Origin of the sequence: Methylocystis sp. ATCC 49242, assembly GCF_000188155.2 — a bacterium.
Taxonomy (GTDB): domain Bacteria; phylum Pseudomonadota; class Alphaproteobacteria; order Rhizobiales; family Beijerinckiaceae; genus Methylocystis.
Map to the genome: position 1 here is coordinate 3,218,338 of NZ_KE124774.1, position 83,518 is coordinate 3,301,855.

Below are 83,518 nucleotides of genomic sequence, written 5' to 3' on the forward strand. Positions count from 1 at the left end.
AAGCGCCACATCGGCAACGTGCGCAAGTTCGGCGTGCCGGTGCTCGTCACGGTCAACAAGTTCTCGTCCGACACGCCGGCCGAGATGGCGGCGCTCGACAGGCTCTGCAAGAACGAGGCGGTCGAGTGCGTCGTGGCGGACAATTGGGGCTCCGGCGGCGCGGGCGCGGCGGATCTCGCGACGGCGGTCGTCAAGACGATCGAGACGCAGCCGTCGAACTTCAAGCCGCTTTATCCCGACGAGACGCCGCTCGCCGAAAAGGTGCGCACCATCGCCAAGGAGCTCTACGGCGCCGCCGACATCTCCTACGACGCGAGCATCAAGGCGCGATTTGCGGAGTTGGAGAAAGAAGGCTTCGGCAATTTCCCCGTCTGCATCGCCAAGACGCAATACAGCTTCTCGACCGACGCCAATGCAAAGGGAGCGCCCTCCGGATTCACCATCCCGATCCGCGAGCTGCGTCTTTCGGCCGGCGCCGAGTTCATCGTCGTGGTCTGCGGCGACATCATGACCATGCCCGGCCTGCCGAAGGTCCCGGCCGCCAACAATATCGCGGTGGACGCGAACGGCCGTATCGCCGGCCTGTTCTAGTCGCCCGCGCGATAGCCAAGAAATCCGCGGCGCCGCTCGTCGGCGCCGCTGGTCGATCATCCTGGAAATCAATCTGCTCGAAAGGAGCCAGCTAATGTTGAATTCCCGCGTCCCCGGTAAGAATTTCCTTTTCGTGCCGGGCCCGACCAACCTTCCCGACCGCGTCGTGCGCGCCATGGCCGTCGCCTCGGAAGACCATCGCTCGCCGACCTTCCCCGATCTGGTGAAGCCGCTTTTCCCCGGCCTGAAGAAGGTGTTCGGCACGGAGAAGGGCCACGCCTTCATTTTCCCGGCTTCCGGCACCGGCGGCTGGGAAGCGGCGATCACCAACACCCTGTCGCCCGGCGACAAGGTTCTCGCCCAGCGCTTTGGCCAGTTCTCCCATCTTTGGATCGACCTGTGCCGCCGTCAGGGCCTCGAGGTCATCGTGCAGGAGCGTCCGTGGGGCACCGGCAATGATCCGGAGCTGATCGAGGAGACGTTGAAGGCCGACAAGAACCACGAGATCAAGGCCGTTCTCGCCACGCACAATGAGACCGCCACGGGCGTGACCTCGGACATTGGCGCCGTCCGCAAGGCGATCGACGCGGCCAAGCATCCGGCGATGCTCTTCGTCGACGGCGTGTCGTCTGTCGCTTCGCTCGAGTTCAAGATGGACGAATGGGGCGTGGACGTCATTGTCTCCGGCTCACAGAAGGGCTTCATGCTGCCGGCCGGCCTGCTGCTGATGGCGGCGAGCCCGAAGGCGATCGAGAAAGGCAAGACCAACAAGGGTCGCCGCGCCTATTTCGAGTTCCAGGACATGATCGCCCAGAACGCGAACGGCTATTTCCCCTATACGCCGTCCGTTCCGCTGCTCTACGGACTCAAGGAAGCGCTCTCGATCCTGTTCGAAGAAGGCCTCGACCAGGTCTACAAGCGCCACCATCATCTCGCCGAAGGCTGCCGCGCGGCGGTTGCGGCCTGGGGCCTGAAGACCTGCGCCAAGGAGCCGAAGTGGAATTCGGACACGGTGACGGCCATCGTCGTGCCGGAAGGCTTCGACGCCGCCAAGGTCATCGAGACCGCCTACAAGCGCTATAACCTCGCGCTGGGCGCCGGCCTGTCGGAAGTCGCCGGCAAGGTGTTCCGCATCGGCCATCTCGGCGACCTCAACGAGCTGATGCTGCTCGGCGCCATCGCGGGCGCGGAAATGGCGATGCTCGACAACGGCATCAAGATCCAGCCCGGCTCCGGCGTCGCGGCCGCTCAGGCCGTCTTCCGCGCCAATCCGCTGCTGAAGATGTAATCTGAAAATCGCCCTCTCCCTGCCCGCGCAGGGGGAGGGCCTCCGCGTCGCCGCGGAAAAAAGCGCTGAAAAAAGCAAAAGAACCGGGGGAAGTTCATGTCGCACAAAATCGTTTTTCTCGATCGCGAAACGCTCGACGCCAATGTGCGCAAGCCGAATTTCCCGCATGAATATACGGAATATGCGCAGACCAGCCCCGACCAGATCGTCGAGCGCGCGAAGGACTGCGACATCATCATCACCAACAAGGTTCCGCTGCGCGAGGCGACCCTGAAGCAGCTTCCGAAGCTGAAGCTGATCGCGGTTGCCGCCACCGGCACGGACGTGATCGACAAGGCCTATACGACGGCCAATGGAATCACGGTCTCGAACATCCGCAACTACGCCTTCAACACGCTGCCCGAGCATGTCTTCGCGCTGCTCTTCGCGCTGCGCCGCAATCTCGTGAACTATTACAATTCGGTGCGCCAGGGCCGCTGGGGATACGCCAACCAGTTCTGCTATTTCGACTATCCGATCTATGACATCGCCGGCTCGACGCTGGGCATCATCGGCTATGGCGCGCTCGGCAAGGAAGTCCAGAGGCGCGCCGAGGCGCTCGGCATGAAGGTGCTCGTCAACGACGTCATGGACATTCCCGGCAAGGTCGACGTCGCAACGATCCTGCGCGAGGCCGATGTCGTCACGCTGAACATTCCGCTGACCCCGCAGACGAAGAACATGATCGGCGCGAAGGAGCTCGCGTCGATGAAGAAGTCCGCCTGCATCATCAACACCGCGCGCGGCGGCATCATCGACGAGGAGGCGCTCGCCGACGCGCTGCGCAAGGGCGTGATCGCCGGCGCGGGCCTCGACGTTCTCACTGTCGAGCCGCCGAAGAACGGCAACATCCTGCTCGATCCGACGATCCCGAATCTGATCATCACCCCGCATGTCGCCTGGGCCTCGAAGGAGGCGATGCAGGTGCTTTCGGACCAGCTGATCGACAATATCGACGCCTTCGTCGCCGGCAGCCCGCGCAACGTCGTCACGGCGTAAGGCGCGACGCCGACAAGAAACGAAGCGGCGACGGTTTTGAGCGCCGCTTCTGGGAATTCGATTGGCCCGCTGTGGCGGCAATGACGCTTCCGGCCCCGCCCGCGGCCACAAATAGAACGAGACGCAAATGACCAAGAAACTTCTCTTCCTCTTCGACACCGATCCCGTTCCCAGCGTCTTCGACACAGTTGTGGGATATGACGGCGGCGCCGATCGCATCATCGGCTATGGCGGCGTGAACCCGGAGAACGTCGGCGCGCTCGTCGACGGCTGCATCTACACGCGCGGCCCGAAGGAGAAGCAATATACGGCGATCTTCGTCGGCGGCGGCTCCATGACCGCCGGCGAGGCGGTGTTCAAGGCGGTGAAGAAGCGCTTCTTCTCCAACTTCCGCGTCTCCGCCATGCTGGATTCGAACGGCTCCAACACGACGGCCGCGGCCGGCGTCGCGCTGCTCGCCAAGGCGAAGCCGCTCGCCGGCAAAAAGGCCGTGGTGCTCGCCGGCACCGGCCCCGTCGGCATGCGCGCCGCCGCGATGCTGAACATCGAGGGCGCGGAAGTCGCCATCACCTCGCGACAGCAGTCGCGCGCGGACGCCGCCGCCAAGGCCATTCAAGAGCGCTTCGGCTTCCTGCCGGCGGCGATCGAGGCCGTGGACAACGCCGCGCGCGCGCAGGCCGTGAAGGGCTCGCAGATCGTCTTCGCGGCCGGCGCCATCGGCGTGCCGCTGCTCGACGAAAAGGACTGGCAGAACGATCCGACGATCGAACTCATCGCCGACTGCAACGCACAACCGCCGCTCGGCATTGGCGGCGTCGAGGCGATCGACAAGGCCAAGGAGCGCCATGGCAAGATCGTCATCGGCGCGCTGGGCCTCGGCGGCCTCAAGCTGAAGCTGCATCGCGAATGCGTCGGAAAGCTCTTCGAGAGCGCCGACCAGGTGTTCGACTGCGAGAACATTTACGCCCAGGCGAAAGAACTGGCCTGATTTCGAGGATTGACATGAGCGCTAAGAACGAAACGATCGGCAAATTCCTCGACGAACTCGCCAGCGACGCGCCGACCCCGGGCGGCGGCGGCGCGGCGGCGCTCTCCGGCGCCATGGGCGCGGCGCTCGTGTCGATGGTCTGCAATCTCACGATCGGCAAGAAGAACTACGAGGCCGTCTCCGAGGATCTCAAGAAGACGCTCGCGAAGGCCGAAGAGCTGCGCGCCGAGCTGACCAGGGGGATCGACGAGGACGTGGTCGCCTTCAACACGCTGATGGGCGCCTATGGCCTGCCCCGCGCGACCGACGAGGAAAAGGCGAAGCGTTCGGAAGCGATCCAGTCCGCGCTGAAGGCCGCGACGCTCGCGCCGCTGCACACCTGCAAGATCTGCTACGACGTCATCGCTCTCTCGAAGGAAGCGGCCGACAAGGGCAATCTCAACGTCATCAGCGACGCCGGCGTCGCCGTGCTGGCGGCCAATGCGGGCCTGCGTTCCTGCGCGCTCAACGTCTTCATCAACGCCAAGTCGATCAAGGACCGCGACTTCGCCGAGAAGCAGCTCGCCGAGGTCAATGCGCTGCTCGCCAAGGCGGCGACGGAGACCGAAGCGGTCTACCAGACGGTGAAAGACAAGATCGGCGGCTGATTTCAGCCGCGCGACAAAAGCATTGCGAGGGGAGGACCGAGATGGACGTCCACGAGTATCAAGCCAAGGAAATTCTGGCGAGCCATGGCGTGGCGATCCCGCCGGGCACCGTGGCGTTCAGCCCGGACCAGGCGGTCTACGCCGCCACCGAACTCGGCGGCTCGCATTGGGTCGTGAAGGCGCAGATCCACGCCGGCGCGCGCGGCAAGGCGGGCGGCGTGAAGCTCTGCCGTACCTACCATGAAGTGCAGCAGGCGGCCCGCGATCTCCTCGGCAAGCGGCTCGTCACGTCGCAGACGGGCCCCGAGGGCAAGCCGGTCCAGCGCGTCTATGTCGAGGTCGCCGATCCCTTCGAGCGCGAGATCTATCTCGGTTACGTTCTGGACCGCAAACTGGAGCGCGTGCGCGTCATCGCCTCCAAGCACGGCGGCATGGACATCGAGGAGATCGCCCGCACCGCGCCGGACGAGCTGCTTCAGGTGATCGTCGAGCCGGCGGTCGGCCTCCAGCAGTTTCAGGCGCGCGAACTCGCCTTCCAGCTCGGCCTCAATCTCAAGCAGGTGTCGCGCGCGGTCCAGACGATCATGGGCGCCTATCGCGCCTTCCGCGACAATGACGCGACCATGCTCGAGATCAACCCGCTCGTCATCACCAAGGACGACAAGGTTCTCGCGCTCGACGCGAAGATGTCCTTCGACGACAATGCGCTGTTCCGTCGCCGCAACATCGTCGACATGAACGATCCCTCGCAGAGCGACCCGCGCGAGGCGCAGGCGGCCGAGCACAGCCTCAATTACATTGGCCTGGACGGCGAGATCGGCTGCATCGTCAATGGCGCGGGCCTCGCCATGGCGACCATGGACATGATCAAGCACGCCGGCGGCAATCCGGCGAACTTCCTCGACGTCGGCGGCGGCGCCTCGCCCGAGCGCGTCGCGACCGCCTTCCGCCTCGTTTTGTCCGACCGCCGCGTGAAGGTGGTGCTGGTCAACATCTTCGCCGGCATCAACCGCTGCGACTGGGTGGCGCAGGGCGTCGTCGACGCGGTGCGCGCCGAGAAGCTCGAGGGAGTCCCGCTCGTCGTGCGTCTCGCCGGCACCAATGTCGAAGCCGGCAAGAAGATCATTTCCGAGAGCGGCATTCCGATCATCCAGGCCGATACGCTCGCCGACGCCGCCCAGAAGGCCGTCGCCGCCTATCTGAGCACGAAATAATCGCCGGGGAACGACATCATGAGCATTCTCATCGACGAAAAAACGCCCATCCTCATCCAGGGCATCACCGGCGACAAGGGCAGCTTCCACGCCAAAGAGATGATCGAATACGGCAGCAATGTCGTGGCCGGCGTCACTCCTGGCAAGGGCGGCAAGACCCATCACGGCGTTCCGGTCTTCAACACGGTGAAGGAAGCGGTGAAGGCGACCGGCGCGCAGGCGTCGATCACCTTCGTCGCCCCGGCTTTCTGCGCGGACGCGATCATGGAGGCGGCCGACGCGGGCATCCGCCTCATCTGCTCCATAACCGACGGCATTCCGGCGCAGGACATGATGAAGGTGAAGCGCTATTTCCTGCGCTTCCCCAAGGACCGCCGTCCGATGATGGTCGGCCCCAACTGCGCCGGCATCATCTCGCCGGGCAAGGCGATGCTCGGCATCATGCCCGGCCACATCTACGCGAAGGGCTCGGTGGGCCTCATCTCGCGCTCCGGCACGCTCGGCTATGAGGCGGCGTCGCAGCTCAAGGAATTGGGCCTCGGCATCTCGACCTCGGTCGGCATCGGCGGCGATCCGATCAACGGCTCCTCCTTCCTCGACCACCTCGTCCTCTTCGACAAGGACCCGGAGACCGAGGCCGTGCTGCTCATCGGCGAGATCGGCGGCCCGCAGGAGGCTGAGGCCTCCGCCTGGATCAAGGAGAATTTCTCCAAGCCCGTGATCGGCTTCGTCGCCGGCCTCACGGCGCCGAAGGGTCGCCGCATGGGCCACGCCGGCGCGATCATTTCCGCGACGGGCGACAGCGCGGCGGAGAAGACCGAGATCATGAAGTCCTACGGTCTGACCGTTGCGCCGAATCCGGCCGAGTTCGGCACGACCGTCGCCAAGGTTCTCAAGCGCGCCTGACGCGCCGGCTTCGCGCCAACGACTGACGGATATAGGCGGCGTAGCCGCCGCCGTCCCGAGGTTCGCCAGACCCGTCTTTCCCGCACGCGGGCGAGACGGGGGCGAACCGAACCGCCGCATCGACGATGGCGTCGCACGCGCAGGGAGTTCCCATGACCGCCGAGACACAGAAGATCAGCAGCGCCGCCCCGACAGCTCTGCCGTCCGCTTTCGCGACGCGTTCGGTCACGGAGGCGTCGGCCTTCCTGCGCGATCAGTTGCTGGCCGTCATCCACCGTCACATGCCGGAGATCGAGGCCGTCGTGCGCGACTCGAAAGCCGGGGCCGGCCTTGCGCCGAAGCAGATGGCGCGCGCGCTTCAGGCGCAAGGCATCATCTTCCAGCTCGTCTCCATCGCCGAACAGGCCTACGCCATGCGCCGGCGCCGGCGCATCGAGCGCGAAAAGGGCCACGACAAGCTGCTCGGCACCTTCGACTATGTGCTTTCCAGCGCCGCGGCCGCCGGCGTGACGCCGGAAGAGCTTCACGCGCAGCTGCAGACGCTGCGCATTCGCCCTGTCATCACCGCCCACCCGACCGAAGCCAAGCGCGTCTCGATCCTCGAAAAATACCGCCGCATCTATCTGCTGCTGCGCGAACTCGAATCCACGCGCTGGACCGACCGCGAGCGCGAGGCGCTGGTGAAGTCGATCTACGATCAGGTCGAACTGCTGTGGCTCACGGGCGAGCTGCATCTGGAAAAGCCGACGGTCGAACATGAAGTCGCCTGGGGCCAGCACTTCTTCCAGGAGAGCATTTTCGACCTCGCGCCCGAGCTTCTCTCCTCCTTCGAGCGGGCGCTGAAGCGCCATTACCCCAACGAAACATTCGAGGTCACGCCCTTCTTCCAGTTCGGCTCCTGGATCGGCGGCGATCGCGACGGCAATCCTTTCGTCACCAATGAGGTGACGCGCCGCACGATGCGCGACAACGCCACGGCGAGCCTGAACTACTATCGCAGCCGCGTCGTCGATCTCATTCGCGCGCTCTCGATCAGCGAGCGCGCCACGACGATTCCCGACGCTTTCCGCACGGAGCTCGCCCGCCGCCTCGAGCAGCTTCCCGACGGCGCGGCGATCGCCGCGCGCAATCACAACGAGCCCTATCGCCAATACGTCACCACCGTCCTGCGCAAGATCGATCAAACGCTCCTCGCCACGAAGGACGAGCCGACGGCCGGGCCGCGTTATGGCAGCGCCGACGAATTGATCGGCGATCTCCTGCTGCTCGAAGCCGCGCTGAAGGAGATCAAGAGCGACGCGCTGGCGAATGATCTCGTCCGGCCGTTCCGCCGCGCGGTGGAGATCTTCCGCTTCAGCACGGTGCGTCTCGACATCCGCCAGAATACGACCCGCACCACCCAGGCGCTGCACGAAATCTGGCGCGTGAAAACCGGAGGCGAGACGCCGCCTGAAAGGCAGTCGCCCGAGTGGCGGGAATGGCTGCTCGCCGAACTCTCGGCGCCGCGCGGCGCGCCCATTCCGCGCGACAGCCTTTCGCCCGAGACGCGCGACGTGATCGAGATGTTCGAAGTTGTCGCCGACCTGCGCGCGCGGCTCGACCGTGAGGCCTTCGGCAGCTTCATTCTGTCGATGACGTCGTCGGCGTCGGATGTGCTGGGCGTCTACCTGCTCGCGAAAGAGGCGGGTCTCTTCGCCGACAAGGCCGGCGTCGACCATGTGACCCTGCCGATCGTGCCGCTCTTCGAGACCATCACCGATCTGCAGGCGGCGCCCGCGATCATGCGCGACCTGCTGCAGATTCCGGTCGTGCGCCGCAGCACGCAATCGCAGGGCGATCTTCAGGAAGTGATGATCGGCTACTCCGACAGCAACAAGGACGGCGGCTTCCTCTCGTCGAACTGGGAGCTGTTCAAGGCGCAGGCGCGCCTCACCGAGGTCGGGCGCGAGATGGACATCGCGATCGCCTTCTTCCATGGTCGCGGCGGCTCGGTTTCACGCGGCGGCGCGCCGACGGGGCACGCCATCGCCGCGCAACCCGCGGGCTCCATCCGCGGCCGCTTCCGCGTAACGGAGCAGGGCGAGGTCGTCTCCTTCAAATACGCCAACCGCGGAACGGCGGCCTATCAGATGGAGCTGCTCGCCTCGTCGGTCTTCGCCCATGCGCTGAAGTCGGAACGTGAGGAAGCGCTGGCGCCGCACGCCGAATTCGACGCGGCGCTCGACGAAATTTCGGCCGCGTCCTTCGCGTCCTACGCGAAATTCGTCGGCGACCCGGACCTTGTCGTCTATTTTCAGGCGGCGAGCCCGCTCGAGGAAATTTCGCTGCTCAACATCGGCTCGCGCCCGGCGCGCCGCTTCGGCGCAAAGAGCCTCGCCGATCTGCGCGCGATCCCGTGGGTCTTCGCATGGGCGCAGAACCGCCATTCGATCACCGGCTGGTATGGCGTCGGCTCGGGCCTGAAAGCCTTTCTCGACGCGCGCGGCGACCGCGGGCTCGAACTTCTGCGCCGCATGTTCGAACATTCACGCCTCTTCCGCCTCATTCTCGACGAGGTGGAGAAGACTCTCGCGCTCGTCGACATCTCCATCGCCCGGCAATACGCCAGCCTCGTCGAGGACGAAGCCGTGCGAGAAAAGGTCTTCAAAGCGATCGAGGACGAATATGCGCTGACGCGCGACATCGTGCTGCGCGTCACCGGCAGCGCCGAATTGTGCGACCGCTTCAAGGAATATCAGGCGCGTCTGTCGCATCGTCTGCAGACCATCAATGAAGTGAACCGCGAGCAGGTGGAATTGCTGCGCCGGTTCCGATCCGCGCAGGACGAAGCAGCGAAAGAGGAAGTGAAAGTGCCTCTGCTGATTTCGATCAGTTGCATCGCCGCTGGCCTCGGGGCCACCGGCTAATAACTCCAACAGAAGGGGAATTGATATGAGCTTCACTTTGATCGAGCAGGCCACGCCGCGCCTGCACCGCTCCGAACTCGCCGTGCCGGGCTCGGCGCCGGGCATGTTCGAGAAGGCCGCGCAGTCGAAGGCCGACCAGATCTTCCTCGACCTCGAGGACGCGGTTGCGCCCGACGACAAGGAGCAGGCGCGCAAGAACATCATCCAGGGCCTCAACGACATCGATTGGGGCAAGAAGGTGATGACGCTGCGCATCAACGGCCTCGACACGCAGTACTGCTACCGCGACGTCGTCGACGTGCTCGAGAACTGTCCGCGTCTCGACGTGGTGCTGATTCCCAAGGTCGGCGTGCCGGCCGACGTCTACGCGATCGACATGATGATCACGCAGATCGAGCAGTACAAGAAGCGCACCAAGCGCATCGGCATCGAAATCCTGATCGAGACCGCCCTCGGCATGGCGAACGTCGAAGCCATCGCCCAGTCGTCGAAGCGCCTCGAGGCGATGTCCTTCGGCGTCGCCGACTACGCCGCGTCGACCCGCGCCCGCACCACCGTCATCGGCGGCGTGAACCCGGATTACGGCGTGTTGTCCGACAAGGACAAGGACGGCGCCCGCGAGTATTTCTGGATGGACCAGTGGCACGCGGCGCAGACGCGCATGATGGTCGCCTGCCGCGCCTACGGCCTGCGTCCGATCGACGGCCCGTTCGGCGACTTCAACGATCCGGAAGGCTACATCGCCGCCGCCAAGCGCGCCGCCGTGCTCGGCTATGAAGGCAAGTGGGCGATTCATCCGTCGCAGATCGAGCTGGCCAACCAGGTGTTCACGCCCTCCGAGGCGGAAGTCACCAAGGCCCGTCGCATTCTCGACGCGATGGCGCAGGCCGCGAAGGAAGGCAAGGGCGCTGTGTCGCTCGACGGCCGTCTCATCGACATCGCTTCGATCCGCATGGCCGAAGCGCTGATCGAAAAGGCCAACGCGATGGCCGAGGCGTAAAAAACGCCTCCGCGCCTCTTCCGACCTTCCTCGCAGAAGGGGAAAATGGCCGGGGCGCCGCGCCAGCGTTTCCGCTAACGCTGATCGCCGATACTCCCTCTCCCGCGACGCGGGGGAGGTTTTTTGGGGCGGCATGCCGCAAATCCCGAAAGTTTCTCTCGGAAAGAACCAATGTCTGACGATCCCCGCCAGCTACTCCGCGCCATGTTCGACGCCGCCGTCGGCGCCGCGCATCCTTCCGTCTGCCTGCCGCAGCATCTCGAGAAGATCACGCCGCCCAAGGGCCGCACGATCGTCATCGGCGCCGGCAAGGCGGCCGCTTCCATGGCGGCGGCGGTCGAAAAGCACTGGAAGGGCGGGCCCCTCGAAGGCCTCGTCGTCACGCGCTACGAGCATGGCGCGGAAACGAAGCAGATCGAGGTGATCGAGGCCTCGCACCCGGTCCCCGACGCCGCCGGCCGCGAGGCCGCGAAGCGCATCCTGCAGAAGGTTCAGGGCCTCACCGAGGACGATCTCGTGCTGGCGTTGATCTCCGGCGGCGGCTCGGCGCTGATGGCGCTTCCGGCCGAGGGCGTGACGCTCGAAGAAAAGCAGGCGGTCAACAAGGCGCTGCTGAAGAGCGGCGCCAATATTTCCGAGATGAATTGCGTCCGCAAGCATCTCTCGGCCATCAAGGGCGGCAAGCTCGCCGCTGCGGCCGCGCCCGCGCGCGTCGTCGCGCTGATGATTTCCGACGTGCCGAACGACGATCTTTCCGTCATCGCTTCCGGCCCAACCGTTCCCGATCCGACGACGCGCGAGGATGCGCTCGCGGTCATCAGGAAATATGGCATCAACGCGCCGGAAGCTGTGCTGACGCACCTCTCCAGCCCTGATTGCGAGACCCCCAAGCCGGGCGACGCCATCTTCAACCGCGTCGAGAACATTCTCATCGCGACGCCGCAGGGCTCGCTCGACGCCGCCGCCGCCGTCGCGCGCGATGCGGGCTTCACGCCCTGCATCCTCGGCGACCTCGAAGGCGAATCGCGCGACGTGGCGCTGGTCCATGCCGGAATCGCCCGACAGATCGCGCTTCACGGCCAGCCATTCGAGCCGCCCGTCGCCATCATCTCCGGCGGCGAGACGACGGTCACCGTACGCGGCAATGGCAAGGGCGGGCGCGACGCGGAGTTCCTGCTCGGGCTCACGCTGGCGCTGGAGGGTTTCGGCGACATTTCGGCCATCGCCTGCGACACGGACGGCATCGACGGCGTCGAGACCAACGCCGGCGCCATCATGACCCCCGACAGTTTCGCGCGCGCGCAAGCGAAGGGCGTCGACCTCAAGGCGCTTTTTGCCAATAACGACGCCTTCACGGCCTTCGAGGCGCTCGGCGATCTGGTGGTGACGGGCCCGACGCGCACCAACGTCAACGATTTCCGCGCGATCCTCGTGCCGCGCCGCGCGAAGGCCGACGAGCCGCGCCCCACGGCCTCAGTCGAGAAGAGCGACGGCATCGGCGGGCAGGTCCTGCGCTGGCTCGGGCTCGGGAAATGACGATCTCCACCCTCCCCCTCTTTGGGAGGGTGGGCCGCGCGTAACGTCTACGTATTGCTGCAGCGCCGCGAGGTTCTTGGAGCGGCGCTCGCGGCTTGCTAGATTGACCGGGACATGCGCCAGGCTCTCGCGCCCGGCGCCGCTATTTACGGCCCCGCCGAGAAAATCCTGGAAGACAGATGAACAAGCCCGTCACCCCCGACACTTTCGACGCGCGCGGCGCCGCCGCCATGTTCGAGCGCTACCGGCGTGCGGATTCGCCGCGTCCGGCGATCTGGAACGACACGCTCGATCTCATTCTCGCGCATCGCTCGCACCGCAATTATCTCGATCAGCCCCTGCCGCCCGGCGCGCTGGAGACCATCGTCGCCGCCGCGCAATCGGCTTCCACCTCCTCCAATCTTCAGGTCTGGAGCGTCGTCGCGGTCGAGGACGAGGACCGCAAGATTCGTCTCGCTGACCTCGCCGGCGGGCAGAAGCACATTCGTGACTGCAAGCTTTTCCTGATCTGGCTGTGCGACCTCGCGCGCCTCGAAAATCTCGGGCGCGAGAAGGGCCGCGACGCCGCCGCGCTTCCCTATCTCGAAATCTTCATGACCGGCGTCGTCGACGCCGCGCTCGCCGCGCAGAACGCCGTCGTCGCGCTGGAGGCGCTGGGGCTCGGCTGCTGCTACATCGGCGCCATGCGCAACAAGCCCGAGGAAGTGGCGAAGGAACTGAACCTCCCGCCCAATGTCTTCGCGGTTTTCGGCATGACCGTCGGCGTCCCGGACCCCGCGGCCAACGCCGGCGTCAAGCCGCGCCTCGGTCAGGCGGCGGTGCTGCATCGTGAACAGTATCAGTGGGGCGACGCGCAGCGCGAGGCGATCGAGACGCTCGACGCGAAGTTCAAGGATTTCCAGAAGGAGCAGGGCCTCCCCGAACAGGGCTGGATCCGTCAGGTGCTTTCGCGCGTGCGCGGAACCGACGCCATGAGCGGCCGTGACCGGCTGCGCGCGGCGCTGAACGCGCTCGGCTTCGAATTGCGCTAGTGACGGACGTCCTCGCCCGCTCGGCTCGACAAACGGCGCAGGAGATCGACGGAGAGCGGGTGGTCGCAAAAGTCGCGCGACGGCTCATCCCGATCCTCGTCACCGCATTTTTCGTCGCCTATCTCGACCGGGTGAATGTCGGCTTCGCCGCCCTCACCATGAACAAGGATCTCGGTTTCACGCCGGAATTCTTCGGCTGGGCGGCGGGCTCCTTCTTCATCGGCTATTGCTTGCTGGAGGCGCCGAGCAATTACATCCTGCACCGCGTCGGCGCGCGCGTCTGGATGGCGCGCATCATGGTGAGCTGGGGGCTGGTTTCCGCGCTCACCGCCTTCGTGTGGGATGGAACCAGTTTCGTCGTGCTGCGCGTGATGCTGGGCGTAGCGGAGGCGGGCTTTTCGCCGGGCGTCATCCTCTATCTCACCTACTGGATACCGGCGGCGCAGCGCGCGCGCATCATCGGCGCCTTTTTGCTGGCCCTTCCGCTGTCGAGCGTCGTGGGCGCTCCTCTCTCGGGACTTATCCTCTCCGGGCTGGACGGCGTCTTCGGCGTCGCCGGCTGGCGATGGCTTTTCTTCATCGAAGCGGCGCCGGCGATGCTTTTGGGCGTCGCGTGCTATTTCTATTTGCCCGACCGCCCCTCCGACGCCTCATGGCTCACGCCGCAGGAGCGCGACTGGCTGCTGGCGGAGCTCGCGCGCGAGGGCGGACCCGTGGACGAAAGCCCATGGCGCGCTCTGCGCGATCCGCGCGTGCTGACGCTCGGCGTCGCCTATTTCGGCATTATCGTCGCGCTCTACGGGCTCGGTTTCTGGCTGCCGCAGATCATCAAGGCTTTCGGCGTCGATGTCGTCGCCGCGGGTTTCCTTACGGCCGTTCCCTTTGTTTTCGGCGCGCTCGCCATGGTTCTGTGGAGCCGCAGCTCCGACCGCAAGAACGAGCGCGTCGCGCATACCGTGCTGGCGTCGCTCGTCGCGAGCCTCGGCCTGGCGGCTTCGGCCTATGCGCCGACGCCGCTCTTTTCGATGATTGCGCTCTCCGTCGCTGCCGTCGGCACGCTCGCCAGCATGCCGACATTCTGGAGCTTCGTGACGCTCGCCCTTCCGGGCGCGGGCGCCGTCGTCGGCGTCGCGGTCATCAATTCGATCGGCAATGTTTCGGGCTTCGCCGCCCCTTACCTCGTCGGCCTCATCAAGGGCGCGACCGGCGAGTTCGACTATGCGCTGCTCGCGCTCGCGGCGGGGCCGCTCATGGCGGGGCCGCTCGTTTTGCTCATCGCCCGCGCTACCCTTCTACCTCCTCGCGCTTGATCTCCAGCTCCAGCCATTCTTCCTCGGCGGCTGAAAGCTCGGCTTCCACCGCCGCAAAAGCCTCGCTCGCCTTTGCGAATTTCGCGGGGTCTTTCGCATAGAGCTCCGCGTCGTCCAGCAGCGCCTGTAGTTTTGCGCGTTTCATGCGCAATTCCTCGATCTTCGCCGGCAGCGTCGTGAGCGCGTGCTGCTCCTTGAAGGAAAGTTTCGCTTTGGCCGCGGATTTCTCGCGCGGCGGCGCTTTCTCCTTCGGCGCCTCTCGCGCGGGCGTGGCGCTGGCGCGCGCGTCGACCCCCTTGCCGCGCTGGGCGACCATGTCGCTATAGCCGCCGGCGTATTCGACCCAGCGGCCCTCGCCCTCGCTCATGAGAACGCTTGTCGCGATGCGGTCGAGGAAGTCGCGGTCGTGCGAGACGACGATCAGCGTGCCGGGATAGTCGGCGAGCATTTCCTCGAGCAGATCGAGCGTTTCGAGATCGAGGTCGTTCGTCGGCTCGTCGAGCACAAGGAGATTCGACGGCTTCGCCAGCGCGCGCGCCAGCATCAGCCGCCCGCGCTCGCCGCCCGAGAGTTTGCCGATGGGGGTGCGCGCCTGTTCGGGCTTGAACAGAAAGTCCTTCATGTAGCCGACGACATGGCGACGTTCGCCATTGATCTCGACGGTGTCTGACCCGCCGCCCGTCAGGGCGTCGGAGAGGGTCGTCTCGGGATTGAGGCTCGCGCGGCTCTGGTCCAGCGTCGCCATTTCGAGATTGGCGCCGAGCCTGAGCTTGCCGCTGTCGGGGGCCAGCGCGCCGGTGAGAAGGCTGACCAGCGTTGTCTTGCCCGCGCCATTCGCCCCGACGACGCCGAGACGGTCGCCACGCAACACACGGGTCGTGAAATTATCGACGATGACCCGCTCGCCATAGGACTTGCGCAGCTTGATCGCCTCGATAACGAGCTTGCCGGAGAGCTGCGCCTCGCTCGCCTCCAGCTTCACGTCGCCCGTCGGCATCACGCGCTGGCGCCGTTCGGCGCGCATCGTGTGAAGGCCCGCGAGGCGCTTCATATTGCGCTTGCGCCGACCGGAGACGCCATGGCGCAGCCAGTGTTCTTCCGCGACGATCTTGCGATCGATCTTGTGCTGCTGCTTCTCCTCCTCTTCCAGCTCGCGGTCGCGCCATGCCTCGAATTCGCCGAAGCCGCGCGAGAGGTGCTTTGCGCGGCCGCGGTCGATCCAGACGGTCTCGCGGGTGAGATCCTGCAGGAAGCGGCGGTCGTGGCTGATGAGCACCATCGCCGAGCGCAGGGACGCGAGCTTCTCTTCGAGCCAGAGGATCGTGGGCAGGTCGAGATGGTTCGTCGGCTCGTCGAGCAGCAGAATGTCTGGCTCGGGCGCCAGCACGCGGGCGAGGGCGGCGCGGCGGGCCTCGCCGCCGGAAAGTCTCGACGGATCTTCCTCGCCCGTCAGCCCCAGTTCGAGCAGCAGGGTTCTGGCGACATGGGGATCGTCGAGCGGTCCGAGCCCCGCCTCGGCGTAAGCGGCCGTCGTGGCGAAGCCCGAGAAATCCGGCTCCTGCGGCAGATAGCGCAGACTCGCGCCGGGTTGCAGGAAGCGCGTTCCGGCGTCGGCCTCGATCTCTCCGGCCGCGATTTTCAGGAGCGTCGACTTTCCGGAGCCGTTGCGCCCCACGAGGCAGACGCGCGCGCCGGGCGCGACGGAAAGGTCCGCGCCTTCGAGCAGCGGCTTGCCGCCGAGGGTGAGCATTACGCCTTGCAGCGCGAGTAGGGGCGGGGGAGCCATGGAAGCTTAGCGAACCTCTGTGTGATGTGAGATAAGCTTTTCCACGCCGCTGGCCGATTTGTCACCCCTTGCGCCGGCGATTGTTTTTGCGGAGCCGTTCAGTGTCCGTCACACCCGAGCAGATCCACGCCGGACAGGCCATTTACACGCCGCGAATGTTGCAATTCTACGATCTGCGCGTGCTCGTCCTGTCCAACCGCTGGATATGGAAATGCCCGACGGAGCGTCTTCTCGCGCATTACGACCGGCATGTGAGCGGCAATCATCTCGATGTCGGCGTCGGCTCCGGCTATTTTCTCGACCGCTGCCGCTTTCCGACGCCCGCGCCGCGCGTCGCGCTGATGGATCTGAACCCCAATTCGCTCGAATTCGCCTCGCGCCGCATCGCGCGTTACCGGCCGGAAGTCCTGGTGCGCAATGTTCTGGAGGAGATCGCGTATGACGGCGCGAAATTCGATTCGGCCGGCGTGAACTACCTGCTGCATTGCCTGCCCGGCGACATGGCGACCAAGGCGCGGGCGTTCGATTTCCTGAAGCCGCTGATGAATCCCGGCGCCGTCATTTTCGGATCGCAGTTGTTGCACGAAGGGGTCGAGCGCAGCTTGGCGGCGAGGGCGCTGATGGCCCATTACAACAGGGCGGGCGTTTTCTCGAACACGCAGGACGATCCCGGAACGCTGAAGCGCGAACTCGAAAAGCGCTTCAGCGATGTTTCTATCGAGATCGTCGGCTGCGCCGTGCTGTTTTCCGGGCGGCTGTGATCTAGCCCCCCAGGCCCAGCGCCTTCCGCACCCGCGCCGAATAGCCGTAGAGGTCCGGCCGCTGCACGAGCCGTCCGCCCTCATCCACGTAAGCGGTGAAATACTGGATGTGGACAGGCAGGGGCTTCGAGAGGTTGATGTAGCGTTCGCTGGGGCCGATGAGCTTCTTCACGCGCGCCTCGGACCAGCCGCTCCCCGGCCCGAGCACCGCTCCCGCCAGCGCGAAGGGATCGTCGACGCGCATGCAGCCATGGCTGAAGGCCCGATGCGAGGCGGCGAAGAGCCCGCGCGACGGCGTGTCGTGCATATAGACGGCGAAATCATTGGGGAAGACGAATTTGATCCGGCCGAGCGCGTTCTTCTCGCCGGGCGGCTGGCGCACGACCATCTGCCCGTTGCGATAGGACACCTGATAGCCCGCGCCGACGCCGCCATGCCATTCCTTCTGGATGATGGACTGCGGCACATACCAGGAGGGGTTGACGATGATCTCCACCATTTCGTCGGAGAAGATCGGCGTCGGCGTCTGCTCCTTGCCCACGATGACGCGCGTGCGATGGGTGACCATCCCGCCGCGCACCACGGCGAGCTCGAAGTCCGGAATGTTCACCTCGATGCGCTCGTCGCCGAGGTCGCGCGGCAGCCAGCGCCAGCGCTCCATATTGGCGACGATTTCCGCCTCCAGCGCCGATGTCGAGCCGCCCCCCGCACTCGCGGCGCGGCGTTTCCGGGACTTCAGCGGCGGCGGATCGGCGTCGGTCTGCAGCCCTTCTTCGGCGGAGGCGACCCGCTCCGCGCCCGCCAACCCCGCCGCGCGCTGCGAATGCAGTTCGGCGAGCTTCTCGCGCAGTTGCTGATAGCCATAGTGCGGCGGGTTGAACGCCTGCAATGTTTCACTGGCGCGATAGCCGGCGGCGGCCACCTCTGCCACGGCCTGAGCCGGGTCCGGCAGAGTGGTCTTGGCGCCGATGAGACGCGAGAGGCGCCCGGGCTGGATGCGCCCGCCGCGCGCCTGCAGGGCGTAAGCGGCTACGGCCTCGGACAGCGCAAGCTCATCCGCGACGTCGGGAGCGGATTTCTCCGCCGAAGGCAGCTTGTAGGCGCGAAGATCGAGCCCGTCGTCGCGGGCGTCCTTCAGCCGCGACAGCGCGGAGGCGGCGCCTTCGCGCCAGCCGTTGGCGTCGATCCAGAAGGGCGCGAAGCCCCGCGCCGCATAGCCGGCCGCGATGGCCGCGCGCGTGCGGCGGCGCTCGGAGTCGCGGGCGACTTCCGGCGCGCGGGTCCAGTCGTCGAGCGCAAGCGCCACCGCGCGATGCTCGTCGTCGAGAAGCTGCCAGGCGAGGTCGAGGCCATCCGGCTCCGGACTCACGATTTGCACTCGGGCGTCGAGCACGGCGACGATCGGCGGCGCCGCCGGCGCGGCGAGGATCGGGTCGAGAGGTTCGGCGGTGGGCGCCTTGTCGAGGCCGGTTAGCGCAATCGCCGCCGGCGGCGCGAACAAGTCGGCCCGGCGAGGCGGATTTTGCTGCGCCGAGGCCGACGCCGCCGCGACAACGGCCGCAATCGCCGCCGCCGAAGCGCAGATATGCCGTGAAAACCAAGCGCAAGCCCGCATGGCCGCCCTCGCGTGAAACCGTCTCTCGGCGCGATTTCCGAATGCCGGATGAAACAGGAGATAGGCGCATCGCAGACGCAAGCAATCCGCCCCGGTTACACAAACTGTAACGCGACCCGTCTCCCATGTGAATCGGCCCGGGACGCAGTATCGGCCGGTCATGGTTGAAATTCGGTGACTGTGGCCCGCGCGCCACATGGCGAATGGCAGGAGTGTGGCGAAGGCCGGCGGCTGACGTTATGATGCCCGGACCCAGCAGAGACTGGCCCCGATGAAGCCCTATATCGTCATCGTCCACAAGGACGAGAACAGCGCCTATGGCATGACTTTCCCGGACGCGACGGGTTGCTTCTCGGCGGCCGATGAAATCGATGACCTGTTCGCAATGGCGGGCGAGGCGCTGGAGCTTTGGGCCGAGGGGACGCTGATCCTTATAGTCTAAGCAATTGAAAAAACTCTGGAGTGACTGGACAAGTTTGTCGTCGCAACGTTCTTCAACTCGGCGACGAGCGAGGAAAGGCAGCGCCTCACGTAAGGGCGCCGGTATGTGCTTTTTTAATTCCGAGCGAATCGAGTAGCTTCCCCTCATGGAACCTTTCAAGCTTTTTTGGGATCACTTAAAAGGTGAATGGGCTGTCATCAAAACGGCTCCGCTCACCTTCTTTGCCGCCGTTTCCGTTGGCGTTTGGGGTGGTTACCAGTTTTCCAGCATGCGATATGAAGGGTCAGTTCAAAATCTTGATACCGCCATTAAAGCCAAAGATGCGACAATAGCTGAAATGCGTTTGCAAGCGGAGAGTACAGGCCGTGAGAGCAAGTATGTGAAAACTGCAAATGATGCAGATGCTATTTATCAATTCAATCGGAAAGTGGGGCTTGGTAACGGAGTAGATATCCAATTATCCCTTGGAAAGGTTATATTCGGAACCATTATTGCATCCGCTGAATTTAATAGCGGAGCTGAGTTTGAATTCAGAGATCTAATGCTTAAAATTACAAAGATTGATATTTCAGGGCAAGAAAGATCTTTTGGAGTTTTACAAAAACAAACATTCGCGCATGTTACTGCGGCTATCGTCGGACGTAGGTGATGCTCCTCTGGGACGTGTGGAGACTAATGAGCAGGCGGGAGGAGGGACCTCACCCCGCCTGCACGAAACTCTCCAGCACCATTTTCCTTCCGGCCTTGTCGAAATCGACGGTGAGCTTGTTTCCGTCCACCGCCGCCACCGTTCCGGGGCCGAATTTCAGATGCAGCACGCGCGCGCCGGCGGTGTAGCGCCCGGCGGTCGACGCGCGCGAAATCACTTCTCCATCGATGGTCAGCGGCTGTTTCGCGCGGGAGGGCCGCGTCTCCCGCGCGGGTTCGCTCCGGGCGGATGTCGCGCCCGCCTTTGCGCGCTTCCAGCCGGGCGTCGAATAATCCGAGCCATAGACGTCGAGATTGGCGAAGCGCGATACGCCATAGGAGCCATATTGCGAGCCGCCCGGCGCCTCGACCACCTCGACGTGATCCGAGGGAAGGTTGTCCACGAAGCGCGACGGCACGGTCGGCTGCCACAGGCCGCGAATGCGGCGGTTGCTCGCGAAGAAAATTTTCGCGCGACGCTTGGCGCGCGTGATGCCGACATAGGCGAGTCGGCGCTCTTCCTCGAGCCCGGCGCGGCCCTGTTCGTCGAGCGAGCGCTGATGCGGAAAGAGCCCTTCCTCCCAGCCGGGGAGATAAACGGTCTCGAACTCAAGCCCCTTCGCGGCGTGGAGCGTCATGATCGATACGCGCTCCTGCTCCTTCGCTTCGTCGGCCTCCATCACGAGAGAGACATGTTCGAGGAAGGCGGCGAGGTCGGGGAACTCCTCCATCGCGCGCACCAGCTCTTTCAGGTTTTCGAGACGGCCGGCGGCCTCGGGCGTCTTGTCCTGCCTCCACATTTCCGTGTAGCCGGATTCGTCGAGCACCATTTCGGCGAGTTCGTGTTGCGGCTTCACGTCGATGAGTTCGCGCCAGCGGTCGAAGTCGCAGATCAGCGCGCGCAGCGCGCCGCGCGGCTTCGGCTTCAGCTCCTCGGTTTCGACGAGGACGCGCGCCGCCTGCATCAGCGGGATGCGTTCGCGCCGCCCATATTCATGCAGCATCTGAACCGTCGCGTCGCCGAGGCCGCGCTTGGGCGTATTGACGATGCGCTCGAAGGCGAGATCGTCGGAAGGCTGCGCGACGCAGCGCAGATAGGCGAGCGCGTCCCTGATCTCCATGCGCTCGTAGAAGCGCGGGCCGCCGATGATGCGATAGGGCAGGCCGATCTCAACGAAGCGCTCCTCGAATTCGCGCATCTGGAAGGACGCGCGCACGAGGATGGCGATTTCTTCGAGCGAATGGCTTTTTCGGTGGAGCTGCTCGATGTCTTCACCGATGACGCGCGCTTCCTCCTGACTGTCCCAGACGCCGGTGAGCGTCACCTTGTCGCCGGCGGCGCCGTCGGTGAAGAGCGTCTTGCCGAGACGGTCCTCGTTATGCGCGATGAGATGCGAGGCGGCGGCTAGGATGTGGCCGGTCGAGCGGTAATTGCGTTCGAGCCGGATGATCCTCGCGCCGGGAAAATCCTGTTCGAAGCGCAGGATGTTTTCGACTTCCGCGCCGCGCCAGCCATAAACGCTCTGGTCGTCGTCGCCCACGCAACACACGTTGCGCCGCCCCTGCGAAATCAGCCGCAGCCACAGATATTGTGCGACATTCGTGTCCTGATATTCGTCGACGAGGATATATTTGAAGCGCTTTTGATATTCCGCGAGAACGTCCGGATTTTCGCGAAAGAGCCGCAGTGACTCGAGCAGCAGATCGCCGAAGTCGACGGCGTTGAGTATCTTGAGCCGCTCCTGATAGAGCGCGTAAAGCGCGGCGCCCTTGCCGTTCGCAAAACTCTCGGCGTCGCCCGCGGGAACCTGCGCGGGCGTCAGGCCGCGGTTCTTCCAGCCGTCGATGCGCATGGCGAGGGCGCGGGCGGGCCAGCGCTTGTCGTCGATGTTCTCGGCCTGCAGAACCTGTTTGAGCAGACGTATCTGGTCGTCGGTGTCGAGAATGGTGAAATTGGGCTTCAGGCCCACGAGCTCCGCGTGGCGGCGCATGATTTTGGCGCTGATGGCGTGGAAGGTGCCGAGCCATTGCATGGCCTGCGCGCCTTCGCCGACCAGCGCCTCGACGCGCTCGCGCATTTCGCGCGCCGCCTTGTTGGTGAAGGTGACGGCGAGGATTTCATAGGCGCGCGCCTTGCCGAGCTGCAGGATATGGGCGATGCGCGTCGTGAGCGCGCGCGTCTTGCCCGTGCCGGCGCCCGCGAGCACCAGAACCGGCCCGTCGAGCGTCTCGACCGCGGCGCGCTGCTCGGGGTTCAGCCCCTCGAGATAGCGCGGCCCGTGCGCCAGAGCGGCGGCGCGGGCGGCGAGCCCGCCGGGCTCGGGCGCGTAATCGTCGAAATCGGTCAACAGGCTGCTCCTCGTGATTCATCGCAGCATACAGAAGAACGGAAGGGGAATCACTGTCCCGGGAGGCGGCGCTGATCTTCGTCGCCGCGCCCTATCGCCCGCTCCAGCACGAACACCCTGAGCGCCGAGGACAGATTGGCCTCTCCGCGCCCCGCGTCCACCTGCGCCACGAGCGCCGCGAGCGAGAGCCCGTCCCTCGCCGCGATGTCCTTCAGCGCGCGCCAGAAGGCGTCCTCCAGCGAGACGCTCGTGCTGTGGCCTGCGATGACGACGGAGCGTTTTATCACGCGCATGGACGGCGCGGGCGCGTCCTTCACGCCTGGTCGTCCGGCGTCTCGCGCCTGTGCGCCTCCAGCCGCGCGGCTTCGAGGTCTTTTTGCGCCGCGGTCAGCTCACGCTCTGTCTTCGTTCGGCCGAAGGCGATGCGATTTTCCTGGGCCTTGTCCTCGCGAAACCGTCGGTCGCGGTCCTTGCGCGCGCGGCGCAGATTGACGATTTCGCCCATCAGGCCCGACCCGTCAGGTCTTCTTGCGGAAGGCGTCGATCGAGATGACCTTGGCGTCGCTCTCGCCCGCCTCTTCGGCTTCCGCCGGCGCCTCTTCCTTCTTCGTCTTTTCAGGCTGCGCCTTTGCAGCAGCCGGTTTGGCGGCCGCGGGCGCCGCCGACGCCGGATGATGCGCGGTCACGAGGCTGGGGCGCATGGGCGCAGCCTCTTCCTCTTCCTCTTCTTCTTCCTCATCTTCCTCCGGTTCTGCGCCCTCGAAGCGCAGGCCGAATTCGACAGAAGGATCGAAGAAGCCCGTCACGGCGGCGAAGGGGATGTAAAGATGCTCGGGGATGGAGCGGAAGGACAGGGTGACGCCGAAACCCTCGTCGTCGACCTCGAGATTGGAATACTGGTGCTGCAGGATGATCGTCAGCTCATGCGGCCATTGCTCGGCGAGACGGCGCGAAATCCTGACGTCCGGCGCATCGGTGCGGAAGCTGATCGTAAAGTGATGGTCGCCCGGCAGATAACCGCTTTTCGCAACGTCGGAAAGGACCTTGCGCATGACGCCGCGCATGGCGTCCTGAACGACGAGGTCGTAGCGAATGAGATCCTGGGCCATTGCGTCGCGCCAAACTGCCGTTGTTCCAGCATGACATGTCCGGCGAACCGGCTCCCCGTGGGGGATCACGCCATTAGCCGCGCTTTGCCAAAACGACGGCGCCCGCGCGAGAAATAGAGTGGAGGCTTCTGTTGCCAGGCGCCTCCGGGCCCCGCCTAGAAGTGCAAACCCCTAGGGCTTTGATCCCAGTTTGGGCGCTGCATTACGCAGCGACGGCCACCGGAGCATAGTTGTCGTTGGCAACTATAAGGTTTGACCCGATAACGGCGGTATCATGCCGAGCGAAAAATCACCCTTTACGCCCTCGTCAATCCTGTTTCGCCCCCGCCGGAGCCCGCCCTTCGGACGGGCTCGGGTGGAGGCGCCGGGTACCGCCCCCGGGTCCGATTGGTTTATTGCGGTGTTCGTTTATCGCCATAGCCGGCCCGAGAGCCGGCAACGCGAATATAGGCGGTCGCGTGGTTTTGGAAAAGGGGCGCGCGACCGCGAACTTGGTTTTGCGCCGATAAAGAAAACGCCGCCGGAGCAGCGGGCGTTTCCCGGGCTCCCTCGCAAAGCGGTCAGCTTATCCTTGACCGCGCCGAGAGGTCCGTTGAGAGAGTTTTTGTCGCCGCGGTCGCCGCCGACGGGCGCGCATATCGTCCGTTCGGTCGCGAATCACGCCTCGCCGACGCGCTTCACCGCGCCGAAGCCTTTCGCTTCGAGCGCAAGATGCAGCCTGTTCTGCAGCCCGGCGTCGTCGCCCTTCACGATGAGATCGGCGTTGTCGGCGATGGCGTCGCAAAGCGCCTCGACCCATGGCTCCTCGCTCCGGCCGAAGTCGTTCAGCACATAGGAATGCACCAGCGATTTGTCGCCCGGATGGCCGATGCCCATCCGCACGCGCTTGTAATCGTTGCCGACATGGGCGGTGATCGAGCGCAGCCCGTTATGGCCGGCGACGCCGCCGCCGGTCTTTACGCGGCATTTGGCGGGGGCGAGATCGAGCTCGTCATGGAAGACGACGATTTCGCCCACGCCGATCTTGTGAAAACGCGCGGCTTCGCCCACCGAGCGGCCGCTTTCGTTCATGTAGGTTTGCGGTTCGAGCAGCATCACGCGCTCGCCCGCGATCGTTCCCTCGCGGGAAAGGCCCTGGAAGCGGGCGCGGGCGGCCGGAAAGCCATGTCGGCGGGCGATGGCTTCAATGGCCATGAAGCCGATGTTGTGGCGGTTTCTGGCGTAGGCGCGGCCGGGATTGCCGAGCCCGACGAAGAGCAGCATGGAAGGCCCCGAAAGAAAATGGCCGGGAAGGTCCCGGCCATTAACACAGGAAGCGGCGTCGCGCTTACTTCTTTCCGCCCTTGGCCGGAGCGGCCGCAGCCGCCGCGGCGGCGGGCTCCTCGACGCCGCCGGCCGGCGGGGCGAGGCTCGCCACGGTGAAGTTCTTGTCCGGATTGGTGGGCTTGCAGCCCTCCGGCAGCGGAATCGCCGAAATATGCAGCGAATCGTTGAAGTCCATGCCGGCGAGGTCGGCGGTGATCGCCTCCGGAATGTTGTCGGCCGGCACCCACATCTCCACCGTGTGGTAGACGATGTTGAGCGAACCGCCGCGCTTGATGCCGGGCGCGGCGTCCTGATTGATGAAATGCACCGGCACATTCACCTTGAGGCGCGAACCGGGCTTCAGGCGCAGGAAGTCGACGTGCAGCGGGAAGTCCTTGACGACGTCGAGCTGATAGTCGCGCGGAATAGCGCGCTCCTTCTTGCCGTCGATGTCGAGTTCGAAGATCGTCGTGAGGAAGTGACCCGCGAAGATCAGCTGGGTCGTGACCTTCTTGTCGAGCGAAATCGGCAGGGGCGCTTCGCCGCCGCCATAGAGTACTGCTGGAATACGGCCCTCACGGCGAACGCTGCGGGCGGCCCCCTTGCCGGTCCCGCTGCGCACCGTGGCCGCGAGCGTCTTCATCTCGGCCATGTCGGTGTCCTTTGCAAAAAGAAAAAGCGCGCCCATCGCCTCCAGGGGTGTCGGAAACACGGCGCGCAGCCGCAGCTTATAGGGGAGGGCGGCGGGCGAGGCAAGGCGGGCCGCATTTCACAGCCAGCGCGCATGTCATTATAATATCAACGCCCGCCAAGGTTGCGTATAAGCCCTTAAAGAACAAGCCATGGGCCGCGTCGCCGGCGAATCAGCCGCCGCGCGCATGTTGCGCAAAATTCGTCACAGGAGAGTGAGCCGTATGACGCCGCCAGCCAATATTTCGCGCCGAAGGGTCGTCATTACCGGCATGGGGGCCGTTTCGGCCGCCGGCGTCGGCGCGCAGGCGCTGTGGGCGGCGGCGCGCGACGGCGTCTCCTGCATCAGGCCGCTCAAGCTCGCGCGCCCCTATCCGGGCCGCATCAAGATAGCGGCGCAGGTGCCGGATTTCGATCCGGCGGCCCATATCGAGCCGGAGATTCTCCCCTATTGCGATCCGTTCACCCAGTTCTCCATCGTCGCCGCCGACGAGGCGCTGGCGCAGGCGGGCTTTGCGCGCAAGGAGGTCGGGGGGCCGCGCACGGCGGTCGTCATCGGCACCGGCATCGGCGGCGCCAAGACGATCGACGACACATCCTATGTCGAATACGCCGAAGGGGGCCGTCCCGACACGCTCGCCGTGCCGCGCCTCATCCCCAGCGCCGCGCCCACGACGCTCGGAATGCGTTACGGCGCCAAGGGGCCGACATTCGCGCTGGCGTCGGCCTGCTCCTCCGCCACGCAGGCGATCGGCGAGGCCTTCGAGATGCTGCGCGCCGGCCGCGCCGACCGCGCCATCGCCGGCGGATCGGAAGCCTGCGTCACCAACGGCTCGATCCGCGCCTGGGAGGCGCTGCGCGTGCTGACGCCCGACCTCTGCCGGCCCTTCTCCACGAAGCGCAACGGCATGACGCTCGGCGAGGGGGCCGCGGTGTTCATCCTCGAAACGCTGGAGTCGGCGGTCTCGCGCGGCGCGACGCCGCTTTGCGAACTCGCCGGCTACGGCACGACGAGCGACGCCTTCGATCCGCTGCGCGCGGACGTCGAGGGTCCGGCGCGGTGCATGCGACTGGCGCTCGAGAGCGCCGGGCTGGAGCCCGGGGACGTCGATTATCTCAACGCCCACGGGACGGCGACCTACGCCAACGACATCACCGAATCCGAGGCGATGCGCGCGGTCTTCGGCGACCGTCCGCCGCCCGTGTCCTCGACCAAACCCATCCACGGCCATGCGCTCGGAGCGAGCGGCGGGCTGGAGCTCTCGGTCGTCATCAACGCGCTGCGCGAGCAGATCGCCCCGCCGACGATCAATTTCATCGAGCCCGACCCGAAATGCCAGGTGGACGCCATCCCCAACCAGGCGCGCAAGATGCCGATCCGCGTCGCGCTGTCGAACTCCTTCGCCTTCGGCGGCATCAACGCAACGCTGGTGGTGAAGGCGCTCTGATCGGGCCTGCTTGCCACTCCCTCCCCAAAGGCCTAGGAAAACCCGCGATTTCCCGCAGGATCGACGACACGATGACGGAAGAGGGCAAGGAAACCGCCCCCGCCGCCCCAAAAGGGGCCGAATCGGGCGTGAAGTCTGGCGGCCATGCCGCAGGCAAAAAGAACGCCGCAGCGCTCTCGGCTGCTCTGCGCGCCAATCTGGCCAGGCGCAAGGCGCGCGACAGGGCGTTGAAGGCCGCAGGCGAAAAAAGCGACAGCGAGGGGTGATGGACAAGATCAAAATCGTCGGCGGCTCGACGCTCAACGGCGTCATCCCGATCTCCGGCGCCAAGAACGCCGCCCTGCCGCTGATGATCGCGTCGCTGCTCACGAAAGAGACGCTGACGCTGGAAAACATGCCCCTGCTCGCCGACGTGACGCAGCTGGAGCGCATTCTCGGCAATCACGGCGTCGACTTCACCATTTCCGGCAAGCGCGCGGGCGATACGGAGAACTCCGGCCGCACGGTGCATTTCACCGCGCGCGAGATCGTCGACACGACGGCGCCCTATGAGCTGGTGTCGCGCATGCGCGCGAGTTTCTGGGTCTTCGCGCCGCTCCTCGCTCGCATGGGCGAATGCCGCGTGTCGCTGCCCGGCGGCTGCGCCATCGGCACGCGGCCCGTCGACCTGCTGATCATGGCGCTCGAGAAGCTCGGCGCGCATATCGAGATCGAGAACGGCTATGTCGTCGCCACCGCGAAGGACGGCCTCGTCGGCGCCGAGATCGAATTCCCGAAAGTGACCGTCGGCGGCACCCATACGGCGCTGATGGGCGCCTCGCTCGCGCGCGGAACCACCGTGCTGCGCAACGCCGCCCGGGAGCCGGAGATCGTCGATCTCGCCGATTGCCTCGTGAAGATGGGCGCGCGCATTTCCGGCGCGGGCAGTTCGACGATCGAGATCGAGGGCGTGAGTTCGCTCCATGGCGCGCGTCACGCCGTTCTGCCGGACCGGATCGAGGCCGGCACCTACGCCATGGCGGTCGCGATGACCGGCGGCGACGTGCTGCTCGCCGGCGCGCGCGCGGATTTGCTGCAGGCGGCGCTCGACGCGCTCGTCGAAGCGGGCGCGAAGGTGAGCGAAACCAACGAGGGCCTGCGCGTGTCGCGCAATGGCTCGGGAATCATGCCGGTCAACGTCGAGACCGCGCCTTTCCCCGCCTTCCCGACCGACCTTCAGGCGCAGTTCATGGCGCTGATGACGCGCGCGCAAGGCGTGTCCCGCATCACCGAGACGATCTTCGAGAACCGCTTCATGCATGTGCAGGAGCTGGCGCGCCTCGGCGCGCATATCCGGCTCGAGGGCGATACGGCGATCGTGACCGGCGCCGATCATCTCGACGGCGCGCCGGTGATGGCGACGGACCTTCGCGCCTCGGTGTCGCTCGTCATCGCGGCGCTCGCCGCGCGCGGCGAGACGACGATCAACCGCGTCTATCATCTCGACCGCGGCTTCGAGCGGCTGGAGAAGAAGCTGTCCGGCTGCGGCGCGCAGATCGAGCGCATCAGCGGGCACGGGTAAGGCGTCTGAAAATCGGGCGGCCGTCGAGCCGCCTCCACCCTTGTTAAACATGCTCCATGGCGGCCTCGTCCTTCGAGACGCGAGCTTCGCTCGCTCCTCAGGATGAGGCCTAATCGTTGGCGCATAAAAAGAAGCCCCTCATGCTGAGGAGCCTGCGCAGCAGGCGTCTCGAAGCACGAGGGGCGTCAGCCCCTTTCACCCCCGCGCCGCGAGAGGCACGACATTGTGCAGCTGTCCGTCCGCCGCATCGAAGAAGCGGCGCAGATTGCGGGCGGCCTGGCGGATGCGCTGCTCGTTCTCGACGAGCGCGAGGCGAACAAAGCCTTCGCCATGTTCGCCGAAGCCCTCGCCCGGCGCCACGGCGACGTCGGCCTTCTCGATGAGAAGCTTCGAGAATTCGAGCGTGGACATGTTGCGGAAACGCTCGGGCGCGGGCGCCCAGGCGAACATGGAGGCGCGTGGCGCAGGGATCGGCCAGCCGGCCTGCGCGAAACTCTCCACCATCACGTCCCGGCGCTTCTTGTAGATCGCGCGCATCTCCTTCACGCAATCGTCCGGCCCGTTGAGCGCGGTCGCGGCGGCGACCTGAATGGGCGTGAAGGCGCCATAGTCCAGATAGCTCTTCACGCGCGCGAGCGCCGCGCAGAGGCGCTCATTGCCAACCGCGAAGCCCATGCGCCAGCCCGCCATGGAGAAGGTCTTGGACATGGAGGTGAACTCCACCGTCACATCCATCGCGCCCGGCACCTGCAGGACCGAGGGCGGCGGGTTGTCGTCGAAGAAGACTTCGGCATAGGCGAGGTCGGAAAGGATGAAGATGTCGTGCTTCTTCGCGAAGGCGACGAGGTCCTTGTAGAAATCGAGCGAGCCTACTTCCGCCGTCGGATTGGACGGATAGCAGACGATGACCGCGATGGGTTTTGGAATCGAATGGATCATCGCCCGCTCGAGCGCGGAAAAATATTCCGGCGTCGGCGCGGAGGGGACGGAGCGGATGACGCCGCCCGCCATCAGGAAGCCGAAGGCGTGGATCGGGTATGACGGGTTCGGCACCAGCACTACGTCGCCCGGCGCCGTGATCGCCTGCGCCATATTGGCGAAGCCCTCCTTGGACCCGAGCGTCGCGACGATCTGCGTCTCGGGGTCGAGCTTCACGCCGAAGCGGCGCGCATAATAATTCGCCTGCGCGCGCCGCAGGCCGGCGATGCCCTTGCTGGCCGAATAGCGGTCGGTGCGCGGCTTGCCGGCGGTCTCGACGAGCTTGTCGACGACATGTTTGGGCGCGGGCAGGTCCGGATTTCCCATGCCGAGGTCGATGATGTCGGCGCCGCCCGCACGGGCGCGCGCCTTCAGGCGGTTCACCTGTTCGAAGACATAAGGGGGCAGGCGCTTGATGCGATAGAAATCCGACATTCTGTCTTTGTTCCGGGAATGGCCGCGCGAAGCGGGGAGTCTAGCCGATTTTGGCGGGGCGGGGGAGGGGTCGGCGCGACAAGGGGGGTGATTTCAAATCCCGGCTCTTGGCAGGGTCCTGGCACGAACGGGTCCTCGAACGCTCGCGTCCCCGGCCGCCGCGCCCCCGCTTGACGCATATTCGAGTCGGATTCATAGGCTTGGGTCGCGAAGGCGCGAGGTCCCGCGATGGCGTCCAAACGCGACGCGCCGTCGGCCGGGTGTTCGGGGCTACTGGCGGTTTGAAATTGGGTCATGCACGGAGTGCAGCCAGGGGCGTTTGGCTAATTTCGAATTAACGCCCACAGCGACGATCTTCTGATTCGTAATGCGTCTCTCATCCGGAGACTTCGAATGAAAAAGCTCTCGAGAAACGAACTTCTTGAAGCTGCGCGGAAATTACGCGCCGCCGCAGAGGGAAAATTTGTCCTGCCAGAAACCTGCGGCTTCGGAAACAATGCCTGCGCTGAAGCGAAGCACGACTATTTTTTCCCGGTCGCCGACCGATATGTTCGTTTCATGCTCGAAGTCGAGCCAGACCCGGTATCTGCTTGCCCTGCCGCTCTCAGAAGGCTTCCACTCAAATTCAAAGGCGAGGTGGTTACGTTAAACACGAGCGCCTCCTCCCGGTTATTGGACGCTTCGGAGCTGAATATTCTGATATTGGCTTTCTTGCTCGGCGTAAATTTGCCGATGCAATTGAGCGACGCCTCCAAAGGCAAGGGCAAGAAGCTTCTGATCGGCATGGCGCCCACGCTCACCCTCGATTGCGGCGTAGTGTCGACTGATTCTTGCGATCCGGGGGGGAAGGGCGAGCATCATCAAATCGTGACCCGACTTTATGAGTTGTCGAAAGAATTCTTTGATAGCGAGGCCGAGGGGCTCGAGTTTTGGGCGTTCCGTGTCGTGAAGTCTTTGGGAAACAGGCCGGGCATCGCAGTTGAAGGCGTTGCAAGCGACAGTGTCGAACGGGGCGGCCCGGCAGCGTCTGAAGAATCGGAGTCGCGGCTGCCTGCCATGACCGCATCCCGCCATTTGAGATTTGCGGAGATCGACGGTCAAAAATTTCAGCGGACAGGGGCGCTGATAGAAGTTCCGTGCATCGACGGGGAAAAAATGTCGACAGCGGTCACGCGTCGCATTCCCGAGCGGAAATCGATGAACGCTTTTGCCGTGGCGGCGGCTGTTCTTGCTGAGATTGCGCTCATCGCCGCGCAAACATTCAACAGGCCGTTTTCGGGATCTTCGCCGCAGATGGCGTCAGTCGAGCAACTTTCTCCAGCGCTTACTGCTTCATCAGCAACGAATAAAGCTTCAGGAAACGGGAAAGCTTCGAACGTCGGCCAGCAAATTGGAGCGGATGAAATGGCCGCGTCCAATGTTTCCGCGAAGTCCGTTGCCGCGGATGGGGATGGCGCCGGTAATTCGTCGGCGCGCACAGGCGACGTCACTGAACATGCAAACAAGGATGGCGCGGACGCGAAATTTTCAGCCAATAACCTTGCTTCACCGAGCTCGTCCGCTGGAGCCGCATCCGGCGAACCGCGAGGAGGCGATGAAAATCCGGGCGCTGGACCATCGGAAAAAGGAAAAAGGCCTCTGGCTCATTCCGCTCGCCCCAAATCCGTCGCGGTCTCCAAAAGAAAGCGACAGAATGATTCGCTCAGCGTCATCGGCCGCACCGTCGACGGCTTTGCAAAACAATTTACGAAAGACCTGCGGCGCCTTCCCGGGCAAATATCCTCCATCTTCAATCATTGATTGAGCCCGCGAGAAACGCGCCGAAAATTTGTTGATGCGACCCGCCGGGCGCGTTGGCGTATATACGGCAACTGGCAAACCGGCCCGTCACGGCCCGCCGTTCACAGCCGGTCTACCTCCCCCGCGCATCCCACATCGGCCGGTCGGGCGCGCGAAGATCCAGCTCCCACGTGAAGCGGCTGAGCAGATTATAGCCCAGAATGAACGGCGTCTCCTTTCCCAGCGCCGCGCGCAGGGGGCCGAAGTCATAGGCGAGCGCATGGACGTCGCGCGCCACGCGCCCGTCGCCGAGATCGATCTCCCTGATCCGGTAGATTTTCGACGCAAATTTTTTCCCGCCCGCTTCGCTCGCCTTGCCCGCCGCCTTCTCCAGCGTGAACAGTTTTTTGTGCTTCCGGACAAAGGACTGATCGACGGCGCAAATCTCCGCGCCCGTGTCGAAGAGGCCCACGCTCGTGACATTGCGGACGCGAAGCTCGACGCCGACGAGGCGCCGGTCGGGGCCGAGCATGCGGAAGGGCCGCGCATGGCCGGTCGAAAGCGGCGCGCCGAAAAACACCATTTCGCGATGGTCGAAATCGAGCGTGAAGCGGGCGTTCTTGAAGAAATCCAGCCCCAGGAGATCGCCACCGTCGCTCGTCGGGCAGCGCGTGACCTCATATTTCGCGCGCGCGATGTCGTTGCCCTGCACAGCCTTCAGCGCGACATTCCTCGCCTCGACGTCGTCGCAACGGATCGTGAGCCCGGAGGCCCCCGTCGATTCGCTTGCGCCCATGGCCGGCAGGTCCTTGTTCCATGGCGCGAGCGCAATGCGGGTCGTGGAGGCGCCGGTGTCGAGGCGCATCGTCCCCATGACCTTGTCGAAGCGCATGGGCAGATAGACGCGCCCGCCGCCGTAATCGCCTTGCGTCAGCGTCATCGAAACGACGGAGCGGCTCGTCTGAGCGCCGGCGCCGTGAGCGCCGACCGTCAGGACGAAAAGGAGGAGGGCCCGAAAAAATCTCATGCGCCATAACGCCCCCGAACGCTTGCTCAAATCAAGAGTCTTTCAGGGGCCGGAAGGCGCGTCAGTTCGGAATCTTGACCCGCGCCGCCTTGCGTTTGTTGTCTGCGATGGCCCGGTCGAGCTGGGCGCCTGACGCCTCCATTTCAGCGGCGGTTTTCTTGCGGCTCTGCGCTGGCGCGGGCGTCAGCGGGGCGTAGTCGAGCTCACCGGGCCGCGACTGGCGCACGAAATCGGCGGACGGCGGCGGCGGCGCGCGCAGGCCGGTGGCGTCGAAGATGCGTCCGATCATCGAGCCGCCGGTCGCGGGCGCCTCCTGCGCGGCGGCGGGGCCGGCGAGCAGGAGGGACAGAAGGAGAAGAGCATGACGGCGAAGGATCATGTCGCGCATCAGGACATGGAATTGGGGCGCCAGTGGGCCGCCGCTCACGCCCATCCGGCGACCTCCCGTTTCGCCAGCGTCTCGAGGAGCCGCATCCCCTCCTCGCTGTCGTTGAGACAGGGCAGGCGCGCGAATTTCTCGCCGCCCTTTTCGAGGAAGAGATCGCGGATCTCGACGCCGAGCTCCTCGATCGTCTCGAGACAATCCGCCGAGAATCCGGGGGCCACGATGGCGAGGCGCCGGACGCCCTGCTGCGCCAGCTCGCTCACCACGTCGCTCGTATAGGGCTGGATCCATTTCGCCGGCCCGAAGCGCGACTGGAAGGAGAGGCGCAGCCTGTCGGCCGGCATGTCCAGCGCCTCGCGCAAAAGCCCGAAGGTCGCCTCGCAATGGGCGCGATAGGGGTCGCCGCGATCCACCTGCGCCTGCGGCAGGCCATGGAAGGAGGCGAGCACCACCTCGGGCTCGAAGTCGAGCGCGGCGAGTTCGCGCCGCACATTCGCCGCCAGCGCCTCGATATAGGCGGGATCGTCGTAATAGGGCGCGCCCACGCGCAGCGCCGGCTGCTTGCGCATTCTGCGCAGCGCCGCGAAGGCGTCGTCGGCGACCGAGGCGCTGGTGGAGGCGGCGTATTGCGGATAAAGCGGCAGCAGCGCGATGCGCTCGCATCCCTGCGCCATGAGCTCGTCGATCTTCGAGACTATCGACGGCGAGCCGTAACGCAGCGCGTAATCGACGATGACGGGCGCCTTTTCACCGAGCGCGCCGGCTCGCTCCCGCAGCTTTTCCGCCTGCAGGCGCGTGAATGTCTTCAGCGGGCCTTCGCCGTGTTCGTGGTTCCAGATCGAGGCGTAGGCGTGCGCCGATTTCCTCGGCCGCGTGTTGAGAATGATCCCGTGCAGCACCGGCAGCCACAGGATGCGCGGCAGGTCGACGACGCGCGGATCGGAGAGGAATTGCGCGAGGTAGCGGCGCACGGACGGAACATCCGGGTCGTCCGGCGTGCCGAGATTGACGATGAGCAGACCGACCGGCGATGCGGCGGCGGAAGTGGCTGGGGTCATATTTCGCCTGTTTTGCGAGAAGCTTCGCTCCGCCCCGGGGGCGAGAGCTTTGCGCCGACATATAATGCCTCCGCGCCGCGAAAAACACCGGCGAAGCGTCGCTCCCGCGCCCGGGTCACGCGCCCTGGCGGATCAGCCTTTCGAAGGCTTGGCGCTCCTCGTCCGCCATGTGGAAGGCGTGCTCCGGCGCCGGAAAGGCGCCGGCCCGCACGTCTTTCGCATAAAGACCCACGGCCTCGCGCAGCGCCGCGCCGACGGCTCCGTAGCGGCGATTGTGCTTGAAGTCCCGCGCCGTGATCCCGGCGAGGTCGTTGACGACGAGCACCTGCCCGTCCGTCTCCGGCCCGGCGCCGATGCCGATGGTCGCGGCTTTCACCGCGCGGGTGATGCGCCCCGCGAGCTCCTGCGGCACCAGCTCCAGCACGAGAAATTTCTGCCCCGCGGCGTCGAGCGCGAGCGCGTCGGCGTAGAGCTTGCGGGCGGCCTCGGCCGTGCGGCCCTGCCGGCGCTTGACTTCCTGATGCTGCGATTCGAGCCCCAGATGGCAGCAGACGTCGAAGCCCGTGGCCGTGAGCGCGGCGACGACGTCCGCCTGCGCGCCCTCGAATTTCACGCAGTCGGCGCCGGCGTCGCGCAGGACGCGGGAACTCGCGAGAGCCTGTTCGGGGGTGTCGTAGGTCGCGTAGGGCAGATCGCCGATGATATACATGTCCGGCGCGCCGCGCCTGACGGCCGCGATGTGATGCGCCATGTCGGCGAGCGTCACCTCGCGCTCGTGGGAATAGCCGAGGATGTTCACCCCCACGCTGTCGCCGACGAGGATGATGTCGACGCCGGCCTCCGCCTCGATCCGCGCGGTCGGCGCGTCATAGGCGGTGACGACGACGATCTTCTCGCCTCGGCGCTTCATCTGTGCAAAACGATCGGCTACTGGCACGGGGCGGCTCCGGCGGCGCGCTCGAAAATCAGCGCGCGGAGGCGTCCCGGCAGGCGTTCGGCTGGCCCGGGACGCGAATATCCTGAATGCCGCCGCATTTGTCGCAGGCGGAGAGCGCCGCCGAGAGGCCGACGAGCGTCAGAGCGAGTGCCAATCTGCGTTTCATGCCGCTTCCTCTCGGGCGATTTGCGCGGCGAACATATCCGCGCGCGCCGCCGCCGACAAGGATGGCGGACCCGCGCCCTTGCATCCTGCCAAAACCCGCGTATAACCCCGCCATCGCGACGTTCCCGGCCGGGGGCTGAACGGAAGCGCCGGCTTGCCGGCGTGGGTTTCCCTTCTTCCCGTGTCTCCGCCTTCGAACTTTCCTTCTCGAGCCTTTCCCCGGGGAAACTTCCCCAGAAACGCTCGAAGGGCTTGGCGCCGGAGCGGCTCGCGGCAACGGAAAGGCGAAAAATCATGCCTCTTTACGAGCATGTCTATCTCGCCCGTCAGGACATTTCTCCCCAGCAGGTGGAGGCTCTGACCGGGCAGTTCAAAAACATCATCACGTCGCTCGGCGGCACGGTCGGCAAGACCGAATATTGGGGCGTGAAGTCGCTCGCCTATCGGATCAAGAAGAACCGCAAGGCGCATTTCACGCTGCTCAACATCGACGCCCCGCCGGCGGCCATCGCCGAGATGGAGCGCCAGCAGAGCATCAACGAAGACGTCCTGCGCGTCCTGACGCTGCGCGTCGAGGAGCTTGAGGAAGGTCCGTCGGCGCAGCTGCGCAAGCGTGACGACGACGACCGCGGCGAGCGTCGCGGCCCGCGCGGCGACCGTCCGGAGCGTCGCCCGCGTCGTGAGGAAGGCAGAGCCGAAGGAGAGGCAGAATGAGCACCGCGCCCCGTCGTCCCTTCTTCCGCCGCCGCAAGTCCTGCCCCTTCTCCGGCGCCAACGCGCCGAAGATCGACTACAAGGACACGCGCCTGCTGTCGCGCTACATCTCCGAGCGCGGCAAGATCGTGCCCTCGCGCATCACGGCCGTCTCGGCCAAGAAGCAGCGCGAGCTGGCGCAGGCCATCAAGCGCGCCCGATTTCTGGGGCTGCTGCCTTATGTGATCCGGTAAGAGATCCTTTGTTCGCGACTTGAGAACCGCGCACCGAAAGGGGCGCGGTTTTTTTTATATGTAATGCCCGAATTTCGATTTTGGGGCTTCTTGTAAGCCATTCTCGGAACCAACAAGCTCTGTGCCGCTAATCTCGAAGTCCGCAATGCGCCAAAAGCGGACATTGAGAGACCGCTTTGCTTCACCAAATCCAACATATAGTTTGCCAAGGGCTGGGTTACGCGAGCGCAGCCTGGACGCTACGAAAAAGGCAGCAGACATAGCATAAACCGAGGGACGAAATGGCCACGCATAAAGGGGAGTGCTTCTGCGGCGCCGTGCAAATTGAAGTCAGCGGCGATCCTGAGACGTGTGGATACTGCCATTGCGGCTCGTGCCGATCGTGGTCGGCGGCGCCTATCAACGCCTTCACCTTGTGGAAACCTGATTCTGTTTCCGTGACGTCAGGGGCGGAATTTGTCGCCACATTCGAGAAAACGCCAAGCAGCCAGCGCAAATACTGCGTCAAATGTGGCGGTCATTTGATGACGGCTCACCCGTCGCTCGGCCTGATCGACGTTTACGCCGCGACCATCCCGACGGTTCAATTCAAGCCACAGGTGCATGTCAATTATTCGGAGACCGTGCTGCCGCTGCGCGATGGCTTGCCAAAGTTCCACGACTACCCGACCGATTTCGGCGGCTCAGGCAAAATGATTGAGGAATGACGGGCGACGCTTTTGCCATACAACCGTCAAATGAGCGACGGCTCAGAACCTATAGCTTCTGAGCTTCGAACATAATCGCTTGTATGGGCAAGGTAGAGCCGACGGCGCGCGTGAGCGCCGCCCCATATGCGCGAGCGATCTCGTCGAGATCGCCGCCTCGCTCTGTGACCTCGTTCAATACGGGGCTCCCAAAGACAATGCCGCGCGCGAACGCGAGCGCGTCGAATCGACGCGCATAGCGGAGCACGGAGATGCGGACATCGTCAAAACCAGCGTCAACGAGGCTTTCCTTGATCGGACCGGTCGCCGCGCAGGACGCTGGTTGCCTTATCCATTGCGGCGGCTCCTTCGGAAAGAAAGCTTGCAGGACGGCCAGAGCCTCGCTGACATAGGGATTGTTTTTTTCAGAGTCCCAGACTGAGAAGGTATAGCGTCCGCCGTTCCGCAACACCCGGTAGGCCTCACGGATGGCTCTCGGCTTATCGGGAAAGAACATATACCCAAACATGCAGACAATGGCGTCAAAGCTCCCGTCTCCCTGGGGAAGAGCGCAGGCGTCCACAATCTTGAACGACACGCGTTCGTCGTCCGGCGCTTTCGATCGGGCGACATTGAGCATGTCTTCGCTAATGTCGGTGGCCGTTAGTCTCGCAGCGCTCGCAAGCCGATCTAGCAAGGCCCGAGTTGCGACCCCAGAACCTGCCGCGATTTCAAGGACGTCCCTCGGATTAGCCGTCGCGACCCGCTGCGCCGCTTCTTCCGCGTAAGGAAGAAAAAGAACGGCGCCGAGCCCGCGATCGTAATTGATCGGGATGTCGCCGACATAACTTTTCGCGCTCATCCCGCGCTTCTTTCCTTACGCCTGCCTCACCGCCTGTATCGTTGAAAATTCGCGTTAGATCATCGATATTTTGAAAAAAAAGATAAGGAACACCACCATCGCCACAGCAGCCAGTCGGAGAAGATTCACCGAGTCCATAGGAGCATTCCTTTTGTTGACGAAGTTGATTTGCGCCGCTGTGACGCACCGACCGTAAAAGAGAATCTTCGTCAAAGTTTCGATCGCCCTGCCGCGAGCAAATTGGGTGGAGGGCCCATCGGCTCAAAGTTTTTCAAGAGCGGCACGTCGTCCTTCGCGACCCAGCGCAACTCCATGTCATAGCTGCCTTGCGGGCCCCAGCCGCCAGTGAACATCTTGCCGTCGGGCGTGAAGGTCCAGCACATCTCCTCGCCGCTGGTGTTGATTCCATCGCCGAGATTCAGTGGCTCCTGCCATTCACCCTCGGCGTTCTGATAGGAAATCCACTCGTCATGGCCGCCGCGTGTTCCCATGTCGGCCCGCGTGCTGGTGACGATGAGCGCCTTCCCGTCCTTCGAGAGTCCGGTCCAGTGCATGTGGTCGCGGTAGGGCGAGTTGATGCGCGTTCCGAGGCTCTCAGGCTTTTGCCAGACACCGTTCTTCTTCTCGACTTTCCAGATATCGCTGTCTTGCGTGACGCCTGGCTGCTGATAATTGAAGTAGATCAGGCTGTCCGACGCAATGATCGGGCAGTGTTCTTCGCCCGTCTCGGTATTGATGTGCGGCAGTTCGGGAACGTCGTTCCAGTTGCGCGCCGCCTGCCAGACGCCGTTGACCTTCTCCACGACCCAGAGGTCGCCTGTCGCGAGGTTTCCTGCCTTGTAGCGCGTGAAATAGATCACATTGCCGTCGTCTGAGAGCGCCGGCTCAAGCTCCCAGTCGGCCGTATTGATGTTCGGCCCGACATGCGGGTCGATGCTGGGACCAAGCTGGACAGGCTCCTGCCAGACCCCGTCGACATTGCGGGCCATCCAGACGTCGAAATCATAACGTGTGCCGGACTTCACGCTGCCGGGTCGAGTGGAGGTGAACAGCGCAGTCTTCCCATCGGCGCTATAGGTGATCTCCATATTCGTGCCGGGCGAGGAAAGCCCACCGCCCATCATCTTGGTCAAAGGGGCTGCGCCGCCCTCCGACCTGTTGGGCGCGGACCCTCCGCCCATCGCGTTAGCCGGGACATTCATGAGCCCAAGAGCGAAAAGCGTCCCGCCCAGATGTTTCCAGGAGCGGTGAAGTTTCATGCAGCTACCTGCCATTCGCTTGATTGCTGAGGTAACGCTTCTCCAACTTATCAGCGTCCCTCGCAAGCGACTTTGTCACGTTGACGAAACAGTATTCTCGCCATGTCGGTCTGGGGACGGCCAGCTGTGGCGCTTACGGTGAGGTGACAGCTCATGGTCGAAATCAGGAAGGAGGCGATCGCGCTTGGTGGCGAGGATGCATGCCTCTCGGGGCGCCGTCATCTTGCGGCCGACGGGGCCTCCCGTCACGACATCGTCAGTGCGCGAAGCAGGACCATTGCGCCAAGAACAAGCAACGCGAAGCTTTAACGAACAGAATGACTTTTACGGGTCAAAAGCGGTCATCCAGCGACTATCTCGACCACAACATGAAACTATGCGAAGCCGGATCGACGCGCGCGTCTCACCCCGCCCGCACCTGCGGGGCCGTCGCCTCATGCACGCCGTCGAGCGGCGTCGTCGGCGTCGTGGGCTCGGTCATGAATTGCGCCGCCGCCAGCGTCGCGAAGCGCCCGCCCTTTTCGACGAGCGTCTCGAAGGAGCCGCTCTCGACGATCTCGCCCTGATCGAAGACGAGGATCACGTCCGCATTGCGCACCGTCGCGAGACGATGGGCGATGACGAAGGTCGTGCGTCCCTTGGTCGCCGCCTCCAGCGCCTTCTGGATCAGCCGCTCGGTCGTGGCGTCGAGCGCCGAGGTCGCCTCGTCGAAGACCATGATCGGCGGGTCCTTCAGCAGCGCGCGGGCGATGGAGAGGCGCTGGCGCTCGCCGCCCGAGAGCGATCGGCCGCGCTCGCCCACGCGCGTCTCGCGTCCGTCGCTCTGGCGCGAGACGAATTCCGTCGCCTGCGCCAGTTGCAGCGCGCGGGCGACTTCCTCATCCGTCGCGTCCGGATTGCCGATGCGCAGGTTTTCCTCGATCGTGCGGGCGAAGAGCATGGGCTCCTGAAACACCACGCCGATGTTGCGCCGAAGCGAGACGAGCGTGAAGTCGCGGATGTCGACGCCGTCGATCTTCACCGCGCCCTCGTCGGGATCGAAGACGCGGTGAAGCAGGCCGAGCGTCGTCGATTTGCCGGAGCCCGTGGAGCCGACGAGCGCGATGGTCTGGCCGGGCTTGGCCGAGAAGCTCACATTGCGCACCGCCTGCCGGCGCCCGTCATAGGAGAAGGCGACGTTCTCGAAGGAGACGGCGCCCTTGAGCCTGCCGGCGTCCCGCGCGCCGGGCCGATCGGCGACGGCGGGCTTGGTGTCGAGCACGTCGAAGAAGTCCTTGATCTTCGCCGACTGCTGGAACAGCACATTGACGAAGCCCACGACCTGCTCGAGACGGCCGATGAGCATGGTCGCGAAATTCATGAAGGTGACGATCTCGCCGATCGTGGCGAGGCCGTGCAGGTGCAGATAGGTTCCGAGCAGGAAGATCGCGAGAATGGTCAGCGTCGCCGAGGCGCGGCTCGCGACCACGACCAGCGCCCACCACGACAACACGGGAATCTGCGCCGCGAGCACGTCGTCGATGATGCGGTTGAGCGCCTGCGACTCGCTTTCGATCCGCGTGAAGCTCTGCACGACCGGAATATTGCCGAGCGTGTCGGAGGCGTGTTCGGCCAGCGAGGAGTTGTAGCGCTCGACCAGCCCCTGCAGATGCTCGGTGCGCCTGAGCACGAAGCTCGTCGCGAAATAGAAGACGGCGACGAGAACCATCAGCAGCGCGCCGAGGCGCCAGTTCACCAGCAGCGTCGCCGGCAAAAGGATGAAAAGCGCGACGAAGGAGGCGCAGTTCTCGCGGAAGAAGGACAGCCAGAGGCCGAACATTGCGGCGCCGCCGTCGAGCATCGTCTTCAGCAGCCGGCCCGAATGCACATTGGTGTGGAAGGTCAGCGGCAGATTCAGCACATGGTCGAAATAATCCGACATCACCGCGAGCCGGCGCCGATGCGCGAGCCGGTCGGCGTTGAGGCCGACGAGGATCGCGCCGCCGATGGAGAAGATGCCGAAAGCGGCCCAGGCGGCGACGAGCGGCAGAAGGTCGCCCCAGGTCAGCGTCTCGCCCGGCGCCTGCGCGCGGGTCATGCGGTCGATGATGCGGCCGAAGAGCAGCGGCTCGGCGAATTGCGCGACGGCGAGCGCCAGATTGGCGACCACGAGGATCATCACAAGCCGCGCCTGCGGCCGCAACAGGCCGAGGACGCGGGCGTAGATGGAAAGAACCGACATCGAAAAGCCCGCAATATGCCCCGTCAGGCGCTCTACAGGGGCGAACGCCCCCGCGCAAGGCCCGGACGCCGCTTGCGGGCCATCGGCGACGACAGCCCCGCGCAGGCTTGACCGGATACCGTCGCCCCGCGCGGGAAGCGTCGAGAGGCCGCTAGAATGGTGGGATCCCCGGTGACGTATGGCAGGTCATTTCTGGAGCGGATGCGCAGCCTGTTCGCGGCTCCGGCCGACCCGCACGCCGCCGAGCGATTGCAGGAGGAGCAACTCGCGGCAGTGTGGCGAAACACCCCCGGAATGATGGCGGCGAATCTCTGCAACGCGCTGGTGCTGCTCGCCGCGCTCTGGGACACGCCGATGGCGGGCGCGGCGACGCTCTGGGCGAGCGCGCTGATCGCCGTCGTCGGCTACATTTACCTGCGCGCGCGGCGGCGCGCCCGCAAGCGTCTGACGACCTCGAGGCTGTCCCGCGTCTCGCGGCGCGCCGTCTTCAACGCGCTCCTTCTGGGCGCGCTCTGGGCGGCTGTCCCCGCTCTGTTTTTCATCGACGCGGACAGCGGCGGCCGGCTCATGGTCGTCTCGCTCACCGCCGGGATGCTTTTCGGCGGCGCCTTCGCCCTTGCGACCGCTCCGCTCGCGGCGCTGGCCTTCATAAGCCCGATCGTGATTGCTTCCGAGGCGACGTTTCTGCGCGGCGGCGATCCCGACCACATGCGCATCGCCATCGTGCTGGCGATCTACGTGGCCGTCCTGCTGCGCACGGTCTTCGTCGACGCGGAAAACCTAAGGAAGCGCGTGCTGACGCATATGGACGCCGAGCAGCAGGCCAGGACGGACGCTCTGACCGGCCTTCCGAACCGCCTGGGCTTCACCGACGCCATCGAACGCGAATTCGCGCGCATGTCGCGCACCGGGGCGGGATTCCTGCTGCTTTGCGTCGACCTCGACAATTTCAAGACGATCAACGACCGGCTCGGCCATCCGGCGGGCGACGAGCTGCTGGTCGCGGCGGCGGAGCGCATGCGCGCCTGCCTGCGGGGCTATGACGTCGTCGCGCGTCTCGGCGGCGACGAATTCGCCATAATCGCAAATGGCGTCGACGGTCGGGAAAACGCCGTCGCCCTGGCGGAGCGGATAATTCTCTGTTTCGACGAGTCATTCCTCATCGAGGGCCGTGAGATCTACGGGGCGGCGAGCGTCGGCGGCGCGCTTGCGCCGATCAACGGCGCCGATCAGCGCGAACTGGTCAAAAGCGCCGACATCGCGCTCTATCAGGCGAAGCAGCGCGGCGGCTGCTGGCGGCTGTTCGAATCGAACCACGACATGGAATCGCGCGAATCCCGCGCGCTGGAGCTCGATCTGCGGCGCACAATCAGCCTGCGGCAGCTTGCGCTGGTCTTTCAGCCGATCATCAATGTCGCGACAGGCAGGATCGTCGGATGCGAGGCCTTGCTGCGCTGGAACCACCCGACGCGGGGACAGGTCGCGCCGTCCCTGTTCATTCCGCTCGCGGAAAAGACCGGGTTCATCGACGAGATCGGGCTATGGGTCATAGAGGAAGCCTGCGCCGCGGCGGCGCATTTCCCGCCCGATTTTCGCGTGGCGATCAATATTTCCCCTTTGCAGCTGCGCCGGCAGGAGTTTCCCGATTGCGTGTTCGAGGCTCTGACGCGCACGCAGGCGGAGCCGAGCAGAATCGAGATTGAAATCACGGAGACGGCGCTACTCGCCGATGACGAGGTTTCGGACGCCGCGATCAGGAAATTGTCGGGCGCCGGGCTGAGCATCTCGCTCGACGATTTCGGGGCCGGCTATTCGTCGCTCAACTATCTGCGCAAACTGCCGCTGCACAGGGTCAAGATCGACCGCAGCTTCGTGGGCGACGTGCTCACGAAAAAGGATTGCGCGGCCATCGTCACGGGCGTGACGCGCATGGCCGCGGACCTCGACATGAGGATCGTCGCCGAAGGCGTCGAAACGCTCGCGCAATTGCAATGGCTGCGAAATGTGGGCTGCAGCGAGGCGCAGGGCTATCTCATCAGCCGGCCGCTGCCGCGCCAGGAGTTTCTCGCCTTTCTCGCCGCCTGGCGGCCCGACCGGCTGGAGCCGGCGTCCGCCGCGGGCGGAATGCTGCCCTGATCTATTCTTCCTCGCCGAAGCGGTTGGCGACGAGCGCCTCCAGCGCGTCGAGCGCTTCCTTCGCCTGCGGGCCGGCGGCGGTCACGGTGATCGTCGAGCCCTTGCCGGCGCCAAGCGTCAGAATGCCCATGATCGAGCTGCCGCCGACCGTCTCGCCTTCCTTGGAGACGGTGATCTCCGCGTCGAATTTTTCGCAACACTGCACGAATTTGGCCGTTGCGCGGGCGTGCAGGCCCTTCTTGTTGATGATCGGAAGATCGCGAGACAGGGCGCTTTGCGCAGCCGGCTCCTGCGTGTCGGGCATGAGATCCGTCATTTCGAATTGAGAACCTTGCTGGCGATATAAACATATTTGCGGCCGGCGTCCTGCGCCGCCAGAACGGCCTGCTCCAGCGGAGCCGTGTCGCGCACCGAGGCGAGCTTGATGAGCATCGGCAGGTTCACCCCGGCGAGCACTTCCACCTTGCCGCCGTTCATGACCGAGATCGCGAGATTCGACGGGGTCCCGCCGAACATGTCGGTCAGCAGCACCACGCCGTCGCCGCTGTCGGATTCGCGAATGGCCTCGATGATGTCGCGCCGGCGGCGCTCCATGTCGTCCTCGGGGCCGATGGAGATCGCGACGAGCTGCTCCTGGGGGCCCACGACATGTTCGAGCGCGGCGCGAAACTCCGTGGCGAGGTGGCCATGGGTCACCAGGACCATTCCGATCATTCGACCCTACCACTCATGAAGACGTCTCGAGCTGCGCAGATGCCTTGGTGACGGATGATATCTTATGCCCGCGGCGGCGGTTCGTCGCCCGCGGCAGCATATACAAGCAAAACCGTCGCGCCACTTCTCATTTCGCCAGGCGCCGGACAGGGGCGACATTTTGTGCAACGCGGCGAAATTCGCAAGTAAAAAGAACATTGGCGTATTATTTTATCGTAACTGATTGAATAAAATTGAAAATCTGTGCGACTGCGGCGTCGCCGCCGCCCGCGAGGCGCCGTCGCGGCAGGGTAAGGCCGAGCAGTTTCGCGCATTTCTCGTCCTCCTCCGGATAGCGTTCCGGCGGCCTTTCGGCCTCGCAGAGGTCAACGACCGCATGAATGACGCAAGCGGGCTCATGCGGGATCTCGAGCAGCCCTTCGCCGCGCGCCTCGATCAATCCGCGAATTGCGGGATGCGGCCGGGCGATCAATCGTCCCCCCAGCGCCTCGATTGCAACGCGGTCGTCGCCGACGAGACGGGCGAAATCGCCGCGCGCCTGCGCCTGCGCGATCAGCGCGAGGGTGAGCGCGCTTTTCCCCGCGCCGGAGGGGCCGCGCGCCAACAGTCCGCGCTCTCCGATGACAAGGGCGTTGGCGTGGATGTGGACGCTCGCCGGCGCGCCGCTCATCGCGCCGCCGGCAGCCAGACTACGAATCGCGCGCCGAGCACGACGTCGTTGGGTTCCGGCTCGTCCGTGCCCTGCGGATGCCGGCGCGTGCGGTTGAGCGCGCGGATGCGCCCGCCATGCGCCTCGATGATCTGGCGCGAGATGGAGAGGCCGAGGCCGGAGTTCTGCCCGAAGCCCGCCTCCGGGCGGTCGGTGTAGAAACGCTCGAAGACGCGCTCGAAAGCGCCTTCGGGAATCCCCGGCCCGTCGTCGTCGACGATGATCTCATAGCCCTCGAGCTGGACGCCGCCGGGGCCCTTGGCGCGTTCCGGCCACAGCAGCACGCGCACGCTGCCGCCGGGCGTGGAGAAGGAGCGGGCGTTGTCGATGAGATTGTTGAAGACCTGGCCGAGCCGCGAATCATGGCCGAGCACGCGCCATCGCCTGCGCGGGGGTTCCGCCGGCGAGGGACGCATCGTCAATTCGATTTTCACCCCGTCGCCGCGATCGACGGCGCGGGCGACGTCGACGACGGTGAGCAGAGCGGCGGAGAGATCGACGTGATCCATGTCGGCGCGGGCGAGCTCGGCGTCGAGACGCGAGGCGTCGGAAATATCGCTGATCAGGCGGTCGAGCCGGCCGACGTCGTGCTTGATGATGGCGAGCAGGCGGTCGCGCGCGGAGTCGGTCTTCGCAATAGGCAATGTCTCGACCGCGCTGCGCAGCGACGTCAGCGGATTCTTGAGCTCATGGGCGACGTCGGCGGCGAAGTGCTCGATCGCCTCGATGCGGTTGTAAAGCGCGGTCGTCATGTCGCGCAACGCGCCGGAGAGATGGCCGATTTCGTCCTGACGGTCGGAGAAATCGGGAATTTCCTGACGCGACTTGGCGCCGCGGCGCACGCGCTCGGCCGCCTCGGCGAGGCGGCGCATCGGCTCGGTGATGGTGTTGGTGAAGAAGAGCGACAGCAGCAGCATCACGCCGGCGGAAACGAGAAAGATGCGGATGATGCCCCAGCGCTCGGTGGCGATGATCGCGTCGATGTCGCCGCCCATCGTCGAGAGCAGCAGCGCGCCGCGCACGGAGCGGAAGCGCTGCACGGGCACGGCCACGGAGATGATGGTCTCGCCCTTTTCATTCGCGCGAACCACCGAATGGGCGTGGCCCTCGAGCGCGCTGCCGACTTCGGGATAGGTCTTGCCGTTGCCCATGCCGATGTCTTCGTAGAGCGGCAGTTCCGGACGGCGAACGAGCCGGCGCAGGAAATCGAGCGAGCGCTGAAGGAAGGACGAGGCGTCGAGCGTCGTCGGCTGTCCGCCCGACGGCGGCAGCTCGAAGCGTAGGATGTTCGAGCGACCCGTGACGGAGCGCGAATCGAGCAGCAGGTAGCCGTCGCGGTCATAAATGCGCGCGCGCAGCCGCGTCGGCGAGACGAGACGGCGCAGCAGAGGGCCGACGCGCTCGGGATTGAGCGAAAATTCGAGCGACGGCTGGCCCTCGCTCGCGCTGGCGCTTTCGCCCGGCGCGAGCTTCAGGAGCTTCTCGGGGTCGATGGTGATGGCGTCGGTGTCGACCGTCGCGGACGCGGCGATGGCGGCCGCGATGATCTCGCCCTGCGTCTGCAGGCTCTGCACGCGGGCGTCGATCAGGCCCTCGCGGAACTGGTTGAGATAGAGAAACCCGCCCAGCAGCGCGACGAGCCCGCCGAGATTGAGCACGACGATGCGCCGCGTGAGCGAGGAGGACAGGTGCGATTGAACGAGGCGCGACAGGCGCTTCAGCCGCAGGGAGAGCGCGCGCCCCGTCCGCGCCGGACGCGGTTGGGCGACGCGTTCGCTTTGGGCGGGACCGCTTTCTCGCGCCCGAGCCTCGTCCGGGCGTTTCTCCACGTCGGCGAGGTCGCCGCTGCCGTCGGATGCGCTCATAGCTCGCGTTACCCCTCGCGGGGACGATGGTGACATGGGCCGGCGCTACATTTCCTTGAAGCGGTATCCGACGCCGTAAAGCGTTTCAATCATCTCGAAATCGGGATCGACAACCTTGAACTTCTTGCGCAGCCGCTTGATGTGGCTGTCGATGGTGCGGTCGTCGACATAGACCTGATCGTCATAGGCCGCGTCCATCAGGGCGTTGCGGCTCTTCACCACGCCCGGCCGCTGCGCCAGCGACTGCAGGATCAGGAATTCCGTGACGGTCAGCACGACGGGATCGCCGCGCCAGGTGCAGGTGTGGCGCTCGGGGTCCATCACCAGCAGCCCGCGCTCCAGCACCTTCGCTTCGGTCTCTTTCTGCGCGGCGGCTTCCTTGGGATTGGCGCGGCGCAGGATCGCCTTCACGCGCTCGACGAGGAGCCGCTGCGAGAAGGGCTTATGGATGAAATCGTCCGCGCCCATCTTGAGCCCGAACAATTCGTCGATCTCCTCGTCCTTGGAGGTGAGGAAAATCACCGGAATGTCGGATTTCTGGCGCAGGCGGCGCAGGAGCTCCATTCCGTCCATGCGCGGCATCTTGATGTCGAAGATCGCGAGGTCGGGCGGATTGGCGCGCAGGCCGTCCAGCGCCTGGGCGCCGTCGGTGTAGGTTTGAACGCGATACCCCTCTCCCTCGAGCGCGATGGACACTGAGGTCAGGATGTTGCGATCGTCGTCGACGAGAGCGATGGTCGGCATGATCACCCTTTGTTGTTGGCGGCGACAGGCTGCGTCATGTAGCGCGTCGGGGCGCTTTCCAGCGCCGGCTGAAACACCCGGTCCTACGCCAGGGGCGGCGCTACGCCGGTCGAGTCTCTCGCCCGGCGACCCGCGGGCGGCTCTCGGCGTCGACAAAGTCCGGGCCTATCGCGGCCGAAATGTGGCAGACGATTGAAACTGCAACCGTCGGCGACGCACAAAGGAAGTTGCGGCGGCTGCGCCGACTTCCTGTTTTACTTATATACTCTTTTATCTCATAACGCACCCTGCTCACGTTCTGGCAAGAAAAAACAGGCGAAATCATGACGATAGGCAATCGGGGCGCAGGCCTCGCGCCGATCCCGAGGGATCCCCGGCAGGATCCCGACTTCGATCCGGCCGCCGAATCCCGGCGTCTGTTGCGCGCCATCCGCGTCGCCACGCTCGCGACGCTGACGGACGCCGGCGCGCCTTTCGCGACGCTCACGACCATCGCGACCGACTACGACGGAGCGCCGATTCTGCTGCTCTCGAAGCTTGCGCGTCACACGGGCTATCTCGAACGCGACGGGCGCTGTTCGCTGCTGCTGGCGCAGGGTGGTCGCGGCGATCCGATGGCCCATCCGCGCCTTACGCTCAACGCGACCGCCGCGCCCACGAAGGACCCGCTCGTCCGCGGCCGGTTCCTGCGCCGGAATCCGAAGGCCAGCCTCTACGCCGACTTCGCGGATTTCGGTTTCTGGCGGGCCGAGATCGACGCCGTTCACCTCAACGGCGGATTCGCCCGCGCAGCAAGTTTCGGCCCCGAGCATATTCTTTCCGACGTCAGCGGCGCGCAGGCGCTGATCGACGGGGAGGCGCGACTTGTCGATGAGATGAACGCGGACCAGGCCGGCACGCTGGCGTTGTGCGCGGAGAAGCTCGACCGGGCGAACCCCGGAAACTGGCGCGCCAGCGGAATCGACCCCGACGGCCTTGATCTCGTCAGCGGCGATGAAACGGCGCGGCTGACGTTTCCGCGGGCGGTTTCCACGCCGCAGGAGGCGCGCGAGGCCCTGTCGGAGCTCGCCCGCCTCGCCGAGGAAGCCTAGGCGGTCGCGAGGAAGGTCGCGATCTCGTCTTTCAGCGACAGGCGCTTCTTCTTGAGATCCTCGATCGTGGCGTCGTCGGCCGGCTCTACATTGGTCTCCATGCGATGAATGGAGCGGTTGAGCGTATGATATTCCTCGGCGATGCGGGCGAAATGCGCATTGCTGGTCTTCAGCGTATGGATCGCCTGGGCCTTCTCCGGAAATTCTTCATGCAGCTCATGCGCGACGTGGCTCATTTAGTTGTCTCCAGAACCTTCTTCATGTTGTGGCTTGTTTGCGACGGCGGCCGGAGGTCGTCGTCAGCTGCGCTATTCTAGCCTTGTCCGTCGCGGGAGAGAAAGGCCGCGAACGTCTTTGTCGTGCGGCCTTCCGTCGCGCGTTCTCCCGACGATGGAACAATTGGAAAGAAATTGTTTCGTGACGATCGAATCTCCGCTTGACGTCGCGGCGCCTCGCGATTAGGTTCCGCCCACTTTCGACAGGCCGTAAGTTCACGCCGTCGGCGAGCGCCTCGTTCGCGACCTTTCGAACTTAAACGCTGTCGCCTTGCCTGTGACCGCCAAGTTACGCCGGCTGAAAAACCGGTTTGGTAATCATCCCGTCGCCTAGCGGCGTCGGACAGGAAGGCACGATCCCGGTTCGCCGGGGTCCTCTGCGTCAGGAGCGCCTTGGCTTCGCGGCCATCGGCGCTTCGCTCGTTTGCGCCTCCACACGGACGCGCAGCCGGGTCATCCACGAAATCCGCCATTCGCTCGAAGCGAAGGACACTTGTTAATGCCGACGATCAGCCAGTTGATCCGCAAGCCGCGGCACCCGAAGACCTACCGCGAGAAGGCCCGCCATCTCGGCGCGTGCCCTCAGAAGCGCGGCGTGTGCACGCGCGTCTATACGACGACCCCGAAGAAGCCAAACTCCGCGCTTCGTAAGGTCGCTAAGGTGCGTCTGACGAACGGCTTCGAGGTCATCGGCTACATCCCCGGCGAGGGCCATAACCTTCAGGAGCACTCCGTGGTCATGATCCGCGGCGGCCGCGTGAAGGATCTTCCGGGCGTTCGCTATCACATTCTGCGCGGCGTGCTCGACACGCAGGGCGTCAAGGACCGCAAGCAACGCCGTTCGAAATACGGCGCGAAGCGTCCGAAGTAAGGAGACCTTCCGATGTCGAGACGTCACCGGGCGGAAAAGCGCGAAGTCATCGAGGACGCCAAGTATGGCGACATCGTTCTCGCGAAATTCATGAACTCGATCATGTACGACGGCAAGAAGTCGACCGCCGAACAGATCGTCTATGGCGCGCTGGACCAGGTCGAGGCGAAGGCCAAGAGCGACCCGCTCGCGGTCTTCAGGCAGGCGCTCGACAATGTCGCGCCGGCGATCGAGGTTCGTTCCCGTCGCGTCGGCGGCGCCACCTATCAGGTGCCGGTCGAAGTGCGCAACGAACGCCGTCAGGCCCTGGCGATCCGCTGGATCATCACGGCCGCGCGGGCCCGCAACGACAAGACCATGGTCGACCGTCTGTCGGCCGAGCTGCTCGACGCGTCGAACAACCGCGGCGCCGCCGTGAAGAAGCGCGAAGACACCCATCGCATGGCGGAAGCCAACCGCGCCTTCTCCCACTATCGCTGGTAAGGCGTCGCAGAAGATCTCATCGAGGACAGTGTAATGGCCCGCTCGCATCCGATCGAGGACTACCGCAACTTCGGCATCATGGCGCATATCGACGCCGGAAAGACGACGACGACGGAGCGCATCCTCTATTACTCCGGCAAGAGCCATAAAATCGGCGAGGTGCACGAAGGCGCCGCGACGATGGACTGGATGGAGCAGGAGCAGGAGCGCGGCATCACGATCACTTCCGCCGCGACGACGACCTTCTGGAACGGCAAGCGTCTGAACATCATCGACACGCCCGGCCACGTCGACTTCACCATTGAAGTCGAGCGCTCGCTGCGCGTCCTCGACGGCGCGGTTTGCGTTCTCGACGGCAACCAGGGCGTCGAGCCGCAGACGGAAACCGTCTGGCGCCAGGCCGACAAATACAAGGTTCCGCGCATCGTCTTCGTCAACAAGATGGACAAGATCGGCGCCGACTTCTTCCGCTGCGTGTCCGACATCAGCACGCGCGTCGGCGGCCGCCCGGTCTGCGTCCAGTTGCCGATCGGCGCCGAGAGCAATTTCAAGGGCGTCATCGACCTCATCCGCATGAAGGCGGTCGTCTGGGAAGACGAAGGCCTCGGCGCGAAATATCACGACGAAGAGATTCCGGCCGACCTTCTGGACAAGGCCAAGGAATATCGCACGGCGCTCATCGAGGCCGCCGTCGAGCTCGACGACGACGCCATGGCCGCCTATCTCGACGGCGCGGAGCCGGACGAAGCGACGTTGAAGTCCCTCATCCGCAAGGCTGTGCGCGGCATCGTGTTCCATCCGGTCTTCTGCGGCTCGGCCTTCAAGAACAAGGGCGTCCAGCCGCTGCTCGACGCGGTCGTCGACTTCCTGCCGTCGCCGATCGATCGCGAGGCGATCAAAGGCGTCGACATGGACTCGGGCGAGGAGATGGTTCGCAACCCCTCCGACGCCGAGCCCTTCTCCATGCTCGCCTTCAAGATCATGGACGACCCCTTCGTCGGCACCATTACCTTTGCGCGCGTCTATTCGGGCAAGATCGAGTCGGGCACGACCGTTCTCAACTCCACGAAGGACAAGAAAGAGCGCATTGGCCGCATGCTGCTGATGCACGCCAATAATCGCGAGGACATCAAGGAAGCCTATGCGGGCGACATCGTCGCGCTCGCCGGGCTCAAGGAGACCCGCACCGGCGACACGCTCTGCGACATGCAGAAGCCGGTCATCCTGGAGCGCATGGAGTTCCCGGAGCCGGTCATCGAGATCGCCATCGAGCCGAAGTCGAAGGCCGATCAGGAGAAGCTCGGCATCGCGCTGCAGAAACTCGCCGCCGAGGATCCGTCCTTCCGCGTCTCGACCGATCAGGAAAGCGGCCAGACTATCCTCAAGGGCATGGGCGAACTGCATCTCGACATCAAGGTCGACATTCTCAAGCGCACCTACAAGGTCGACGCGAACATCGGCGCCCCGCAGGTCGCCTATCGCGAGCGCCTCAGCAAGCGCGCCGAGATCGACTACACGCACAAGAAGCAGACCGGCGGCACGGGCCAGTTCGCCCGCGTCAAGATCGTCTTCGAGCCGAACGAGGCGGGCGCCGGCAATCAGTTCGAGAGCCAGATCGTCGGCGGCGCGGTGCCGAAGGAATATATCCCCGGCGTGCAGAAGGGCATCGACTCCGTGATGACCTCGGGCATTCTCGCGGGCTTCCCGGTCGTCGACATGAAGGCGACGCTGATCGATGGCGCCTTCCACGACGTCGACTCGTCGGTGCTGGCCTTCGAAATCGCCTCTCGCGCCGCGACCCGCGAGGCGCTGCAGAAGGGCGGCTCCGTGCTGCTCGAGCCGATCATGAAGGTCGAAGTGGTGACGCCGGAGGAATACACCGGCACGGTCATCGGCGATCTCAATTCGCGTCGTGGCCAGATCCAGGGTCAGGACATGCGCGCGAACGCCGTGGTGATCAACGCCATGGTGCCGCTCGCCAACATGTTCGGCTACGTCAACAATCTGCGCTCCGGCACGCAGGGACGCGCCAGCTACACGATGCTTTTCGATCACTACGAACAGGTGCCCGAGGCGGAGTCGAAGAAGGTTCAGGCCAAATACGCCTGATCTCGCGAACGCTACGGGTAAACGGAACTCTCTAAAGGAGCACGGCAATGGCCAAGGAAAAATTCTCGCGCACGAAGCCGCACTGCAACATCGGGACGATTGGACACGTCGACCATGGCAAGACGTCGTTGACGGCGGCGATCACGAAGGTTCTTGCGGAGACGGGCGGCGCGACGTTTACGGCCTACGACCAGATCGACAAGGCTCCGGAAGAGAAGGCTCGCGGCATCACGATTTCGACGGCGCATGTCGAATATGAGACGCAGAACCGCCATTACGCGCACGTCGACTGCCCCGGACACGCCGACTATGTGAAGAACATGATCACCGGCGCGGCGCAGATGGACGGCGCGATCCTCGTGGTTTCGGCGGCCGACGGCCCGATGCCGCAGACGCGCGAGCACATCCTTCTGGCCCGCCAGGTCGGCGTTCCGGCGCTTGTGGTGTTCCTGAACAAGGTCGACATGGTCGACGATCCGGAGCTGCTCGAGCTCGTCGAGCTCGAGGTCCGCGAGCTTCTGTCGAAGTATGACTTCCCCGGCGACGACATTCCGATCGTGAAGGGCTCGGCGCTTTGCGCTCTGGAGTCGAAGAACCCGGAGATCGGCCACGACGCGATCCTGAAGCTGATGCAGGAAGTCGATCGCTACATTCCGCAGCCGGAGCGTCCGAAGGATCAGCCGTTCCTGATGCCGGTCGAGGACGTGTTCTCGATATCGGGCCGCGGCACGGTTGTGACGGGCCGCATCGAGCGCGGCGTGATCAAGGTCGGCGAGGAAGTGGAGATCGTCGGCATCCGTCCGACGGTGAAGTCGACGGTCACGGGCGTGGAGATGTTCCGCAAGCTGCTCGATCAGGGCGAGGCTGGCGACAACGTGGGCTGCCTGCTGCGCGGCACGAAGCGCGAGGACGTTGAGCGCGGCCAGGTGCTGTGCAAGCCGGGCTCGGTCAAGCCGCATACGAAATTCAAGGCCGAGGCCTACATCCTTACGAAGGAAGAGGGCGGCCGTCATACGCCGTTCTTCACGAACTATCGTCCGCAGTTCTACTTCCGCACGACGGACGTGACGGGCATCGTGACGCTTCCCGAGGGCGTCGAGATGGTCATGCCGGGCGATAATGTGACGATGGAAGTCGCGCTGATCGTTCCGATCGCGATGGAAGAGAAGCTGCGCTTCGCCATCCGCGAAGGCGGCCGCACCGTCGGCGCCGGCGTCGTGGCCAGCATCATCGAGTAACAAGGCGAATTGGACCGCGGGTCGTTACGGCTCGCTCTTGTGAACGAGGCCGCGCGCGCAAAGGCGCGCGGCGCATGAAAGCGGGCGTGAGTCGCTCGCGGTCCCAAAGGACGGAACAATGAACGGTCAAAACATCCGGATTCGCCTGAAGGCGTTCGATCACCGGATTCTCGACACGTCGACGAAGGAAATCGTCTCGACGGCCAAGCGCACCGGCGCCCAGGTCCGCGGTCCGATTCCGCTGCCGACCAAGATCGAGAAGTTCACGGTGAACCGTTCGCCCCATATCGACAAGAAATCGCGCGAGCAGTTCGAGATCAGGACGCACAAGCGTGTGCTCGACATCGTCGACCCAACGCCTCAGACGGTGGACGCGCTGATGAAGCTCGATCTCGCCGCGGGCGTCGACGTCGAGATCAAGCTCTAAGGATAGATTGGGCGGCGTCACGAGACTGCCGCCTCGCGAAGGAAATTGAACATGCGGTCGGGCGTCATCGCGCAAAAGGTCGGAATGACCCGCGTCTTCACAGAGGCGGGCGAGCATGTGCCGGTCACGGTCCTGAAGCTGGACGGCTGCCAAGTCGTCGCGCAGCGGACCAAGGAGAAGAACGGCTACACCGCCGTTCAGCTCGGCATCGGCCGCGCCAAGGTGAAGAATGTGTCCAAGGCCGAGCGCACGCGCTTCGCCGCGGCGAAAGTCGAGCCGAAGATGAAGCTCGCCGAGTTCCGTGTGAACGAGGAAGAGCTGCTGCCGGTCGGCGCTGAGATCACCGCTGATCACTTCGTCGTCGGCCAGTTCGTCGACGTGACGGGCACCACGACCGGCAAGGGCTTCGCCGGCCCGATGAAGCGTTGGGGCTTCGGCGGTCTGCGCGCCTCGCACGGCGTCTCGATCTCGCATCGTTCGCATGGTTCGACCGGCGGCCGTCAGGATCCCGGCAAGACCTTCAAGAACAAGAAAATGGCCGGCCACATGGGCGTCGAGCGCGTGACCACGCAGAATCTGCGCGTCGTGCAGACCGACGTCGAACGCGGTCTGGTGCTGGTTGAAGGCGCCGTTCCGGGCACCGCCGGCGGATGGATTTTCGTGCGCGACGCCGTGAAGCGCGCGCTGCCGAAGGACGCGCCGCAGCCGGGCAAGTTCCGCGTCAGTGGACAGGCCGAGGCCGCCCTTGCGCAAGAAGAAAAGAAGGAGGACTGAGCCGTGAAGATCGACGTCACGTCGTTCGACGGCCAGGCGGCCGGTTCGATCGAACTTTCCGATGACGTGTTCGGCCTCGAGCCGCGCACCGATCTCATCTTCCGGATGATCCGCTGGCAGCTCGCCAAGCGGCGCGCCGGCACCCACGCGGTCAAGAACCGCGCGGACATCGCCCGCACCGGCAAGAAGATGTACAAGCAGAAGGGCACGGGCGGCGCCCGTCACGGCTCCGGCCGCGCACCGCAGTTCCGCGGCGGCGGACGCGCCTTCGGCCCGCAGGTCCGCAGCCATGAGCACGACCTGCCGAAGAAGGTGCGGCAGCTCGCGCTGAAGCACGCTCTGTCGGCGAAGGCGAAGGACGGCGGCATCATCGTCTGGGAGAAGGCGGAACTCGCCGAGCCGAAGACGAAGATTCTCGCCGGCGGCTTCGCCAAGTCGGGCCTCAACAACGCGATCATCATCGTCGGCGGCGCGCCGCAGGCGAATTTCGCGCTCGCCGCCCGCAACATCCCGCAGATCGACGTGCTGCCGGTCGAGGGCGTCAATGTTTACGACATCATCCGTCGCGAGAAGCTGGTCCTGACCCGCGCCGCGGTGGACGCGCTGGAGGCGCGCCTGAAATGAGCAAGGACGTGCGCCATTACGACGTGATCGTCGCCCCGGTCATCACCGAGAAGGCGACGCTCGCCTCGGAGAACAACAAGGTGGTCTTCAAGGTTGCGAAGACCGCGACCAAGCCGCAGATCAAGGCGGCCGTCGAGGGCCTCTTCGACGTGAAGGTCGAGTCCGTCAACACGCTTGTCCGCAAGGGCAAGGTGAAGGCGTTCCGCGGTGTCCGCGGCCAGCAGAGCGACGTCAAGAAGGCCGTCGTGACGCTGGCCGAGGGTCACAAGATCGACGTGACGACCGGACTGTAAGAGAAGGCGTGAGGACAGAAAAATGGCGCTGAAGACATTCAAGCCGGTCACGCCGAGCCTTCGCCAGCTCGTCATCGTGGACCGAAGCGACCTCTACAAGGGCAAGCCGGTCAAGACGCTGACCGAGGGCAAGACCTCGAAGGGCGGCCGCAACAATATGGGCCGCGTCACGGTCCGTTTCCGCGGCGGCGGCCATAAGCAGGCCTATCGCCTCGTCGACTTCAAGCGTCGCAAGCTCGATGTCGCCGGCAAGGTGGAGCGGATCGAATATGATCCGAACCGCACGGCTTTCATCGCGCTGATCCGTTATGCGGACGACACGCTCGCGTATATCCTCGCGCCGCAGCGTCTTGCGGTGGGCGACGAGGTGGTCGCCGGTCAGCAGGTCGACGTGAAACCCGGCAACGCCATGCCGATCGCCAATATTCCGGTCGGAACGATCGTGCACAATGTCGAGATGAAGATCGGCAAGGGCGGCGCGATCGCCCGCTCCGCCGGAACCTATGCGCAGATCGTCGGCCGCGACCAGGGTTACGTGATCATCCGTCTGAACTCCGGCGAGCAGCGCCTGGTCCACGGCCAGTGCTTCGCGACGATCGGAGCGGTGTCGAACCCGGACCACATGAACACCTCGATCGGCAAGGCCGGTCGTTCGCGCTGGCTCGGCCGTCGCCCGCACAACCGCGGCGTCACGATGAACCCGATCGACCACCCGCATGGCGGCGGCGAAGGCCGCACCTCGGGCGGCCGTCATCCGGTCACGCCCTGGGGCAAGCCGACCAAGGGCAAGAAGACCCGCAGCAACAAGTCCACCGATCGTTTCATTGTGTCCTCGCGGCACAATCGCAAGAAGAAGGGCTAATCCATGGCTCGCTCGATTTGGAAAGGCCCGTTCGTCGACGGCTATCTGCTGAAGAAGGCGGAAACCTCGCGCGCCTCCGGCCGTTCCGAGGTCATCAAGATCTGGAGCCGCCGCTCCACCATTCTGCCGCAGTTCGTCGGGTTGACCTTCGGCGTGCATAACGGGCAAAAGCACATTCCGGTCAACGTCAGTGAAGACATGATCGGGCACAAGTTCGGCGAATTCGCTCCGACGCGCACCTTCCACGGTCATGCGGCGGACAAGAAGGCCAAGAGGGGCTAAGCGCAATGTCGAAGGAAGCCAATCCGCCCCGGCTTGCGGACAATGAGGCGAAGGCCGTCGCGCGGATGATTCGCGTGTCGCCGCAGAAGCTCAATCTTCTCGCCCAGCTCATCCGCGGCAAGAAAGTCGACCGCGCGCTCGCCGATCTGGAGTTCTCCAGAAAGCGGATCGCGTATGAGGTGAAGAAGACGCTGGAAAGCGCCATCGCCAACGCCGAGAACAACCATGGCCTCGACGTCGACGATCTGGTCGTCGCCCAGGCCTATGTCGGCAAGGCGCTTGTCATGAAGCGCTTCCACGCCCGCGCTCGCGGCCGCGCCAGCCGGGTCGAGAAACCCTTCTCGAACCTCACGATCATCGTGCGCGAAGTCGAAGCGCAAGCGAACGCCTAAAGGATAAAAACCATGGGTCAGAAGGTTAATCCGATCGGGCTGCGACTGGGCGTCAACCGCACGTGGGATTCGCGCTGGTTCGCCAGCAAGGGCGAATATGCGAAGCTCCTTCACGAGGACATGGCGATCCGTGAAGCGGTCATGAAGCTCCTGAAGCAGGCCGCCGTCTCGAAGATCATCATCGAGCGTCCGCACAAGAAGTGCCGCGTCACCATCCACTCGGCCCGTCCGGGCGTTGTGATCGGCAAGAAGGGCGCGGACATCGACAAGATCCGCAAGCTCGTCGGCAAGCTCACGGGCAGCGAAGTGGTCATCAACATCGTCGAGGTGCGCAAGCCCGAGACGGAGGCGGCTCTCGTCGCCGATTCGATCGCCCAGCAGCTCGAGCGCCGCGTGGCGTTCCGCCGCGCCATGAAGCGCGCCGTTCAGTCGGCGATCCGCCTCGGCGCGCAGGGAATCCGCATCAATTGCTCGGGCCGTCTCGGCGGCGCGGAAATCGCGCGTCTCGAGTGGTATCGCGAGGGCCGCGTGCCGCTGCATACGCTGCGCGCCGACGTCGATTACGGCACGGCGACCGCGCACACCGCCTATGGCGCCTGCGGCATCAAGGTCTGGATCTTCAAGGGCGAAATCCTCGAACATGATCCGATGGCCCAGGACAAGCGCGCGGCCGAGCAGGCTGCGGGCGGCGACCATGGCGAGCGTGAACGCGAGCGCGGCGGCGAGCGCCGTCGCCGCGAGCCCCGCGAACCGCGCGACGCTGCGTAAGGCGCGCCAACAGCTTAAGGTTTGAAGAGCACCCATCATGCTGTCACCCAAACGCACCAAGTTCCGCAAGGCCTTCAAGGGCCGCATCCACGGCGCCGCCAAGGGCGGCTTCTCGCTGAACTTCGGTCAGTTCGGCCTGAAGGCGCTGGAGCCCGAGCGCATCACCGCGCGCCAGATCGAGGCGGCCCGTCGCGCCATGACGCGCCACATGAAGCGCGCCGGCCGCGTGTGGATCCGCATCTTCCCGGACGTGCCGGTTTCCAAGAAGCCGACTGAAGTCCGCATGGGTAAGGGCAAGGGCGCTCCTGAATTGTGGGCGGTGCGCGTTGCGCCCGGCCGCATCATGTTCGAGGTCGACGGCGTCCCGGCGCCGCTGGCGCGCGAGGCTCTGACGCTCGCCGCGGCGAAGCTGCCGATCAAGACCCGCTTCATCGAACGCATCGCCGAGTAAGGGAGGACGACATGAAATCCAAGCAGCGCCTCTCCGACATCAAGGCGATGACCGAGGACCAGCTCAACGAGGAAGTGCTGAAGCTCAAGAAGGAGCAGTTCAACATGCGCTTCCAGAAGGCGACGGGTCAACTCGAGAACACATCCCGCGTGCGCGTCGTTCGTCGCGACATCGCCCGCGCCAAAACCATCGCCGCGCTGAAGCGCACGGAAAAGTAAGGTCAAAGCGCCATGCCGAAGCGAATTCTCCAGGGCGTCGTCGTCAGCGACAAGCAGAACAAGACCGTGGTGGTGAAGGTCGAGCGCCGTTTCACCCACCCGCTGTTCCAGAAGACGGTGCGCCGCACGAAAAACTATCATGCGCATGACGAGAACGGCGTGTTCAAGGTCGGCGACTCGGTGACCATCGAAGAGACGGCGCCGATCTCGAAACTGAAGCGCTGGCGGGTCGTCGAGGACGCTCCGAAGGCCTGAACGGCCGGAGCCCTCGCGCAGTCGGAATTGACATTTTTCCGGACGAAGTCGGCAGTTGCCGAAACCAGACCGGAGTGAAAGGCGGGTAAGCCATGATTCAGATGCAGACAAATCTCGACGTCGCCGACAATTCCGGCGCCCGCCGTGTGATGTGCATCAAGGTGCTGGGCGGCTCGAAGCGCAAATACGCTGGCGTCGGCGACATCATCGTCGTGTCGATCAAGGAAGCGATTCCGCGCGGCCGCGTGAAGAAGGGCGACGTGCTCAAGGCCGTCGTCGTTCGCACCTCGAAGGACATCAAGCGTTCGGACGGATCGGTGATCCGCTTCGACTCCAACGCCGCGGTGCTGATCAACAATCAGCAGGAGCCGATCGGCACCCGTATCTTCGGACCGGTGCCGCGCGAACTGCGCGCCAAGAACCACATGAAGATCATCTCGCTCGCGCCGGAGGTGCTGTAATGGCCGCCAAGATCAAGAAGGGCGACAAGGTCGTCGTTCTCGCCGGTCGCGACAAGGGCAAGTCCGGCGAAGTGCTGCGCGTGATCCCCGACGAGGGCCGCGCTGTCGTCGACGGCGTCAACATGGTGAAGCGTCACCAGCGCCAGACCAAGGACCGTGAGGCGGGCATCGTCAACAAGGCGGCTCCGATCGATCTGTCCAACCTCGCGCTCGCCGATCCCAAGGACGGCAAGGCGACCCGCGTGGGCTTCAAGATTCTCGACGACGGCCGCAAGGTCCGCGTCGCCAAGCGTTCCGGAGAATTGATCGATGGCTGAGGAAAAGAAGCCGAAGGCCGCGAAGGCTCCCAAGGCCGCCGCCGAGGGCGCGGAAGCCAAGAAGGCCGCCAAACCCGCCAAGAAGGCTGAAGGGGAAACCTCTTCCGTCGCGCAGGCGAGCGTCGCGGGCTATACGCCCCGCATGAAGAAGCACTATGACGAAGTCGTGCGCGAGGCGCTCACCAAGCAGTTCGGCTACAAGAACGCGCTTGAAGTGCCGGTGATCGAAAAGATCGTGCTGAACATGGGCGTCGGCGAAGCCGTCAACGACACCAAGAAGGTGACGTCGGCCGCCAATGACCTGGGCCTCATTGCCGGCCAGAAGCCGGTCGTGACCCGCGCCCGCAAGGCGATCTCGACCTTCAAGGTCCGCGAGAACATGCCGATTGGCGCGAAGGTCACCTTGCGCAAGACTCGCATGTACGAGTTCCTCGATCGTCTGATCACGGTCGCTCTGCCGCGCGTCCGCGACTTCCGCGGCCTCAACCCGAAGTCCTTCGACGGCCGCGGCAACTATGCGCTCGGCATCAAGGAGCACATCGTGTTCCCGGAGATCGACTACGACAAGGCCGAATCGATTCTCGGCATGGATGTGATCGTCTGCACGACGGCGAAGACCGACGAAGAGGCGCGCGCCCTGCTCAAGGCGTTCAATTTCCCGTTCCGGCAGTGAGGGGTTAAACCCTCAAACGCGGATACCGAAAGGCGAAACTAAATATGGCGAAGAAAAGCGCGATCGAGAACAACAAGCGGAAGGCGAAGCTGGTCAAGGCTTACGCTGGCCGCCGCGCCCGGCTGAAGGCCGCCGCGAAGGACAAGTCGCTGAGCATCGAGGAGCAGTTCGAGGCGCGCCTCAAGCTCGCCGAGCTGCCGCGCAACTCGGCGGCGATCCGCCTGCGCAACCGTTGCGAAGTGTCCGGCCGCCCGCGCGCCTTTTATCGCAAGTTGAAGATGTCGCGCATTGCGTTGCGTGAACTCGGGTCCCGTGGCCTCGTGCCCGGCCTCGTGAAGTCGAGCTGGTAAGGAGATCCGGAACAATGGCGATCAACGATCCGTTGGGAGATCTCCTCACCCGCATCCGCAACGCTCAGATGCGCCGCAAGGACAAGGTGTCTACGCCGGGCTCCAAGCTGCGCGCGCATGTGCTCGACGTGCTGAAGGAAGAAGGCTATATCCGTGGCTACACAACCACGGATTTCGGCAACGGCCGCACCGAGTTCGAGATCGAACTGAAATATTTCGACGGTCAGCCGGTCATCAAGCAGATCGAGCGCGTCTCCCGGCCGGGCCGCCGGGTCTATGCGGCGGTTGGAGCCGTGCCGCGCGTGGCCAATGGCCTCGGCGTGACGATCGTCTCGACGCCGAAGGGCGTCATGGCGGATCATGCGGCGCGCGAGAACAACGTCGGCGGCGAGGTGCTGTGCAAGGTCTTCTGACCTTGCGCTTCAGCGAACAGGAATTGCAACAATGTCTCGTATCGGCAAGAAGCCTGTGGTCGTTCCGGCCGGCGTCACCGCCAAGGTCGACGGTCAGCTCGTGACCGTGAAGGGCGCCAAGGGTCAGCTCGAGTTTCTGGTGCCGGACGACGTCTCCGTCGTCTACCAGGACAACGCCATCAAGGTCGACCCGCGCAACGACACGAAGCGCGCCCGCGCGCTCTGGGGCACCGCCCGCGCGCAGGTCAACAGCATCGTCGTCGGCGTCACGACCGGCTTCGAAAAGAAGCTGGAAATTACCGGCGTGGGCTATCGCGCTGCGGTTCAGGGCAAGGTCCTGCAGCTCGCGCTCGGCTACTCGCATGATGTGAATTATCCGATCCCGGCCGGCATCACGATCGCGACGCCGAAGCCGACGGAAATCACGATCAGCGGCATCAACAAGCAGCAGGTTGGCCAGGTCGCCGCGGAAATCCGCGCGTTCCGCGGTCCCGAACCCTACAAGGGCAAGGGCGTCAAATACGCCAACGAATTCATCTTCCGCAAGGAAGGCAAGAAGAAGTAAGGATCCGCCGCCATGGCAAAGGATGTCAATGTCGAGCAACGCCGCAAGGCGCGTGTCCGCCGGGCGATCCGCGAGCGCGCTTACGGCCGCCCGCGTCTGTCGGTGTTCCGCTCGTCCAAGCAGATCTATGCGCAGATCATCGACGACGAGAAGGGCGAGACCCTTGTGTCCGCGTCTTCCATCGAGAAGACGAATCGCGACGCGCTGAAGTCCGGCGCGAATATCGAGGCGGCGAAAGTCGTCGGCAAGCTCCTCGCGGAGCGCGCCACCGCCAAGGGCGTCAAGGAAGTGGTCTTCGATCGTGGCGCCTACATGTATCACGGCCGCGTGAAGGCTTTGGCCGACGGCGCCCGCGAGGGCGGCCTGCAGTTCTAAAAAAGAATTGGGCGCGCGCCTTGCGGGGCGGGCGCCTTTTCGCGCATATGCGCAGCGGCGATGATCGCCGCGTGGACGGCTCTGTCGCCGGCCACAATCGAAGCGAGCGGCCTCACGGCCGCGTAAGTGACGGAAGAAAAAATGGCGCGTGAAACTGAAGGCGGTCGCGGTCGCGACCGGGATAGGGATGAGCGCGATAGCGAATTTGTGGACCGTCTCGTCCACATCAATCGCGTCGCGAAAGTTGTGAAGGGCGGCCGTCGTTTCGGCTTCGCCGCGCTCGTCGTCGTCGGCGACCAGAAGGGCCGCGTCGGCTACGGCCACGGCAAGGCGCGCGAGGTTCCGGAAGCGATCCGCAAGGCGACGGAAGCCGCCAAGCGCGCGCTGATCCGCGTTCCGCTGCGCGAGGGTCGCACGCTGCATCATGACGTCTACGGCCGCCATGGCGCGGGCCGCGTCGTACTTCGCGCCGCGCCCGCCGGCACCGGCATCATCGCCGGCGGCCCGATGCGCGCTGTTTTCGAGACGCTCGGCATGCATGACGTCGTCGCGAAGAGCCAGGGCTCGTCCAACCCTTACAACATGATCCGCGCGACATTCGACGCGCTCGGCCGCGAGGACTCGCCGCGCTCCGTCGCCGCGCGCCGCTCGCTAAAAGTGTCCGCGTTGCAGTCGCGCCGTCAGGGCGTCGACGCCGACGCCGTCGACGCGTGACAGGAGGCTCGACCATGGCGAAGAGCAAGCAGATCACCGTCGAACAAACCGGCAGCCCCATCGGCCGTCCGGAACGTCAGCGCAGAACGCTCGTCGGCCTCGGCCTGACGCGCATCGGCCGTCGCCGCGAACTGGAGGACACGCCCGCCGTTCGCGGGATGATCGCCAAGGTGGCGCATCTCGTCAAAATCATCGGCGAGAAGTGAGGACGCGGCAATGAAACTCAACGAACTCTCCGACAATCCGGGCGCGAGCAAGAACCGCATGCGCGTGGGCCGCGGCATCGGCTCCGGCAAGGGTAAGACGGGCGGGCGCGGCGTGAAGGGTCAGAAGGCCCGCACCGGCGTCGCCATCAAGGGCTTCGAAGGCGGCCAGATGCCGTTGCATCGTCGTCTGCCCAAGCGCGGGTTCCACAACCCGTTCTCGGTCGACTACAACGAGATCAACGTCGGCCGCATCCAGCAGGCGATCGACGCGGGCAAGCTCGATTCGAGCGTCCCGGTCACGATCGAGTCGCTGATCGCCGCGGGGCTGGTCTCCAAGGCGCGCGACGGCGTGAAGATCCTCGGCCAGGGTGAAATCAAGGCGAAGCTCGCCTTCGAGGTAGCAGCGGCGTCCAAGGGCGCGATCGCGGCCATCGAAGGCGCGGGCGGCTCCGTGAAGCTGCTCGCGGGCGAGACCGCCACCGCCTGAGCGATGTTTTTAAGCGGCCGCTCTCGCAAGGGCGGCCGCTTTGTCTTATAGAACCGACACGCAATCGCCGGGCGCGCGCATGGGCGGGCCTCCGCTCCCCGCGCCCGCAAACAAGAATGCGCCACGAAAAGGCGGCGCGACAAAGGGGAGTTCCTCCATGGCATCGGCAGCCGAGCAGCTTGCGGCCAACGTCAATCTCTCCGCCTTCGGCAAGTCCGAGGAACTCAAGAAGCGTATCTGGTTCACGCTGGGCGCGCTGATCGTCTATCGCCTGGGCACCTATGTGCCGCTGCCGGGCATCGATCCGGACGCATTCGCCAAAAGTTTCTTCGGCCAGTCGAAGGGCATGCTCGAGCTCTTCAACATGTTCGCCGGCGGCGCCGTGCAGCGTCGCGCGATTTTCGCTCTCAACATCATGCCGTATATCTCGGCCTCGATCATCATTCAGCTCCTGACGTCGGTGTTCCCGACGCTCGAGTCGCTGAAGAAGGAGGGCGAGCAGGGCCGCAAGGTCCTCAACCAGTACACGCGCTACCTGACCGTCGCGCTCGCGACATTCCAGGCCTACGCCATGGCGATTGGTCTCGAGGGCCAACAGGGCGTCGTCACGGATCCGGGGATATTCTTTCGCATCACGACCGTCGTGACCCTCGTCGGCGGCACAATGTTCCTGATGTGGCTGGGCGAGCAGATCACCTCGCGCGGCATTGGCAACGGCTCGTCGCTGATCATCTTCGCGGGCATCGTCGCGGCCTTCCCTTCAGCGATCGTCTCGACGCTCGAACTGGGGCGGCAGGGCGCGATTTCGACCGGGATCATCCTCGGCGTCATCGCCATGTCGTTCTTCGTGATCGCCTTCATCGTGTTCATGGAGCGCGCCCAGCGCCGTCTGCTGATCACCTATCCGAAGCGCCAGCACGGCAACCGGGTCTATGAGGGGCAGACGTCCTTCCTGCCGTTGAAGCTCAACACCTCGGGCGTCATCCCGCCGATCTTTGCGTCCTCGCTGCTGCTGTTGCCGACAACGGTCGCGAATTTCTACCAGTCGACGGGAACGGACAGTATTTTCGCGACGATTTCCGCCTATTTCGGGCACGGCCGTCCGCTCTACATGCTGGCCTATGTCGGTCTGATCGTGTTCTTCGCCTTCTTCTATACGGCGATCGTGTTCAATCCGACCGAGACCGCCGACAATCTCAAGAAGCACGGCGGCTTCATCCCCGGCATCCGCCCTGGCGAGCGTACAGCGAAATTCATCGACGATGTGCTCATGCGCATCACCGTGCTCGGCGCCGCCTATCTCGCGATCATCTGTCTTCTGCCCGAAGGGCTCATCGCCTATGCGAACCTGCCCTTCTACTTCGGCGGCACCTCGCTGCTGATCGTGGTCAGCGTCACCATGGACACGGTCGCGCAAATCCATGGCCACATGCAGGCTCAGCAGTACGAAGGCCTGATCCGGAAGACCAAGCTGAAAGGCCGCCGCAAATGAGAATCGTCCTTCTCGGGCCCCCGGGCGCCGGCAAGGGCACTCAGGCGACGCGACTGATCGAGAAGCTCGGCGTTCCGCAACTCTCGACCGGAGACATGCTTCGCGCCGCGGTCGCGGCGGGAACGCCCATCGGTCTGAAGGCCAAGGCGATCATGGACGCCGGCCAGCTGGTTCCGGACGATGTGGTGGTCGGCATCATCGACCAGCGCATTGACGCGCCGGATTGCGCCACGGGCTTCATCCTCGACGGTTTTCCGCGAACCGTCGCGCAGGCGGAGGCGCTGCGCGCCATGCTCGCCACGAAGGGTCTGAAGCTCGACGCCGTGATAGAGCTTGTCGTCGATGAAAATGCGCTCGTCGATCGCATGCGCAAGCGCGTCGCTGAAACGATCGCGGCGGGCGGAACTGTTCGCGCCGACGACAATCCAGAAAGCTTCAAGACACGGCTCGAGACCTATCGCGCGCAGACGGCGCCGGTTTCCGCCCATTATGCGGAGCGCGGCGATCTGAAACAGGTCGACGGAATGCGGTCGATCGACGAGGTGACGGCGGCGATCGGCACGGCGCTCGGCCGCTAACCGGTATTCGGGCCGGGCGCGCGGGGCGCGCCCTCCCTTGCGCCTTTTGCGCCCTCTAGCGTCGCGCGCCTTTCACCACAAGACAGAAAAGACGGATGGAAGCAAAGTCATTTTGCGGCCTCGACTTCGGCACGTCGAATTCGACGGTCGCTATCGAGGGCGCGAGCGGCGTCGAACTCGTTCCGATCGAGGGCGACAACCGGACGATCCCGAGTTCGATCTTCTTCGACTTCTCCGATGGCTCCGCGCTTTTCGGTCGAGAGGCGCTCAGGGCCTATGTCGAGGGAACCGAAGGACGGCTGATGCGCAGCCTCAAGTCCGTCCTCGGCTCGGCGCTGATGGACGAGACGACGCGCATAAAGACGAAGCGCTTCACGTTCAAGGATATCATCGGCCTCATCGTGGGCCGCCTGAAAGAGGCCGCTGATACAGCGGTGGGCGCCGATGTCACGCAGGTCGTCATGGGCCGTCCGGTTCATTTCGTCGATGACGATCCCGCCGCCGATCGCCTCGCGCAGGATGCTTTGGAGGAAATCGCCCGCGCGCAGGGATTTCGCGACGTCGCCTTTCAATACGAGCCGATTGCAGCGGCGCTCGCCTATGAGCAGACCGTGCGAGAGGAACAATATGCGCTCATCGCCGACATCGGCGGCGGCACCTCGGATTTTTCCGTCGTCCGCGTCTCGCCGGAGGGACGAAAACGGGCCGAGCGGGCGGGGGACGTTCTCGCCAGCAAGGGCGTCCACATCGGCGGCACGGATGTCGATCGCCTGTTCAGCATGAAGGCCGTGATGCCGTCGCTGGGTCAGGGCAGTGAAATGCGCGTTCCTTTCGGCGACAAGATTCTTCCCGTCGCCAACGCATTCTTCGTCGATCTCGCGACTTGGCACAGGATCAACCTGCTCTATACGCCGAAGGTCGCGCGCGAATTGAGGGAGATGGAGCGCCACTCCCTGTCGCCCATGAAAATCGCGCGTCTCGCGGAGGTCATCGAAAGCCGGCGCGGCCATTCGATCGCGCTTGCGGTCGAGAACGCCAAGATCGCTCTTTCGGCACAGGAGAGCGCCCTGATCGATCTGACCGAAATCGAGCCCGATTTTCTGATCGCCGCCACGGACAAGCTGCTGCACGAGGCCATCGTCGATCAGCTCGGGGCGCTGTCACGCACGCTTCGGGAGACGCTGAAGGCGTCGGGGCTCCCGGGTCAACGTATCGACGCGGTGTTTCTCACCGGGGGCTCGACCGCGATTCCCGCCGTTCGGGCGGCGGTCACCGCCCAAACGCCGGCTGCGAAAATCGTCGAGGGGGATTTGTTCGGCGCCGTCGGGCTTGGGCTGGGACTGGACGCGCGGCGCAAATTCGGGTGAGATGCGAATCACGGACGCAGTCTTGGAGTTCGTCGCTCAGGGGTTTATTTTACTTCCGCGCGTTTTGCGCTTGACTCCGCCGCTATCGCTCGTTATCGGCTCTCCACTGACCAAATTCAGGGAAGTTCTCTTCGGAGGGCTTCCGTTTTTGCGTTCCAGAAAGCCAACATACTGAATACCCGCAGGGGCCGGCCTCCACCGGACGCGGGGTCATCCGGCGGCGCGCGCAAGCGCCTCCCCCAAATGGAGAAAACTCGTGGCACGTATTGCAGGCGTAAATATCCCGACCAACAAGCGCGTCGTCATCGCGCTTCAGTATATTCATGGCATCGGCCCGAAGAAGGCCGAGGAAATCTGCGAGAAGGTGAACATCCCGGCCGAGCGCCGCGTGGCTCAGCTCACCGACGCGGAAGTCCTGCAGATCCGCGAGACCATCGACCGCGACTATCTCGTGGAGGGCGACCTGCGCCGCGAGGTCGCGATCAACATCAAGCGTCTGATGGACCTCGGCTGTTACCGCGGCCTGCGTCATCGCCGCCAGCTGCCGGTCCGCGGCCAGCGCACTCACACCAACGCCCGCACCCGCAAGGGCAAGGCGAAGCCGATCGCCGGCAAGAAGAAGTAATCCTCGCGCGAAAGCGCTCATCATCCCCAGCGCCTGGCGTTACGGGCGCGCTTGAAGGACCAGACTAATTATGGCCAAGGACACCACCCGCGTTCGCCGCCGCGAGCGCAAGAACATCGTTTCCGGCGTCGCGCATGTGAATTCGACGTTCAACAACACGATGATCACCATCACCGACGCGCAGGGCAACACCGTGTCCTGGTCGTCGGCCGGCTCCATGGGCTTCAAGGGCTCGCGCAAGTCGACGCCCTACGCCGCGCAGATGGCCGCGGAGGACGCCGCCCGCAAGGCCGGCGAGCACGGCGTCCGCACCCTCGAGGTCGAGGTTTCGGGTCCCGGCTCGGGCCGTGAGTCCGCGCTGCGCGCGCTGCAGGCGGCGGGCTTCACCGTCACCTCCATTCGCGACGTGACGCCGATCCCGCACAACGGTTGCCGTCCGCGCAAGCGCCGCCGCGTTTGACGACATGGGGCAAGTCCCCGTTTCATCTCGACAATATTCACACGCGACCCCGGTCTGACCGCCGGGGCCGCGTACCGGAGCTTCAAGGAAAGGCGCCCAAGTGAGCATCCAGAAGAACTGGCAGGAACTCATCAAGCCGAACAAGCTCGAAGTGACCGCCGGAGACGACCCGCGCCGTGTGGCGACGGCGGTCGCCGAGCCGCTCGAGCGCGGCTTCGGCGTGACGCTCGGCAACGCCCTGCGCCGCATCCTTCTCTCGTCGCTGCAGGGCGCGGCGATCACCTCGATCCATATCGACGGCGTGCTGCACGAGTTTTCGTCGATCCCCGGCGTGCGTGAGGACGTGACGGACATCGTCCTCAACATCAAGGACATCGCGATCAAATATCAGGGCGAGGGCGTGAAGCGCCTGACGCTCAAGAAGACCGGCCCCGGCGCCGTCACCGCCGGCGACATCCAGGCCACGGGCGACGTCCAGGTTCTCAATCCCGACCTCGTCATCTGCACGCTCGACGAAGGCGCGGAAATCCGCATCGAATTCACGGTTTCGACCGGCAAGGGCTATGTCCCGGCCGACCGCAACCGCGCCGAGGACGCGCCGATCGGCCTCATTCCGGTCGACAGCCTCTATTCGCCGGTCAAGAAGGTCAGCTACCGCGTCGAGAACACCCGCGAGGGCCAGGTTCTCGACTATGACAAGCTGACGCTGACGATCGAGACCAATGGCGCGATCACGCCCGAGGACGCGCTCGCCTTCTCGGCGCGCATCCTGCAGGACCAGCTCAACGTCTTCGTCAATTTCGAGGAGCCGCGCCGCGAAGAGGCCGCCCCGTCGATCCCGCAGCTCGCCTTCAATCCGGCGCTGCTCAAGAAGGTGGACGAGCTGGAGCTGTCGGTGCGTTCGGCGAACTGCCTGAAGAACGACAACATCGTCTATATCGGCGACCTCATCCAGAAGTCGGAAGCCGAAATGCTCCGCACGCCGAATTTCGGCCGCAAGTCGTTGAACGAGATCAAGGAAGTTCTCGCGCAGATGGGCCTGCACCTCGGCATGGAAGTGCCCGGCTGGCCGCCGGAGAACATCGACGATCTCGCGAAGCGCTTCGAGGAACATTATTGATTCCGCTCTCCCTTCTCCCGCTTGCGGGAGAAGCTGTCGCGCGAATGCGCGACGGATGAGAGCCCTAACCCAACCCTCGCTTACGCGAGGGCCCCCTCTCCTGAAAGCGGGAGAGGAAATAAGGAGACGGCCGTTCCTTGGCACGGCGGCCGCATAAACAACGGAGAGCCAGATGTATCACGGACACAAGAAGCGCCGTTTCGGCCGCACGCATGAGCACCGCAAGGCGATGTTCGCCAATATGGCGCAGGCGCTCATCAAGCATGAGCAGATCGTCACCACGCTGCCGAAGGCGAAGGACCTTCGTCCGGTCGTCGAGAAGCTCGTGACGCTCGGCAAGCGCGGCGACCTTCACGCCCGCCGTCAGGCGATCGCGCAGATCAAGGACGTCAAGCTCGTCGGCAAGCTCTTCGAGGTGCTGGGCCCGCGCTACAAGGACCGCAACGGCGGCTACACCCGCGTGCTGAAGGCGGGCTTCCGCTATGGCGACAACGCGCCGCTCGCAGTGATCGAATTCGTCGACCGCGACGTCGACGCCAAGGGCCAGGATTCGGGCCCGGTGCAGGTGCAGGAAGAAGAAGCGTAAAAATAGCGCTTTCGTTCAACGAAATCTGGAAGGCGGCTCTCTCATGGCCGCCTTTTTCATTTGCGCGCCCGTTCTCGCCGCCGCCCGAATTCCCGCCTATATTCACCGCTCGCGATTCTTTTCGGGAGCGATGGATGCGCTTGCCTTTGCGTTACATTCTTTTCGGGGCGCTCGCCTGCGCGACAGGCGTCGCGGCGGCTTATATCGAGCGCCGCGCCGAGATATCTCCCGCGCAGGCGCAGACCGCGCCAGCCGAGGCTCCCGCCGTCCCGCGAAGCCGCGCCGAGATCGCTTATTCCTTCGCGCCCGTGGTCAAGAAGGCGCAGCCCGCCGTCGTCAACGTCTTCGCCTCGCGCGTCGAGCGCATGCCGGCCAATCCTTTCCTCGACGATCCGATCTTCCGCCGCTTCTTCGGCGAGAGGGGTGGCGGCATGCCGGGACGCAACACCGCGCAGTCGCTGGGTTCCGGGGTCATCGTCGATCCAAGCGGCCTTGTCGTCACCAACAACCACGTCATCGAGGGGATGACCGACGTGAAGGTGGCGCTCGCCGACAAGCGCGAGATCCCTGCGAAAATCCTGCTGCGCGATCCGCGCACCGATCTTGCGGTGCTGAAGCTCACCGAGGGCTCGAATTTCCCGACGATGGAGCTCGGCGACTCCGACGCTCTCGAGGTCGGCGACCTGACGCTCGCCATCGGCAATCCCTTCGGCGTCGGCCAGACGGTGACGCAGGGCATCGTCTCGGCGCTGGCGCGCACCCATGTCGGCATCAGCGACTACGGCTTCTTCATCCAGACCGACGCGGCCATCAATCCCGGCAATTCCGGCGGACCGCTCGTCGACATGAACGCCCGCGTCGTCGGCATCAATTCGGCCATTTTCTCGAAGTCCGGCGGCTCGGTCGGCATCGGCTTCGCGATTCCTGTGAACATGGTCAAGAACGTCCTCGCGACAGCGCGAGGCGGCGGCAAGATGGTCAGGCGCCCGTGGCTCGGCGCGACGCTGCAGACGCTTTCGCAGGAGATCGCGGATGGCCTCGGCCTCGACCGCCCGTCCGGCGCGCTCCTTGCCGACGTCGAGGCCAGGGGGCCCGCGGCGGAGGCCGGCCTGAAGCGCGGCGACGTCATCTATTCCGTCGACGGCCAGCCCGCCGACGATCCCGAAGCGGTCGGCTATCGCCTCGCGACCAGGCCGATCGGCGGCGTGGCGACGCTGGGCGTGCTCCGAAGCGGGAAGAAGATCACCGCGCAAATCAAGCTTGCCTCCGCGCCCGAGATCCCGCCTCGCGACCCGGTGAAGCTGAAGGGGCAGTCGCCCTTCGCGGGCGCCACCGTCGTCAACATCTCGCCGGCGGTGATCGAGGAAATGTCGGTGCAGGGCGCCGCGAGCGGCGTCGTCGTCGTGGACATCGAGGATGGCTCCTTCGCCGAGCAGCTCAATCTGCAACGCGGCGATGTGGTGCTCGCGGTCAATGATCAGAAAATCGGCTCCACCCGCGACCTCGAGAAAGCGACGGCGACCCGTTCCTATTACTGGAAAATCACGCTGGCCCGCGGCGGCCAGATCTTCACGACCGTGGTCGGCGGCTGATGGGCGCCGTCGCCATTCTCGTGACGACGGTCGACGCCGAGGACAAGGCGCGCGACCTCGCCCGCGCCGCGCTCTCGGCGAAACTCGCCGCCTGCGTGCAGATACAGCCGATTCGCAGCCATTACGTCTGGAAAGGAGAGATCTGCGAGGAAGACGAATTCCTGCTGCAGATGAAGCACCGCGCGGAGGATTATCGCGCGCTCGCCGAGCTGGTACGCCGTCTCCACAGCTACGAGACGCCGGAAATCCTGCGCATCGACGTAGCCGAGGCGAATCCCACTTACGCCAGCTGGCTGCTGGAGGCGACCCGGCGTGATTGATCTATTTTCGACGCCGGGATGACAGATGTCTTTCCAACGGCCGCGTCCCGCTCTACGAAAAGACCACGAGAAAAAACAAGGGAAACGTTCATGTCGGCTCCGACGGACTATTTGATCGATCGTCGCCGCATGCGGCGAAAACTCGCCTGGTGGCGCGCGGCGGCGCTCGTCGCCTTTGGCGCTGCGGGGCTTTTCGCCGCGACGAAATTCTCCGACGGCGATTCGGCCGACAAGCTCACGCCGCACATCGCCCGCCTTTCGTTGCAGGGCATGATCACCGGCGACAGGGACACGATCGATCTGATCAAGAAGATCGGCGACTCGAACCAGGCCAGAGCGCTCCTGCTGACGATCGAAAGTCCGGGCGGCACGACGACCGGCTCGGAAAAACTCTATGAAGAGTTGCGACGCGTGAGCGAGAAAAAGCCCGTCGTCGCCGTGGTCGGCACGCTTGCCGCCTCCGGGGCCTATATAGCGGCGCTGGCCGCGGACGAGATCGTGGCGCGCGGCAATTCGCTCGTCGGGTCGATCGGCGTGCTGTTCCAGTTTCCCAATTTCTACAAGCTCCTCGACTCCTGGGGCGTGAAGGTCGAGGAGGTGAAGTCATCGCCGCTGAAGGCGACGCCGAACGGCTATGAGCCGACGAGCGAAGCGGCGAAGGCGGCGATTGCGAGCCTCGTCTCGGACTCCTACGCCTGGTTCAAGAATCTCGTGAAGGAGCGTCGAAACCTCAGCGACGAGGAACTCGCGAAGGTTTCCGACGGCCGCGTCTTCACCGCGCGGCAGGGTTTGCCGCTGAAACTCGTCGACAAGATCGGCGGCGAACGCGAGGCCGTCGCCTGGCTCGAGACCAATAAGAACATCGCCAAGGATCTGCCTGTTCGCGACTGGAAAAAGAAGACCAGTCTCGAACGCCTCAACCTCGTCGAGAGCGCTGCGAAAATGGCCCGCGCCGTCGGGTTCGACTCTTTCGCCGGAGCTCTCGAGCAGGTTGCGCGCGCCGAAAGAGGCGGCAGTCTTGACGGGTTATTGGCGATTTGGCAGGGTTTCGACGCGCAGTGACGCCGGCGCGCCCTGGCGCCCTTTCAGTTCGACAACAACTTGGATCGAGACATGATTAAGTCCGAACTCATTCAGCGGATCGCGCGTCGCAACGGCCATCTTTATCAGCGCGACGTCGAGACCATCGTCAGCACGATTCTCGACGAGATCACCGCCGCGCTCGCCCGCGGCGATCGAGTCGAATTGCGTGGCTTCGGCGCCTTCTCGGTCAAGAAGCGCGACGCCCGCACGGGGCGCAACCCGCGCACGGGCGCTCAGGTTTCCGTGCAGGAGAAGAGCGTGCCCTTCTTCAAGACGGGCAAGGAAATGCGCGAGCGCCTGAACGAAAACTACCAGGGCTGAATCGCGGATCGCGCCGCGCCCGGGGATGGGCGCGGTTGAGACATGACGCCGGGCTCCCGCGGCCGACGCGCTGTCGTTCGAGCTTCCCGCAAGCCGCCGGCCATTAGGGAGATGTCATGAAATCCGTCCTGCGCATCATCGTCTTTGTTCCGCTGGCGCTGATCATCCTTTTCTTCGCGATGGCCAATCGCGGCCAGGTGCGGATCGGCCTCGATCCATTCGCGCCCAACGACGGCTCCGGCCCGTCTTTCGAGGCGCCGATGTTCCTCGTTGTCCTCGTCTCGATGGCGATTGGCGTTCTCGCCGGCGGCGCCTCGTCCTGGCTCGGCCATCTGCCGGTGCGACGCGCCGCGCGGGTGGCGCGCGCGGAAGCGAAAAAGACCCGGCTGGAGATCGAAAAGCTGCGCCAGCAGGCGCTCGCCAGCCTGCCTTCGGAGCCGGAAACGAAGGGCGGCCGGCGATAGACGGGCGGGCGCGCGGCCGCGACGCGAGAATTCTTGTTCAAAAATCGCCGCCGGGCGGAATTCTCGACGATGCAGCCGCTTGAAAAACCCGCCGCACGCCGATAAGAGTGTCGCGCCGCGCGAAAACGATGCGAGCAACGCCGCAATAGCTCAGCTGGTAGAGCACATCATTCGTAATGATGGGGTCGGGGGTTCGAATCCCTCTTGCGGCACCAATAAAATCAATATGTTGGTTCTGGCGCCTTGCGGTCGGGAATAACATTGGTGACCAAATGGTGACCACGGAGGCCCCGTCCGTGCCGCTCGGCGCCTTCCGGGCAGACGCCCAAGGCTCTTCACCTTCACTCCATCTGCGGTATCATTTGCAGCCCTTCGACTGGCTGCTGATTGATTTGCGCCGGCAGATGGATCTGAGCTGCTTTGCTGGGTGAACCAAGCTTAGCTTAAGGCGCGAACGGTTGGAGCAAAGGGTATTGACGGGGCGCCTTTACGATTCGCTTGCGTCGTCGCAGCAATGATGGTCACTGCCTATCAAGCCAAATATTTTGCGCACGATCTCACGCGTCGGGCAGCGCTAGGCCTCGATCGCCTAACGATGTCGCTCTTTGACGCAGCGGTCGACCTAAATCCGCATCAGATCGAAGCGGCCCTCTTCGCGCTAGAGTCGCCGCTTTCCCAAGGCGTTTTGCTCGCCGACGAAGTCGGGCTTGGAAAAACCATTGAGGCTGGAATCGTCCTTTGCCAGTTCTGGGCCGAGCGGAAGCGTCGCCTGCTTGTTATCTGTCCGGCATCCCTCAGGAAACAGTGGGCTTTGGAGCTCAGCGAGAAATTCAATCTTCCCACCAAGGTCTTAGATTCGCGGTCTTTCAAGGACGATGTCGGACGTGGGGTCGCTCCGTTAAACGAAAAGGCGGTTCTGATCGTTTCGTATAATTACGCGAATGCTATCCGCGAGGAGCTGAGAGCGATCTCCTGGGATCTCGTTGTTGTCGATGAAGCGCATAAGCTTCGTAATGCCTATAGACCCAGTAACAAGGTCGGCCAGGGTATTCGCTGGGCGACCGACGGCAGCAGGAAATTGCTCCTGACGGCCACGCCGCTCCAGAACTCCTTGGTCGAACTTTATGGGCTGTCGACACTGATCGACGAGCATATTTTCGGAGAAATCAATGCTATGAACAGCGGCGGCAAAGTGTACCACTGAACCGGCTTTGGGGGCTGCTGTGACGGCGGCGCAAAAGTGTACCGGTCCTGATAGGCCGAACTCGATGTCATCGACTGGCATGGAGAGGCCGAAAGGATGTTCACAGTGGAACTCTATGCCCGGGTGAGACGCGCGGTGATGGCGGAAGGGCTGAGCCGCCGGGAAGCGGCCAGGCGCTTCGGCGTGCACCGCAATACGATCACGAAGATGCTTCAATATTCGGTTCCGCCGGGGTATCGGCGTCGGGAGCGGCCGATCTCGAAGAAGCTGGGGCCGTATATGGCCTGGATCGACAAGGTCCTGGCGGATGATCGGCTTGTTCACGCCAAGCAGCGTCATACGGCACAGCGGATATTCGAACGGCTGCGGGACGAAGAAGGGTTTTCCGGCGGCTACACGATCGTCCGGGAATATGTCGCGCAGGCGCAGTTGCGGTCGCGCGAGATGTTTATTCCACTCAGCCATCGACCGGGGAATGCGCAGGCGGATTTTGGCGAGGCGGACGCCTATATCGCCGGCAGGAAGGTCCGCTTTCATTATTTTTGCATGGACCTGCCGCATTCGGACGGCTGCTTCGTCAAGGCCTATCCGGCGGAGACGGCGGAAGCCTTCTGCGACGGCCATGTCGCGGCCTTCGCCTTCTTTGGCGGCGTCCCCCAGTCCATTCTTTACGACAATACGCGTCTCGCGGTCGCCAGGATCGTGAAGGGTGGAGAGCGTCTGCGTTCGCAAATGTTTGCGGAACTCCAGAGCCATTACCTTTTTGCTGATCGCTTTGGCCGGCCCGGCAAGGGGAATGACAAGGGCAAGGTCGAGGGGCTTGTCGGCTATGTCCGGCGCAACTTCATGACGCCACTGCCCGTGGCGGAGAGTTTCGAGGCGCTGAACGCGAGGTTCCTGGACGCCTGCACGAAACGACGGCGGGCGATCCTGCGCGGCCAGTCGACGCCGATCGGCGAACGCATGCAGGCGGATATGGCGGCATTCCTGCCGGCGCCGCCGGCTCCCTATGACGCCTGTCACAAGGTCGCGACGCGCGTGTCGTCGATGGCGCTGGTGCGCTACCGCAACAACGATTACTCGGTCCCGATGCGCTTCGGCCATCGGGAGGTGCTGGCCAAGGGCTATGTCGATCGGGTCGAGATTGTCTGCGGCGGGGAGACCATCGCCGTGCATGCGCGCAGCTACGGCAAGGCCGAGTTCATCTACAACCCGCTGCATTATCTCGCTTTACTCGAACACAAGAGCCGCGCGCTCGATCAGGCCGCGCCGCTCGACGACTGGCGGCTTGCCGACTGCGTGCATCGTCTGCGGCGGCTGATGGAGGCGCGCATGGGGAATAGCGGGCGCCGCGAGTTCATCCAGGTGCTGCGGCTGATGGAGGACTTTCATCAGCATCAGGTCGAACAGGCGGTCGCGGAGGCGCTGCGTCTTGGCGCGATCAGCTTTGACGCAGTGAAGATGCTGCTGCTGGCCAGGCTGGAGAACCGGCCCGCGCGGCTCGATCTGACATTCTACCCCTACCTGCCGGCGGCTACGGTCGGCGCGACGGATCCGCGCGCCTATCTCGGGCTCGTCGCCGGCGCGAGCGTCATCGCGGGCGTCATGGACTCGAACGCGGGGGGCCGGCATGACCATCTCGCATGAGCCAGGTTCGCAGACGATCGTCGCGCCGCAGGTGCTGCTGGGTAATCATCTCAAGGCGCTGAAGCTTCCCACCTTCGCGCGCGAATATGAGAAGGTGGCGCTGGAGTCGGCGCAGGACCGCGCCGATTACCCGCGCTATCTGCTACGCCTGTGCGAACTGGAGCGCATTGATCGCGAGCGGCGCAATGTCGAGCGCCGCATCCGGCTGGCGCGCTTTACGCAGGTCAAAAGCCTCGACACATTTGACTTTACCGCCCAGCCTTCACTCAACAAGCCGCTCGTGCTGGAGCTGGCGCGGTGCGAATGGATCGAGAAGCGACAGAACTGCATCGCCCTTGGGCCAAGCGGAACGGGGAAGACCCACGTCGCGCTCGCCCTGGGGCTCCGCCGCCTGCCAGAAGGGGTTCAGCGTCGCGTTCACGACCGCCGCGGCTCTTGTGCACGAACTGATGGAGGCGCGCGACGAGCGCCGCCTGCGCGCGCTGCAAAAGCATCTCAACACCGTCAAACTGCTGATCGTCGACGAGCTGGGCTATGCGCCGTTCACGACGGTCGGCTCAGAGCTGCTCTTCGAGGTCTTCAGCCAGCGCTACGAACGCGGCGCGACGCTGGTGACCAGCAATCTGCCCTTTGATGAATGGACGTCGGTGTTTGGCTCCGAGCGTCTCACCGGCGCATTGCTCGACCGGCTCACCCATCATGTCCACATTCTGGAAATGAACGGCGAGAGCTATCGGCTGGCGACCGCAAAGAAAGCGCAACGGCGAAACCGCGATCTCCCCGACGCGCCCGCAATCGACAAAGGAGGCGCCGACACGACGAACTGATCGCCGTCGCGCGCGTTGAACCGCGCTGCGCTACGCTCCGCGCGCCTCAACGCCCGCGTCAACTAAACTACAAGGGCCGTGCGGCCCTTTTCTCGAAACCAGACCGGTACACTTTTACCCCGCCTTCATGCACATTTTGTCCCCGCCATTGACACGGCTCCGCAGCTCGTCGGGCGTCTTCCAGAAGAACAGATCCAGGTCATTGAAGGGCCGCCCGGTCTCCAGGTCGCTGAGGACGCGGTCGGCGTCGACGGGCTGCGTCTCTCTCGTGAACCAGGACGCGAGGCGGAGCGTATCCGACGCTTGGTTCGCACCCGCGACAGCTCGGACCTCCACCGTCAGCCGGGCAAGCGCCTCGCCGAGCGCCAGACCGGTGTCGCTCTTCGCGTCGGTGGTCTGCAGATAGGACGTAAGGTCGGCGAAGGGACGTCCTACCCCGATCGGAGGCAGCTGGTTGGGGTCGCCGACCAGGATGAGCCGCTGAACGTGCGCCAGGTCGAGCGCGTCGAGCACGGCCGCGAGGTCGTCCATGGTAAGCATCGAGCACTCATCGATGACGACCGTCTTCTCCTTTCGGCGCTTCTCCTTGCCCTGGAACCGCGGACGCTGGCGGACCCGGTCGTAGCGGCCGAGCTCGTTCAGAAACTGGGCGACCGTCATCGCTTCGGCCTTGGCGGCCTTTCCGAGCCGGACGCGGGCCTTGCCGGTCGGCGCGAGCAGCAAGATCCCGTCCCGAGCGAGGGCGTCGTTGAGCAGCAGCGCGCCCATGACCGACGTTTTGCCCGTCCCGGCCCGCCCGACGAGGGTCGTCAGACACCGGGAGGTGACGCGCGCGAGCGCGGTGGCCTGCTCCTCGATGGCAAGCACGTGCCGCGCGTTCTTTGGATCGAAAGCGCCGCCCGCTCCCTTGATCGCGTCGACCAAGAGCTTCTTCCAGTCCGTGGTCACGGACGGCGCAGCCTTCCCCGCCCGCTTCGCGAGCACCGAGCGGAGCCGCTCTTCACGGGTCTTCAGGTCCGAAAGCTGGACCGCGTAAATCCCGGCGTCTTGCCCCTCGGGCGCCGGAAGCTCGATAAGCTCGACGACACCCGTCACCGCGGAGGCGTTAGTGGCGGGCCAGTCGACACCAATCAGGCAGGGGTGCGCCAGCTCGAGTGTGGCCGCCTTCTCCACGGCTTCCGTGACACTCAAGAGCGCGTCGCCGTTCTCGGAGGCGCGCCGCAGCACCGCAACGAGAACGGCCCGCAGGCGGCGCGGGTCGCCCGCGGACTGGACGCGCGAGGGTTCGGGCGCAGGGTGTTTAGCGGCGATCGTCGCGTCCGGGAGCAGGCCACGGTCAATCGTTCCGACTGAGACCGGTGATTCCTTCGCGTCACCGAGGTCAACCTCGCTCATGCGGTACGGGTTCGCGATTAGCTCGGCGTCGGTCGTCGGCGCCGTGCTCGCAGCGGCGCGTTTAGCGGGATCGAACCAACGTGCCGTTTGCGCCGGAGTGAGGGCGAAGCGCGAGAGCAGCTTCAGTAGGAACCGCCGCTCGTCAGCAAGGTTGACCCAGGTGTCGCGGACGGCCTTGAGGTCGGCGTCATAAACGGGCTGCGGCGATTTCACCTTGCCGCGCAGCAAGGCGTCAACGTGGGGCCAAGGGTCTCCATCGGACGCGACCGTTCCCGACGCCAACAGCTCAAGCGTCAGGGCCGTCCCAAGGCGCATCCCCAGCGCCTCGAGAGCCGAACCGAGGCCCGGGAAAGCCCCACGTTCTTTCCAGGCCAGCCCGATCTGAGTGTTCAACCACTCCTCGCGCCTCTCCCAGGGTCCCGTGGCGATCCCGTGAGCTCGGATTTTCCGGACCGCCTGAAGGCACCGGATCAGCGTCGATAGCGCGATGTCCGCGGGGGCGAGCTCCGCAGCGTAGGAGAAAACCCGCATATGGGCTGGGTCGGCGGGGACAGCAATCTCGGCAAGGAGCGCCGCTCGACGCGAGTCCTCGGCCGAGTCGCCGGTGGGTTCAAGGTAATCGTGGTACGGAAACAGGAAACCGTCGACGCCGTCTGGCCGGATCGAATGCCGGAGAAGGCGGTCCCACATCGGGTAAGTGTCCTTCCCGCCCGGCGCGTCATACTGCTTGACCGGCGCTATCGACTGGATGCGTCCGACGCCGACCACCAGGCGCGAGATCGTGTCCCCGAGCGGGTGGCCTTCCTTGCAATAGAAGGAGACGAGCGAACGCTCAGGCGTCAGGCGGTCGAAGACATGGTCGACGAGAGCCGTCTGGCGAGCGCGACCGAAAACCCACGGGCTCGTGAACGGCGAGGTCTCGTCCGGCGGCAAGGGCTTCGGCAGCTTCTCGTCTATCGCGTCCTGCTCGCTGCGTAGCATCCAGCCGAACGGTAACGCGAAGGCAGAGAACGGCGGAACCTTGACGACGGTCGGGTTTAGGTGGCCGTGCGTCGCTGCAGCCTTCTTAATCGACGCGTAAGGATGCTCGAAACGCCGTATCCACTCAGACTCGTTCATGAAGGCGCCCGACTCGGCTTTGCACGGCGGCAGCTGGTCTGGCGTCAGCTCATGCCAAGCCTTTCCGGCCAGAGCGTCCTCCGCGGCGTCGTTCCTTTCCTCGCGAATGCGGTCGAGCGCGACGCAAAACGCATTCGAGGACGGAGCCGGACAGACCCGCCCATTCCAGCGCGAACCGTGCCACGCCACACGCATGGTAAGATGAAACACACCCGCCCCCCTCGTCACGACGGACCCCACCGAGGCCCATCCATTCTAACAGCCGCGCTTGGCCGCGCGAGGTTTTCCGCGCCAGAGATTTCCGGCCGCGCCTCCGCGGGCAGACTAGTCTAGCCTGTGCGGGCGTCGATTCGCGCAGTGACTGGGGCCGTGGCGCCGGAGGCTCGTTCCCGAGCTGCAGGACTGTTCCCCACGGCCGCAACAGTACCGGCGCCAACGGCGAGCCCATGCCCTCGCAGTCGAGGAGGCGAATAACCGCACCTTCCGATAGCTCTTTAGTCGGACGTTGGTGGCGCTGCGGCAGGGGTGAGAAGAGTGGCCAGAACGGACATTCCCAAGGTCGTCTATGGGTCAGGAGCGATCAGGGTTTTCGATTGAAATCTCTAATTTCGCATTTCATCAGCCAGCGAAATTGTTGGTATATATGTTGGTATAAAATTTTTCAGTCCCTATGGTTCATTTATAGAATCAGTATTTTGTTGATCAAATTCGAATCCCTCTTGCGCACCAAATCACCATCCAAGACCGGGTGAAATCGTCCGAAAATTATGAACAAACAGGGTCTTGTGTTGGGATTAGCGTCCTAGAGGGTGTTATGCACCTTGGATCATGAAATCTGCTGCGCGCTTGAGCATGAGACATGCGAAGGCGACGACGTGGAGTCCTGCGAGGGTCTGAGCATAGCGCTCGTAGTCTTTGACGAGCCGCCTGCATCGCGTCGCCCAGGCGAATGAACGCTCGACCACCCAGCGCTTGGGCAGCAACACGAAGCCTTTTTTGGCCTCGGCGAGTTTGACGACGCAAAGCTCGGCGCCCTGCGCCTTTGCGGCCTCGGACGCCTTTTCGCCGGTGTAGCCCTGATCGACATAAACGAGTTCGACGCTTTCGCCTGTCACATCCTGCACGGCTGCGATGAGCTTGCCGACCTCGGCGCGGTCATCGACATTCGCCGGCGTGACATGCAACGCCAGCAAATGGCCCAATGTGTCGACTGCCATGTGCAGCTTCGAGCCGCGCTTTCGCTTCGCGCCGTCATAGCCCGCTCGTGGGCCGCTCTCAGGGGTCGAGCGCAAGGTGCGGCTGTCGATGATCGCCGCCGTCGGCTCCGCCGCCCGCCCGGAAGCGACGCGCAACTGGGCGCGCAGATCCTGCGCAAGCGCCTCGAACACGCCCGCCGACAGCCAGCGCTGCGATTGCTGATACACGGCGAACCATGGCGGCAGATCGTTGGGCATGGCGCGCCAGGCGATGCCGTAGCGCAGCACGTAACGCAGGCCGTTGAACAGCTCGCGCAGCGAATGTTGACGCTGCGGCGCGCCTTCGTCCATGAGCGTCAGATAAGGCGCAACCAGCGACCATTCTTCGTCGCTGACGTCAGACGGATAAGGTTTGCGAATCGGAGACATCCGATTCTACTAAGACAATCAATCACCAAAGTACATAACACCCTCTAGGGCGTCCCGGCGCGTCCGTTTGTATCCAACGAATCCGTTGGTATATTTGTTGGCAGACCCCGATCTGCTAACAAATATACCGACCTGCCGCTGACCGACGCCCAGATTCGCGCGGCCAAACCCGCCGAAAAGGTCTCCAAGCTCTCAGACGCGGGCGGCAGCCGTCACCCTTTATCTCGATCAAAAAAGTCCCGGCGCCAACGCTTGTCGGGAGAAGGTGAGGCGGAAAGTCGCGCCATGTTTTTCAGGAATAATGTGTTAAATCCTGATTTCGAGACTAATTTTAAGGTAGATTAGTTTGAGGAAGAAACGCGAGAGGCGAGCCATTTTGAGACTAATTGCTTGGAATCTTCTCGCTTTTTTCTGTGCGCTTTCGTGGGCAGGCAGCTTTGACTTGGCAAAAGCTCAGGAGACGGGACAGATGCCCGTCTCCCAATGTCACGCCAACGCCTGGGGCGTGTACCTCTCGCCCGGCTTCGAACCGGGGGTGCGATGGGGCGGTCATCATGTAACGATCGCCGGATTCAATCGAGAGCAAGCCTGCAGGTTCGGCAAGGGCGGCATGGAAATGGCGCTGGAGCAGACGTGGAGAAACCTGCACCAGATGAGACCGTTCCGATTCACCAATCCGGCTGATGCGCAAAACATTGTGGTCGGAGCCATGTTGGGTAAGCAGCCCGTCACCACATTCCAGAGCCCGTTGCTCAACAGGTTAGCAGACCAATTATACTCCCGGGATTTCAAACAACTGCATGGGCCAAAATACAGCGTTAAAAAAGAGCCCTGGCACGTCAGCCTCTACACGAAGACGATATATGTCGAATGGGCCAATATAAAATTAGAGCCATGGCGGCTCTTCATGGTCCGGGAGCCCAGTTGGCTTTGCGCACATAAAGGGGTCGATTGCCACAAGAAGGACTGGATAGAGGTAAACGGCCAAAGAGGAAGCCGGGCGGAAGAACCAGAAGAGCAGCCAGCGCCATATTCACGTTGAGCAGTCCCGCGAAGAACGGCGTCAGGGAGAACCTCGATGCCAGCCGATCGCACTCGCTTTATGGATTGCGAGGCGGCAAAAATGAAGATCGGGGCGCAATCGTGTTTCGTCTCCCGCACGAGCGCCCGCCAGAGTCCAGAAAACGCGCGGGAGTAGGCCGATGCCACGATTAATATGCGGCCGGGGTTTGGTTTTCACGGAAGATTGTATTTTCGATAATTGGCATATTTGCATGCAAGATATTCGCGGCTCGCGGGCGTTGCCGGCCACAACTTTCGTAATTGGAGGAAATTGCAGGATCTTTGTAGCTGAGGGGAGCCTGATGTCATGACAGAGCGTGCAGGAACGCATGAAAAAAGATGCAATCGGCAATCTTTAAAATCAGATTCGCGTCTGTCGTTCCTCGGATTGAATCTTCTGCTGTCGGCTTTGATCTGGGGTTGGGAGCCACGTTCTGTCGCCGCGGAAGAGCTAATGCGCGCTCAAAGCGCGGATCCGATGGAGGCTTCAGACGGGACGCTGAGCGACGCCGCGCGATCTGCGCTCAGGGACGGCCCTTTGCCGTTCAGCGCGGCTGATGTCGCTGGCAAGGCTGCGGCCGACGCCGCGCGCGAAGTCGCGGAGGAATCGGACCGGAGCGCCCCGCTGACGCCATTCGAGCGGATGGTCGCGGGCGAATCGGAGACGTCAAATGCTCCTTCCGTCATTGGAGGACTCAATTTCGCTGGCCTGACGGATAATAACGTGTCTCCGCCCGACACGACCGGCGCGATTGGTCCGAAGAGTTTCATCCAGATCGTCAATAGCAAGGCCGGCGTTTTTAATCGCGTGACCGGCGCGCGGATCGCGTCCGGCACGTTGAACCAGCTGACGAACGTCGCTTCGACCGTGAACAGCTTCAATCCGCAAATCGTCTGGGATCCGACGACAAATCGTTTTTACTACGTGGCGGCTTCGATCCATTCGACTGCGGATGCCCGGCTCTCCTTTGGTTTCAGCAAGTCGGATAACCCCCGCAATGTGACGGCCGACTGGTGTCACTATCAATTGCGTTTCGGAACGCGTTTCCCGGACTATCCCCGGCTCGGCGACAGCCAGTTTTTCCTGATCGTCGGCGTCAACAGTTTCGACGTTTCCGGCCGCGTCTTCCTCGGATCCGACCTCATAGGGATCAGCAAGCCTCCTGCGGGCGCGACCTGTCCCGGCGAGGCCACATTCAAGGTCGGGAAGAAGATGGATTTGCGCGACGCCAACGGCGCAAAGGTCTTTACGCCGGTTCCCGCCAACCAGACAGACACTTTCGCCATGGGCTATGTTGTCGCGCGTAATGGAGTCCTGCCGTCCGACAGGCTCTGGTTCTTCAATGTGGGCCGCAACGCAGTTACGGGGTTTCCAGTCTTCGGCGCGCCGAGAGGGGCCAAGGTAAGCCCCTATGCGCTCCCCCCCAGCGCCACACAGCCGCGCTTCTCGAAGAAGGACGCGGCCCCGACGCTGGATACGCTGGACGCGCGGCCGACTCAGGCGGTGCAGGCGATCGATCCGCGCTACGGGAGTTTCTCCTTC

The 83,518-nt window shown here is 64.3% G+C and carries 90 protein-coding genes, 1 tRNA gene, 1 other RNA gene and 1 pseudogene (2 of these 93 running past the window's edge); 67 read left to right on the top strand and 26 right to left on the bottom strand.

Annotated elements, in window-relative coordinates; genetic code table 11:
- The 12 genes from MET49242_RS17680 to MET49242_RS17735 all read left to right on the top strand — a co-directional run.
- Nucleotides 1-591: the end of a formate--tetrahydrofolate ligase gene (locus MET49242_RS17680; RefSeq protein ID WP_036284902.1), read on the top strand. Its footprint begins 1,146 nt before the window's first position; the window shows 591 of its 1,737 coding nt (coding positions 1,147-1,737); its start codon lies beyond the left edge, outside the window; its stop codon occupies nucleotides 589-591.
- A 94-nt stretch (nucleotides 592-685) separates the two neighbouring features.
- Entirely contained in the window at nucleotides 686-1,879 is a 1,194-nt protein-coding gene (locus MET49242_RS17685; protein ID WP_036284904.1) for an aminotransferase class V-fold PLP-dependent enzyme, read from the top strand.
- Between the two features lie 96 nt (nucleotides 1,880-1,975).
- Nucleotides 1,976-2,917, top strand: a complete 942-nt coding sequence (locus tag MET49242_RS17690) for a D-2-hydroxyacid dehydrogenase (protein WP_036284905.1) — start codon at nucleotides 1,976-1,978, stop codon at nucleotides 2,915-2,917.
- 127 nt (nucleotides 2,918-3,044) lie between these two features.
- A complete protein-coding gene (locus tag MET49242_RS17695) occupies nucleotides 3,045-3,905 on the top strand; it encodes an NADP-dependent methylenetetrahydromethanopterin/methylenetetrahydrofolate dehydrogenase (RefSeq protein ID WP_036284908.1) in 861 nt (286 codons plus the stop codon).
- A gap of 14 nt (nucleotides 3,906-3,919) precedes the next feature.
- A complete protein-coding gene (gene fchA, locus MET49242_RS17700) occupies nucleotides 3,920-4,552 on the top strand; it encodes a methenyltetrahydrofolate cyclohydrolase (RefSeq protein ID WP_036284911.1) in 633 nt (210 codons plus the stop codon).
- A gap of 41 nt (nucleotides 4,553-4,593) precedes the next feature.
- A complete protein-coding gene (locus MET49242_RS17705) occupies nucleotides 4,594-5,766 on the top strand; it encodes a malate--CoA ligase subunit beta (RefSeq protein ID WP_036284914.1) in 1,173 nt (390 codons plus the stop codon).
- 18 nt (nucleotides 5,767-5,784) lie between these two features.
- On the top strand, nucleotides 5,785-6,672 hold the full coding sequence (gene sucD, locus MET49242_RS17710; RefSeq protein WP_036284916.1) for a succinate--CoA ligase subunit alpha: 888 nt from the start codon (nucleotides 5,785-5,787) through the stop codon (nucleotides 6,670-6,672).
- Nucleotides 6,673-6,824: 152 nt separating this feature from the next.
- The gene (locus MET49242_RS17715; protein WP_036284920.1) at nucleotides 6,825-9,578 is read left to right on the top strand and encodes a phosphoenolpyruvate carboxylase; all 2,754 of its coding nucleotides are present in this window, start codon (nucleotides 6,825-6,827) and stop codon (nucleotides 9,576-9,578) included.
- A gap of 25 nt (nucleotides 9,579-9,603) precedes the next feature.
- Nucleotides 9,604-10,578, top strand: coding sequence for a CoA ester lyase (locus tag MET49242_RS17720; protein WP_036284923.1), 975 nt, complete (start codon nucleotides 9,604-9,606; stop codon nucleotides 10,576-10,578).
- Between the two features lie 171 nt (nucleotides 10,579-10,749).
- Nucleotides 10,750-12,114, top strand: a complete 1,365-nt coding sequence (locus tag MET49242_RS17725) for a glycerate kinase (protein ID WP_036284926.1) — start codon at nucleotides 10,750-10,752, stop codon at nucleotides 12,112-12,114.
- Between the two features lie 179 nt (nucleotides 12,115-12,293).
- On the top strand, nucleotides 12,294-13,145 hold the full coding sequence (locus MET49242_RS17730) for an NADPH-dependent oxidoreductase (RefSeq protein WP_036284928.1): 852 nt from the start codon (nucleotides 12,294-12,296) through the stop codon (nucleotides 13,143-13,145).
- On the top strand, nucleotides 13,145-14,455 hold the full coding sequence (locus MET49242_RS17735; RefSeq protein WP_051134292.1) for an MFS transporter: 1,311 nt from the start codon (nucleotides 13,145-13,147) through the stop codon (nucleotides 14,453-14,455). The genes MET49242_RS17730 and MET49242_RS17735 overlap by 1 nt, the downstream gene beginning before the upstream one ends.
- Here MET49242_RS17735 and MET49242_RS17740 read toward each other — a convergent pair.
- Nucleotides 14,430-16,241, bottom strand: coding sequence for an ABC-F family ATP-binding cassette domain-containing protein (locus MET49242_RS17740; RefSeq protein ID WP_036284931.1), 1,812 nt, complete (start codon nucleotides 16,239-16,241; stop codon nucleotides 14,430-14,432). The two genes, MET49242_RS17735 and MET49242_RS17740, sit on opposite strands and share 26 nt — an antisense overlap.
- Nucleotides 16,242-16,342: 101 nt before the next feature.
- On the opposite strand from MET49242_RS17740, the gene MET49242_RS17745 reads away from it, so the two are divergent.
- Complete coding sequence (locus MET49242_RS17745) at nucleotides 16,343-17,002, top strand: class I SAM-dependent methyltransferase (RefSeq protein WP_036284934.1); 660 nt, start codon at nucleotides 16,343-16,345, stop codon at nucleotides 17,000-17,002.
- A 1-nt stretch (nucleotide 17,003) separates the two neighbouring features.
- Here the strand turns inward: MET49242_RS17745 and MET49242_RS17750 are convergent, their stop codons facing one another.
- Nucleotides 17,004-18,617: a L,D-transpeptidase family protein gene (locus tag MET49242_RS17750; RefSeq protein ID WP_036288616.1), complete on the bottom strand. Its 1,614-nt coding sequence runs from the start codon at nucleotides 18,615-18,617 to the stop codon at nucleotides 17,004-17,006.
- A 271-nt stretch (nucleotides 18,618-18,888) separates the two neighbouring features.
- On the opposite strand from MET49242_RS17750, the gene MET49242_RS24435 reads away from it, so the two are divergent.
- Together MET49242_RS24435 and MET49242_RS25210 are read left to right on the top strand one after the other, a co-directional pair.
- Entirely contained in the window at nucleotides 18,889-19,059 is a 171-nt protein-coding gene (locus MET49242_RS24435) for a type II toxin-antitoxin system HicB family antitoxin (protein WP_084679178.1), read from the top strand.
- A 145-nt stretch (nucleotides 19,060-19,204) separates the two neighbouring features.
- Nucleotides 19,205-19,708, top strand: coding sequence for a hypothetical protein (locus MET49242_RS25210; RefSeq protein WP_144259680.1), 504 nt, complete (start codon nucleotides 19,205-19,207; stop codon nucleotides 19,706-19,708).
- Between the two features lie 49 nt (nucleotides 19,709-19,757).
- Here the strand turns inward: MET49242_RS25210 and MET49242_RS17760 are convergent, their stop codons facing one another.
- The 7 genes from MET49242_RS17760 to MET49242_RS17785 form a co-directional block, all read right to left on the bottom strand.
- Nucleotides 19,758-22,094 carry an ATP-dependent helicase gene (locus MET49242_RS17760; RefSeq protein WP_036284937.1) on the bottom strand — a complete coding sequence of 779 codons (2,337 nt, stop codon included), beginning with the start codon at nucleotides 22,092-22,094 and terminating at the stop codon, nucleotides 19,758-19,760.
- A 50-nt stretch (nucleotides 22,095-22,144) separates the two neighbouring features.
- Complete coding sequence (locus tag MET49242_RS17765) at nucleotides 22,145-22,411, bottom strand: ribbon-helix-helix domain-containing protein (protein ID WP_370635048.1); 267 nt, start codon at nucleotides 22,409-22,411, stop codon at nucleotides 22,145-22,147.
- On the bottom strand, nucleotides 22,408-22,599 hold the full coding sequence (locus MET49242_RS17770; RefSeq protein WP_036284939.1) for a DUF4169 family protein: 192 nt from the start codon (nucleotides 22,597-22,599) through the stop codon (nucleotides 22,408-22,410). Before MET49242_RS17770 ends, MET49242_RS17765 begins: the two co-directional genes overlap by 4 nt.
- A 13-nt stretch (nucleotides 22,600-22,612) precedes the next feature.
- On the bottom strand, nucleotides 22,613-23,203 hold the full coding sequence (locus MET49242_RS17775) for an SspB family protein (RefSeq protein WP_036284942.1): 591 nt from the start codon (nucleotides 23,201-23,203) through the stop codon (nucleotides 22,613-22,615).
- A 117-nt stretch (nucleotides 23,204-23,320) separates the two neighbouring features.
- Nucleotides 23,321-23,679, bottom strand: a transfer-messenger RNA (tmRNA) gene (gene ssrA, locus MET49242_RS24440).
- Between the two features lie 181 nt (nucleotides 23,680-23,860).
- Complete coding sequence (gene pth / locus MET49242_RS17780) at nucleotides 23,861-24,466, bottom strand: aminoacyl-tRNA hydrolase (protein ID WP_036284945.1); 606 nt, start codon at nucleotides 24,464-24,466, stop codon at nucleotides 23,861-23,863.
- A 64-nt stretch (nucleotides 24,467-24,530) separates the two neighbouring features.
- The gene (locus tag MET49242_RS17785; RefSeq protein WP_036288622.1) at nucleotides 24,531-25,160 is read right to left on the bottom strand and encodes a 50S ribosomal protein L25/general stress protein Ctc; all 630 of its coding nucleotides are present in this window, start codon (nucleotides 25,158-25,160) and stop codon (nucleotides 24,531-24,533) included.
- A 262-nt stretch (nucleotides 25,161-25,422) separates the two neighbouring features.
- On the opposite strand from MET49242_RS17785, the gene MET49242_RS17790 reads away from it, so the two are divergent.
- From MET49242_RS17790 to murA, 3 genes are all read left to right on the top strand, one after another.
- A complete protein-coding gene (locus tag MET49242_RS17790) occupies nucleotides 25,423-26,646 on the top strand; it encodes a beta-ketoacyl synthase (RefSeq protein ID WP_036288625.1) in 1,224 nt (407 codons plus the stop codon).
- Between the two features lie 71 nt (nucleotides 26,647-26,717).
- Nucleotides 26,718-26,912, top strand: coding sequence for a hypothetical protein (locus MET49242_RS17795; protein ID WP_036284949.1), 195 nt, complete (start codon nucleotides 26,718-26,720; stop codon nucleotides 26,910-26,912).
- Nucleotides 26,912-28,207, top strand: a complete 1,296-nt coding sequence (gene murA, locus MET49242_RS17800) for a UDP-N-acetylglucosamine 1-carboxyvinyltransferase (RefSeq protein WP_036284952.1) — start codon at nucleotides 26,912-26,914, stop codon at nucleotides 28,205-28,207. Before MET49242_RS17795 ends, murA begins: the two co-directional genes overlap by 1 nt.
- 195 nt (nucleotides 28,208-28,402) lie before the next feature.
- Here the strand turns inward: murA and MET49242_RS17805 are convergent, their stop codons facing one another.
- Nucleotides 28,403-29,620 (bottom strand): LL-diaminopimelate aminotransferase, encoded by a 1,218-nt coding sequence (locus MET49242_RS17805; protein WP_036284955.1) that lies wholly within the window; start codon nucleotides 29,618-29,620, stop codon nucleotides 28,403-28,405.
- Between the two features lie 393 nt (nucleotides 29,621-30,013).
- On the opposite strand from MET49242_RS17805, the gene MET49242_RS17810 reads away from it, so the two are divergent.
- Nucleotides 30,014-31,420 (top strand): hypothetical protein, encoded by a 1,407-nt coding sequence (locus MET49242_RS17810; RefSeq protein ID WP_036284958.1) that lies wholly within the window; start codon nucleotides 30,014-30,016, stop codon nucleotides 31,418-31,420.
- Nucleotides 31,421-31,532: 112 nt separating this feature from the next.
- Here MET49242_RS17810 and MET49242_RS17815 read toward each other — a convergent pair whose 3' ends face one another.
- The 5 genes from MET49242_RS17815 to MET49242_RS25800 all read right to left on the bottom strand — a co-directional run bounded on the left by MET49242_RS17815 (nucleotide 31,533) and on the right by MET49242_RS25800 (nucleotide 34,972).
- On the bottom strand, nucleotides 31,533-32,426 hold the full coding sequence (locus MET49242_RS17815) for a retropepsin-like aspartic protease (protein ID WP_036284960.1): 894 nt from the start codon (nucleotides 32,424-32,426) through the stop codon (nucleotides 31,533-31,535).
- Between the two features lie 61 nt (nucleotides 32,427-32,487).
- Nucleotides 32,488-32,859 carry a hypothetical protein gene (locus MET49242_RS17820; protein WP_244430849.1) on the bottom strand — a complete coding sequence of 124 codons (372 nt, stop codon included), beginning with the start codon at nucleotides 32,857-32,859 and terminating at the stop codon, nucleotides 32,488-32,490.
- On the bottom strand, nucleotides 32,850-33,869 hold the full coding sequence (gene hemH / locus MET49242_RS17825; protein WP_036284961.1) for a ferrochelatase: 1,020 nt from the start codon (nucleotides 33,867-33,869) through the stop codon (nucleotides 32,850-32,852). The genes MET49242_RS17820 and hemH overlap by 10 nt, the downstream gene beginning before the upstream one ends.
- A gap of 115 nt (nucleotides 33,870-33,984) precedes the next feature.
- A complete protein-coding gene (gene panB, locus MET49242_RS17830; RefSeq protein WP_036284962.1) occupies nucleotides 33,985-34,779 on the bottom strand; it encodes a 3-methyl-2-oxobutanoate hydroxymethyltransferase in 795 nt (264 codons plus the stop codon).
- A 55-nt stretch (nucleotides 34,780-34,834) separates the two neighbouring features.
- Nucleotides 34,835-34,972: a hypothetical protein gene (locus MET49242_RS25800; protein WP_192815607.1), complete on the bottom strand. Its 138-nt coding sequence runs from the start codon at nucleotides 34,970-34,972 to the stop codon at nucleotides 34,835-34,837.
- 293 nt (nucleotides 34,973-35,265) lie between these two features.
- On the opposite strand from MET49242_RS25800, the gene rpsF reads away from it, so the two are divergent.
- The 3 genes from rpsF to MET49242_RS17850 all read left to right on the top strand — a co-directional run bounded on the left by rpsF (nucleotide 35,266) and on the right by MET49242_RS17850 (nucleotide 36,625).
- Nucleotides 35,266-35,685 carry a 30S ribosomal protein S6 gene (gene rpsF / locus MET49242_RS17840; protein WP_036288632.1) on the top strand — a complete coding sequence of 140 codons (420 nt, stop codon included), beginning with the start codon at nucleotides 35,266-35,268 and terminating at the stop codon, nucleotides 35,683-35,685.
- On the top strand, nucleotides 35,682-35,918 hold the full coding sequence (gene rpsR, locus MET49242_RS17845) for a 30S ribosomal protein S18 (RefSeq protein ID WP_016917696.1): 237 nt from the start codon (nucleotides 35,682-35,684) through the stop codon (nucleotides 35,916-35,918). Before rpsF ends, rpsR begins: the two co-directional genes overlap by 4 nt.
- Nucleotides 35,919-36,199: 281 nt before the next feature.
- Complete coding sequence (locus MET49242_RS17850; RefSeq protein WP_036284964.1) at nucleotides 36,200-36,625, top strand: GFA family protein; 426 nt, start codon at nucleotides 36,200-36,202, stop codon at nucleotides 36,623-36,625.
- A 49-nt stretch (nucleotides 36,626-36,674) separates the two neighbouring features.
- Here the strand turns inward: MET49242_RS17850 and MET49242_RS17855 are convergent, their stop codons facing one another.
- The 3 genes from MET49242_RS17855 to MET49242_RS17865 all read right to left on the bottom strand — a co-directional run bounded on the left by MET49242_RS17855 (nucleotide 36,675) and on the right by MET49242_RS17865 (nucleotide 40,946).
- A complete protein-coding gene (locus tag MET49242_RS17855) occupies nucleotides 36,675-37,466 on the bottom strand; it encodes a class I SAM-dependent methyltransferase (protein ID WP_036284966.1) in 792 nt (263 codons plus the stop codon).
- A 209-nt stretch (nucleotides 37,467-37,675) separates the two neighbouring features.
- The gene (locus tag MET49242_RS17860; protein ID WP_202804168.1) at nucleotides 37,676-38,599 is read right to left on the bottom strand and encodes a PD40 domain-containing protein; all 924 of its coding nucleotides are present in this window, start codon (nucleotides 38,597-38,599) and stop codon (nucleotides 37,676-37,678) included.
- 529 nt (nucleotides 38,600-39,128) lie between these two features.
- The gene (locus MET49242_RS17865; protein WP_036284970.1) at nucleotides 39,129-40,946 is read right to left on the bottom strand and encodes a glucan ABC transporter ATP-binding protein/ permease; all 1,818 of its coding nucleotides are present in this window, start codon (nucleotides 40,944-40,946) and stop codon (nucleotides 39,129-39,131) included.
- 201 nt (nucleotides 40,947-41,147) lie between these two features.
- On the opposite strand from MET49242_RS17865, the gene MET49242_RS17870 reads away from it, so the two are divergent.
- On the top strand, nucleotides 41,148-43,082 hold the full coding sequence (locus MET49242_RS17870; RefSeq protein ID WP_051134294.1) for a bifunctional diguanylate cyclase/phosphodiesterase: 1,935 nt from the start codon (nucleotides 41,148-41,150) through the stop codon (nucleotides 43,080-43,082).
- Nucleotide 43,083: 1 nt separating this feature from the next.
- Here MET49242_RS17870 and MET49242_RS17875 read toward each other — a convergent pair whose 3' ends face one another.
- The 5 genes from MET49242_RS17875 to MET49242_RS17895 form a co-directional block, all read right to left on the bottom strand.
- Nucleotides 43,084-43,398 carry an HPr family phosphocarrier protein gene (locus tag MET49242_RS17875; protein ID WP_036284973.1) on the bottom strand — a complete coding sequence of 105 codons (315 nt, stop codon included), beginning with the start codon at nucleotides 43,396-43,398 and terminating at the stop codon, nucleotides 43,084-43,086.
- Nucleotides 43,395-43,796 carry a PTS sugar transporter subunit IIA gene (locus MET49242_RS17880; protein ID WP_036284976.1) on the bottom strand — a complete coding sequence of 134 codons (402 nt, stop codon included), beginning with the start codon at nucleotides 43,794-43,796 and terminating at the stop codon, nucleotides 43,395-43,397. Before MET49242_RS17880 ends, MET49242_RS17875 begins: the two co-directional genes overlap by 4 nt.
- Nucleotides 43,797-44,001: 205 nt before the next feature.
- On the bottom strand, nucleotides 44,002-44,466 hold the full coding sequence (locus MET49242_RS17885; RefSeq protein WP_036284978.1) for an HPr kinase/phosphorylase: 465 nt from the start codon (nucleotides 44,464-44,466) through the stop codon (nucleotides 44,002-44,004).
- A complete protein-coding gene (locus tag MET49242_RS17890) occupies nucleotides 44,463-46,370 on the bottom strand; it encodes a stimulus-sensing domain-containing protein (protein WP_036284981.1) in 1,908 nt (635 codons plus the stop codon). The genes MET49242_RS17885 and MET49242_RS17890 overlap by 4 nt, the downstream gene beginning before the upstream one ends.
- Nucleotides 46,371-46,415: 45 nt before the next feature.
- Nucleotides 46,416-47,114, bottom strand: a complete 699-nt coding sequence (locus MET49242_RS17895) for a response regulator transcription factor (RefSeq protein WP_036284982.1) — start codon at nucleotides 47,112-47,114, stop codon at nucleotides 46,416-46,418.
- 323 nt (nucleotides 47,115-47,437) lie between these two features.
- On the opposite strand from MET49242_RS17895, the gene MET49242_RS17900 reads away from it, so the two are divergent.
- Complete coding sequence (locus MET49242_RS17900) at nucleotides 47,438-48,205, top strand: HugZ family protein (RefSeq protein ID WP_051134295.1); 768 nt, start codon at nucleotides 47,438-47,440, stop codon at nucleotides 48,203-48,205.
- On the opposite strand, the gene MET49242_RS17905 is transcribed toward MET49242_RS17900, so the two are convergent.
- Nucleotides 48,202-48,441, bottom strand: coding sequence for a YdcH family protein (locus tag MET49242_RS17905; protein ID WP_036284984.1), 240 nt, complete (start codon nucleotides 48,439-48,441; stop codon nucleotides 48,202-48,204). The two genes, MET49242_RS17900 and MET49242_RS17905, sit on opposite strands and share 4 nt — an antisense overlap.
- A 538-nt stretch (nucleotides 48,442-48,979) precedes the next feature.
- Here MET49242_RS17905 and rpsL point away from each other — a divergent pair.
- From rpsL to istB, 41 genes and pseudogenes are all read left to right on the top strand, one after another.
- Nucleotides 48,980-49,351, top strand: coding sequence for a 30S ribosomal protein S12 (rpsL, locus tag MET49242_RS17915; protein WP_026015930.1), 372 nt, complete (start codon nucleotides 48,980-48,982; stop codon nucleotides 49,349-49,351).
- A gap of 12 nt (nucleotides 49,352-49,363) precedes the next feature.
- Nucleotides 49,364-49,834: a 30S ribosomal protein S7 gene (rpsG, locus tag MET49242_RS17920; protein WP_036284989.1), complete on the top strand. Its 471-nt coding sequence runs from the start codon at nucleotides 49,364-49,366 to the stop codon at nucleotides 49,832-49,834.
- Nucleotides 49,835-49,867: 33 nt separating this feature from the next.
- Nucleotides 49,868-51,943: an elongation factor G gene (gene fusA / locus MET49242_RS17925; RefSeq protein ID WP_036284992.1), complete on the top strand. Its 2,076-nt coding sequence runs from the start codon at nucleotides 49,868-49,870 to the stop codon at nucleotides 51,941-51,943.
- Between the two features lie 47 nt (nucleotides 51,944-51,990).
- Nucleotides 51,991-53,181: an elongation factor Tu gene (gene tuf, locus MET49242_RS17930; protein WP_036281236.1), complete on the top strand. Its 1,191-nt coding sequence runs from the start codon at nucleotides 51,991-51,993 to the stop codon at nucleotides 53,179-53,181.
- 118 nt (nucleotides 53,182-53,299) lie between these two features.
- Nucleotides 53,300-53,608 carry a 30S ribosomal protein S10 gene (rpsJ, locus tag MET49242_RS17935; RefSeq protein WP_003613511.1) on the top strand — a complete coding sequence of 103 codons (309 nt, stop codon included), beginning with the start codon at nucleotides 53,300-53,302 and terminating at the stop codon, nucleotides 53,606-53,608.
- 51 nt (nucleotides 53,609-53,659) lie between these two features.
- Nucleotides 53,660-54,382 carry a 50S ribosomal protein L3 gene (rplC, locus tag MET49242_RS17940; RefSeq protein ID WP_036284997.1) on the top strand — a complete coding sequence of 241 codons (723 nt, stop codon included), beginning with the start codon at nucleotides 53,660-53,662 and terminating at the stop codon, nucleotides 54,380-54,382.
- 3 nt (nucleotides 54,383-54,385) lie between these two features.
- Entirely contained in the window at nucleotides 54,386-55,006 is a 621-nt protein-coding gene (gene rplD, locus MET49242_RS17945; RefSeq protein WP_036285001.1) for a 50S ribosomal protein L4, read from the top strand.
- Nucleotides 55,003-55,299, top strand: a complete 297-nt coding sequence (locus MET49242_RS17950) for a 50S ribosomal protein L23 (RefSeq protein WP_036285005.1) — start codon at nucleotides 55,003-55,005, stop codon at nucleotides 55,297-55,299. The genes rplD and MET49242_RS17950 overlap by 4 nt, the downstream gene beginning before the upstream one ends.
- A 22-nt stretch (nucleotides 55,300-55,321) precedes the next feature.
- Nucleotides 55,322-56,161, top strand: coding sequence for a 50S ribosomal protein L2 (rplB, locus tag MET49242_RS17955; RefSeq protein WP_036285008.1), 840 nt, complete (start codon nucleotides 55,322-55,324; stop codon nucleotides 56,159-56,161).
- Between the two features lie 3 nt (nucleotides 56,162-56,164).
- Nucleotides 56,165-56,443, top strand: a complete 279-nt coding sequence (gene rpsS, locus MET49242_RS17960; protein WP_016917716.1) for a 30S ribosomal protein S19 — start codon at nucleotides 56,165-56,167, stop codon at nucleotides 56,441-56,443.
- Nucleotides 56,444-56,448: 5 nt separating this feature from the next.
- Complete coding sequence (rplV, locus tag MET49242_RS17965) at nucleotides 56,449-56,835, top strand: 50S ribosomal protein L22 (RefSeq protein ID WP_036285011.1); 387 nt, start codon at nucleotides 56,449-56,451, stop codon at nucleotides 56,833-56,835.
- Nucleotides 56,836-56,847: 12 nt separating this feature from the next.
- Complete coding sequence (gene rpsC, locus MET49242_RS17970) at nucleotides 56,848-57,603, top strand: 30S ribosomal protein S3 (protein ID WP_036285013.1); 756 nt, start codon at nucleotides 56,848-56,850, stop codon at nucleotides 57,601-57,603.
- Between the two features lie 37 nt (nucleotides 57,604-57,640).
- Nucleotides 57,641-58,054, top strand: coding sequence for a 50S ribosomal protein L16 (gene rplP / locus MET49242_RS17975; protein ID WP_036285015.1), 414 nt, complete (start codon nucleotides 57,641-57,643; stop codon nucleotides 58,052-58,054).
- A gap of 11 nt (nucleotides 58,055-58,065) precedes the next feature.
- The gene (rpmC, locus tag MET49242_RS17980; protein WP_036285016.1) at nucleotides 58,066-58,272 is read left to right on the top strand and encodes a 50S ribosomal protein L29; all 207 of its coding nucleotides are present in this window, start codon (nucleotides 58,066-58,068) and stop codon (nucleotides 58,270-58,272) included.
- A 12-nt stretch (nucleotides 58,273-58,284) separates the two neighbouring features.
- A complete protein-coding gene (rpsQ, locus tag MET49242_RS17985) occupies nucleotides 58,285-58,527 on the top strand; it encodes a 30S ribosomal protein S17 (RefSeq protein WP_036285018.1) in 243 nt (80 codons plus the stop codon).
- A gap of 92 nt (nucleotides 58,528-58,619) precedes the next feature.
- Nucleotides 58,620-58,988, top strand: a complete 369-nt coding sequence (gene rplN / locus MET49242_RS17990; RefSeq protein ID WP_016917723.1) for a 50S ribosomal protein L14 — start codon at nucleotides 58,620-58,622, stop codon at nucleotides 58,986-58,988.
- Nucleotides 58,988-59,305 (top strand): 50S ribosomal protein L24, encoded by a 318-nt coding sequence (gene rplX, locus MET49242_RS17995; protein WP_036285020.1) that lies wholly within the window; start codon nucleotides 58,988-58,990, stop codon nucleotides 59,303-59,305. Before rplN ends, rplX begins: the two co-directional genes overlap by 1 nt.
- Complete coding sequence (gene rplE, locus MET49242_RS18000; protein ID WP_036285022.1) at nucleotides 59,298-59,978, top strand: 50S ribosomal protein L5; 681 nt, start codon at nucleotides 59,298-59,300, stop codon at nucleotides 59,976-59,978. The genes rplX and rplE overlap by 8 nt, the downstream gene beginning before the upstream one ends.
- A gap of 44 nt (nucleotides 59,979-60,022) precedes the next feature.
- Nucleotides 60,023-60,328 carry a 30S ribosomal protein S14 gene (gene rpsN, locus MET49242_RS18005; protein WP_036285024.1) on the top strand — a complete coding sequence of 102 codons (306 nt, stop codon included), beginning with the start codon at nucleotides 60,023-60,025 and terminating at the stop codon, nucleotides 60,326-60,328.
- Nucleotides 60,329-60,342: 14 nt separating this feature from the next.
- A complete protein-coding gene (gene rpsH, locus MET49242_RS18010; RefSeq protein WP_036285027.1) occupies nucleotides 60,343-60,741 on the top strand; it encodes a 30S ribosomal protein S8 in 399 nt (132 codons plus the stop codon).
- A gap of 31 nt (nucleotides 60,742-60,772) precedes the next feature.
- Nucleotides 60,773-61,306, top strand: coding sequence for a 50S ribosomal protein L6 (gene rplF, locus MET49242_RS18015; RefSeq protein WP_036285030.1), 534 nt, complete (start codon nucleotides 60,773-60,775; stop codon nucleotides 61,304-61,306).
- A 12-nt stretch (nucleotides 61,307-61,318) separates the two neighbouring features.
- Nucleotides 61,319-61,681, top strand: coding sequence for a 50S ribosomal protein L18 (gene rplR, locus MET49242_RS18020; protein ID WP_036285033.1), 363 nt, complete (start codon nucleotides 61,319-61,321; stop codon nucleotides 61,679-61,681).
- Between the two features lie 141 nt (nucleotides 61,682-61,822).
- Nucleotides 61,823-62,395 carry a 30S ribosomal protein S5 gene (gene rpsE / locus MET49242_RS18025; RefSeq protein WP_036288641.1) on the top strand — a complete coding sequence of 191 codons (573 nt, stop codon included), beginning with the start codon at nucleotides 61,823-61,825 and terminating at the stop codon, nucleotides 62,393-62,395.
- Nucleotides 62,396-62,409: 14 nt separating this feature from the next.
- Entirely contained in the window at nucleotides 62,410-62,601 is a 192-nt protein-coding gene (rpmD, locus tag MET49242_RS18030) for a 50S ribosomal protein L30 (protein WP_036285035.1), read from the top strand.
- A gap of 10 nt (nucleotides 62,602-62,611) precedes the next feature.
- Nucleotides 62,612-63,088: a 50S ribosomal protein L15 gene (gene rplO, locus MET49242_RS18035; RefSeq protein ID WP_036285038.1), complete on the top strand. Its 477-nt coding sequence runs from the start codon at nucleotides 62,612-62,614 to the stop codon at nucleotides 63,086-63,088.
- 157 nt (nucleotides 63,089-63,245) lie between these two features.
- On the top strand, nucleotides 63,246-64,580 hold the full coding sequence (gene secY / locus MET49242_RS18040; RefSeq protein ID WP_036288644.1) for a preprotein translocase subunit SecY: 1,335 nt from the start codon (nucleotides 63,246-63,248) through the stop codon (nucleotides 64,578-64,580).
- Nucleotides 64,577-65,158 (top strand): adenylate kinase, encoded by a 582-nt coding sequence (locus MET49242_RS18045; RefSeq protein WP_036285040.1) that lies wholly within the window; start codon nucleotides 64,577-64,579, stop codon nucleotides 65,156-65,158. Before secY ends, MET49242_RS18045 begins: the two co-directional genes overlap by 4 nt.
- Before the next feature lie 95 nt (nucleotides 65,159-65,253).
- Nucleotides 65,254-66,525, top strand: coding sequence for an Hsp70 family protein (locus MET49242_RS18050; protein WP_036285043.1), 1,272 nt, complete (start codon nucleotides 65,254-65,256; stop codon nucleotides 66,523-66,525).
- A gap of 256 nt (nucleotides 66,526-66,781) precedes the next feature.
- Nucleotides 66,782-67,150, top strand: coding sequence for a 30S ribosomal protein S13 (gene rpsM / locus MET49242_RS18055; protein WP_036285046.1), 369 nt, complete (start codon nucleotides 66,782-66,784; stop codon nucleotides 67,148-67,150).
- Nucleotides 67,151-67,220: 70 nt separating this feature from the next.
- Nucleotides 67,221-67,610, top strand: coding sequence for a 30S ribosomal protein S11 (gene rpsK / locus MET49242_RS18060; protein ID WP_014890740.1), 390 nt, complete (start codon nucleotides 67,221-67,223; stop codon nucleotides 67,608-67,610).
- Nucleotides 67,611-67,710: 100 nt separating this feature from the next.
- The gene (locus tag MET49242_RS18065) at nucleotides 67,711-68,730 is read left to right on the top strand and encodes a DNA-directed RNA polymerase subunit alpha (protein WP_036285049.1); all 1,020 of its coding nucleotides are present in this window, start codon (nucleotides 67,711-67,713) and stop codon (nucleotides 68,728-68,730) included.
- 172 nt (nucleotides 68,731-68,902) lie between these two features.
- A complete protein-coding gene (gene rplQ, locus MET49242_RS18070; RefSeq protein WP_036285052.1) occupies nucleotides 68,903-69,316 on the top strand; it encodes a 50S ribosomal protein L17 in 414 nt (137 codons plus the stop codon).
- A 134-nt stretch (nucleotides 69,317-69,450) separates the two neighbouring features.
- Entirely contained in the window at nucleotides 69,451-70,908 is a 1,458-nt protein-coding gene (locus MET49242_RS18075; protein ID WP_036285055.1) for a DegQ family serine endoprotease, read from the top strand.
- The gene (gene cutA, locus MET49242_RS18080; RefSeq protein ID WP_036285058.1) at nucleotides 70,908-71,228 is read left to right on the top strand and encodes a divalent-cation tolerance protein CutA; all 321 of its coding nucleotides are present in this window, start codon (nucleotides 70,908-70,910) and stop codon (nucleotides 71,226-71,228) included. The genes MET49242_RS18075 and cutA overlap by 1 nt, the downstream gene beginning before the upstream one ends.
- A 90-nt stretch (nucleotides 71,229-71,318) precedes the next feature.
- Nucleotides 71,319-72,290, top strand: coding sequence for a signal peptide peptidase SppA (sppA, locus tag MET49242_RS18085; protein ID WP_036285061.1), 972 nt, complete (start codon nucleotides 71,319-71,321; stop codon nucleotides 72,288-72,290).
- A gap of 51 nt (nucleotides 72,291-72,341) precedes the next feature.
- Entirely contained in the window at nucleotides 72,342-72,632 is a 291-nt protein-coding gene (gene ihfB, locus MET49242_RS18090) for an integration host factor subunit beta (RefSeq protein WP_036285063.1), read from the top strand.
- Nucleotides 72,633-72,748: 116 nt separating this feature from the next.
- Nucleotides 72,749-73,096: a LapA family protein gene (locus tag MET49242_RS18095; RefSeq protein WP_036285065.1), complete on the top strand. Its 348-nt coding sequence runs from the start codon at nucleotides 72,749-72,751 to the stop codon at nucleotides 73,094-73,096.
- A gap of 139 nt (nucleotides 73,097-73,235) precedes the next feature.
- A tRNA-Thr gene (locus MET49242_RS18100) sits at nucleotides 73,236-73,311 on the top strand.
- Between the two features lie 299 nt (nucleotides 73,312-73,610).
- Nucleotides 73,611-74,300 (top strand): DEAD/DEAH box helicase, encoded by a 690-nt coding sequence (locus MET49242_RS18105; RefSeq protein ID WP_036285067.1) that lies wholly within the window; start codon nucleotides 73,611-73,613, stop codon nucleotides 74,298-74,300.
- A 96-nt stretch (nucleotides 74,301-74,396) separates the two neighbouring features.
- Nucleotides 74,397-75,947 carry an IS21 family transposase gene (gene istA / locus MET49242_RS18110; protein ID WP_084679182.1) on the top strand — a complete coding sequence of 517 codons (1,551 nt, stop codon included), beginning with the start codon at nucleotides 74,397-74,399 and terminating at the stop codon, nucleotides 75,945-75,947.
- A pseudogene (istB, locus tag MET49242_RS18115) lies at nucleotides 75,931-76,774 on the top strand (IS21-like element helper ATPase IstB). The gene istA and the pseudogene istB overlap by 17 nt, the downstream one beginning before the upstream one ends.
- A gap of 114 nt (nucleotides 76,775-76,888) precedes the next feature.
- Here the strand turns inward: istB and MET49242_RS18120 are convergent.
- Both MET49242_RS18120 and MET49242_RS18125 read right to left on the bottom strand, forming a co-directional pair.
- Nucleotides 76,889-79,498 (bottom strand): AAA family ATPase, encoded by a 2,610-nt coding sequence (locus MET49242_RS18120; protein WP_144259681.1) that lies wholly within the window; start codon nucleotides 79,496-79,498, stop codon nucleotides 76,889-76,891.
- A gap of 602 nt (nucleotides 79,499-80,100) precedes the next feature.
- Entirely contained in the window at nucleotides 80,101-80,913 is an 813-nt protein-coding gene (locus MET49242_RS18125; RefSeq protein WP_036279258.1) for an IS5 family transposase, read from the bottom strand.
- A 469-nt stretch (nucleotides 80,914-81,382) separates the two neighbouring features.
- Here MET49242_RS18125 and MET49242_RS18130 point away from each other — a divergent pair, with 469 nt between their 5' ends.
- Nucleotides 81,383-81,955, top strand: coding sequence for a hypothetical protein (locus MET49242_RS18130; RefSeq protein WP_144259682.1), 573 nt, complete (start codon nucleotides 81,383-81,385; stop codon nucleotides 81,953-81,955).
- Between the two features lie 474 nt (nucleotides 81,956-82,429).
- Nucleotides 82,430-83,518 carry the 5' portion of a hypothetical protein gene (locus tag MET49242_RS18135; protein ID WP_144259683.1) on the top strand. It continues 501 nt past the right edge of the window, so the window shows 1,089 of its 1,590 coding nt (coding positions 1-1,089); it begins with the start codon at nucleotides 82,430-82,432; the stop codon falls past the right edge of the window.

Bases quoted from the DNA above. Each gene is read 5' to 3' on its own strand.
- MET49242_RS17805 (WP_036284955.1), bottom strand. From the start codon at position 29,620: ATGTCGGATTTCTATCGCATCAAGCGCCTGCCCCCTTATGTCTTCGAA.
- MET49242_RS17690 (WP_036284905.1), top strand. From the start codon at position 1,976: ATGTCGCACAAAATCGTTTTTCTCGATCGCGAAACGCTCGACGCCAAT.
- MET49242_RS17685 (WP_036284904.1), top strand. From the start codon at position 686: ATGTTGAATTCCCGCGTCCCCGGTAAGAATTTCCTTTTCGTGCCGGGC.
- MET49242_RS17775 (WP_036284942.1), bottom strand. From the start codon at position 23,203: ATGGCCCAGGATCTCATTCGCTACGACCTCGTCGTTCAGGACGCCATG.
- MET49242_RS17770 (WP_036284939.1), bottom strand. From the start codon at position 22,599: ATGGGCGAAATCGTCAATCTGCGCCGCGCGCGCAAGGACCGCGACCGA.
- rplB (WP_036285008.1), top strand. From the start codon at position 55,322: ATGGCGCTGAAGACATTCAAGCCGGTCACGCCGAGCCTTCGCCAGCTC.
- MET49242_RS17895 (WP_036284982.1), bottom strand. From the start codon at position 47,114: ATGCCGACCATCGCTCTCGTCGACGACGATCGCAACATCCTGACCTCA.
- rplN (WP_016917723.1), top strand. From the start codon at position 58,620: ATGATTCAGATGCAGACAAATCTCGACGTCGCCGACAATTCCGGCGCC.
- MET49242_RS17875 (WP_036284973.1), bottom strand. From the start codon at position 43,398: ATGACGGATCTCATGCCCGACACGCAGGAGCCGGCTGCGCAAAGCGCC.
- MET49242_RS17715 (WP_036284920.1), top strand. From the start codon at position 6,825: ATGACCGCCGAGACACAGAAGATCAGCAGCGCCGCCCCGACAGCTCTG.
- tuf (WP_036281236.1), top strand. From the start codon at position 51,991: ATGGCCAAGGAAAAATTCTCGCGCACGAAGCCGCACTGCAACATCGGG.
- rplV (WP_036285011.1), top strand. From the start codon at position 56,449: ATGTCGAAGGAAGCCAATCCGCCCCGGCTTGCGGACAATGAGGCGAAG.
- MET49242_RS18045 (WP_036285040.1), top strand. From the start codon at position 64,577: ATGAGAATCGTCCTTCTCGGGCCCCCGGGCGCCGGCAAGGGCACTCAG.
- rplE (WP_036285022.1), top strand. From the start codon at position 59,298: ATGGCTGAGGAAAAGAAGCCGAAGGCCGCGAAGGCTCCCAAGGCCGCC.
- rpsL (WP_026015930.1), top strand. From the start codon at position 48,980: ATGCCGACGATCAGCCAGTTGATCCGCAAGCCGCGGCACCCGAAGACC.
- MET49242_RS17815 (WP_036284960.1), bottom strand. From the start codon at position 32,426: ATGAGATTTTTTCGGGCCCTCCTCCTTTTCGTCCTGACGGTCGGCGCT.
- rpsE (WP_036288641.1), top strand. From the start codon at position 61,823: ATGGCGCGTGAAACTGAAGGCGGTCGCGGTCGCGACCGGGATAGGGAT.
- pth (WP_036284945.1), bottom strand. From the start codon at position 24,466: ATGCTGCTCTTCGTCGGGCTCGGCAATCCCGGCCGCGCCTACGCCAGA.
- MET49242_RS17950 (WP_036285005.1), top strand. From the start codon at position 55,003: ATGAGCAAGGACGTGCGCCATTACGACGTGATCGTCGCCCCGGTCATC.
- MET49242_RS17750 (WP_036288616.1), bottom strand. From the start codon at position 18,617: ATGCGGGCTTGCGCTTGGTTTTCACGGCATATCTGCGCTTCGGCGGCG.
- rplO (WP_036285038.1), top strand. From the start codon at position 62,612: ATGAAACTCAACGAACTCTCCGACAATCCGGGCGCGAGCAAGAACCGC.
- MET49242_RS17795 (WP_036284949.1), top strand. From the start codon at position 26,718: ATGACGGAAGAGGGCAAGGAAACCGCCCCCGCCGCCCCAAAAGGGGCC.
- rpsG (WP_036284989.1), top strand. From the start codon at position 49,364: ATGTCGAGACGTCACCGGGCGGAAAAGCGCGAAGTCATCGAGGACGCC.
- MET49242_RS17870 (WP_051134294.1), top strand. From the start codon at position 41,148: ATGCGCAGCCTGTTCGCGGCTCCGGCCGACCCGCACGCCGCCGAGCGA.
- MET49242_RS17695 (WP_036284908.1), top strand. From the start codon at position 3,045: ATGACCAAGAAACTTCTCTTCCTCTTCGACACCGATCCCGTTCCCAGC.
- murA (WP_036284952.1), top strand. From the start codon at position 26,912: ATGGACAAGATCAAAATCGTCGGCGGCTCGACGCTCAACGGCGTCATC.
- rpsF (WP_036288632.1), top strand. From the start codon at position 35,266: ATGCCTCTTTACGAGCATGTCTATCTCGCCCGTCAGGACATTTCTCCC.
- rpmC (WP_036285016.1), top strand. From the start codon at position 58,066: ATGAAATCCAAGCAGCGCCTCTCCGACATCAAGGCGATGACCGAGGAC.
- MET49242_RS17900 (WP_051134295.1), top strand. From the start codon at position 47,438: ATGACGATAGGCAATCGGGGCGCAGGCCTCGCGCCGATCCCGAGGGAT.
- MET49242_RS17790 (WP_036288625.1), top strand. From the start codon at position 25,423: ATGACGCCGCCAGCCAATATTTCGCGCCGAAGGGTCGTCATTACCGGC.
- MET49242_RS17720 (WP_036284923.1), top strand. From the start codon at position 9,604: ATGAGCTTCACTTTGATCGAGCAGGCCACGCCGCGCCTGCACCGCTCC.
- MET49242_RS17880 (WP_036284976.1), bottom strand. From the start codon at position 43,796: ATGATCGGAATGGTCCTGGTGACCCATGGCCACCTCGCCACGGAGTTT.
- sucD (WP_036284916.1), top strand. From the start codon at position 5,785: ATGAGCATTCTCATCGACGAAAAAACGCCCATCCTCATCCAGGGCATC.
- ihfB (WP_036285063.1), top strand. From the start codon at position 72,342: ATGATTAAGTCCGAACTCATTCAGCGGATCGCGCGTCGCAACGGCCAT.
- MET49242_RS17730 (WP_036284928.1), top strand. From the start codon at position 12,294: ATGAACAAGCCCGTCACCCCCGACACTTTCGACGCGCGCGGCGCCGCC.
- fusA (WP_036284992.1), top strand. From the start codon at position 49,868: ATGGCCCGCTCGCATCCGATCGAGGACTACCGCAACTTCGGCATCATG.
- MET49242_RS17820 (WP_244430849.1), bottom strand. From the start codon at position 32,859: ATGGGCGTGAGCGGCGGCCCACTGGCGCCCCAATTCCATGTCCTGATG.
- rplQ (WP_036285052.1), top strand. From the start codon at position 68,903: ATGTATCACGGACACAAGAAGCGCCGTTTCGGCCGCACGCATGAGCAC.
- MET49242_RS17705 (WP_036284914.1), top strand. From the start codon at position 4,594: ATGGACGTCCACGAGTATCAAGCCAAGGAAATTCTGGCGAGCCATGGC.
- MET49242_RS17725 (WP_036284926.1), top strand. From the start codon at position 10,750: ATGTCTGACGATCCCCGCCAGCTACTCCGCGCCATGTTCGACGCCGCC.
- rpsH (WP_036285027.1), top strand. From the start codon at position 60,343: ATGGCGATCAACGATCCGTTGGGAGATCTCCTCACCCGCATCCGCAAC.
- rpsS (WP_016917716.1), top strand. From the start codon at position 56,165: ATGGCTCGCTCGATTTGGAAAGGCCCGTTCGTCGACGGCTATCTGCTG.
- cutA (WP_036285058.1), top strand. From the start codon at position 70,908: ATGGGCGCCGTCGCCATTCTCGTGACGACGGTCGACGCCGAGGACAAG.
- rpsC (WP_036285013.1), top strand. From the start codon at position 56,848: ATGGGTCAGAAGGTTAATCCGATCGGGCTGCGACTGGGCGTCAACCGC.
- MET49242_RS18130 (WP_144259682.1), top strand. From the start codon at position 81,383: ATGCCCGTCTCCCAATGTCACGCCAACGCCTGGGGCGTGTACCTCTCG.
- MET49242_RS17885 (WP_036284978.1), bottom strand. From the start codon at position 44,466: ATGAGCGGCGCGCCGGCGAGCGTCCACATCCACGCCAACGCCCTTGTC.
- rplC (WP_036284997.1), top strand. From the start codon at position 53,660: ATGCGGTCGGGCGTCATCGCGCAAAAGGTCGGAATGACCCGCGTCTTC.
- rplR (WP_036285033.1), top strand. From the start codon at position 61,319: ATGGCAAAGGATGTCAATGTCGAGCAACGCCGCAAGGCGCGTGTCCGC.
- MET49242_RS18075 (WP_036285055.1), top strand. From the start codon at position 69,451: ATGCGCTTGCCTTTGCGTTACATTCTTTTCGGGGCGCTCGCCTGCGCG.
- MET49242_RS18095 (WP_036285065.1), top strand. From the start codon at position 72,749: ATGAAATCCGTCCTGCGCATCATCGTCTTTGTTCCGCTGGCGCTGATC.
- MET49242_RS17810 (WP_036284958.1), top strand. From the start codon at position 30,014: ATGAAAAAGCTCTCGAGAAACGAACTTCTTGAAGCTGCGCGGAAATTA.
- sppA (WP_036285061.1), top strand. From the start codon at position 71,319: ATGTCGGCTCCGACGGACTATTTGATCGATCGTCGCCGCATGCGGCGA.
- rpsQ (WP_036285018.1), top strand. From the start codon at position 58,285: ATGCCGAAGCGAATTCTCCAGGGCGTCGTCGTCAGCGACAAGCAGAAC.
- MET49242_RS17865 (WP_036284970.1), bottom strand. From the start codon at position 40,946: ATGTCGGTTCTTTCCATCTACGCCCGCGTCCTCGGCCTGTTGCGGCCG.
- rpsK (WP_014890740.1), top strand. From the start codon at position 67,221: ATGGCCAAGGACACCACCCGCGTTCGCCGCCGCGAGCGCAAGAACATC.
- rpmD (WP_036285035.1), top strand. From the start codon at position 62,410: ATGGCGAAGAGCAAGCAGATCACCGTCGAACAAACCGGCAGCCCCATC.
- hemH (WP_036284961.1), bottom strand. From the start codon at position 33,869: ATGACCCCAGCCACTTCCGCCGCCGCATCGCCGGTCGGTCTGCTCATC.
- rpsJ (WP_003613511.1), top strand. From the start codon at position 53,300: ATGAACGGTCAAAACATCCGGATTCGCCTGAAGGCGTTCGATCACCGG.
- fchA (WP_036284911.1), top strand. From the start codon at position 3,920: ATGAGCGCTAAGAACGAAACGATCGGCAAATTCCTCGACGAACTCGCC.
- MET49242_RS18125 (WP_036279258.1), bottom strand. From the start codon at position 80,913: ATGTCTCCGATTCGCAAACCTTATCCGTCTGACGTCAGCGACGAAGAA.
- rpsR (WP_016917696.1), top strand. From the start codon at position 35,682: ATGAGCACCGCGCCCCGTCGTCCCTTCTTCCGCCGCCGCAAGTCCTGC.
- MET49242_RS17785 (WP_036288622.1), bottom strand. From the start codon at position 25,160: ATGGCCGAGATGAAGACGCTCGCGGCCACGGTGCGCAGCGGGACCGGC.
- rplX (WP_036285020.1), top strand. From the start codon at position 58,988: ATGGCCGCCAAGATCAAGAAGGGCGACAAGGTCGTCGTTCTCGCCGGT.
- rpsN (WP_036285024.1), top strand. From the start codon at position 60,023: ATGGCGAAGAAAAGCGCGATCGAGAACAACAAGCGGAAGGCGAAGCTG.
- MET49242_RS18105 (WP_036285067.1), top strand. From the start codon at position 73,611: ATGATGGTCACTGCCTATCAAGCCAAATATTTTGCGCACGATCTCACG.
- MET49242_RS17890 (WP_036284981.1), bottom strand. From the start codon at position 46,370: ATGAGCGCATCCGACGGCAGCGGCGACCTCGCCGACGTGGAGAAACGC.
- MET49242_RS25210 (WP_144259680.1), top strand. From the start codon at position 19,205: ATGGAACCTTTCAAGCTTTTTTGGGATCACTTAAAAGGTGAATGGGCT.
- rplF (WP_036285030.1), top strand. From the start codon at position 60,773: ATGTCTCGTATCGGCAAGAAGCCTGTGGTCGTTCCGGCCGGCGTCACC.
- MET49242_RS17905 (WP_036284984.1), bottom strand. From the start codon at position 48,441: ATGAGCCACGTCGCGCATGAGCTGCATGAAGAATTTCCGGAGAAGGCC.
- rplP (WP_036285015.1), top strand. From the start codon at position 57,641: ATGCTGTCACCCAAACGCACCAAGTTCCGCAAGGCCTTCAAGGGCCGC.
- secY (WP_036288644.1), top strand. From the start codon at position 63,246: ATGGCATCGGCAGCCGAGCAGCTTGCGGCCAACGTCAATCTCTCCGCC.
- MET49242_RS17850 (WP_036284964.1), top strand. From the start codon at position 36,200: ATGGCCACGCATAAAGGGGAGTGCTTCTGCGGCGCCGTGCAAATTGAA.
- MET49242_RS25800 (WP_192815607.1), bottom strand. From the start codon at position 34,972: ATGAAACGCAGATTGGCACTCGCTCTGACGCTCGTCGGCCTCTCGGCG.
- MET49242_RS17740 (WP_036284931.1), bottom strand. From the start codon at position 16,241: ATGGCTCCCCCGCCCCTACTCGCGCTGCAAGGCGTAATGCTCACCCTC.
- panB (WP_036284962.1), bottom strand. From the start codon at position 34,779: ATGAAGCGCCGAGGCGAGAAGATCGTCGTCGTCACCGCCTATGACGCG.
- istA (WP_084679182.1), top strand. From the start codon at position 74,397: ATGTTCACAGTGGAACTCTATGCCCGGGTGAGACGCGCGGTGATGGCG.
- MET49242_RS18050 (WP_036285043.1), top strand. From the start codon at position 65,254: ATGGAAGCAAAGTCATTTTGCGGCCTCGACTTCGGCACGTCGAATTCG.
- MET49242_RS17855 (WP_036284966.1), bottom strand. From the start codon at position 37,466: ATGAGCGCGAAAAGTTATGTCGGCGACATCCCGATCAATTACGATCGC.
- MET49242_RS24435 (WP_084679178.1), top strand. From the start codon at position 18,889: ATGAAGCCCTATATCGTCATCGTCCACAAGGACGAGAACAGCGCCTAT.